The organism is Paenibacillus sp. Soil724D2, from assembly GCF_001427935.1.
GTDB lineage: Bacteria > Bacillota > Bacilli > Paenibacillales > NBRC-103111 > Paenibacillus_E.
In genome coordinates, this window is sequence record NZ_LMRY01000001.1 from 1 (window position 1) to 115,343 (window position 115,343).

A 115,343-nucleotide genomic window follows, 5' to 3' on the forward strand; every position below is an offset into this window, starting at 1 on the left:
GAGTCAATTTCATAATTCCAAACCCTTGTTACATCTAGCTTTTTAAGGCATAAAAAAAGGAGTACCTCCCCAAATCTCGAAGGTAATAGGCGACGAAACCAAATACCGAGAGAAAAAAGGGGGACTCCTCATGTATACTATTCGACAAACAGAGCTATTTTCCTTCGATCAATTATTGAAAATGAATCCAGATGATCGATATAGTCAAATATTCGTTCACCTGGACCTTGGGCCATTGCTTCGGCTTCTCGGTAAAAAGTCCCACCGCGGACGTCCCGAAGAGCTGAACGTACGTGCCATGACCATCTCTCTCCTCATTGGCAAAATAGAGCGAATAGAGTTTGTAAAGGATATCGTCCGCCGCCTTCGCTCCAGTGAGGAATTTCGTTTGCAATGTCGATTTACTGGATCGGATCGTACGCCAAGCGAAGCCTCTTATTCAAGACTTATCCATGAGCTGCTCAGGCTAGAAATTATCGAAACTGCCCAAGACGAACTGGTACTGGATGCAATATCAGAAGGGTTTCTTGCCGGCAAACACTTGGCCGTTGACTCTTCTGCCGTAGAAGCATGGGACTGTCAATACTCAGAACAAGCTTCTAAGCGTGCTGCGCATCGCCGCAAGAGCAAAACACCGAAATCACCAGAAGAACAGCTCCAACTGAACATTGATGGGGAGGCAGAGGGGGAACTTAAACCTGAACTTGAGATGAAGCCTAAGCGTCGAAGGGGACGCCCCACTCGTGAAGAATCGGAGCAATTGAAAAAAGAGCGTGAAACCTACGAGGCTACTTTAGGCCCTTTTGAAAAGAAAATCGCAGATATGATGCCTTACTCCTACGAAGAGTTGCTTGAGGCTATGCCACGCCATGCGTCTTTTTGCTCCAAGAAAAATTCAAAAGGGAAAGTAGAGTCTTGGTATGGATATAAGGCTAACGTAATCGTGGATACAGACAGCCAGTATATGGTATCCGGCGTACTTAGCTCGGCACACCCCAACGATCAGCGCATGGCAATTGTGCTTTTAAAAGGGCTCCAGCTGAAGTTCCCAATGCTGCAAATAAAGCATGTGTTAGCGGATAAAGGATACGATTGCACGACCGTTTATCAACTTGTACGTTCCTTAGGGGCTTATCCTGTTATTGACATCATTCATCATACCGAACCACTGGAAGGATTTGATGGCAACTTCAAGCCAGTTTGCAAGCAAGGCCATTCCTATCGATACGACAGCTTTGATCCCAAGTATAATACGCTTAAATTCACAAGACCCAAGGAATGCAATAATTGCCCAATGGCGGAGTCAGGCTGTCAGAAGGTCCACAAAATCAAGATAGAGCAGGACTTACGCAAGTACACGTATCCAGCGAGAGGTAGCGAGAGTTTTATTGAGCTTTATAAAAAACGTACAGCCGTAGAGCGTGTATTTGCTTATTTGAAAGAATATTTCGGTCTGAAACGTACACGGCATCGCGGACTGCGAGCAACCGTCGATTTTCAATTGAGTTCGTTGGCTTACAACTTGTGCAAATTTGCTTTAGACAAACTGAACAAACGAATTGAGATATCCGCAGAGGCAGCTTAGAAATCGAATTTTCAAAAAATGAGGGACACCCTGCTAGGGGAACTCCGTGCATTAACCAATATTTAATTATGAAATTGACTCCATGGCCTGTATAGGACCAAATTGTTGTACAAACTGAACAAACGAATTGAGATATCCGCAGAGGCAGCTTAGAAATCGAATTTTCAAAAAATGAGGGACACCCTGCTAGGGGAACTCCGTGCATTAACCAATATTTAATTATGAAATTGACTCACTTCTCCAACTAATCGCATATGAGTATCACGCCAAAAGCCTACGTCCGGCTTTAATCCTGTATACTCATCCCCTACATTGATACCACCTGTGAAAGCTTCGATCCCATCGATGACGACAATCTTACAATGATCCCGATAAGTCAAAGTGGGTATCCAAGGAAAACTCAATGGAAATATCGTCCGGCATTCAATTCCGGCATCCATCATCCGATTGATCACATGTTTTGGAAATTGTTTACTCCCCCATCCGTCTCTAATGAAACGGATCTTCACGCCAGCTTCGGCTCGTTCAATCAGGATATCCGTAATTCGTTTGCCAATCTGGTCATCCCGATATGTGTAATACTCCACTTCCACGGTGCTTTGTGCATTCTGTAGAGATGCGATAAGTTTATAATAGGTTTCTATGCCGTTCGTAAGCAATTGAACTCGGCCACTCCTAAGTCCATGCACCGTCAACTGACTTACAGATTGAGCGATGATGGAGGAAGCAGGACTGAACGAATTAGGCAATGGATCTGACACATTGTTCGGAGAAGTGAGTCTCTCTTTACGAAAATGAATTGGGTTGGCAATGATAAGATATATGACGTATCCAAGAACAGGAAATATCAGACCTATAGCTAACCAGTTCAAAGCTTTTTCCGGACGACGTACTTCACGGATCGCTACGATTAACATAAAGATTGTATTCAAAACATAAAGTCCAATAAACCCCATGAAATAGCCCCCAAAGTTATATTCAAGCCACAACATATAGTAATAAACATCCGAAAACTTTCACACCAAAGCTTTTTCTTATGATTCACAAAGGCAACGAATTGCATACTAACTATTGGAAAGTAGTTTTACTGTTGAATAAAAAACCGCTTATTTCCTGTTTAAGGAATTAAGCGGTATCCGTATCAAAATCTTTGATTTCTTGATTTCCTAAGAAAGTTAATTAACAATAAGAATACTAACTGCATGAGTCCAAAAATAATTGCTTCCATCACTACCAACAACTCTAGAATTTGACCAAATGGTTTAAAGAAAGTTTCTGTTTTTGGGATATACATATTTACCAGTAGAATAGAAACTATGCATGATAAAATGAAACCTATTAGTATGTTTTTATAATTTCTAATAAATATGAATGGAACTACACTAGCTATGAAATAAAAATATGAAATTTTATAAAAATAATCAAATTACATTGCTACAAATATCAACGGCGAACAACATAAACCTATTAAAATCTGCAGTATCTTTTTATTCAATTAGTTCACATTCTTTCATTACTCTACTATTCAATCACAGCTATAGCATCAATCTGAACCATAAAACCCATATTTGATGGTCCTATGGTTCGTGCTGGGTATGGTTTAGAAAAGTAGTCTTTGTAAATCAAATTAAATTCATCGAAGCCTGCTACTTCTCCAAGGAAGACAGTTACTTTAACAACATCTTTCAAAGCAGCGCCCGATTCTTCTAAAATTGCTTTCAGGTTTTCTAATGCCCTTCTCGCTTGTTCATCCAAAGTACTTCCTACTACCCTACCAGTTTCAGGATCAAAAGGTCCTTGTCCAGCTACGTATACCGTATTACCTGCTTTAATTGCCTGCGAATAGGGCATTCCCCCTGGGTTTTGTGCTTTCTCTGTAAAAATAACTTCTTTCATGGTATACCTCCAAACAGTTATGGTTTAGTAGCTTTCCAAATATATTTATACTCTCTAAAACCGATATTTCCATTAATTAAATTTTCTTTGAACTTTTGTTGAAGCTCGTTACTCATTGTTGGAGTTGTATAATCCGAGATTCCCAGGTGAATACCGAATATTGTGCTCGCTTTTTAGGATTCTGCTATGATTTAATATGGAAGTTGGGCCTCTTCGATTGTAAATTAAATGAAATTGATCGTTATAAAAAGGGAGTTCCTCCTTGGTAGAACAATAAACAAATTTAACGTTATCACAAGGAGCTTCCTCTATACTTGATGTAGCAATGTTTATCATTTCTAATGAATTATCAAAACCTGTGATAACATTTCCAATCCTCCCCATCTTCCTAGTAAATTCCCCGTGACCGCAGCCTGCGTCTAAGACAGAATTAAACGTTGGCAGCATGCTCGTTAATCTCTGTTCAAAATCATGCCGCTCTCTTTCTTCAAAAAATTGAAGGTAGATGAATGGGATCGCATGATCAATGTCAATAATATTAATGGTGTACTTTACGGGTTGGCGTCATCGTATTAAACCTGTTTGGACCGAATCAAAGTAACTATTGATTTTCATAATACTTGACTAATTCAATAACCATGGCCCCCATCCGTTCGATTTCAGGTACTATAACGTGGTCCAAACCTTCTTCTCTCAAAGCCTCTTCCGTTACTTTGCCGACTGCTACTGCATTTACTCGTGTCCTGAATGATTCTCGAACTATATCCGCGATCCCTTGACGTTTGGCATATTCAAACAAATATCGCACCTGCACCGCGGTAGTAAAACAAACAGCATCTATCGATTTCGTTGAAAGCTCGTGACACAATGTCTCCAAAGTGGATGATTCCGGTTCTACATGCCGATAAGGCAGCAATTGAAGAACATTCGCCCCCCGATTCTCTAAGAATTGGATCAGATTGGGTTGTGGTTCACCATGTAACTGGATAACTACTGTTTTGCCCGCGAAATCGCAATGGTCCATACTTCGAATTAAACCTTGTGTTGTTCCATCTTCATCAACAATTTCAGGTTTAATATCCAACTTCTTAAGTAAAGCATACGTCTTATATCCGCGTGCTGCTACGTTCGCTTCTTTCATTATTCGAATCAAAGTTGCGTGAATTCCTAACCGTTCTGCAGCACCCAGCAGTGTATCTGTTCCAGTGCCTGTCGTAAGAACAAACCAATCAATCTTATTATTCACGCAAAATAATAATTCTTGTTTTATTGCCAACTCATCAAAATATAAAAGGCCTTGCAAAGGACGAATGACAGGGATACCCCCCTGCTTTTCAATTAATAGACTCATTTCCTCTGTTTTTCTTGAGCCAGCGATTACGATTTTCTTGTTGTTAAGCTTTTTCATTTTCTATAAATCCCCCTCTGAATGTCGTCCCTTTAATAGTACTAGTTTTCAAGTAATTTTAAAATGACCACGCTTCGCATTGAGTAGCGAAGGCGTGGTCATTTTTATCCGATCGAATAACGAATATACGCTAGCAAGGCTAACAATCCTGCAGCAATTGAAATCACATAAAAAGATGTAAGCCGAACCCATTTTACCTCTGTTTTTTGGAAATAGGTTTGATCACCTTCACGATTCTTACGAGAAAAACCAACCATAAAGGTAACGACTAAACCAAATAATAGTATGATTGAAAATATCCCAAAATAGATATACATATTCATATAATAACCACCTTTTTTTTGTAAAATGGGTCCTTCGGTGAAAATTATATAAGATTTTGATCTTAAATTCATCAACCACTTTGGCACTTTTTATACCATCCAATTATATATCAAAAAGAACTCCTTCCGGAGTTCTTTTCGGGTGTGGATTAATGAATGCTACATAAATTATTTCAATCCTTTTTCTTTAAGAAACGCTTGCCATTGTTTTGTAGTTTCAACTTCTATCTTATCTTGGCCAGCAGCTTTTAACTTGTCAATGTATTTAGGCAGTATGTCGTTTGGATCCACCGCCCCTGTTTCGAGTGCGACTTGGAACTCGTTGTTCACGGCAGTTGTATTTGCTTCCTCCGATTTAATTGAATCCTTATTAACACCAAATCCGTAAGAAGCAGGTACCATCGCACTGTCATTTAGTTTGATAGTTTTCTCCCATACGTCAGGGGTTTGTTTCCCTTTTAAGTACGCATTGAATTGATTGCCAAATACCCAGTCAACATTCGGAGCATAACCGGAATCTTTTATGGGTTCAATATATTTGTCATCTTTTTTGATATAATGCTTACCTTCAATCCCGTTTGCTATCAAATTGTATAACACTTTATCTGTATTGAGAAGATTGATTAACATAAGCGCTCGATCCGGATTTTTGGATGTTTTACTTATCACTTGCATAGCGCTAGCAATACCGGTAAAATACGAGTCCGAAATTGGAACGTAGATAACCTCGTTACCTCCGTTGTTGTTCATTTCATCAGCTTCTCCGCCAGGCTTCGTTGTAAACTCAATACCAACAGCAACTTTGCCTTTCTTCTTCAGATCCGTAATATTTTTGAGAAGAGGAGCATCCTCGTTGATATAACCGGCCTGGTACCATTTGTGCATAGTAGTGAAGTATTCTTTCTTATTCTGAAGTTGTTCGATTTTCGTTAAGCTTTTATAGTCTTTATCATCCTTTTTGAAAACCACAGCAAGACCGTCCGCCCCGACTAAACCTGGGTCCGTATAAAGTCCCCATGAGTTCTGTGCCATTCCAAAAGGTATGACGTCCTTCTCGTTTTCTTTCAAGGTTTTTAAGAACGGCTCTATGTCCTTATAGGTTTTGATCGAGTTGATATCCAATTTATATTTGTCGACGTACTGTTTTTGGATCACAAGGCTTTTCGTCTTGGCTGCGATTTGGTAAACAGGGAATCCGTATACTTTGCCGTCGGCTGCCTTCATATCCGGCCAGAATTTATCTGGTATGTTTTTACGAGCTTCAGGCGCAAATTTTTTGATCATATCATCCCTTATTTCCAAAAGAGCACCTTTATCGATGTTCGGCTGATAACCCAATAGCCAATATTTCGAACCCCATGCGAGGTCGAATGCTTCCCCTGAAGCCATAATCGTATTTAATTTGGGATCGTATTCATCAAATGAAAGCGGCTTCAAATCTACCGTTGCATTAATTTTGCTTTTTAAATATTTATTGATTTCATCATTAACCAGCTGCTGATCTTTTCCCGGAGGATTGCTTGGGTAATAAAAAGTCAGTTTTACATCCGGTAGTTTACTTGTTGTAGGAGTTGCAGCCGGTGCTGTAGATCCGGTTGGTGAAGCGTTTGGAGTCATAGATTCAATAACCGTGTTGGTCTTTGTACAGCCAATGACAAGACTGAAACAAAGAAGGAAAAAAGCAAGCAGTGTTCGTTTTGATTTTCTACCATTTTTCAAAATAGACACCTCCATTTTTGTTTACCCCAGAAAAGTAACAAACGGTGAAGCTTACTTACCTTTCACCTCCCCTCCTAACTCTTTAACGATCCCACCGTGATCCCTTTCACAAAATACTTTTGGAAAAACGGAAAGATGATCAGCATAGGACCACCCGCCAGAATAGCCATTGCCATCCTCACCGATAAAGTCGGGAAGTTCGCGAATTGTAGCTTACTTGCCGCCTCGGCTAATGGAGAGTTTGCTAAAAACTCAATTTGAGATAAGATTCTTACCAGCAGCAGCTGAAGAGGGACATACTTTTCATTGTCGATGAACAGCAAGGCATTAAACCAATCATTCCAATAGGCAAAAGATATGAATAAACCAAGTGTCGCGAGCGCTGGCGTTGAAAGCGGCAGTACAATGCGAAAGAAAATACGGAGCTCACCAGAGCCGTCAATTTTAGCGGACTCAATGATTTCGATCGAGATTTTATCCAGATAACCTTTCATGATCATGATGTTAAAAGGGTTCAGCATCAAAGGAATAATTAATGCCATTAATGAATTTTTCAAGTGTAGATATTGGGTCATCAGGATGTAAAAAGGGATTATTCCCCCATTAAAAAGCATCGTAAAAAAAATGTAAAAAGTTAATGGCCGGTTATAATGGAAATCCCTGCGTGAGATTGGGTACGCTGTCATTGCTGTCAATAGGAGTGATAGGATCGTACCGATCACAGTGATACCAATCGTCACGCCATAACCCTTAAGCAGGAGGTCCGGCGTTTTCAATACGATCCGAAAGGCTTCCAAGCTCAATTCTTTCGGAATAAAGCGATAACCATTTTGAAGTAAGCTGTTTTCTGAAGTCACGGATACGGCAATAACAAGGAAGAAAGGCACCGCAATCAATAGACAAACGATGATGAAAAATCCGTTAATCACCCAATTCGATTGTTGATTTCTATTCACTTTTTCCATAGTGCTCCTCCATCTAAAATAACGCGTTATCTTTATCAACTCGGCGTACGATGAAATTTGCAGTCAGTATGGTTATTAAACCAACCACGGATTGAAGGAACCCCACTGCTGCTCCGGAATTAATGTCACCCAGCTTTGAAAGAGCTCGATACACATAAGTGTCAATGATATCCGTCGTCGCCAAATTCGCACCTACATTATTAGGCACAAAATAATGCAGGCCGAAATCACCTCTGAAGATATTACCAAGCCCTAATATAAACACAATGATAATTAAAGGCTTCAGCAGCGGCAGCGTAATACGAGCCATCATCTGTATCCGCGAAGCCCCATCCAATTTTGCAGCTTCATAGTAATCGCTATGGATACCTATAATCCCGGCGTAATAGATTAAAGTCGAGAATCCGACCCCCTTCCATATAGCAACGAGAGGTAAAATAAACATCCATGGCGTCGTCTCAAAGTACCATTTATGCGGCTCAAGTCCAAACCATTTAAATAAAGCGTTAAGGTAACCGTTCTTATGATCCAAGAATGCATACGTAATGTAACCAACAAGTACGAGCGAAATGAAGTAAGGGAGAAACATGGTGGTCTGGTAAATCTTGACCATTCGTCCGCTCACCTCGTTAAGTAGAAGCGCGAAGAGCAGAGCTACAATCGTTCCAAGCAGGATATAAGTGATGTTGTATAATAACGTATTTCGAATGATTCTCCAGGCATCTTGCGATTTAACTATAAATTCAAAATTTTTGAGTCCTACCCATTGGCTGCCAAAAATGCCCTTATCATACCTAAAATATTTGAATGCTAAAATTAAACCAACCATAGGCACATAGGCAATGATGAGTTCGAATAAAATACCGGGTGTAGCAAGCAGCAGCAGCTCTCGATTTTTACGTAGGTGTAGAAATTCTTGGATGAACCATCGTTTTTTGACCTTGTGTGTTTTATTCATCGCGATCCTCCCTCCTAAGGCTTATCATGGCAGGTTTACATGTGAATATATAGAATACGATGTTCGAAAAGATGTACGATCCATGTGTAAAATGTTTGAATTCATGCACTTTTTACTTGGATAGATGAAAAAAACCGCCTTCCGTTCACCTATTGGTGTTAGAAGTGGCGGTTCTGCATGCTGCTAATCATGAAATTGATTTTTTCATACGATATTCCTTCGGTGTGCTGCCAAATTTGGCCTTGAACAAACGGAAAAAGTAACTTGGATTTGAATAACCGCATTTTTCCATAATTTCAAGAACAGTATGATTACCGCTTTCCAACAGGATCTGTGCATGCCTCAAACGGACCTCATTGATATACTCCGTGATGGTCATCTTGAAGCTTTCCTTAAACAGTTTGCCAATATAGGCGGAAGATAACTTGACAGTCAATGCGATCGATTGCTGGCCAAGGTTCACGTCCGAATACTTTTGATGGATCAATTCTTTCATAGTTTCGAGAATCAGGTCGTTACGCTCCGTAGTCCCCGGTCTTTGGCCTTCAATTATTTTCGCGCATAAAGACAATAGGGTGAGATACATTTCCTCCAATGTTTCTTTTTCCTGCGGAATGTGGTGGATGTAATCCATATTCAAGGCAAATTTGGAGACACGATTGTCCATTATTTCTAATGCTGTATTTTTGATCACCCAAGCCAAATTATTTACTGCCCGATGTATATCGTCATAATTGAATTTAGTAACAAGTGAGAAGGCTTTTTCCAGTTCGATACCCGCTTCCGTCATTTGCCCTTTCTTCAATGCTTCTGACAACTTTCTCTCGATGATATCGGGTATGGATACGAGCGAATTGGTTAGATTTTCTTTAATAGCATCGGTTGTAATGATCGACCTGTAGCCAAAAATAATTTTGTACAAACTGTTATTCAAAGCCTGTGTGTAGCCCGCCGACAAATGATCCAGCTGTGAGATCTTGTCACTTATGCCGCAGGAGAGAGATAAACCGTAATAATGACCAATAGTTAATTGAATTTCCCTAATAAGATGAACGACTTGCTCACTAACCGCATTTGTTGAGCTGCCACACATAGATACAATGAGGACAACGTGATCTCCCCAAACTTCCACTGCCTCACATGGATAAGCCTTTATCATGATTTCTTGTGCAATATTCACAATGGCGAAACTATACATTTTCTTGGTGGAAGCTGTTGTGTTTCTGTCATAGGTCATGAAATGATCGATGCGAAGCACACACACTCGAATTTCGTGCCTAACGGAAATATGTAGATTATGCTTCTCAATAAGGTTCACGATATCATGATGCGAATACATTTGACTGTCCGTTAAAAACTTACGAATATAATATTTGTTGACGATTTGCTCGGAGCTGATCTCGTGAAGCTTCTCAGATAATTTCAAATAACGCTCACTCATCACATCGAACTCGTCGCCTTCGAGTAACCCGGGCTGACTCTTCCCTGTCGTGTGATCTCGTATTCGTTTGAGCATATCTTCAATTGGGTGATACAGCTTATAGGACAACCAAATGGATAATCCTATCGCCATAAGCAGAAATACGCCTGAAATGCCAAACGATTTCACTCTCGTCTTCGTGACATCTTCCATCAATTTCTCATAGGACTGAATATAGAGGATTGTCCAATCAGGAATAGGATCCTCCAAATAGGTGACCATGCTTTTTACACCAGCAATGTCACCTATGACAAACCCCGACGGACGCTTCAAATCTCCATTGCTGCTCGTTATCATTTGTTGGATTCTCAAACTGTTTACTTCGTTGACATACGTATTATTGATCTTCGACGAATATAGCCGTCCTTCTCGGTCCGCTATGAGAAGATCGCCCTGATCGCGATTACTCCTGACATTCATCTTCTTCAAGCTATCAAATACCCAATCCGATTTAATATAGAAAATAATGGCTGATTCATGGCTAGAGAAAGGCTTGAACGAATCGGTGACGATGAATGCAAACGTATCGATTTGCCCATCCTCTTTCTCTAAGTTGACAGGAATGAGCCTAGACGTTAAATGCGGTTGCGATGGATCGAGCAGCCAATCCCGAATCTTTTTTTTCGTAACGCCTCCATCAAGCAAAAAATTGCTTGTGGTTCCGTAAATTTCATTCTGGGAGTGATTATAGATGGCCATGGAATGTAAAAAGGATGAGCTTTCCATTATGTTCGTCATTCTTTGATAACCCCGAATCAAGTCCATTTTGGGCAACATATCATCAAACATTAGTGGAATTAGAAGATTGTCCTTAATGACGAAATACGATAAATGGGTAATGACTTCGTTCATATATGAAAAATTGTATTGAAATTGTGTGAGCACTTTTAGATTCGATTCTTCCTGAATGCTTTTAACCGATTTCTCTAAAATATACGTATTAGCAAGAGTCGAGGCCATCAGCACAATAACCAAAGACAGCATGATAGAGATCAGAACTCGCTGCAAATATTTTTTGGATTTATAAAACCCAAATACTTTCACACGCACCAAGCCCCCTATGATGCTGCGATTTTACTGTGGTCCTATTTTCCCGAAGTCGATGTTCACCCAACCCAACCTATACGCAGGAGAATTCGGTTGGAGCCTATAATCTCCTTCAGCAACATGGATGAATAATGGATCCGCGATTAACGTGTGCCCGTCAAATTTACCATTCAATAACAATCGCCACGCCTCCCAGTCATATTCACTTCTACCGAGGCGATCTTGTCCGCATGGATCTAATGGCAATTTACCGGCGACCTTGCATAGGCCATCATCTCTCCAATACAAATTATGGTCAGCAGCAGCAAACTTATCCTCACGCCAATTTACAAAATAATATAAGTAGCCGGAGTTATACACGATGTTTCCATCCACCACAATGTTCTTATTTTCTTCCCCCGCCATCTCCTGAGTCCCAATGGCAGCAATTGCATGCGGGTTGGAGACAAGCAAATTACCTTGAATCCGGTTACCGATTCCTTTTGAGAAAATCAACATCCAGAGTTTTCCTTCTCCTGTGCTGTACAGATGACTTAGTACATTATTAGTTACTGTAAAATAATCAGACGCATCGTCTAAGTAAATACCGAACCCGTAGGAAAAATGAATGCCGCTATGATGTAAGTGATTGCCGTGAATAACATTCCCTATGCCTACGCCCCAAGATTCAATTAATCCGCCATCTTGACTATCTGTCATCACATTGGATATATCATTATAAGCAATGCGATTATTTCTTGTATGAAGAAAATCCCAATGATTTTCCCAAGTAACCGGAATCCCGTACAGGGCCAACGGCATGACTTTGTGTCTTAATCCTTTGAGAGAAATCCCGTAGCGCGGCATATGAGCAATGGTGTTATGGGAGATATCATTATCTCCGCTTTGGTATAACAAGATCCCGCAGCCATGCCCCACCAGTTCGCCTCCATGTTTGATATGGTTATTGGTAATCCTATGTCCTTTGTTCGTAAAAGAGGCCTCAGCAGTTGTAAAAGATCCTTGAATAGGGGAAAAGCCTGAAGCACAAATCCCGATATAACCCAGATGCTCGATATGATTGCCATCAATGGTGATGTTTTGAGCGTAATGATCCATAAAGATTCCACAGCTTCCCGAGTTCCCTATCTGGCAATGGGAAATTTCTATATCCTCTGCGTAATTGATATAGATTAAACCTTCTCTGTGCTCATCTCTTTCAACATTGTCTAATCCCGGCTCTTCTTGAATCATTTTATATTCATCAAAAAAGTCCGTACAAGACAAATTCAAACCCGAAAACGTTAGATGCTGTACCTGGCTTTCGTGATTGCTTCCTTTCAGCTCTATAAGCCTTGTGACGGTCGGTGCAATAATCTTTTGATGTAAAGGCTTACCACTCTTGGGACGGTAATAGAGCCAACCCTCCGTTTCATCCAGATGAAATTGCTCTGGTGACCGTAGGAAATGGAGTGAGCCTTGTATGTAATAGCGTGAACCAACACCAATATCCCAGATAGAAGGATCTTTGAATCTCACAAAACGCTTATCATAGTCAATCGAATCAATCGCTCTCATCTCCGAGAACCAATTCCATTCTCCTCTTCCTGGCCAAATAAATACCTGCGCATTCGTAAGATCGCTTCCAAAAGGAATTTCGTCTAGATGGAACTTGAACCCTTCATGGTAGGATTCACCTGATTCGTCTACTTGAAAATAACCGTTAGCTGGAAGTCTAGCTTTTGGGATACGATCTCCGTCTGCATAAAGCGTATGAAAGCTGCAACCTTGTCCAACCATTGCTCTCCAAATGCTATCCTTATAAGACTCCCAATGGGAAATCTGTTTTCCGCCAACTAATAGCGGTGCTTCACCTGGAAAGTTACGATAAGATACTCGGAATCCATCTCGACCAGAATCACGGTCGTCAAACTGCAGGGTTTCATCTACATAATAAGTTCCCCCGCGAAGATATACCGTTATATCCTGAGACATGCCGTCTTTAATACATTCACGTACCACATTCTGAGCTTTATTAATGGTTAAGAAGGGAGCCTCTTTACTGCCAGAATGATTGTCATTACCATTCGGCGCTACAACTAATATTGCTGCATGGGACATGAGGAATCTCCTTTATACACATGATACCCTTATTTATGACCGACTCCCCCCATTTATGCCATCCTGAAATTATGTTTTTTTGCCCAATATTCACAAAAAGCCGCAGTCTATAAAAGACTGCGGCTGATGCTCGTTTTATGACTTCAATCCGCTCACAATGACTTCAATCGCCTCGCTAAGTGGTGTAACCGGGCGACCAAGAAGTGTCTGAAGATCGTTGCTCTTTAGTTCTAGAACGCCATCTCTAATCGCGCTTTGGATAGCAACAAGAATGGGAACGACTTGCTCAGGAACCCCTGCACCGACCATGATTTTACCGTAAGTCTCATCGTCAACTTGCTGAATTGGAACCTCACGATCAAGGACCTTAGACAGAACCGCCGCGAGTTCTTCATGTGTGATCAGTGTGCCTGATAGCTCATAAACGGTATTCTCATGTCCGTTACCTGCAAGCACATTTGCTGCCGCTTGTGCATAATCCCCGCGAGAAGCCCACCCTACCTTGCCGGCTCCTGCAGAAGTCACGAGCGGTGCACCCGCCAATACCCCTTGTATCGTTCCAATCTCATTCTCAATGTACCAGTTATTACGCAGGAATGAGTATGGAATTCCCGTTTTGCGAATCGCTTGCTCTGTCGCACGATGCACTGGCACGAGAAAGAGAGAGCTTTCCTCTGCGTTTGTGGCACTAGTATACGCGATGAAACCAACCCCAGCGCGCTCAGCCGCGGATACAGCAGCTAAATGTTGACGAATTCGAGTTTCGTTATCCCCTTGCGTCGAAACGATAAGCAGGCGGTCAACATCAGCGAACGCTTTATCAAGAGATGCTGGATCATCAAAATCACCATGGCGTACTTCAACTCCCCGAGAACTTAATTCGGTTGCTTTCTCCGTATCTCTTACGCTAACAGCTAATTTTTCAGCTGGTACAGATGCAAGTAAAGCCTCCACCACTTTTGATCCTAATTGTCCCGTAGCACCAGTTACTAGAATTTTCATTTGTTAAAAACCTCCATCGGATTATTTATTAATGAGTTAGAATCACTTTGGTTATAACTATTTCAGTTACAACTAAATTATAAAAATTAGCTCATTTAAGAGCTATTTTTATTTAAAATTAGATATCAGCTGTTGCAAGGAAACGTTTGACAATTTTTGTTCCATCGCGGTTTGAGCATCGCGCATTTCTGCACGAAGGGCTGATTCAATATTTCTCCCTACCGTACAATTGGGGTTAGGATGGTTGTGGAAATTAAACAATTCCCCATTCTCGATCACTTTCACTGCCCGGTATACATCAAGTAATGTAATTTGATCTGTATCCTTACACAGCGAAGTTCCGCCAACTCCAGCACGTACTTCAACGAGTCCTGCCTTCTTCAGCATCCCAATAATTTTGCGAATGATGACAGGATTCGTATTCACGCTGCCAGCTATGAAATCACCTGTACATTCCGTTGGAATTGTCGCAATTAACGACAGGATATGAACAGCTATCGAAAAGCGACTGCTAATCTGTTTCATTCATCATCACCTACTCGTTGTAACCAGTATAGTTCTAACCAGTTTCAAAGTCAAGCTTGTTGTCATTTCAGTTAAATCGTTTTGTTCGTTCTATGTTCCAAAATACGTTCTTTGATTTCCAGAGGATCCTCAATTTGGAAAACAACTTTTCCAAATTGATGATTATTTAATTCAAGGATGACGACATCCTTATGATTCTCATAGGAAATGAAACACCATCTATCTCCGATCAGAAAACGTCCTTCTCTAATATCAGCGATTGAAGTACCTACTCTAATTTGAAACATGGATAACTTAAAGTCATCTATTGAAACATTCATTATATCCGAATACGGAATTTCAACACGTTGTTTCAAAGCCGCAGCACTTGTCAATCCCGAGAGATGAAGAATAAGTGCATCATTCGAAAATTCAATTGTTCTAGCCATATTGATTACCTCCGCTTTATATTTTAGATTTTCTTGTGGAAACACCTATAGTACGACTGAGTATGAAAAATCGTTCACATATTTTATAAATAATTTAGGGATTGTGGCTCATGATTATGTTTGTTAAAAAGAAAAAGAACTCCTTTCGGAGTTCTTCTTGACGGTGAATTGATTGATGGTACTTATGCCTTGATCCTTACTTGGCTTGGTCTATACCTCATCCATTATTGCAGTACAAGTACTACACTAAGTGTTTGCGGCACATCTCCTCGCTTCTATACGGATTCAAAAACAACTTCCCTGGTATTTATCTCGTTGAATGTACAACGGAACCACACCTCTCTTGTTTCACCGTCATAAGTATTATGGCTTATCGGAATCAAATTATTCACGTTCATTTTATAAAAAGAGTTTATGCACCGCTGTTGATTATTCATTAATGTATGTAGTTCTCAAGGTGCTCCATCCTATGTTGCTGCAGTAAGGTCCAATCTCCAGTCGTTGCATCTCATAAAGCTCCCGGGAGGGTACTCGAAGCTGCACTCGGCGTTGAACGTGAAGTCTAGTTTCCGGCAAATGGCATTAGATGCGGGGTTGTCGACCGACGGGAACGCGTGAATGTACCTGTTCTTCTGTTCCGCTCTTGCACTGGCAACAGCCGCCGCAGTTGCCGCGCTTGCTATACCTCTGCCTTGGTAAGTTGGCAGAACCCCCCAACCGATCTCATAAACGGTCTCTTCCTGCCAGACACGTTCCCAGTACCCAATGTTGCCGACCTTTTCTAATTCCGGAAGCAGGACGATGCTGAACATCCGGCCATTCCCCCTTCCTCCAATCTCGACGTAACGTTTGTGGCGCGCCAGAATTTGTTCTTCCGTCTCCGGACCACCCAAGTGCTCCAACATCTCAGGTGCATTCATGCGATACAACAATGCAAGATCCGACTCTGCCCATGGCTCGATCCGCACCTTTGAATCGTTCGTTCGATTTAGCATCATTATCACTCCTAGTAAGGATATCATGTCATAATTAGTTCTCTTTCATTGTACCAGAAATTGAAAACAGCCGTAGTCCTCTAATGGAGGCCCTACGACTATCGGACTAACTATTTACGTATTCATAACATCAGAAGCACGATTCACTGATTTCACAGTTGATGTGTTTAATTTGTTTGCCCAGATGCTGTATCCCATCCCTACGTAAGTTAATCCCCAGAAGAAGGCAAACCATTTATTATCTGCCACTGGAATGACCATGGAGAGAATCATAAGCAAGAATAATCCGGGAACCCAGCGCGGAAACACTTTAGCCCGGAATGTCAATATCACGAATAACAAGGTGCCGCCCATGAAACCAAGCATGCCAAACATTCTAGAGATGTTAACTAAAGTACTCTCTGGCATGACCGCTTCCGCCCCGCCTGCTGCAAATTGGGACCACAGCATCGCAGTCGTTAAAATGTTCCCCACAATGATAAAAAGTGTCGTAATGAATCCGGTGACTCCCGTTTCACGCGATTGTACCATATAGGTGACGATCGTCCCGACTGACATTAAAATACAAGCAATCAAGCCCGTTGTCAGCTCTTGCGTGCTGTCTGTCCCCCAAATAATTGAAGCTGGTGTCATTCCCATTCGTGTAATCCCTGCCAGGATACAGATCATGCCTAACCATTTGATAATTTGCTTCTCATTCATTTTACCTCATCCTCCAAAATCGAATTTGTGCTTCTCTGCTATTTAGATTACACGGTGGGAAATCACAGAATACAGAGCAGAGACTCCCGACTTTTCGGGAACTTTTAGATTTTTTTTGGGAATACACAGGATAGTCAATGGGAAATTATCCTATTACTATTTTCATGAAGCCAGGGATCAAGCTATAATTAGTTGAATAAGGAATCAAATAGGAACGCGATTGGGGAATGTCGATGGAGATTGTCAAAGGAAGTAATCCGGAAGTGCGAAGTGTACGAAAATCAGCTTGGAGAATGTTGATCTTGCAGCTGTTTGTGCTTGTTTTCAGCTTGATAACTGTCGCGATGTATATAGGAAGCATTCCGAAGTATTATACGGCTTTGGTACAAACATGTATTGTCCAAGGGTGCGGCATACTAGTCCCTGCCATGCCTTTGCCCGAACAGGGACTAAGCTTAGAAAGCTATGCTCTAATGTTTGTGCTCATTGACTGCGTCTTTACGTTTGTATTTTACTCCACTTCTGCTATTGTACTGTGGAAAGGTTTTCGAGAACCGATGGGACTGCTTGCAGCTCTAGCTATGGTTTCTTTTGGTACGTCATTCCCCTCACTGGTCATGGTTGCCTCTGATGGTTCTACACTCGTCCACAACTGGTTTATGTTTGTATCCATGTTTGGATGGGTTTCATTGTCTCTATTTTTCTTTCTTTTTCCTGACGGAATGTTCGTGCCGAGATGGACTCGTTCTGTTTTTGGTCTGATTGTGTTCGTTGATGTATTAAATTTCTTCTTTGAAGGAAATGTGTGGAATTCCGTTCATATTCCCCCATTCCTTCAACTATTCTGGTATGGGGGATCAACGCTCATACTCATCTATTCACAAGTTCACCGTTTCCGCAAAGTGTCCTCGCCAGCCCAGCGGCAGCAAACCAAATGGGTGGTGTTTGGGGTTTCGATCGGACTCGTCGGATTCGTTGGGATGAGCGCTTTATTTGACCCCAGTCTCAACGACGGTACAGCTATGACTTACGTTTATTTGAACGCCATTTTAAACCTCTCCTTAACCGCAATTCCCATTACGCTAATGATTGCGATTTTGCGGCAGAGGCTGTGGAACATCGACCCGCTCGTTAATCGGACGCTTGTCTATGCTGCCCTATCCATCTGTGTTGTGCTACTGTACACACTGGCTATTCTTTATTTAAGCCGTTTATTTCAAACCCGGGATAACTATATCGTATCCCTTTTGGCCACAGCTGTAGTTGCAGTAGCGTTCGCTCCATTAAAAGAATGGCTGCAGCGCCAAATTAACCGGCTTATGAAAGGTCGACATGATGACCCGTATGCGGTTCTTTTAGAGCTCGGCAATCAATTCATTCAGCCGCTAGCCCCGGAAGACATGCTTGATGCCGTCGTTAAGACAGTGAAAGATGCTTTACGCCTCCCTTATACCGGTATCTCTATTGGTGTTGGTGGTCAGGACACTTTAGTTGCTTCTGCCGGTGAGCCTCTTAATGACCTTCATGCAATGCCTATTATTCATAGGGGAGAAGAGCTTGGCATGCTCCACATTGCAAGTAGATCGCCTGGAGAAACATTTACCTTAGAAGATAGTAAGTTTCTAGATGTCCTACTACGGCAAGCAGGACCGATCGTTGAAAATGTAAACATGACGCTGGGCATGAAGCTGCTGGCTCAAGACTTGCAGGAGTCGCGGGAGAAACTGGTATTAGCCCGTGAAGAAGAACGCCGGCAAATTCGCAAGAATTTACACGACGATCTGGCGCCGAGACTGGCCGCGCTTGCTCTAAACGCAGCGACGGCTCAGAAATACGTCGTCAAGCAGCCCGATACCGCCATCGAGATGCTGGCGGATTTGCGGCAAGTCATTCGATCCACGGTGGATGAAATCCGCACCTTGGTCCATGACTTGCGCCCGCCTACGCTGGATGAGCTGGGGTTGATTGGGGCGATCCAAGAGCGGATCGCCCTGCTGTCCAAGCCTGCAATGCTGCTTGCGGATGAAGCGGGAGCAGCTCCACTGAACGTGGAGCTGCAAGCGCCACAGCCCTTGCCCTCTCTGCCTGCAGCGGTGGAGGTGGCCGTGTATAGAATCGTTACCGAGTCCCTTGTTAACGTCATTAAACATGCCAAAGCTACCTCCTGTGCCATCCGGTTGGACGTCTCCTCTTCCCACCAGCTGCGGGTGGAAATAACGGATAATGGCACAGCTCTCCCCTCTCGGCCAGGGATTTCGGGCAGTAAAGGCGGCATTGGCCTTGTCTCCATTCGGGAAAGGGCTGCTGAATTGGGTGGACACTGCACAATAGAGAGGCTTGAAAACCGGGGCACAAGAGTTTTGGCTGTGCTGCCGCTGTAAGAGTTGGTGTCGAGAGATTTGAAACTTGAAGGAGATTGATGATTAAACATGAAGATCATAATCGCAGATGACCATCCGATATTTCGCAGTGGAGTCAGAAATTTGCTAAAAACGACAGAAGATTTGGAAGTTGTTGGAGAAGCTTCCACTGGAGATGAAGCTTTGAAGCTGGCGGAACAATACCAGCCAGATTTGATTTTGATGGATATTCGCATGCCAGGACTGAATGGGATCGAGGCCACGCGGTTGATTAAAGAGAAATATCCAAATATCGAGGTGTTAATCCTTACCATGTTCCGGGACGATCAGTCAGTCTTTACTGCTATGCGTGTCGGGGCCAAGGGCTACGTGCTGAAGGACGCGGATGAAGTTGAGCTGATGCAGTCGATCCGCATGGTTGGCAGTGGCGGAGCTGTATTTAGCTCGGATATCGCGGCACGGATGATGCATTACTTTTCGGCGCCGAAGCTGGTGAACACCGTGGAACACCCTGCTTTGGCCGAGCTGTCCAAGCGAGAGATGGAGATATTGGAGCGTATCGCTGAAGGGGACACCAACGCTCAAATCGCCACGCGCTTGCATATTAGTTCTAAGACCGTAGCCAACAATGTGTCTACGATACTGAACAAGCTTCAAGTTGTAGATCGGAACGAAGCTAAGCGGCTTTTGAAGGAATCACGAGAGGGTTGAAATTCAAACCAACTACTCAACCACACCTGAGCGAACCATGATTGCCTTGATGTCCACTTGAACCTTGGCTTTGGGATACATTTCCCTCCACTTCTCATCCGTCAAATTGGCGTGTCGCACCTTTGATTGAAGAATCTCACCAAACCCAACCGGATCCGAATTAACCGCTTGGGTTTTGGTAATGAGATGTTGCGCACGCCGAACTAATTCCTTAGCAATCTCCTTTTCGAGGGCATGAACGACCTTTGGTTCTCCTAAATTCATCTCGTTTGAAATCTCTTGAACTCTGGCTTGCATAGATATATGAACAGAATATGACGGAACAGCGGGGTCAATTAGCTTAATTTTACTGGAACTTGTGATATTCTCTATCACGATATTAATTTTATCAGTCTGAATTCCAGACTTAATTAGTTTGAAAGGTTCAGCGTCCAAGGTTAATTCCAACGCACCGGCTCTGTAACGATCTCGAATAAGTTTAAGCACAAAAGCCTCGTCCACCCTAAGCCCTCCTACCATCTTATCATTATGAAACATTGCCGTATTATGCATTGAAATTTCGTCGCCAGAACGCTCAACAATTGGGAGAACCGGGTCTTTTCCTACTGCATATACATCATGAATAAATTCATGCAGTGTGCATGAGAGGATTTGTTCTCCTTGAATATTTTGACGAATCATTTTATAAAGATAGGTTCCAATATTGCTTATTTCCGGAAATCGATGGGTGATGATATTCTCCGTGCTCCCTTTACTAATGGTCACAAACATGGTATCCGAAATGGAAGGGTCTCTTGATAGTGTATCGGTAAGAGATAAGATCCCATTCCGGGCTAACTTCTCATTATACATGGCAATTCGGAGCTGTCCACTAACGACACGCTTTGATACTTCACGGTTTTGAGCATTTCGAATCCCTTTGCTTGTGTTACCGGTTGTAACGACGACTTGAACCTTTTCTTTCGCTTCCGGATCAATTTGATGGAGCAGTGCTGTTCCCTTGATGCGGTCATTCTCTTGAGGATCATAACCAACAATGACAATGAGTCCTAATTCTTCCAAAATCCTCTTTTGCACACAGCCAGTAGGAAAAAGTAGTACGATAACCGACAGAATTAGCAGGGATTTTCTCATTAGATCCCCTCTCTTTTCTTGTGAAAATGTTGTTTGAATAAAACCGCCGCGTAAAGTACCCAAGGATAACCAAAAACAATGGTCAGGGCAGCTTTCGAAAAGATGTCATTTAAAATATTAATCTGTAATCGTGTTTTAAAAAAGATCGATACAACAACCAATATAAGAGCAAAGGTATAAAGGGCATATTTTTGCTTCCATCCAAATATTCGTTTAATTCCTTTGGACGCTGCCCACATGTACATCATTAAGTTTGGAAGGACGACCAACATCCATATACTGATAGCCACATATTCAAAGCGTTCCAGAAATGGAAACGCAACAATCTTAAAAAGACTAAACGTAGCCCAAACGGTCTTCGATAATTGACCAGGACTAAAGTAAACAATCGTGACCAACATAACAGCTACATAGATGACAGTGGTCGCAAAAAGTCCCAAATGGGCGGACAATGGAGCACGGTGTTTGTTACGAATAAAAGGATACACAAACATCAGAATTTCAAACCCTACGATGGTCAATGACATTTTAACCATGCCTTGAGCTAGCTCAGAAATGCTTGCTTCCATGATCGGTGTAAGATGTGTCCATTCTGCATATCGAATAGGAAAGTACAAAAATATAATCAACCAAATTGTTAAAATTGCAGATATAAAGGCGATCCCAACAACAATCCGAATACCGCCAAGAACGCCATAAGTAATTAACATAGCCAAAAAAGCACTCAGCAGCCATGTTGGCAGGTCCGGGAATATCCAGGTCTGGACCATTTCCACATAATTGCGGGATATCACGATGACCGCAGTTAGCATATACAGCATAATCAAAGCGTTGATTATTCCCCCGACATATCGACCATAAAGGTCCTTGTGAACTTCATACAGGTCCATGTTCGGATTCAGCTTAAGTGTTCGCAGCATGACCCAAACCGTTAGATGAGACCATGCCCCAGCCATACAGACGGATATCCAGGCATCATGCCCCGCCGATTGGAAAATGATACGCTGAAATCCAGACAAACCAGTTCCTACCTGATTGGCAAGAATAACAAAGAATAAGAGAAATGAACTAAACATCAATCTCTTTGGAGGACTGCCAGTCTTCACCTTAACTCCTCCTTGTCCATTATTCATCAATATCTCCGTGGCTAGCCGCAGTTTCTTGTTCCTCAAACCTGTAGGTATCATCACCACGGATATACGTCGAGCGTTCGCGCAAAAAAGTGAAAGGTAATCTCAAAATGCTGTCTTTCAAGTCCACTTTTCGAAACGGATAGAGCGGGTACAAATAAGGTTGTCCCAGACTTGTTAAACGAAGAAGATGAATGATCAAAAAGCAGATTCCAATCATGATACCAATTCCTCCATAAAAGCCTGCGAGTATAATGATTGGATACCGGATGATACGAATCGTAATGCCCATTAGATAAATCGGAGTAATAAACGATGCCAATGTTCCAAGCGCTACGATAATGATGAGAATATTACTTGTAAATCCTGCCTGCACGGCTGCCTGTCCGATGACGATACCACCTACGATTCCGATTGTTTGACCAATCTTGGTCGGAAGTCTTGCGCCTGCTTCACGAAGCAGCTCGATCGTAATTTCCAGAAACAAAGCTTCCATTAAGGGGGGAAATGGTACCCGTGTTCGAGATTCAGCCAGCGGCACGACCATGGCAGAAGGAATGATTTCATAATGATACGTTAATGCAGCTACATAGACGGGTGTGAATAGTAAAGATAAAACCATGGCTCCAACCCGCAAAAGCCGGAAAAAGGTAGCCATATTCCAGCGAACTTGATGGTCTTCCGGGGAAGCGAAGAAATCCATCATCGTCGAAGGACATACAATGGCAAACGGACTTCCGGAAACAAACAGAACAATTTTCCCTTCTGATAGTGAAAAAGCTGTACGATCTATACGTTCGGTCATTACAAACTGCGGGAAGATCGTAAATTTATTATCCTCAATTAACTGTACTAATTGTGCACTGGATACCACACCATCTATCTCAAGACTATTGATCCTATCGCGTACTCGTTTAATGAGCTCATTATCAGTAAGATTTTTGATATAAAACATCGCCAATTGTGTCTTGATATCCACTCCAACTTCCAAGTTCTCCTGACATAAGTTTGGACTCGGCAGATACATTTGGAGCAAGGCAACGTTAGACCTTAATATTTCGTTGAAGGCGATCTGCGGGCCAAATACTTGGCTTTCAATATCAGCTTTTGAAAAGTTCAGATTAGTAGGTTTGTACATATTCAGCATAAGATTAAAACGGGAATCATCGGAGTGAAGATACACCCATCCGAACAATAATTTTTCCACAACAGCCTGAGTATCTTTAACCTCAATAATCCCTGCAACGGGAAATCGGTCTGTTTCACTTATTGAAGGTACATCGACTAAAGTTAATAAAGGTTGAATAATATCCCTTTGAAGCAAATCCTGATCAACTAATGTTTCTATGTAATAGATGGCGGCCGTTTGCTGTCCAAGCATGACATATTTGGCAATTAGATTTGGATTATCATTGAGAGCCTCTTGAAGCAGCTGTTCCAACTCAATAATATCGGCAGGTAAGTAGTTATTCATGTTCTGCACGTTAAACAATCCCTCGTTTCACAATGCCATATCGCATAGTATGTCAAAAAGTCAGGAAAACAATCCCATATAGCTTTAGAAAATGCAAAAAACCATCGCATAATTGCGATGGATCTTAAGGGCGTGACTCGTTCAGGACCAATGCGGCTTCTGGCTGCTAATCCATGGCGACGGTTAACCGAATATGATTTCCTGATGGGTCGACTGCTATATATTCGTTTACAGGATAGCCCAACAGTTCTAGATTCTTTATGGCGCCATCTCTAGTTTTTTCATCGGCAAATACAATTGTGAAATATTTCAGACCAACGCTGTTACGAGATGGTTCTTGTATGTTTTTACCGTTCCAGATATTTAATCCGATATGATGATGGTATCCTCCACTCGAAATAAAGAGCGCTTGATTGCTTATTTGATAAACAACCTTAAACCCAAGTCCATCCATATAAAATTCCGCTGCTCTAGAGAGGTCTGAAACATGTAGATGGATATGCCCCATAATAGAATCTGACGGCAAACCCGTGAACTTCTCTTCATTCGCTTCGGACAAAAGACTGTGTAAATCAACCTGTTCAGTTGCCATAGTGACTTGCTCCCCAATCCATTCCCAGCTTTCAGATGGACGATCTACATAAATTTCCATCCCATTCCCGTCTGGGTCCGCCAAGTACAGCGCCTCGCTCACAAGATGATCAGATAATCCTTGTAACGGGTATTTGATATCAATGAAGTGCTGAATGACTTTTGCCAACTCTTTCCGATCCGGCAGTAGTATTGCGTAATGATAAAGTCCTGAACGACGCGGTTCTTTCGGTAAGACATCTACTGGCTGTTCTAGGGTAACCAGAGCATCCTTTCCGTTTAGCGTCATTGAAATTGAGGATCGTGTGCGATCCAAAATTTGAAACCCTAAGACCCCTTGATAGAACGATAATGACTTTTGAAGCTCTTCTACGATTAAATGCACATGACTAACAAATGTATTTGGACGTTGATGAAACTTCTTCATATGAGAACCTCCCATAAGATTTTATCTTTTGAAACTTGAATAATTACTTGAACTCTTTATTATCAAGCATAATTAATTGGGAGTTTGACGTTTTCGCGGTCTGTTTCGTATGTTGAACGAGATTAAAAATGTCTTTATACGCTTGTTTTGCCCCTATAACCAATAAGGGCACACCTATGAAATCAATTTTTAACCATCGTGAAAGCATTCCACCACACGTCATCGCAAAAGGCACAGTTGGAGACGTATTGGATAAAATGATTTTTGCGTCGAGAACCTCTTCTTCAATCAGCATATCAATGAGATTAAAAACGCCCGGAACGAGGATTTTAGACCTCCCTCTGCCCATTGTGTATACTTTATTGCCATCCTCATCCTTGCCATGAAAGTAAAATTTCCCTCTGTCTTTATAAACTAGCTTATTGAAATTGTGTGTATTCAGTATTTCATCTCTTGAGGGCTCGTGAGAACCGTCCAATTTTTTGAGATGATAAGCTGCTGCTAAAGCTGTTGTATGTGTTCCTCCGAAATCGTTATAAATATAAATCATAGTTCATACCCACCGCCCTGAGAATATTGTATATTACTTGTTTACTCATTATCTCCTATAATGAATAAAACAACCTTATTCTCGTGCATATTACAGTTTGTTGTATCCTTTTAAATAACAGCAAGGGAGCCTTCATGACAATGACAACAAACAGTGGACATCAAGGAGCGCATGGGATCGGCCAAGAGGAAGAACAGTTGAACAATCAGGCACAAGCGGCAGAGCTCATGCAAGGAAAAAATAAGGTAGATCAAGAAATCATTGCAGCTGCAAACGAGCATAGTTCAGAACTAGAGGAAATCATTGAACGTGAGACAACGTAATTAGTAACTAATAGAAAAATTACAGAGAAGCCACGCACTGTTGCGTGGTTTTTTGTTGTTAATCCGTCATCTTGGAATATCCTTTAGGTAGGATCAGCTGCATAATCGGGGTCCGTATCTTTTGTTTCTTTGCCAAAAAACAATAAAACGAGTGCTCCGATGACAATCGCTACGAAGAATACCATAAAAATGGAGGTGATTGCTTTATTACTCGCCACCAACAAACCTACAAGGTACGGACCAATGATACCGCCGATACGTCCGATGGATGCGGCAAGCCCAACACCCGTAGAGCGAACTTCGGTTGGGTACAACTCCGGTGTGTAAGCATACATGGCTCCCCATGCCCCAAGATTAAAAAAAGATAAACTAACGCCCGCTGCTATCAGCAGCCCTTCCGTTTCAGCATTACTGAACCATAATGCGCTTGCTGCTGTTAGCAGCAAATAGGTGACGAGTACAAACTTACGTCCGAATTTCTCAATAAAATAAGCAGCGGTAAAATAACCTGGAAGCTGTGCCAACGTCATAATCAATACATATTGAAAGCTTTTCACGAGGCCAAAACCCTTTAGAACCATGACCGTTGGAAGCCATAGAAACATGCCGTAATAGGAAAATACTACTGTGAACCATAAAATCCAAAGTGTTACGGTCGATCTTCGATATTTAGATGACCATACGGAAGCAATACGTTCGCGGAATGACAATTTCCGACTACGCAGCTCGGTAAATCTAGGTGAATCTTGAACCGATCGTCTGAGGTATAAAGCATATAAAGCCGGCAGCGCACCGATAACAAACGCCGAACGCCAGCCGTATGTAGGAATGATGAAATAAGCAATAAGCGCCGCGACGATCCACCCGCATGCCCAGAAGCTTTCTAGTAGAACGACAGCACGTCCCCTTTCATTAACGGGAAATGACTCAGAAACAAGAGTTGATGCGACAGGAAGTTCCCCGCCAAGACCTACTCCAGTAACGAAACGTAGGATACATAGAATAACAAAGCTAGTGGCAAGAGCAGAGAGTCCGCTGGCAGTCGAGAATATAACAAGCGTCCCAAGCAATACCATACGACGTCCGTATCGATCAGCAAGGGAGCCTGCTAGTAAAGCTCCTACGGCCATTCCGATCGAATTAATAGCTGCCAGCAGGCCAATCTGCTGTGCACCTAATTTCCATTCGACAGCTAGCGCAGCAACAATAAACGAAATTATCCCTACATCCATAGCATCGAATAACCAGCTAATCCCTGTGCTGAAAAGCAACTTTCGTTTTGCCGGTTCACGTAACAAATTTGTTTTATTCACATTCAAAACGCATTCTCCTCATCGCATTAGCTTGCCTTATCCTATTTTGTGTTACATCACAGAAAAACACTCCCTCTGCAAACCAAATATCTAACCTCAAGTCGATCATGCTGCCCATCGGATTAAATGTGACAGATCTAAACATAATATGGGTATCATCGATCGGAGGCTTATAATGAAACATACAACAAAAATACTAATTGCAATAAGCTGTATATTTGTTTTATCCGGGTGCGGTAAAGGGAATGTTGCCCCTCCAAAAATTGGAGTCTCCACGCAGCAAGGCGGTATGGATAGTCGATTGTTGGATCCTAAAATTACAAATCAAGACGTATTGCTTCAACGAGGTGACGCGAACATTGAACTAGAAAAGCGTGGCTATCACGCTCAAGATGCCGCTTCTTCCTCTAATAGCTCTGTCAAAATCCTTGGAGGAACTCAAGGACTCGTTCAAGTATGGCCCAATCCCTCCATACAGCCCAAAGAAGGTAATTATGCAGAAAATGTGATCTCACAAGCCGCTATGTATTATGGAACTCCATACGAATTCAGTTCGGATCGATCGGACCCATCCACATTTGACTGCTCCGACTTCACACATTGGGTTTATTTTTCTTCTCTTGGGATGGATATCCCAAAAGATTCTCGAAGCCAAGCATCCTATGTTCAATCTTTTTCCAATCGGACTTACACATCTATCGATCAAGCCCAGCGTGGAGATTTACTTTTCTTCGTCCCTTTTAAAGGGACAGATCCGAATAATTACACTGGAATTGATAAATCAATCGAAAACATTACACATGTTGGTATCTATTTGGGTAATGGCAAAATCATACATACAGCCTCAGCGGCCACAGGTGGCGTACGTATTGATGAAGTTGCTAATAATCATCTAACCTATCGCTTTGTCTTAGGCGGTTCGATATTAAATACTAAATAATCCTTATTTTAACCTTTAGCTATGTTTTCACTGTGCATATCTCAAACATTCTTGGGAACTTCTCGTAATTAAAGAGACGTGTTCTTTTCTAAAGAACACGCCTCTATGTCATTAATCTCTTATAGGAATTAATATTTCAACATTTTCTTCCTCTACATTTTCTTCAAAGTAATATATTTCGATCGGACATGAATGATCCAAAAACTTTTGTTGATATCCATTTTCTTTCATCCACTCAAATATTCTTGTGTACGCTTCACCTATTGTTTTCGTTGTACAATTTATTTTGGCATAAGTGACGGTAGGGAGCTTAAAACCAATCATCCCTTCGGGTATTAAAGTTAAATCGTCCACTTCAAGGCAAGCAAAATAAGTAGCAAATATACCATTACACATATATGGCGAAAAGAGTACTTCCTGATCCATAGCATTCGTGATCTCATGTCTTCTCTCAGCAAATTGACTTTGTATTTGTAGGGCTGCATCTGGGAAGCCTTTTGGAAAATTGGCTGTAAGACTCTGACCAACTAATTGGTACTCTCTTCTAAGAGTCTCACAGTGAAATTTAATCATCGTTTTGTTTTCCAATGTATTCGTCCCTCCTATTGCTTATTTATTTTGTATTAAACCGATCCCATTTCCTACTGGATCCACTAAATAAGCAAGATAAAAATGATCAAATTCCATTTTACCTTTAACAATTTGCGCTCCCGATTCAACGGATTTCGTAAGTGCCTCATCTATGTTGTCAACTTCGATTTGAATTCTTATTCCGTGTGGATAATCACTGGGTCCCTTAGAAATACCGCCGTTAATGCCAGATTTATCGTCATTTCCTGTTGTTACTGGATGGTATCCCCAGTTAGGCTCTGCAATCTTCCAACCAAAAACTGACGAATAAAAACTTGCAGCACGTTCCGGATCTTGACTATTCATTTCAAATAATACAACACGACCCAAATGATTCAACCTCCCTAATTGGTATTTATACCCATCTCCATAATACCGAATATTTGTTCCCATGTAAATGAAAATATTTCTGGAGCAAACAAAAAAACCGACCCTTGATGACCAAAGATCGGCTTCTTTTTGTATTAATTATACGTAATCTTTAAACCTAATTCTGAGGCTCTGGCAAGCGCCCCTTCAGAAAATTTAGGTTTCTTATATTTTTCTTCAAACTCTTCTTTAGATAGCGGTGCCCAGATGAAATCTTTATTCTGATAGATCCACGTTTTGGTTCCCCAATCAACGTGAACCGTTCGGCTCGCAACCTTTTTTACGACGCCAATCTCGATAATAACACCCGTTTTACCGAATATTTTGGCACAGTATTTGTTAAGCATTTCGCTCACAACAACACCCCATTCCTATACGTCTGATCTTAGTGAATATATGATACTTGAAGCTATTTCAATAGACTGTTCGTCTGCTTGAAATTCATCACGAAAAGAATCACCTAATACCTTATTAATCGCCTTGCCGAGGGATGGAGCATCTAGATCATCTAGATGTTTCGTGATGTAAATGGTTATTGTTCGCGTTTCACCATCATACTCATCCTCCGGACCATCCATCGCGAGAAGCTTTATGGGATCCCATCTATCGATGTGGTGTTTCACGACCTCCATCATTGGCGTAGGGTCATAAGGTAGGGATTCTAAATACCTATTCTCTTTCATGATTTCCTTTTTAATACTCCAAAGCATAACATTCATTTTCGTCTGATCAGATACTGCTCTAAATTTCAATAGAAAAAGCCTCCTTTACAGGACGCTTTCTCGATCTTCTGTCACAATCTTTTCAGACCGTTCAATTATCGCCCCATTGAAGTTTAGCATTTTCCCTGTACCTTGAGCAATACATTCCATCGGATGCTCTGCGAGATGAACCGGAACGCCTATGTCCTGCTGCAATCGCTTATCCAATCCTTGCAATAATGCGCCTCCCCCACACAACAGGATGCCCTGCTCCATCACATCACCGGCAAGTTCCGGCGGGCATTTCTCCATCGCGAGTCGAATACAATCTATAATGGATTTAATAAAATCATCCATAATTTCGAAAATTTCCTTCGATGAGATCGATATCATTCTTGGCAAGCCCTCCACAAGGTCACGCCCTCTTACATCCATCTTCACTTCATTCACAGGCATCACAACAGCAGCGACATTCTTCTTGATTTCCTCCGCAGTCCGTTCTCCAATAGCCATATTATAAGTTTTCTTCACATACTCAATGATATCCTGATCTATCGACATGCCTCCACGGCGAACCGACTCACTTACGACAATTCCACCCAGTGAAATGATGGCTACTTGGCTTGTCCCTCCGCCGATATCAAGGACCATACTGCCAATTGGTTCTGCTACAGGCAGCCCAGCGCCCATAGCCGCAGCCAGCGGCTCCTCGATCGTGATAGATCTCCTTGCTCCTTTATGTACAATCATTTCCTCGACGGCGCGCTTTTGCACATTCGTAATGCCACAAGGCACGGAAATCAGTACTTGGAAGCTGCGAAACCATTGATAACCTCTTTTTATTTTGCCTATAAAATATTTTAGCATCGCTAAGGTCATATCGAAATTCGCGATAACCCCATCTTTTAAAGGATAGATAACCTCCACATTAGCTGGAGTTCTCCCTATCATATCATAGGCTTCCTTGCCAAAAGCTTTAATCTCCCCGGTATCCGTTTGAATGGCGACGACAGATGGCTCTGACAATACAATCCCTTTTTTTTGTTGATAAATAAGTGTGTTACAGGTGCCAAGGTCTACTCCAAACAGTTCTTCCAATCTCTTTAACATGACTCGCTCCTTCTCGCTGTTCAATAGACTATGCCCATAGTAGCGTGTATATTAGTTGATTTTGACTTAACTGCATCTTCATACTTGTTCGCATAAAGCAGCCATTCTATGGGGGTAACCCAAAAAATGCCGCCCACCATAAAGGTGAGCAGCACTTTTAAATAAGTATAATTTAGTTCGCAGCTGCTGGTTCTGCTACTGCTTTATAAGCTGAGGAAACGTAAGTTACGGCTTTCGCCTCCGTGATTACTTCAGCATACATCGTGTCCGGTTTTGGATCCTGAAGGGTGTATGAAATCACCGCTTGACCGTTTTGGTCAAATCGAACATTTTGAATGGCAATACTGTAACCTGAATTCGGTTTTTGACCTCTTGATAAGGTAACCTTGTTCACATCGTCATTTACTTTCTCCACAGTTACGGATACATCTTCTATAGGTGTCGGTTTTTGGATATGTGTTTCCAAGACGCGAATCGCATTATAGATCCAGCCTGCAGCTTCCCCACGAGTAAGATCAGCCTTAGGATTAAACATACCTGCTTTGTCTAGTTCAGCAATTTTGTAAAGCAGCAGTCGCTGTAAAGCGCCTTGATATTCAGGAGTGATCTGAGCTTCATCTTTGATCGGGATAAACATTTTCACTAATGGGAAATTGCCCTTCTTTTCCAAAGCTCGTACGAGCATTTCACCAAATTGTTCACGAGTAATTGTAGCGTTCGGGTTTACATCCTTCGGAATGTTCATACCGTTGTAGTGCGCTATGATAAAGGCATCCGCATACCAAGCATCATTAGGGATGTTGGTAAAAATGTCTGAAGCTAATGGCTGTTTAATGAAGCGTAACGTATCTAAGTTCAAATTCATGCCTTTAACAATCATTTGAATGGTTTGTGCATAACTAATCTTTCCTTTTGGGACGAAATGATCCTTATCAATACCGCTCACGATTCCGCGATCTTGTAGAGCAGAGATCGCTGCAGCTTGTCCTTCCTCTACATCCGTAAAAGCAAATGCACTGCTAAAAGTCAAACTGCTAACCAATGCTGTTGTCAAAGTTAAAGCTGCTATCTTTTTCATAGTTAATTCTCTCCTTTTAGTTGGTTATCTTATTACACACTCTTAACGTATCGTGCGTGAAAAATGTTTCAGTGATTATAAAAAAAAATAAAACCGAAGAATACCCCCGGCATAATTACTTTAATTTAAGTTCTATATTCTGCTTCAGATCATGATTTATTCTCCTTATTTCTTTGAATGACATACGTCAAACAATCACTCTTAAGCAAAATCTCGCGCCCATTTCTCTCTATATTAAATTGCAATGCTTTTAAAGTAGTAAAGATTACTTCCCAGTCTGAATACGCCGATGATATTAATTGTTTCACATCACTAGTTGTTAAGTTAAGTTCCATAAATGGATCTAATTCCATTCCTGACTCTACATCTATTTCTTGAATGTTGGTGCTCATAATAACGCAATTAATCCCATTCTCTTTCGTTCCACGGGCCATTCTATCTACAACTTGTACAAATTTCGGAACTGATTCTACATGTTCTAATGCAGAAACAGCAATGATGTAATCAAATTGATTCTCTTCGATGATATAGTCTCCGATGTCTGATAGCTTCGGTTCTATGTACGCACGAACTCCATTCTGTTCACTATAATCAACTAATTTCTTAAGTGCAGATTCCATAATATCCACACAAATAATTTTTCCTGACTGGTGCTCCTTCAGTGATTCAGCAATTGGAATACTGTTTCTGCCCACTCCACAACCTAGATCTAATACCGTGAGATTTTCTTTAGATTTAAAATGAGTTAGCGTATCCATCACTGTTTTTACAGGTTTTGATAGCCAAGATCCCTCTTCAAATAATTTGTAGTTATCGTAACAAGCTTCATGATATTTTCGCTCTTCATCTCTAATGATTTTGATCCTATTATCCATAGTTGTCGTTTCCTCATTTTCTTTTCACATAAATAAACATTCACTTTAATGTCTCTTTTCCGTGACCTATCCTAAAAATAGAATTGAAGCCAATCCTAATTTGCAGCCGTATATTGAGCGTTCCAAGAAAGTACATACTAACTTTCTTCATTGGTGAATACTGGTATCCTGCAAAGCATTCTTTAAAGCAAGCCTAGGGTATCCTTCCACTAGCTGCAGACTAACAGAATCATTCAGCCATATATTAAGACCTACAATATTCAGCTCGTCAGTAGGGAGATATTTTTCAATCCAATGTTGTGTTATGTAAATTTGCTCATTTATTGATCCCACGATGCTTCTATTGTGAGTTTTCGTGTAAATAAACTTGTCCATATTCGATAAAAACAAATTAACCTCTTGCCATGCCAACTATTCAATGGTCTACATCCCACTTCCGGAATTGGCGAAACTGGATAATTACTTAAATCAAATAACTTCTTTGTACATGCAATTACAGTCATTCATATTCACTACTTTCTTATAGTTTCTTACTCATTACATACCAGCTATCTGTTCGATCCGGATAAAATTTATGTTCACTCACTTCATATTTTAGCCTCTTATACATAGCTATGTTTTCTGGAATCGACAACCGTACCGCAACTTTTGATTCTTTAATTCCCAATGACAATGCTTTATTTTCTATAAAATTCAATAATGATTTACATATTCCTCTTCCGCGATATTCCTGTATAACTGAAACTCGCCCAATATAAATATAATCTTCAATAAATCTATATCTAGCCGAGCCTACAGCACTAATTTCATGCCATGCTAATACGGCTCCCCCACCTTCTTTAAAGGTATTTATTACATGTTGAGTCGTTTCAGCAAGTGCTCCTGAAGGTGGATTCAGCTTCCCACTATATTCCATAAACGATTCTTGCATTGTACGAAATACAATGTCTACTTCTTCTATTTTTGCTTCTCTAATTTCTATTGACATGTAACACACTCCACTTATTATTTGTGATCTCAATCCTCACGTTTCTCATTTAACCATTTGTTCAAAATTTCTTTACCAGTTACAATTTCAAACGTTTTTATAAAAAACCATGTAAACCCAGAATAGAAACCTATAAGCGGGTAACGAAACGATGCCGGTTTATTCCCCTCAAAATAGAAATGTCCTACCCATGATAAAAGGTAATGTAATATGGCTAGGATTAGCGTTACTTTCAGGTCATAAAACAAAAATAGCCAAGCCATAAAAGCCGACATAAAAGCAAAATAGTGCATTATTCGATTGGTCTTATTCTGATGCTCTTTCAGATAATAATCTAAGTCGCGTTGAACTCGAACTATGAACTTCTTTAGTCTCATCTCAATTTTTCCTCATTTATCATTGTCCATATCTTTATTTTTATCTTTCACTTTGTTCAAATACGCTTCAAGCTCATCTTCAATTTCTACATTAATCTTTTCAAGATGCTTTTGTTCGGATTCACTATGCACTTGAAGTTCAAGTTCCTCTTCAATTTCCTCATTCGTCATATGAAAATCGTTACGATCCACGATGCCTAATCGTTCTTTAATTCTCTGAATATCTTCATACATTTTTTTGTTTCTTTGATGTGTACTTAAAACTAGCCCAAAAATAACAGCAAGTAAAACAATTCCCCCAAATGGCCCTAGATAAATAGAAATCAGTATTGCAAATATAATAGCTGTAATAATTCCAATAATCGTCATAGGTTAATCCTTTCAGTGGTTGATCCATTTTTTATCATAAACTTCCTTTGGTTTAATTCAATAAATCCCAAAATATCCCTGCACAAACTCCCTTCTTTCTCAAAAATTCTTATGGTCGAATCAAAATGGACAGCCCCATGTGTAGTGACTGTCCATTGGTATCCTTTTTTTCAAACAGGATACGAATAAAAACCTTGACCAGATTTGCGCCCCAAACGCCCTGCTTTCACGTACTTCCGCAGAAGTGGACATGGACGATATTTCGAATCTTTAAAGCCTTCATAAAGGACTTCCATAATGGATAGGCATGTATCCAACCCGATGAAATCCGCCAACTCTAGCGGTCCCATGGGATGCTTCATACCAAGCTTCATCACGGTATCGACCGATTCAACAGATGCAACACCTTCATAAACGGTAAAAATAGCTTCGTTAATCATCGGCATCAAGATACGATTCGACACAAACCCAGGAAAGTCTTTCACTTCCACAGGGGTCTTCCCCATCTTTTCGCTCAGCTTATAAACAGCTTCGAACACTTCCTGCGAAGTTTCCAAACCACGGATGACTTCAACTAAAGGCATAACCGGTACTGGGTTCATGAAATGCATGCCAATCACCTGGGTCGGACGCTCCGTGACCGCGGCAATTTCGGTAATAGGAAGCGATGATGTATTCGATGCCAAGATTGCATTAGGCGGGCAAATGGCATCCAGCTTTTGGAATAGTGAAGTTTTCAACACCATATTCTCGGAAATGGCTTCAACTACAATATCTACCTGTTCCGCTTGTTCTAAATGCTCCGCCGGTTGTATTCGACTTAGAATTTCAGCCTTCCTTACTTCTGTAAGACCACCTTTCTCAACTCCTCTAGTTAGTTGTTTATCTATTGAGGCTAATCCTTTGTCTATAAACGTCATGGAAATATCATGCAAGATCACCTTGAAACCCGAAGCAGCAGCAACTTGAACGATACCGCTCCCCATTTGTCCCGCACCTACAACCATGATAGTCTGTATATTCATCTATTCACCCCCGACACAAGCTTATGGATCTACAAGCAAAAGAATAGCGTCTCCTTGAGCTGCACCGCTGCATATCGCGGCTATGCCATAGCCTCCGCCATTTCTCCGCAGTTCATGGATCAAAGTCAGTATGATTCGCGCCCCGCTTGCGCCAATAGGATGACCAAGAGCAATCGCTCCCCCATTAACGTTGACTCGCTCCAGATTCCAGCCAAGTAATCTTCCACTAGTCAGTAAAACGGCCGCAAAGGCCTCATTTACTTCGAACCTGTCGACTTGCTCCAACGACAAACCTGTTTGACGCAAAAGCTTCAGAATCGCCAGAGCTGGTGTGGTCGCGATATATGGCGCTCTTTCACCTACAGCAGCGTGACCAACAATCCTAGCCAGAGGCTTTATCCCCTGAGAAACAGCCTTCGCTTTGGACATGACCACCATGGCAGCTGCTCCGTCATTAACACCCGGGGCGTTCCCAGCTGTTATGGTGCCATCCTTTGTGAACAAAGAAGGTAAAGCGGCAAGCTTTTCAAGACTTGTATCCGCTCTAGGGACTTCGTCTTGACTAATCTCAATCGTTCCTCCCTTACTCTCGAAGGTTACAGGGATGATTTCCTCCGCAAAATATCCCTTATTCATCGCATCTATGGCACGAATATGACTGCGAAGTGCCCATTCATCCTGTGCTTTACGGCTAATTCCGAACTCTTCGGCAACAGTGCTGCCATGCACAATCATATGCACATTGTGAAATGAACACCATAAGCCATCATGAATCATGAGATCCATGAGGCTTTGATCTCCCATTCTTGCTCCCCACCGGGCGGTTGGAAGTGCAAATGGTGCATTACTCATGCTTTCCATCCCGCCGGCTACGATAACATCTGCATCTCCTGAACGTATGATTTGATCAGCCATTGTCACACTTCTCAGCCCAGAAGCGCACACTTTGTTAATGGTCTCCGTCGTCACGCCCCAATCTAAACCGGCCCATCGTGCAGCCTGACGTGAGGGAATTTGTCCCGTTCCTGCTTGCAGCACCATCCCCATAAGCACCTCGTCAATCGTTGCCGGATCAATCGAAGATCGGAGGATTGCCTCTTTGATCGCTGTTCCACCAAGATTGACGGCTGAGATCTCTTTCAAGGCACCGCCCAATTTACCAAAAGGGGTTCGGGCACCGCCCACAACTACACTTTCCCTCATGGATTCGTCCCCCCATCATTCTCAATAAATGATCGTTTCTTGATCATATTTCTCCAAATAATACTTAACCCGCTGCATGAAACGGCTGCATATCAATCCGTCCACCATCCGGTGATCATAGGAAAGACAAAGGTTGGCTATCGATCGGATCGCAATCATCTCCTGAATAACTACGGGCTTACGCACAATGGACTCAAATGTCAGTATGGCCGCCTGCGGATTATTATTGATTGGACAGGAAAGCAAGGATCCAACCGAGCCGGTGTTGCTAAATGTAAATGAACCCTCAACTAAATCGGTAGGCAGCAAAGAATTTCTTCGCGCCCTGTTGACCAACTCATACAGCTCAATTGCGATTCCTGCAATGGATTTACGATCCGCATGATAGATCACAGGTGTTACGACGGTATCGTTGGCAATAGCAACAACTATCGATAGGTTGATATCCTTTTTGACAAGGATGCTGCCCGAGTGCCAGGTTGAATTCAGTACGGGGAACTCCTTCAAAGCATTCACGATCGGTTTCATTACGAATGGGCTAAGCGATAGCGGGACGCCCTCTCTATGCATAAAATCGTCTTTCAACTCTTGCCGCAAGGCGACGAGGTTACTGACATCCACTTCGATCATCATCCAAGCGCGGGGATTTTCAGAGATACTCTGCATACCCAGCCTCCTTCAGATTTCCGCTAATTGGCGCATGGCTTCTTTGACGATGTCGACATTCGGCAGGTAAAACTTCTCTAAGGTTGGCGCCATGCCAACAGGAGGAATATCGGGAGGGCAGCATCTCATAATGGGTGCATCCAATTCGTACAACAGGTGTTCCGCGATTAAAGCCGATATTTCAGCCCCAATGCCACCTGTTTTATTATCTTCGTGTACGATCAATATTTTACCGGTTTTTGCTGCCGCCTCGTAAATAGCAGGCTTATCGAGCGGATGCAGCGTCCGCAAATCCAATATCTCTGTACTTACCCCTTCTTGCTCTAGCTCAAACGCAGCTTTAATTGCATAATGCACCGACAAACCGTAGGCAATCACTGTGATATCTGTACCCTCGCGCCTTATGGCTGCCTTGCCAATAGGAACGGTGTAATCTTCTTCAGGTACTTCATCTGATATCGATAGATAGCACTTCTTATGTTCGAAAAAAAGGACCGGATCCTCATCACGTACGGCCGCTTTCAGTAAACCTTTGGCATCATAGGCTGTAGATGGCGCAACAATCTTGAGTCCGGGAGTGCCAAAAAAGACCGACTCCGGACACTGTGAGTGATATAATCCACCCCCGCCTGTCGCGCCGTAAGGTGCGCGTATGACGATTGGACATTGCCAGTCATTGTTCGAGCGATAACGGATTTTCGCTGCCTCGCTTATGATTTGATTAGTCGCCGGGAAAATAAAATCGGCAAACTGGATTTCCGCTATCGGCCTCATCCCGACCATAGCCGCTCCAATCGCAACACCCACAATGGCTGATTCAGAGAGAGGCGTATCAAGGACTCTCAATTCACCGAACCGATCGCGCATGCCTTTCGTCGCATTCAAAACGCCGCCCTTCCCGATATCCTCTCCGAGCACAAAAACATGCTCATCACGTTCCATTTCCTCCACCATCGCACGGCGAATAGCCTCCAAATACGTTAAGATTGGCATTTAAGCTTCACCCCCATCTTCCGCATAAACATGCCGTAATACATCCTCGGGAGCCGGATAAGGGGCTTTTTCAGCATATTTCGTTGCTTCATTCACTTCTTTTGTAACACTCTCATTCAATACTTGTTCGATCTCTTCAGACATAACGCCGCATTCGATCAAATAACGGCGAAACCGCTGCAAGCCGTCCTGCTCCTTATGGTACTCTACCTCTTCTTTCGTCCGGTACAGCATATCGTCATCGGCTGTGGAATGCGGCGGGATCCGATAAAGCATCGCTTCAATCAATGTCGGCCCATACCCGCGAACGGCACGCTCCCTCGCTTCTTTGACCGCGCGATACACCTCCAGAGTGTCATTGCCGTCCACACGCTGGCCTGGGAAGCCATAACCGGCGGCACGATCAACAACGCGTCCAGCCACTTGTCTATGCGCAGGAATGGAAATCGCATACTGGTTATTTTCGCAAAGGAAGATAACGGGCAGTTTGAATACACCGGCAAAATTGAACGCTTCGTGCACATCCCCTTGGTTGCTCGCCCCTTCGCCAAAGCTGACGAATGCGACATGATCTTCCTTCTTCATCATGGCCGTCAGTGCGATGCCGACAGCGTGTAGGGCCTGCGTAGCAACCGGACTTGATCCCGAAACAATATGATGCTTCTTATAGCCAAAATGCCCTGGCATTTGCCTGCCTCCGTTGATGTCCTCCGCTTTAAATAAGGCTGCCAGCATGAGTTCACGCACGGTCATACCCACCGTTAGGACAAAGGCATAATCCCTGTAATAAGGAAGAAAATAGTCATGCTGCTTATTTAATGCGAATGCCGCTGCTACCTGGGTCGCTTCTTGACCCAAACTAGAGATATGAAAGGCCGTTTTACCTGAACGTTGTAGAAGTGTTGCTCGCTCGTCAAACTTCCTTGCTTTGAGCATGAAGGTATACATCTGCAGCACCTGTTCATCGGTTAAACCGAGCTGTTGATGCTTCATATTTTGCTGAGAAGACATAGGAATTCCTCCTCTCTCCTGCTGCTACATATTTCTGCGATATTGCCCGCCTACCTGATAAAGCGCATGGGTAATTTGCCCCAAGCTTGCTACCTTGACCGTTTCCATCAACTCGGCGAAAATATTGCCGCCATCAAGCGCAATTTGCTGCAGCTTTGCCAAAGCCTCGGGTGATTCTGCTTGGTGCCTCAAGAGAAACTCCCTGAGATTCGTAATTTGCTGCTCTTTTTCTTGCGACGTTGCGCGAGCTAGCGGGATATTCATGTCCTCATCTTTGGAAGGATTGGTAGGAAGGAATGTATTTACGCCAATAATGGGCAGCTCGCCATGATGTTTTTTCATTTCATACAGCATCGATTCATTCTGGATTTTACCCCTTTGATACTGAGACTCCATAGCTCCGAGAACACCGCCTCTTTCACTAATTCGTTCTAATTCCTGCAACACAGCCTCCTCAACCAAATCGGTTAATTCCTCGATGATAAACGAGCCCTGCAGCATGTTTTCGTTTTTAACAAAACCAAGCTCCTTCGTGATGATTAATTGAATAGCCATCGCTCGACGTACGGATTCCTCCGTTGGTGTTGTAATAGCCTCGTCATATGAATTTGTATGCAGTGAGTTGCAGTTATCAAGAAGGGCCATCAGCGCTTGCAGCGTGGTTCGGATATCATTAAAATCAATTTCCTGCGCATGCAGAGATCGCCCCGACGTTTGGATATGATATTTCAGCTTTTGGCTGCGCTCATTAGAATTGTATTTGTTCTTCATAACCGTTGCCCAAATTCGGCGCGCCACTCGTCCAATCACCGTATATTCGGGATCGAGACCATTGCTGAAAAAGAAGGATAGATTCGGTGCGAAGTCATCAATTGGCATACCTCTAGCCAAATAATACTCAACATAAGTAAATCCGTTAGCTAGTGTAAAAGCGAGCTGTGAGATCGGATTCGCCCCTGCTTCAGCAATGTGATAGCCCGAAATAGAGACGGAGTAATAATTACGTACCTCATGATCGATAAAATATTGCTGAATATCACCCATCATCCGCAGTGCGAACTCTGTGGAAAAAATGCACGTATTCTGCCCCTGATCCTCCTTCAAAATGTCAGCCTGCACCGTCCCCCTCACCGATTTCAGCGTCTGCCAGCGGATCTGGTTCGCCTCTACGTCCGTAGGTCGTCTACCCTGCTCCCGAGAGAAGCGTTCGATCTGGAAATCGATCGCTGTGTTCATGTACATCGCAAGAAGTATCGGTGCAGGACCGTTAATCGTCATTGAAACCGAAGTCAAAGGATCACAAAGATCGAACCCGGCATACAGCTTTTTCATATCGTCTAGTGAACAGACACTAACCCCGCTCTCACCGATCTTGCCGTAAATGTCTTGCCGTTCATCAGGATCCTCCCCATACAAGGTGACGGAGTCGAAAGCAGTGCTGAGCCGCTTGGCTAGATCATTCTGCGACAAATAATGAAAACGTAGATTAGTGCGTTCCGGCGTCCCTTCGCCTGCAAACTGACGCTTGGGGTCCTCCGCTGTTCGTTTGAAAGGAAAAACACCTGCTGTAAAGGGAAATTCCCCCGGAACATTCTCACGGTACATCCAACGAATGAGGTCTCCTGCATCGCGGTATTTAGGCAAGCTCACCTTCGGGATATCCAGCCCTGATAAACTTGACGTTGTTAGCTCTGTTACAAATTCTTTATCCCTTACTCGGGTTGTTAATGTTTTGCTTGTGTATTTTCTTTGCAGCTCCGGCCACTGGGCCAGTAGATGGCGAGTTTCTTTTTGCATACGCGTCTCTACATTCATCTTAAGTGTTTGCAGCACAGATATATTTTCGTCTGCACCAAGCTCCTGCTGTAGGGCCGTTATCGCCCCTTCAATTCGGTAGCAGGCAGTGGCCAGTTCGGCTTCCCTTTCTGCGTACGCATGATACGCCCGTACCGTATTCGCGATTTCTCCTAAATATTGTGTGCGGTCAGCTGGTATGATGACATGCGTCTTAGCAGCAGCATGACCAGATGAAAAGCCCTGAATAGGCCACTGCAAGGCACATTTTCGATTCAAGGTATCGATGAGTGCACGGAATAATGTATCCACACCAGCATCGTTAAATTGACTAGCCATCGTTCCATAGACAGGCATGGTTTCAAAATTCAAATCAAATAAACCATGATTTCTCTGAACTTGCTTCTTCACATCTCGAAGTGCATCCGCAGAGCCTCTTCGGTCGAATTTATTAATCGCGATCAGGTCTGCGTAATCAAGCATATCAATCTTCTCTAATTGCGAAGGCGCACCGAATTCGCTTGTCATCACATAGAGCGACACATCAGCTACTTCGGTAATCTGATGATCACCTTGACCAATTCCGCTGGTTTCCACCAAAACGAGATCAAAATCGGACGCCTTCAAGATGGCAATGGCAGGAGTGATTGCAAGGGATAGTTCATTGCCCGAGCCCCGTGTTGCCATACTTCGCATATACACGCGGTCGTTGTGAACAGCATTCATGCGGATGCGATCCCCGAGCAAAGCGCCGCCGCTTCGCTGCTTGGTTGGATCGACCGATAGGATAGCGATCGTTTTATCCGGATACTGACGCAGGAAACGCTGGACTAATTCATCGGTTAGGGAGCTTTTACCCGCTCCTCCCGTGCCTGTGATGCCAACAACTGGACATGTGGCCCCACTCAACTGCGTGTTACTTAATGTCTCTATCTCCGATATCGATTCCTTGCTTTCACAAGCTAGTTCAGCAGCTGTAATGAAGCGGGCTATCGACCTATGATCTTTGATTTGCCCTACTCCACTTACTTCGTAACCTTGGGCATAACCAGAAACCGTACTAAAATCACACTCCTTCATCATGAAGTTAATCATCCCTTGCAAGCCAAGCTCCCTTCCATCATCAGGTGAAAATAGGCGAGTAACGCCGTAGTCATGCAGCATTTTGATTTCCGAAGGAAGGATCACACCTCCTCCGCCACCGAAGACTTTGATCTCAGTCGCCCCTTTTTCCCGCAATAAATCAAGCATATAAGTAAAAAACTCGACATGCCCGCCTTGATACGATGAGACGGCAATTCCCTGAACGTCCTCCTGAATAGCTGCCTGCACAATTTCCCTTACGGATCGGTTATGCCCTAGATGAATGACCTCCGCTCCACTGGCTTGAAGAATGCGCCGCATAATCGTAATGGACACATCGTGGCCGTCAAATAAAGCCGAAGCCGTTACGAATCTCACCTTATGCTTCACACGATAGTTGGTTTCCGAACCCACAGTTGACACGGCTGCACCTCCCTTCCTCAATCAGCAAGAAGGCTTCGAGAAATGACCACTCGCTGGATTTCGTTCGTCCCTCCATAGATTTGTGTGATCTTGGCATCGCGCATATAACGTTCAACGGGGAATTCTTTTGTATAGCCATATCCTCCGAAGATTTGAACAGCTTCTACCGTCACCTCCATGGCCGTGTCTCCAGCAAAAAGCTTGGCATAAGCAGATTCTTTGCCGTATGATAATCCCTGACTTTCTCGCCAAGCGGCTTGATACGTCAGCAGCCTTGCCGCTTCGATTTTGGTTGCCATATTCGCAAGCTTAAAACCAATCGCCTGCTGTTGAGCAATAGGCTTTCCAAACTGTTTGCGTTCTTTGGCATAGGCCAACGAGACATCCAGTGCTCCTTGCGCGATCCCCACTGCCTGAGCCGCGATTCCAATTCTAGCGCCGTCAAGCGTGCGCATGGCAATTTTAAACCCTTCTCCTTCATTTCCGAGTAAGTTTTCCTTGGGTATGCGGCAGTTATCAAAACGGATCTCCGTCGTCGGCGATGAGCGAATGCCCAACTTTCTTTCCTTTTTGCCAAACGTAAATCCGGGTGTGTCTTTCTCTACGATAAATGCGCTGCAGCCTTTGTGCTTTTGCGAAGGGTCCGTCAAAGCGATAACGATATAAATGTCCGCAGCACCTGCATTGGTAATGAATTTTTTGGAGCCGTTTAATACATAGTGATCCCCATCTCGTATGGCTGTCATTCTCATAGATCCAGCATCGGAGCCTGAGCCTATCTCTGTCAGACCGTATGCCCCAAGCTTCTTCCCTTCTGCCATCGGGCGTAGAAACCTTATTTTCTGCTCCTCCGTCCCAAAGGTATAGATAGGCCAGCCCGCAAGCGAAATATGTGCAGACAGAGTAATACCTGTAGAAGCGCACACACGTGATAGTTCTTCTACAACCAGACAATAGGTCAGATAATCGGAGCCAAGCCCACCGTAGTTCTCAGCCCAAGGAATCCCTGTCAGACCAAGCTCTCCCATTTTGTCAAATAAGGTCCGATCAAACCGTTCATCCTCATCTCGAAGGGCAGCACTCGGTTCTACCTCGTTTTCGGCGAAATCACGGACCATACTGCGAACCATTTCCAGTTCCTCCGACAAGCTAAAGTCCATGCCTGCAAGACCTCCTCTAGATGACTTATGTGTGCGCAAAGACCCCACCGATTTCAGAAGCTCAGTGAGGATGGTTCATAGACCGCTACTCATTTTCATTCAAAATCGTTTTGGCAATTTTTTCATCTAATGCTTCATAATCGTAATATCGAATCGTATCATACAGCTCACTCCGGGTTTGCATACGGCTGAGAGAGCCATTTTGAGTTCCTGTTTGACTGATTTCCTCAAAAACTCTTTCATAGGCCTTGGCAGCTACGCGAAGTGAAGTGACTGGATAAATGACCATATGGAATCCCCAGCTTTCAAATTGCTCCGCCGTATAATAAGGAGTTCGCCCGAATTCCGTCATATTTGCTAAAAGTGGACCCTCCACTTCCTTACTAAAGTGTTGAAAGTCCTCCTGACTCTCCAGCGCTTCTGGAAAAATCGCATCCGCTCCGGCTGCAAGATATTGCTGTGCTCTATGAATCGCTTCATCCATTCCCTCGACGCTTTTGGCATCCGTACGCGCAACGATAAATAACGTCGGACTCACGGCTTTGATCGTTCGAATTTTCTGAATCATCTCTTCAGCCGAAATGAGCTTCTTTCCATTCAAATGTCCGCACTTTTTCGGCATTTCCTGATCCTCGATCTGAACGGCTGCGACTTTCGCCTCCACCATTTCCTTAGCCGTTCTTGCTACGTTTAAAATACCGCCGAATCCGGTGTCTATATCGACAAGTAGAGGAAGACCGGATGCACGAACCAGCTCACGGGCACGTTCAGCCACCTCATTAGAGTATATGAGGCCTAAATCAGGTAGTCCCCTGCTAGCTGTATAAGCAGCTCCCGATAAATAAATGGCTTTGAAATGAGCTTGTTTGGCTAATCTTGCTGCCATTCCGTCGTGGGTACCTGGAATTTTGACTATTGGACCAGCACCAACAAGCTGACGAAATTCAGCGGCCAATCGTTGTTGATCCGGTTCTTCTTCAATCAGCCATGACATAAAGACCTCCTGCATCTCGCCGACCTTATTAACCGATGGTCATATAATAAAATGCGCCATAAACTCATGAACAGGCGTTTGAATCAACCGCTCATAATCAAGGGAGAGCTTCCGTATATCTGTCGTCTTCTGACGAGGAAACCGAGTTAGTAGATTTGCTTCATATTTCTCAATAACCTTAGGTAAACCTTCCTCACGACGCCTTCGATGCCCGATCGGATACTCGCAAACGACTTTCTCCGTTTTCGTACCGTCTTTGAAATGAACTTGGACCGCGTTGGCGATCGAACGTTTGTCAGGATCCAAGTAATCTTTGCTGTACTGCTCATCCTCGACAACGACCATTTTCTCCCTAAGCGCATCAATCCGAGGATCCTTAGCGACCATTTCTTCATAATGCTCAGCGGTCAATGTACCAAACAGCAGCCCAATCGCTACCATGTATTGCAAACAATGATCTCGATCAGCAGGATTGTGCAAAGGTCCCTTCTTATCAATAATCCGAATCGCAGATTGATGGGTAGTCAATGTGATGTGAGCAATCTCATCCAGTCGCTTGTGTACTTTTGGGTACAGCTCTAATGCGCACTCGACGGCTGTTTGAGCATGAAATTCAGCAGGAAATGATATTTTAAATAGAATATTTTCCATCACATAGGAACCTAGTGAACGACCTAATGTGAGTTCTTTTCCTTGAAATAAAACATCTTGGAAGCCCCAGATTTTCGCGGTAAGAGCCGACGAATAGCCCATTTCGCCACCTACAGCCATCAAAGCTAACCGTACCCCACGACTTGTGGCATCACCGGCAGCCCATGATTTACGGGAACCTGTATTCGGAGCATGCCGATACGTTCTTAAGCTTGCACCATCAATCCATGCGTTAGAAAGCGCGCTGCACAACTCTTCTCTGTTCGCCCCCAACATTGCCGCAGCAACGGCTGTCGATGCTATTTTCACAAAATGAACATGATCCAGCCCTACACGGTTTAAGCTGTTCTCAAGTGCAAGCACTCCTTGAATCTCATGCGCTTTAATCATCATGGTGAGGACATCTTTCATCATAAGCGGCTTTTTCCCCTCAGCAACTCGATTGCGGCTAAGATAATCGGCGACGGCAAGAATACTGCCAAGATTATCCGAAGGATGCCCCCATTCAGCAGCCAGCCATGTATCGTTATAATCTAGCCAACGAATCATACATCCGATATTAAAAGCCGCATGGACAGGGTCTAGCTCGTATCTCGTCCCCGGCACACGGGCACCACCCGGTAAGCTTGCACCTGGTACAATCGGCCCCAAATGCTTCGTACAATCCGGGAATCGCAAGGCGAGTAATCCGGTGCCAAGTGAATCCAATAAGACATGCTGTGCGATGCGATACGCTTCCTCACTTTCAATCTCTTTTGCCAATGTATAGTCGGCAATTTCCTCGATTAAGGGGTCAAAGGTCATCTCCTTATTTTCCAGATATCTGGAACTACTCATTCGTATTCGTCCTTTCTGCTTAAGTGATTCGGTAGCTGAGGAGGGTGTAGATCTCGAGGTCCCTTATAATGAACTCGTGGTCGAAAGAGTCGATTATTATCATGTTGTTCGATCACATGCGCACTTATGCCGATCGTGCGGGCAGCAAGAAATACCGGTGTAAACAAATCAATGGGAATCCCAAGCAAATAGTAAACAGGAGCTGCGTAATAATCCAAATTCGGATGCAAATTCTTTTCTCGCTTCATGACTTCTTCCCCAAGGACACACATGTTGTAGAGCTCTGGTTGATTTTTGTCTATGGCGAGTTCCGCTAGTGCCTCTTTCATAAGCAGTGCACGTGGATCCGCCTTTTTCATATAAACTCGATGTCCAAAGCCCATAATTCGTTCTTTCTTTGCTAACTTATTAAGCATGAGTGCTTCAAGATTTGCTTCCGATCCCGCCTCCAAAAGCATCGCCATGACCGCTTCATTCGCACCGCCGTGCAGAGTCCCTTTGAGTGAAGCAACCGCGCCAGTTAAGGCACCGTAAAGATCGGATTGTGTGGATGCAATTACACGCGCAGCAAACGTTGAATTCGGCATTTCATGCTCACTATAGACGATCAGTGATTGATCAAAGATAGCCTCTTCTATCTTGGATGGAATGCGTCCTGTGATCATATATAAGAAATTGGCTGTATAGGATAGCTCTTTGCGCGGGTCTATGAATGGCTGCTTCGTTTGCGCGCGAAATCCGTTGGCTACAATTTCCGGCACTTTCGCGAGCAATCGAATGGCTTTACGGGTATTGGCTTCTCTGGAACGATCCTCAAGTTCGACATCGTAACTTGCTATTGCTGAGATGCCTGTTCGCAGAACATCCATGAAGTCGGCATGCTCGGGGAGTAGTTGTAGAATCGCCTTCACATTTGGAGGTAATCCATATTCCGATCTCAACTTCTCTTCGATCGAATGCCGTTCATCTGAATTAGGCAGTGCTCCGTCTAAGAGCAGCCCTACAATGTCCACATAGGTTACATGTTGGGCAAGCTCAATAAGGTCATACCCGCGAACAACAATTTCCTCCTTCTCCACATCCAGATACGAGATGTTCGTCTCGCTAGCAATGACATTTTCAAGTCCAGGCAAATAGTCGTCACTCATCTCATCGCTCTCCCTTCCTCCGTTCGTTTCACTTCCTTCAGTCGGCAAGTAGCATTCGGGATATCACAATTCGCTGAATCTCGTTCGTCCCTTCATATATCTGGGTCACCTTCGCATCGCGCAAAAACCGCTCTACAGGGAAATCCTTGGTATAGCCGTCGTCTCCAAAAATTTGCACAGCCTCAATGCAGACCTGAACAGCGGTATCACTGGCGAAAAGCTTGGCAATAGCAGCTTGCTTTCCATATGTTAAGCCCTTGCTTTCCCGCCAGGCGGCCTGATAGGTAAGCAGTCTAGCTGCTTCAATGTGAGTTGCCATATCAGCGATTTTAAAAGCAGTCGTTTGCTGCCCACCTATCGGCTTTCCTACTTGATTACGCTCTTTAGCATAAGCAATTGAAGCATCTAAAGCGCCTTGAGCAATTCCAAGCGCTTGAGCAGCAATTCCGATACGTCCGCCATCCAGACTTTTCATGGCAATTCGGAAGCCTTCCCCTTCCGGCCCTAGCAAATTCTCCACAGGAACACGGCAATTCTCAAACCTCAGTTCCATTGTCGGCGATGATCGAATGCCTAGCTTCTTTTCTTTACTTCCAAAAATGAATCCAGCAGCTCCCTTTTCTACGATAAAGGCGCTGCACCCTTTTTGCCTTTGCTGCAAGTCCGTCATCGCAAAAACAATGTAAACCTCCGCCTCCCCTCCATTTGTAACAAATAGTTTGGATCCGTTAAGGACATAACTGTCCCCGTCCTTTATCGCTGTTGTCCTCATCGCCCCAGCATCGGAGCCGGAACCGCTTTCCGTTAAGCTATAGGCTCCTAGCTTCTTGCCTTCTGATAAAGGCCGCAAAAACTTTTGTTTCTGTTCTTCTGTGCCATACTTGTATATCGCCCAACTGACTAGAGAGGTATGAACGGAAAGCATAACTCCTGTGGAACCACATACCCTAGAAAGCTCTTCAATGACCATAGCATAGGTCAGAAAATCGGACGCAAGCCCACCGTACGCTGCAGGCCACGGAATGCCCGTCAAACCAAGCTTTCCCATCTTATCGAACAAATTTCGATCAAATCTCTCTTCTTCATCCCGCTGTGCAGCCGTCGGCTCTACCTCATTAATCGCAAAATCACGAACCATGGAACGAATCATGTTCTGTTCATCCGTATAGGACACATGCATTCGACTGCCTCCTTCGACATGATGGACATTCCTTCATGTTTCTGCCGAGGATATATTCGGTCGATGGGTTGAATAGGACAAGCTGTAAACGCTTTCAGTTCTATGCTTTATATATACACCCTTTTACAAATGCTTATACCTTCGGAGCTGCACTAAAAAATTAAAAGAGCCAGACCTTTGTAGGGGTTGGCTCTTCCAAGTTCATTGGTATTCCATTATTTATACCAGTTCATTGACCAGCTGTTGATTTTTCTTTCCAAAAGATACGAAATAAAGAACTGTGCTTGCTATAACAACTAAGCATAAGATCAGAATGAGATTGCCGTACAAGTAGGCGTGCGAGTCTGATAGTAGAGGATGAAGCGGAAAAGCAAGCAGCTCTTTCTCCATCACTTTGGCAACAAGTGCCGTCACGACCGCTCCGGAAATCGTTGATGTCATATTAAAAAAGCCCATCCCGACGCCAATTTGTTGAACCGGCAAAATTTGCGTAATCGTTTCCGTTAATGCCGTCTGCATGAAAGAAAATCCGATGTACATCATGATGAGGGCTGCTCCAATGTACCAAACCCAAAGTCCGATCGATGAAGATTGCAGTAAAAGACTAGCTGCTATTAATATCAATCCTAGATAGACAACATAATGGCTTCCTCGCTTGACCGTCATATTGCCGGCTACTTTCCCAAATACGACCGCGCTAATCGCTCCAGGAAACATAATAAGTCCAATATGTTCTGTGTCTAGCCCGTATATGTTACTTAGCATCAGCGGTATAACGAACATGACCGACATCACGGTGCCAAAAATGAGAAAGCCGATGATGAGACCATTTCGGTAAAGAGAATTTGTGAAAAGTGCAGGTTCGACGAACGGCTCCTTCGCCCTGCGAATATGAACGATAAATAGCACAAGAGCTATCATTACAATTCCCAAGTAGATCCAATTTCCTTCGGTCGTAAACAAAATAAGCGTTGATATGATCACACCTAATAGTACCGCTCCTACAACATCCAATTTACCTTCTTTGCGAGGTTCAACTGGCAGAAACTTTTGAAAAAAAGGAATAGCAATGACAACTGGTACCGCAACAAGAAACAAAAAGGCCCAGTGAAACGATCCTGCAATATAACCGCCAAGCACAGGTCCGATCCCAATCGCGAATGAAACGGTCGATGTAATGATACCAAACATTCTTCCCCGTTCTTTCACAGTGAAAAACCGGGCTACCATGACGAAAATCAAGGCTGGGATAGCTGAGCCACCGGCCCCTTGTATGGCCCGAGATAAAATGACTGCGGGATACCACGATTGGCATACAAAACCCAATATGGACCCAAAAGCGTAAAGGGAAATCCCTATTGTAATCAACTTTTTGATGCTGTACATATCGGAAAGCTTCCCAAAAATAACCATACCCATACCGAAGACGATAAAAAAGATCGTGACTACCCAACTTACACCGGAAGCATCCAGACCGAACTGCTTGGAAATACTTGGGGTGGATACATTGAACACGGATTCATTCAAAACGGCAAAAAAGATCACATAATAAATCCATGGGACACTTTTCTTTATTTCTGAGTTGTCCTCCTCAGATTGGGTTTGACTCTCTACAATATTCATTTTGATTGACTTCCTTCCTCTTTACGAATTTCAATTTCATTTTAACGATCTTATTATCCCATTTACTCCTCGATCCCACCAATTATTACCAAATTTGCGTTATCTTCAGTATACCAAACACACGTTCTCATGTATAGTAGTTTACACAACAAAAATATTTGGCTTATGCGGGTATTCCACGCGAATGTTGTAAAAAATACATCAATACTATACCCAAATTAACCCAAAAACATAAATAAAGGCTAAGATGTTGTACAGCATACAACATCTTCAGCTTACCCACAAGATATCAAGGAAATTGTTGTACACTGTACAACCTGTCTTTCTACTTCCCCATTTCGCGGAAGGCTTCGCCTTAAGAACAATTAAGCGCGAAAAACGCACTTAATGGTGTTGCCCCAAACAAAGAAGCGCGAAAAACGCGCTTTCAACGAGAGTTCCTCGAGCCGAAGCTCGTCGACAGTGTCTGAGAAGTCGGAAATCGACTTCTCAGCTTACATCTCTTATCCACAAATCAGCATCTTGCATAATTTCCAATACAGCAAAAAAAACTACTTACTTTCTGTCGCCAGAGAATAAGCAGCCTTTAAAAAGCAGCAATTAGTATACATCCACACTCACTGTAGCATGAGCAGCCTCGTTATAAATAGTAATCTTATGAGTGCTTTCGTTCAGTGGCTTGGCAGTCAGTCTCACTTCAAAGCGGGCGTTCCCATTTTCATCAAATAAATCAGTTGTTCCTAGCGAAGTGCCCGCTTTTACAATCTCGAGGTTTGGATTTTCAGGCGATACAACAGGCGTCAAGCTCTTTGAAGTAACCTCATTTTGATCAAACTGTTTTTTGAAGATCGGGTTCCCATACTGGTCAAACAAATTCAATGAAATGGATGCTTTATCGCCCACATCAATCAATCTATTTTTCATATTCGAATAGGTTATTTTGTTCGGTTCAATGAAACTGAGAACAGGTGCGTTGCCTACTTTGAAGCTTCGAGATGTACTAAGTTTACTATTATTCACATAAACGGTAACGGGTATATAATCTTTCATCTGAGAACTATTCGCTTCTTTGATGTTAGCAATAATGACCAAGTTGCCCCACTCATCCTTTTTAAAATCTGCCGGAGCTGATCCTGCAACAATAGCGGTATAGCCCGAGGTTCCAAGGGATGCCGTCTCTCCATATTGATTCAAGGCTTTCACTCTAATCGTTGCAGCTGTGCTGTTCGCAATAGTTTCTTCTGGATTGATGAAGTTGATTTCGGTCACCTGCTCCGCTTGTGCTCTGAAATAGACTTCATTTCTCGATACTGTCGATCCGTCTAGCCCAGTAATAGCAGTTGTATAATCTCCTTCACTGATCGGTGAAGATGTGAGTAAAGTAGCCCACTTGCCATCATCAGACCAAGTCACAGTTACCGGAACATTCAACGTTCCTTTGCTTAATGTAAGGCTTGCTTTTGTCTTATCTACTGTTTGATTAAACCAAACTTTCACTTTACTTGCTCCAACAGCCTGTGCGCTAACTAACGCGATTTTACCAGGTATGTATTGTTGTTTTGCTTCATAAGCGCCAGTTACCAACAGTTCACGGGTAGCAGGCATTTGACCTTCAAAAGCACCTATTGTTTCTGGGAGAAGCTTCAAGTTCAATGCAAGAGCTACGTACCCTTTTGCCCAATTAGAGACGGAGCCATCCGTTAGGGTCTTATTGCCTGCCTCTGCTTCCTTACCTAGGATTCGTACCAAGAATGTAGCTAGCTCTTCCTTTGTCACTTGACCAGCCGGGTTGTAAGCACCATCGCTGAAGCCATTCGTAATACCAGCTGTTTTCAAAGCTTCAATATAAGGTAATGCATAGCCATTGGCTTGATCATATATACTTACATCTGTATAAGAGGAAACTCTTAAACTAGTATTAATCGGAAGATCCAAAATCATTGCCGCAACTTTAGCGAACTGTGCACGGTTCATTGGACTCTTTAATCCGAACGTCGTTGCGGTCATGCCATCAAAAATTCCTGTGCTAATCATTGCATCGAATTTGGCTTTGGTAGAGGCGTCCAGTTGGCTCAAATCTGCGAAGTCAGATGACGTTTTTCCGAATGCGACAGATGAGAACATGGATAAAGCCATTGCAGATGTAAGTACGATAGATAGATTTTTTTTCATAACGTTTCTTCCTCCTTAGTGTGGGTTATGTGTTGATAGGAATTTATACCCAGCTGCTTTGAGATCGAAACGAAATGTTTTGAAATATTTTACAATTACCGTCTTGCTTGATGCTTGGATAGATTCCAGGAAGGCCATGAATAGTCTCCGGAATTTGCTTTAATGCGATCTATGGTTGCTTGTATCCTCAAATCAGGGTGCTTGGCTTGCTGTTCTTTAAGTGGCGGAATCACGTCGGTAGAGAGTCTCCCCAAATATTCAAGGTCGATGATTCCCGTTCTTTCGTACCGCTCCATGTTATTGATTACGATTCGTTGCTCAATATTCATGTAATTCATCACCAGATAGGCCAGGATTGCCGTTGTAATAACAGCTTTTGACAAGGACATCTGCTCCATCCAGATTCGGAATAAAGCAATGATAAATAGAACACTTAAGAATATCATGAATCCATGAACGAGTAATCTCGTTTGCGTGAAGCCATAAGCCTCTTCATATAACGAAAGCCTTCCATAAGCGGAAATGAGCATCACGATCGTGCATCCGACGAGCATCGTCAGCAATCCTTTTCGAATGGTTTCACCCATTTGACCGCTGCGGCGGATCCAATGCAGGCCTGGAAACAGCAGAGAGATATTGATAATAGCTACGGCAACAAGTTCGGCAAACCCTCTTCGCGCGTATTCCGCATAAAGCACACCATTAGGTAAAAACCCATTCGCTGCTCCGAATAAATAGGAGAACTGAATGATCGCGAACAGCACGTAGACAACATTCACACACACGAGCAAAGTACCGGCTGTTATTGGATCAATCAGAATCTTTTTGCTCACAGCCGCAGATTCCTCAATAGTCTCTTGAGGCGTTTGGCTGACTTCGATGACTTTTGGAAAAAGAATTCCCCATAAATAGCAGAACGTGTACAGGGTTATCCCTATCGCAAACCCGGTACGTACAATCCCCTCAGCAAACGATATTCCGTTGAACCAGTGCGGGATCCCGGCTACCCAAGATTGAAAAACAAGATCCGCAGAAGCCAATAACCCAATAACGATGAACAATATGGGGGCAGCCAACAAGAGGCCTGCGCCTACTTTCCCCATCTTTCCCCAAGCAGACTCCTTTTCGGTCTTTCTACTCGGTAGCCAAGCTTTGATCATCCCAAAAGGTACAGACAAGTAAGCAATCGGCCTGCCAAAACAATGTCTAAGCAGATCCTGCAGGAATGTTGCATGATACCATGCATGCTTACTATTGCGCGACAAGACAATCGTCTGCATCGCAATGCATATGGGTAAGGCAAGCAAATTAAGCGTATGGAACAGATTGTTAGCAAACAATGTATACGTCAAAGCAATTAATACAACAGGAACTAGAAGGAACCAACCCGCTTTATTTTGTCCTTCCCACGGCTCAAAGCCGCCCAATCTTCCTTTTATGGCGTAAAAGTAAAGGCTGTAAAAGCCAAGCACACTAATCAGAGCAGAGATGCCGGCGGCATGGTCAATAAACATGTATTGAACCATGAAACCAAATAAACATGCGTACATAAGCATTAAACCGTATTTTCTTTGCCATGGAGCAGGATCTCTCATTGGACTTTTTCTCCTTTGTTTTACAAATGGTAAAGCAGCAAAAGCATTTGTTATTTCCTGCCCTTTATTGTAACCTGTAAAACAAGAACAAAAAGTGTAAGTTTAAATTTCATAATTTCATATTTTATTTCCGGAGGCTAAAGGTGAAAATACGCAAACATTATTTAACACTTCGACGTTCATTTCCCCAGGACCATGAAGAGCATCCACTCGAAATAACATTAGAAGAGCTAGCGTTACATTTGGACTGTACGCACCGTAATATGGTGCTGCTTCTCAAGCGAATGCAGCAGGAGAAGTGGCTCACTTGGCTGCCAAAAAAAGGCCGCGGTAATCGCTCAACCCTTATTTTCCATGCACGTAAAGAAGATATGCTTCTGGAGGAAGCAAAGGAATTAGTCGCGAAACAGGATTTGCATTCTGCACTTGAACTGCTGCAAGCAGCCGAGCATGCATCTACCCTACGAGAACAATTCCAAGTTTGGTTGTCAGGGCAATTCGGCTTTCGGTCTGAAGTGCAAGGTCAGCGTCGAACGGATATTTTGCGCTTCCCGCTTACGCAAACGATTCACGCCTTAGACCCTGCAGCCATTCATTATGCGGGGGAATCGCATCTGGTGAATCAGCTCTTCGATGGGCTCGTTCGGATGGATGCCAAAGGAGATCAGATCCTACCTCATCTTGCCCACGCGTGGGATGTAGATGCTTCTCGCACCTTATGGACCTTTTATCTCCGCAAAGGTGTGCAGTTTCATCATGGCCGCGAGATGCTGGCGAGCGATGTGAAATATTCACTTGAACGGCTTGGGCGCTTAGCGCCGCGTGGTCTGTATAGCTGGGCTTATGCGGGCATCATTGACATCACAACACCAAATGAAACAACAGTTTGCATTCAACTGTCTGAACACAATGAATTATTTCTCGGATTCTTAACTACCAATCGTGCTTCTATCGTCCCAGCAGATGTGTGTGAAACAGCCGGCGGACTGATGGATAAGTCACCCATTGGCACAGGACCTTTCCGTTTAACTGGACACGAACAAGGGATATGGATCTTGGAGGCATTCCCTGCTTATTTTCAGGGACGCGGGTTCTTGGATCGGGTCGAAGTGTGGACATTGCCGGAGAATGAACAGACGGAATTATCAGCTGAAAAACAGCCTTTCCAAGTCATGCACAACGTGCGAATTTCAGACATGGAAGCGCAGCGTTGGCAGCAAGTAAGGCAATCCGGCATGACGACGAAATTCATGACCGTGAATGAATTGAAAGACGGACCGTTAAAGAATCCATTGAATCGCGAGGCACTTAACTTAACTTTGGATCGACCCTATTTGCTGGAACAGCTCTCGGGCGATGTGATTGAAGAGGCAAATAGCTTTTTCTTGCAGCCACAACAAGATACGGTTCATTCCAATCATGTAATTAGCACGGCTGACCAGCTAATTGAAATCAAACAGCTGCTAGAAGCTGCCGGCTATCAGGGAGACGTACTGAAGCTTGCGACCATCCCGCAATATGAGCAGGATGCGCTCCTCTTGCAGAAAATGTACGCAATGTCCGGAATCACAATCGAAATCCTGCTCATTCCTGCTGAGGAATTCAAGGGCGAGCTGCGCATGACGGCCGATCTGCTGCTGTTTGCCGTGATGCTAGACGAGCATCGCGAGCTGCGGCTCTACGATATGTACAAGAGCATGCGGCAGCATGCTGCGCCTGAAGTGCAGACCATGCTCGATAACAGCTTACAATTGCTGCGTTCCGAGGCCGACCCGAAACGCAGAATGGCACTGCTCGAGCAGTTGGAATCCCAGCTCAAGCAGCGCCACAGCCTGCTATTTCTATATCGAAAGCATCTCAAAACCGCTTACCATCCATCGATTCGCGGCATCTCCCTCGATTCGCTTGGATGGGTGCGATTTCGCGACATTTGGTTCACATAGAACCATCCACCCAAATAAACTATTCACTTTTCAGTGTAACACCAGCGGGTAATATGCGAACAATGTGCTCACGAAGCACCACGTTATCGTGCAGTTCATCATTGAAGATGGCAATAATACCACTATCTTCGCGGGTTCTAATCAAGCGCCCGATTCCTTGTCTCAGCCTTAACAGCATATAAGGAATATCCACCTCTTCGTACGGCGAAGTTGATGCTTGACGCTTCGCATTGAAAACAGGATCTTGTGGAGGAAACGGCAGCGACCAGACAATGACGTTGGACAAAGAAGGACCCGGTATATCAAGTCCTTCCCATAGGGTGACTGCAGACAACACGCTGTGTTCATCCCCCTGGAAAGAGGCAATCAAATGGCTGATTTCTTGATCCCCTTCAAACAAGAACGTCAATTCCGAACAATCCGAACGACCTTTGATTTCCCGTTTAAACCGCTGCAGCTCTTCGTGGGTTGGGAACAGAATAAGCGCTCTTCCTTCTGTTCTTTTTAACAATTGAACCGCGGATTCCATCTTTTCTTGAAACGTACCGCCAGAATCCCATTTCGGTGCGATCACTTCCATCCGCTCGGCATAATCAAAAGGAGAATTCACAGAAAATGAAAGATACTTATCAAGGCCCAAACTGTTAGCCACATAATCGAATGAACCCTCAACAGACAGTGTAGCCGATGAGAAAACGATTGGCATTTTGGAAGAAAACACATGCTCTTTCAGCACTTCTTTCACGGTTCTTGGCATGATCACAAGGCTAAGACCTGTAATGCTTTCAGTGGCCCAACAAATGAAGGTTTGATCGTTGCGGAACAATGCCAGCGCTTTCTGCATCATTTCCAAATGTTCTTCCACGATCTTAAGCTGGTAGTCATTTAATGTGAACATTTCACCTTCAAAGACAAGCTCCTCTTCAATCTCCGATAAAATATCACTTAGACGATGGATCTCTCGCAGCAGTCGGTCGTTGATGACAATCTGCTTACGATCCGATCCAACAATCGGTTGACAGCAGCTTTCAAGCACTTCGAACATGAGTTCGCTTTGCTCAATAGCCTGATCAATACAGACGGCTAACGTCTCACGCACTTCTCCTTTTAACAAACGGATCACTAATTCCTCGAACACCATATGCTTCAGCTTGTACGTTAGTGCTTTCTGAGCAGCCGATTCCATCAGATGTCCTTCATCAAAAACAACCGTACAATGATCCGGCAGCAAAGGAAGCTGGCCTTCACGCTTTCTTCCGTCGTAAGTCCATACATGTTCCATGTAGAAATCATGTGAGCAGATAATCAAATCTGCCGAACGTCGATAAGCTTCACGAGATAACGTTTGGCCGCAGCGATGGCGCTTATCACAGACGAAACAATCCTGATAAGCATCCCAACTCACCTTGTTCCATTGCTCATCATTCAGGTGTGGGTAGTTTTTACGGTCCCCATAAGCATGAAAGGTTTGCAGCGCTTCACGCGTGTGAACGAAGTCAGGAAGTCCTTCATACAGTTCTCTATATATGCCAGTATCCTCGTGTCCGAATCGCGCCTCATCAAGCTTGACGAGACATACATATTGGTCAGGCGATTTGGCAAGCCGTGCATCAATAACGAGATCCAAATGACGCGATATTTTATCAATATCCCCACCTGGCTTGACCAATTGCTCAATCAAAGATTCATCCGCACAAGCGATGATAGCTGGTTTCTTCATGAAACGCGAGTAACATATCGCATACAATAAATAGACAAGCGTTTTCCCCGTACCCACCCCTGCTTCCGCAAAAATGGTCGATTTCTCAGCAAAAGCTCGTTCTAACTGGAACGCCATGTAAATCTGTTCGTCACGCACCTCGAAACCCGCTTCAGGTAAAACTTCATAAAATGTATCCGCAATCCAGTCAGAAACCTGCTGCATGAATGGCTGTGCGTGATCATATGCAAATGGATAACGTCCCACGTAATGTGCCCCCAACAAATAGAATCGAATCAAACTTATATTATCCCACGAAAGTTGTTTAAAAGCAAAGAATCGCTAGAAAAAGAAACGTAAGAAAAAAGCTCATTCCGCAGCACACACGCCGCTAGAATGAACTCTCCTATTTTACATACTAAAACGTTCGCGATATCCGCACTTGCGGCATAATTCCTCGACAACTTCACGTCTGGAAAAGCCCTCAAACAATCGATTCGCCCGTTCACCCTCTACAATTTCGGAGAAAGGTGTTTGGTTGATATTGCCCAGATTAATAACCCCTTCACCATCTAGACAACAAGGAATCACAGTGCCATCAACAAGAATGCCTGCTTGATTCCGCAATGCGTGACAGAAGCCCGGCCCTGCAATTTCTTCCGCTTTCAAATCCGGCCACTGGAACTCATGATCCTGATTCAGATAGACGCGATCGGCCAGTTTAACGCCTGTGCCGCGAACGAATTTCTCATCGATTTTGTAATCAAGCTCAAACTCTTGCTCGAGCAATTCCAGCACTTCACGGTTTCGCTGCCGTTCTTGATTCGTCTGATTGTCCGTATCTAGATTCCATAAACGGAATGAGATAATCACATTGGACTTGGCAACGATTTCCTTAGCAAATCGCAGGATACTCGTGACATATCCTTCCTTATCCTCAGATCCTTCATGGCCATCAAAGCTGTGCAAGGAGAAATTCATTTGCCGCAGCGCCGGTTTGTCCAGCAGCTTGTGCCTATTTTTGTTAATCAGCGTACCGTTGGTTGTGATATTGACCTTGAAGCCTTTCTCATGGCTCAAATCCAGCAGTTCGTCAATCTTCGGATGCAGCAAAGGTTCCCCTTTGACATGCAAATAAATGTGATCCGTGTGCGGCTTAATTTGATCTAATATATTAGTAAATGTATCGATTTTAATAAAATTAGCTTGGCGCTTCGTCTGTGGGCAGAAAGTACAGGCCAAGTTACAAACACTTGTAATTTCGATATAAAATTTCTTGAACTTCTTCATTCTCTGGCTCCGTTTCTAGCTGCGCTCCTATGATATTTGCTATTATACCAAGCAAGCCCTATGAAGGAAAGGAAATCGAACAATTAGAAAAACCATTTGACCATCCATCCAATAAAGTGAGCAGACGGAATAAGGAAAACTTGCGCTAGCAATGTGCCCAGAAATCGAGATGTCATGAGCAGCGCATAGATTTTGCCAAGCTGTCTACGCTGGGATTCGTCATGAAGTGCCTTGTCCGTGATAAGACCTAACTGCGGATCTATGAATATGGTAAGCAAAATAGTAGCAATACCGTTAATAAGTCCGGATGCTTGCGAGGCTGTCGTTGCAAATTCAGGTAATAAATGCGCAGCATATAAGGAAGAAAGCACACCCACCGAATAGAAAGCTGTCACCATAATATTAATCAAAAGGAATCGTTTTGGAATCCCCAAATAACGGAATTGGCTCAGCAGCTTGACATTTGGCTTCTTCAAATATTTTTTCGTGTTCTTCAGCTGCGTCACCGTTACACTCGTTATGAGTTTTGGAATCGATCCAGCGATTTCCAGCCGGGAAATGACTCGAACACTGAGATTGATAAAAGACGGGAATAAAGCAATCGCAATCAATGTCCCAATCGAAGAGGCGAATAAACTGATTCGCAGGTATCGTTCCAAATCGAAGGTCGGTTCGATCTTAGCAAAATCAACGAAGTGCGCAGTCATTGGCGCCTGAATTAAATTCGCCGTTCGCGATACAAGGACAACAATGCCGACTAAAGAGAGTGCCACGGCAAGCTTATTCACTCGCACCCCAGCATATCGAATCGAGTATGACAACGTTTCCGCTGTATGGATAATCATCGTCAGAATGAAGACTAGTATGAGTGTGTTCGTCATCGTATGAACTTTTCATCAGATAAAGCTAGTAGTCCGCTGATTACTTCTTCCCAATGGGCTTTCATCTCTTCTCTTTGCTCCGCACTTTCCAGTTTCTCTTGATGGAAGCTAATCGTTGTTTTCCCTGGATTAGTAGCAGACAGCAGACGAATTTGAAGTGTTGACGTATTTGGGAAGCTAACAGGCTGCCAAGTCAGTCGAAGCTGCTCCAATGGTTTCACCACACGAAATTCTCCCGTCGTTCCTTCTTGCGTCACGAACTTGTGTCCCTTCACAAACTCAACCGACGTTGCATCTCCTAACCAAAGCTTTCGCCCTCGTGTTGAAGTCAACAGCTCCCAAGCTTCCTCTTGGAAAAAGGGGAGTGTACGTCTTACACCAATTTGAAAGCCTACCGAAGCGGTCAAACCAAGTGGTTTGTTGGTATCCATCTCTTCTCTCCTCCTATCGGGATAAAATTCACTGCTTTAACACCGGAAGTCGTTTCCTCATCCAACGAATCTGTCCCCGATGATTAATCTCATCCTCAAACACGTGGTACCACATGAAATAATGGTTGGCTGGCTGGTTCTGCCAGAATGGATACTCTTCATACAACCAATCATCTGTCAACGACTTGAAAACCTCATACGTTTTGCTTCGCACTTCGCTCATGATGTTGAGATAATAGTCGAGGTTATTCCCCTTAATCTGGGCTCTTCCTTGGTCACCAAGCTCGAGAGCTGCTCCCCATATTCTCATTTCCTCCTCGTTCAAGTCACGGTGCTCGAAAGTCTCCAACTGATAAGCAACCTCGACAGCTGCGAAGTGCAGCAGCAAAGAGCCTATGGAGTTGCTTGTTTCGTCGATTGTATAGTCTAATTGCTCGGTTGTGAGTCCTTCCACACTTCACAGCGTAGTACTTCTCGTGTAATTCATCATTGACATTAACCTACTAATTTGAGGCGCATAACCAGGTATGTCTGAGATTAAGAGTAGATTTGGTGTATCGTGCATATGTACTTTCGCTCCTTATTTATTCGTTAGAATGATCTTATTTAGATTCGTTATTTTGGTAGATTTTCCCTGCTTTGCGTTTTGACACCTCGCTCAAAACTTCCTATAGAGTTTTTACACTAGTCTAAAAACTCTAAGGAAACTACCTCTACCAAAACAACAACAACAACAACAACAACAACAACAACAACAACAACCTCTGCAAGTTCCAAGTTCCCAGTGCTAAGTGCTAAGTGCTAAGTACCAAGTGCTAAGTGCTAAGTGCCAAGTCCAGTTCCCACTTCCCACCCCCAGCACCTAGCCCCCGTTGGAGCATTCCTCGAATAATATTTGCTGTAAAACATGCTGTTAAATTCACTTCAGCAGCTCATTTCTAAATACATATAACGTGATTTCATGCCACCCTCATGGTTGGTCGATAATCATGACCCTACCATCGTTATATCCAATGACTAATGAACTTACCATGCGAGCAAATAAGCCATTATCAACAACACCTGGAATTACGTTGATTTGTTTATTTAGCTCTATGGGCTCTACTATTTTTTCAAAGTTACAATCTACGATTATGTTTCCATTATCCGTAATATACTCCTTATCGTTACTCATTCGAATCCTCGTGTCACAGCCTAGTTCCTTTAATTTATTCATTGTTAAATTCGCAGCAAAGGGTACGATTTCGACCGGTAAAAGAAATTCACCTAGATATTCTACTCGTTTTGATTCATCTACAATTACGAAAAATTTCTTACTATTTATTGCTAGTATCTTCTCTCTGACTAATGCGCCGCCTCCGCCCTTAATTAAATTCAAGTCATTATCAACCTCATCGGCACCATCAATCGTTATGTCTATTACATCTATTTCAGAAAAAGGCACTATAGGAATTCCTAATTTATTTGCCAATTCTTCTGAGTTTCTAGAACTCGCTACTGCCCTGATACGAAGTCCTTCCTGTATTCTTTGAGCAATTTTTTGGATTGCCCAATAGGCTGTTGATCCTGTACCTAATCCAACTACCATGCCATCTTCAATAAATTCAACAGCTTTCTCAGCTGCTAGTTTTTTGGGGTTCAGCATTTTCTGTTCTCACTCCTTGAATTTAGGTTTTTCCTTACCTTATTTTGCCCTCATTATATCTGAATTACAATCTTTGCCCTTTGGAAAAGGAGTTCATATATCTTCGTGAAATCCCAACAAATTTCCTTTACACAAATAAAAAGAAGCCCGCTCTCTCAGGCTTCTCTACATATTCATGATGAATGCCGTTCATCGCCATACCACAGTTCCCTAAACGTCGCACTCTGCCGCAGCAGTTCCTCCGAATTTCCTTCGGCCTCTATTCGCCCGTCCTTCATTACAATGATGTGGTCCGCTTGTGTGAGCGCCGTTTTGCGGTGGGATACGACCAGACAAGTCGCATCGCTTCGACGCTGGAACATCCGTTCCCACAGCTTCTGTTCCGTCTCGACGTCGAGCGCGCTCGACAGGTCGTCGAACACATACAGCTCGGCGTCTCGCACGAGCATGCGCGCTGCAGCCGTCCGCTGTGCTTGCCCGCCGGAGAGCTTCACCCCGCGCGGGCCGATGACGGTGTCCAGCCCGCCGGGCAGCTGCGCGACGTCGAACTCCATCACCGCCGCGTGCAAGGCCATTTGCAAGCTATCGCCTTGCTCCGCTTGCCCGAGCAAAATATTGTTGCGCAGCGTATCGCTGTATAGCCGCGGAACCTGCGCGGTATAAGCGCTCCGCGGCGGTGTAAAGAATGTGCCCGGATCTTCGACGGGCACACCATTCCACGCAATCGTTCCCTCTCCCTTGGGCAAAAGCCCAAGGAGCGAGCGAACAAGCGTGGTCTTGCCCGAACCAATCGTTCCCGTAATAACGGTGAACGATCCTCTTTTCAAGCTGAAGTGAATGTCCGAGATCCCTCTGCCGGTATCAGAGTAAGCGTAGCTCAGTCCATTCACATCTAGCCGCTGCAACGAGACATCAATCTCTTTTTCACGATTGTATCTCTCGTCAACCGCAATTTCATGCTGGAATCCTGCCTTTTGCTTTACCTCATCCGAAAATTCACGCTCGAATCCTATCTCTTGCTCTGCCTCACCCACGCTAAATCTCTCGAGTCCTCGCCCTATATTTGCTCCACTAGCATTTTCTCTCTCGTGTCCTTGCCCTACTAGCCCACTCGCAACCTCATGCTCAAGTCCATCCACCCTCTTTACCCGACCCAGACTTTCATTCTCTCTTCCTTCCTGAGCCAAAGGGATAGTGGACACAGTAGCTTCCGCCACTTTATTCTCCACCTTCAAATGCAGCGAATTAACCATCGTAAGAACCTTAGCCGATGCCCCCTGCAAAAGAAACGTCAATCTCTCCAGCGACACACTCATCTGCTTAAAATACGTAATAAATTTGCCCACATTCGTGATAAACTGCGTAACAAAAGTTAAATAGTATACGAACAAAGCGAAGTCACCAACGGTAAACGTCCCAGCTCTCATTTTTGTTCCAGCCAGCAATAGAATGAGCCCAGTCCCCAAGTTAACCGAGTTAGAAAACACCGAATCCAGCAGCTCACCCATGAGCCGATCCTTCAGCATTGCTTTCCTACGGTCATCACCGAAGCTGCTGAACCGAGCAATCACTCGTTTCTCCGCACCGGCGACTTGAATCGCCTGCACATTGCCGAACATTTCGCTAATCTCTCCCGTTACCTTGGAGGTAGCTTCGCGGCTAGCTGCACGATATTTCTGTAAGCGAACCGTAGCCAACTGCGCAGCCGTAATGACGAGAACGATCGGCATAAACACAAGCAGCGTCATTTGAGCATCAATCTGAATCAGGATATAGCCCGAAACAAGGGCAAAACAGGTCATTCCGAACACATCGACCGACCAGCTTGCTGCCTCTTCTGATTGATCGACATCATCTCGGAAATGGCTAATTGCTTCCCCAGGCGAAACGGGAATGGCTTGTGCCCCAGGCTGTTTTAATACATGCTCGAGCAAGTTGCGTCTAAGCAGCATCCCCATACGAAAGCGGAAATTAACGTCCGTAATAAAACCAATCACAATCAGCATAATACGCCCTAATGCTGCAGCCATTAACAATGCGATCAGTCCCCATACACCATAACCTAGCGCCGACGTACCTGTCAGAGAATCGAAAAACTCTTTCGTTATAAGTCCAGGCGCAATCGGCGCCAAATAGATAACGGTCCAAGCAATGGCGTTAACCAGATACCGTATGGGCCGGTACATAATAAGCCGCCACAAATATTGATACGTATTCATGCCAACACCTCCTCTAAGCCTGTGGCCAGCAATTGGCTGAAGCGAGAGTTCGGATCTGCGGCCAGATGCTCTCTTTTACCCGATTCCAAAACGCGCCCATTATCTAGAATAAGAATATGATCCGCTCGTTGAACGGTTGTTAAACGATGCGCAATCATGATACAGGATCGCTGTGTCAACAGTTTAGAAACCGCTTTTTCCATACGCTGCTCTGTCAGCGGGTCAAGTCTTGAAGAAGCTTCGTCCATAATCACAAGACCGGGGTTCGTTAAGAAAACCCGTGCGAAGGCTAGCAACTGTGCTTCTCCTGCAGACAAGCTTCCTCCCCCGGAAGCTAAACCTGTATTTAACCCTTCAGGCATGGCTTCATACCACGCTCCTAGTCCAAGTTCCTTGAGTACTTCAATAATTTGTCCGTCCTTGATCGAATCGTCGTAAAAGGTTAGGTTATCTCGAATGGTCCCTTGCATAATTTCAATATTTTGCGTCACAAGAGCTACACGTTTACGTAGGTCAACTAACTTACAGCTCCGGATATCAGTATCACCAAGCGCAATACTTCCACTTTGAGGATCGTAAAAGCGAAGCAGCAATCTTGCCATCGTTGACTTTCCGCTCCCCGTGCGGCCAAGGAGTCCTAGAACTTCTCCTGGTTTCAGTGTCAGATTTAACCCCTCAATTGTAGGCTGATCCCCATCATAACTAAACGTGACATCACGAAATTCAACACTAAGCGGTCCTTCCGGTAATGGAGCTCCCGTCCCATCCATAATCTCAGACTGGATAGCGAACAGCTCGCGAATACGTGAAATACTGGCGTCTGCCTTTTGCAAATCTTCCATTTGCGTACGAATCTTCTCAATCGGCTTGGCTAATAATTCCGTATAGAAGAAAATCAGATATACAGTACCTAGCGAGATATGCTGGGTGTGCCACAGATACGCACTAATACCAAACGCCATAGCGTTACCAAGTGCAAAAACGAAAATAGACATGTTCCACATCGCACAGAAACCGAGAAAGGCTTTCACCCGAAGCGGCAGCATTTTTCTAAGCATGGTATAGAAGCGATTCATAACGAAACCGACTGCGCCATTAGCGCGAATATCTTCTGTTCCTTCCAAATGCTCACCAATAAACCCATAAAACTCTGCGTTCGCCTGCCGCCAACCCGCCCAAACTGGAACAGCAAATTTACGAATCCATTGAATCATAAAGACTGCAAAAATGACGAAAAAGGCCATCCCCGCGCCAATCAGCCAATTTTCCCGCAGCAACAAAATAATAATGCCAGCCATCAAAAGCAGATTACCCAATAAATGAATGATCATGCTCGAGAAGAAATTGGCCAGAGCATTCACATCCCCATCCACACGTTCGATGAGCGAGCCTGATGTATGTGATTTATGAAATGACATATCCAGTGATAAACAATGAGCGGCAAGATCCACTCGCAGCTTATTCGTAGTTTTCCACCCTACATTTTCACTAAAATAGGTAGCTATGACGGAAACCAGCTGCTGAACAAGCGCAAAGCCAATAAACATAATCGCGGCTGTGATCAGTGGCTGCATCGCCCCTTGCGTTTGAGCGGTATCGATAAAATAGCGAATAATTTGCGGGTTGATGAGCTGAAGACCAATAGATGCGAATAAGAGCATCGTCAAGACAATGAGCGTACCCTTTTGGGGGAACAAATATCGGCTAAGCAGCTCCGTATATTGCCCCATCGTGTTATGCTTTTTTTGTTTATGCTTCGTCATAGAAGCGTCCTCCGATAATAATTAATGACATTAATATTTAATACGACTAATCAAACCATTTCTTATTTTTGAATAGCAAATACATACCGAAACCAATGCCGAACATGATAAATAGAACAATAAAATAACCCCAACGCCAAGTAAGCTCCGGCATATTTTGAAAATTCATTCCGTATATTCCAGCTATAAATGTTAAAGGCATGAAAATTGTCGTAATCACCGTTAAAGTCTTCATAATCGTATTCATTCGATAGGAATTTATGGAAACATAACTATCCCGTATATCCGCAGTTAAATCTCGATTGGAGTCAATAATTTCTGAGAGCTTAAGCAGATGGTCGTAGATGTCTGTAAAATAGACGACATGTTCTTTAAGACCATCTATTTTTTCGGTATTTATAACACGATAAAGCAGATCCCTCATAGGAACAATTGTCTTTCTAATCTTTAACAGCTTTGCTCTTATTTCAAATATTTCATTCATTAAGATATGAACCGGAACACTTTTACCTCTTACTTCGATTTCATCTAACTGATCTTCGATTTGATATAGACTAGGGAAATATTCATCTACCAGCTTATCGATAATTAAGTAGGCCGTGTATATGATACCTTTCTCACGAAACTTTTGTTGTTCTGCCATCCGATGCCATGCCTCATCAATTTCCTTAGACGGTGAATAATGAAAGGTAACGATGAAGTTAGTGCCCCAGAACATGTCTACTTCTTCCGCAGCTAACGTTTCAGGATGCAAAGCATGAAGAACAAAAAAATGAGTATCCTCATAATGATCTAATTTAGGTCGCTGCAGATAATGATAGCAATCTTCTACAGCAAGCGGATGAAATTGAAAGTGCTTTTGTAAAAGTAAGGCTTCCTCCTTGGAAGGCGCATTGAAATCTACCCAGTACCGATCTATATTTGAATGTTTCAGATCGTCTAATGAGGATATATGGATAATCTCCTGTTCTTCGTTAACAGCCAATATTCTAATCACTTGAGTCTCCCCCTTAATTCCCTATTCATTAACCTACATCAACGATTAAAGCTTGTCCATACACAACGGAAAAAAAGCCGCAATCGCTCGCGGCCCTCATTCCCTTATTCTTTTTAAAACTTATTTTAAAAATAACGTGATGTAATCATCTTTTTCTTCGTATAAAACTCTACACCATCTTTGCCATTGGCATGCAAATCACCATAGAAAGAGTCTTTCCAGCCCGAGAATGGGAAAAAGGCCATCGGAGCCGGTACGCCAACGTTTACGCCAAGCATTCCCGCTTCCACTTCTTCTCGAAATTTGCGTACAGCTTTTGCATTTTCAGTATAGATGACAGCCGAGTTGCCGAATCGAGATTGATTCACAAGCTGCAGCGCTTCGTCCAAATCCTTAGCACGGAACAGGGATAAGACCGGTCCAAATATTTCCTCTTTCGCGATCGTCATATACGGTTTCACATGATCAAATACTGTAGCTCCAAGGAAAAATCCTTCAGCCGAACAAGCCTCCGCATTTCTCCCATCTAATAGAAGCTCCGCTCCCTCCTCTATCCCTTTGTCAATAAAGGCCTCAATCCTGGTGCGCTGTTCACTTCGAATGATCGGTGTGAGTGTTACATCTTCATTCATCCCATTGCCAAGTACCATATTACGCGCTGCCTGATGAAGCATATTCACGAAATTCTCCCCATCCCCAACAACCACAACAGCCGAGCAAGCCATACATCTCTCCCCCGCGCTTCCAAAAGAAGACATGATAATATTCTCAACTGATTTTTCTACATGGGCATCTGGCATCACGATATGATAATTTTTGGCCCCTGCTAGCGCTTGCACACGTTTACCTGCTGAAGAAGCTTTCTCATAAACATATTTCGCAACCGGTTGCGAGCCTACGAAGGAGATTGCTTTCACGGCGGGCAACGTTGTCAGCGCATTCACCACATCATGTGCACCATGGACGATATTCAGCACCCCATCAGGGAGCCCCGCCTCCTGAAATAATGACGCTAATTTCATGGCAGTTAGAGGTGTTCGCTCAGAAGGCTTTAAGACGAACGTGTTTCCACAAGCAATGGCTAAAGGAAACATCCAGCAAGGCACCATCATCGGAAAGTTAAAGGGTGTTATCCCTCCAACTACTCCGAGTGGCACACGAAATAACTCTGAATCCATATCGGCGGAAATGTTAGCCAATGTCAAACCCATCATATGCGAAGGTGTTCCCGCTGCAAATTCTACACATTCGATACCACGTAGTACCTCACCTAACGCTTCTTTATAGCTTTTACCGTTCTCAGACGTAATGAGCTCTGCTAGTTCTTGCTCATGTTCCTGCAATAACTGCCAGTATTTAAACAATACTCTTGCCCGTTTGGGCACGGGAGTTCTGCTCCATGATTCGAAAGCCGTTTGTGCCGCTAGGACAGCAGCTTCTACGTCTTCAGATGAAGAAAGCGGTACACGAGCGATGATTTCTCCTGTTGCCGGATTAATCACATCACTCACTGAACCGTTTTCTGAATCGATCCAAACACCCTGCACGAAATTTTGTAAGAGTTTCATATTCGTTCATCTCCTAGCAGGAAGAATTTTTCCCAAAAGTCTCTGGACACATTGTATAATAGGTGAAATTACAATTTTGCTCTGATACGTCAACTTTCCTTACATGAAGGTGGTGAACTTGCTTGGTACAGACACTATTACAATTAAAAGTGAAAGATATTTTGCAGAGGCCGCTATTTCACAAAGCAGAAGCTATCGCAAATGAGGAAGCTTTGAACCGAAAGGTACGTTGGGTACATATCATGGAAGTGACCCAAGTCGGCCATCTTCTCAATGGGAACGAGCTTATTCTAAGCACAGGCATTGGTTGGCATGATAACGAGGAGCTAAGTCTTTCTTTTTTGCAGCAGTTGATCAACAGTGGTGCTTCAGGATTATGTATCGAGCTCGGTACATATACGAAACAGCCGCTTGAACGGATGAAGAAGCTAGCCACCCAAGAGAACTTTCCACTTATCTTTTTCCACGAAGAAGTACGATATATCGACATCACGCAGGATCTACACACCTACTTCATCCATCAGCATCACAAAATGGTGTCAGACCTGGAATCCCTCTCCACCCAGCTGAATCAGTTACTCCTCTCGGGGAAAGGATTGCAAGCCCTCTTAAAGCTGCTGCATCAAACAACTCACTCACAAGTCGCCTTCTTTCCCTTCGGCGCGGAGGCGCAGTTCGTCCCTTCCATGCCGAAAACGAAGGCCGATGCCTTTTATGAGAAATGGATTTATGGCGAGATCTTTCAACTTCCTAATGCCAAAAACAAACTGGCCCATCGCCCTATTTTAGCCTTGGAACATTTGTTCGCAGACTTAGTTTTATATGCCGATCAGGAACTCAGTGAATTTCAAATCCTTGCTTTAGACAGGTTCGCAACGGCCATTGCACAAGAAATGATGCGCACGAAATATATGGAGGAGAAAACGCGGTACAAACAGAATATCTGGGTCACTGATTGGCTGAACGGTAAACATACAGGGCAAGAAATTCGCGATTATATGTTCTCCATCAAACCCTCCATGAAGCTGAACCAAACCATCGTCTGTCTATTTGACATCGTCCCGACAGCCGAAACTTCCAAGGACTATGAAGACCTCCTTTTACAGAAGCAGATGATCGCCCGCGCCCTTTTCGAAGGTGAAGGTTTCTATCTCATGCCAACCGTCATACAGGATCAAATCGTATTCATCCTACTTGACCAATTGCCTGCCATGCCATGCAATGAACGAATCTCCAGAGCCATACAAAGACTTCAAAAATCAGAGACTAATCAGGAAACAATCTTACTCTCCCCTTGGTTCGGTATCGGAAAAACATTAAGTGACCCAACTCGCGTTAAGGAAAGCTATGAGTCCGCTCAAGAAACGATTGAGATACAGAAAGATACCGGTATGCTTACAAGCCCTTTCTATCATGAGCAGCATGTGAACAAAGTGATACTAAAAATGAAACATACCGGTCAGCTGGAGTCATTCATTGATGAATACATCGGGAAATTAATTCAGTATGATCGAGAGAAAAATGGACAGCTTCTGAAGACATTGAAGGTTTATTTAGCGCTATGCGGATCCAAACAAGATACTGCCAAGGAGCTGTTTATCGTCCGGCAAACCCTGTACCATCGTCTGGACAAAATAGCAGGGCTGCTTGGTGAAGATTACATGCATCCACACAAGAGGATTGCCATTGAACTGGCCCTACACGGCTACGAATACATACATGGCGCGATCGTTTAAGCTTGCGTTTGTTCTTGCTTAAGGAGCAAGGACACATAATACTTTCTAGCATTTGCCGTCGTTAGATGCAGATTCGCCGTTTCACCGCCGGGATGTTCGAAATCGAGCCATGCTCCCTCCAGATCTTCCTTCACCCCGACGATTTTGAACTTCTGAGCCACGAAGTCATCCAATTTCTGCTTTTCTAGCTTAAATTGTGCAAACTCAGACATGTGTGGCTCCCCCTTTGATAGCTTCTTCTTTCTTCGCTTTTTCATTGCGTGAAGCTGCTAGATATGTGCCTCGTTTCACGAATTGCCCAGCACCCGCCGTGCCAACGAATTGTTTATTCCGAATCACATATTCGCCTCGAGACAGAACAGTGACAGGCTCCCCAGAGATCACGATGCCTTCAAATGGATTGTAATCCACATTCATATGGTGGGTTTCAGCTGAGATCGTCCGTGTTACGTTCGGATCAAAGATGACAATATCCGCATCGCATCCTACTGCGATGGTCCCCTTTTTGGGAAATAAGCCAAAAAGCTTCGCAATTCGCGTAGACACGATATCTACGAACTGATTCAACGTGATGCGGCCCTTCACTACGCCTTCTGAATATAGGATGGAGAATCGATCCTCAATGCAGGGTCCTCCGTTCGGGATTTTGCTAAAATCACTAAGCCCCAAGTCTTTTTGTCCGTTAAAGTTAAAGGAGCAGTGATCAGATCCGAGCGTCTGTAGCTGTCCATTTTTCAAAGCGGTCCACAGAGCCTCTTGGTGATGTTTCGGGCGCAGCGGAGGCGACCATACGTATTTCGCCCCTTCGAAATTCGGCTTTTCCAAGTAAGTCTGATCCAGCATCAAGTACTGCGGGCACGTTTCCCCCCAGATATCAACGCCTTGATTCCGCGCTTCGGCAATCTGCTGAATGGCTTCTTCGCACGTCACATGAACGACATAGAGCTGAGAACCAGCCAATGCAGTAAGCTTAGCCGCACGCCCTGTCGCTTCTCCTTCAATTAAGGATGGACGCGTTAATGCATGGTAAATCGGATCTGTATTTCCCGCTTCCAACGCTTCTTTAATTAAATATTCAATCACATCGCCGTTCTCTGCGTGTACCATGACAAGGGCTCCGTGCCGCTTTGCCTCGAGCAGCGTCCGATACAGCGTGCCGTCGTCGGCTTGGAACACATTTTTATAAGCCATAAACACTTTGAGTGAGGTGATCCCCTCTTCGTGAATCATTTTCGGCAGCTCTGCCAGTACCTCATCGTTGATTTCCGCAATCATTAAATGAAATCCATAGTCGATGACGGCTTTGCCAGCGGCTTTTTGATGCCATGTTTGAACAGACTGACTCAGCGGTTTTCCTTTGTTCGTTAAACAAAAATCAATGATCGTTGTCGTCCCACCGAAAGCGGCCGCTCTCGTGCCTGTTTCGAAATCATCGGCTGTAACCGTGCCGCCAAAAGGCATGTCAAGATGGGTATGCGGATCAATACCGCCTGGGAACACGTAATGACCTGCGGCATCTACAATTTCTGCACCTTCCTTGGAGAGGTTCAGACCTATTTGCGTAATGATCCCGTTCTCGATAAGGACGTCCGCCTGGTACTGGTCAACAGCCGTCACGATCGTTCCGTTCTTAATGAGCTTGGACATGGTTACACAGCCTCCTTCTTGGTGGTGTCTTTGCCTTCAGACAGCTTGGCGATAGCCTCCTGCCTTTCGTTCCACGTCATTGGCGCATCTGTTCCTGATACCTCAATCATAGAAATGGCACCTTCAACGGGACAAACAATCGCACATAAGTTACATCCCACACAATCTTCTTCGCGTACTTGCAAATAGGACTGACCTTGATCACCGGTCAACATATCTATGCATTGATGAGACGTATCCTCGCAAGCAATATGGCATTTGTTGCAGTTGATACAGGTATCCGTGTCAATTCTCGCTACGACCGCATAATTCAAATCCAAGTTCCCCCAATCGGAGTAACGCGGAACGGATTTCCCGATCAATTCTGTGACGCTGGCGAGACCTTTTTCATCCAAATAGTTGTTCAAACCATCGATCATATCCTCCACAATGCGGAAACCATAGTGCATCGCCGCTGTACACACTTGAACGCCCGTCGCGCCCATCAGCATGAACTCAACGGCATCTCGCCAATTGGAAATGCCGCCAATGCCGGAAATGGGCACGCTAACCTCTGGATTTCGCGCACAATCAGCAACCATATGGAGGGCAATGGGTTTAACTGCCGGTCCGCAATACCCGCCATGGGAGCCCTTGCCCCCAACATGAGGAATCGTGTTCCACGAGTCGATATCCACGCCAGCTAATGAATTGATCGTATTGATCAACGAAATCGCATCCGCTCCGCCTCGAACCGCTGCCTTAGCAGTGCTCGTGATATCTGTGATGTTCGGCGTCAACTTCACGATGACCGGCGTCGTCGCCGCTTCCTTCACCCACATCGTCTGCGCCTCCACGAGATCTGGCTGCTGCCCTGAAGCAGCACCCATGCCGCGTTCAGCCATGCCGTGCGGGCAGCCAAAGTTCAGCTCCAAGCCGTCGACACCGACAGCTTCGACCTTTTTCACGATCTCATGCCATTTCTCCCGGTTCGGCTCTACCATCAGGGATACGACAATCGCATGATTCGGAAAACGCTTCTTCGTCTCATAAATCTCTTTGAGATTAATCTCAAGCGGTCGGTCCGTGATGAGTTCAATATTATTGAAGCCTGCAACGCGTTGTCCGTTGAAATGAATGGCCGCAAAGCGCGAAGATGTATTAATGATGGGATCGCCAAGTGTTTTCCAAACCGCTCCACCCCACCCCGCTTCGAAAGCGCGTTGAACTTGATAACCCGTGTTGGTCGGTGGCGCCGATGCTAACCAGAACGGATTAGGTGAAGCTATACCTGCTAGATTTATGCGTAAATCAGCCATGTTGAATCCCTCCCGATCCATTTAGAAAGTCATTAAGCCGATGCATGTGCCCTTTTCACCAGTTGATTATAAATAGCATAAGCCGTTTGTTTGCCTTGCTGAGCCGCCGATACAACCATCGCTTCTCCCTGTCCTTCTCCGAAAATGACGTCGCCCGCTGCATACACCTTGGGATTGGACGTTTGACCTGTTGACGGATCAACTGTAACGGTTCCTCGTGTATGTGCAAGTTCGAATTGACCAATGAGGGAAACATGCCTCGTCTGACCAATCGCCTTAATAACGGCATCCACCTCAATGATGAATTCTGAGCCTTCAATGGGAACCGGACGTTTGCGCCCCGCATCTCCTTCCACTAGTTTCATGCGCAGGCATTCTAATGCTACGACATTCCCATTCGCATCCCCGATGATCCGTTTTGGAGCCGTCAACCACTGAAACGCAACGCCATCCTGCTTAGCGAAATCATATTCAAAATCATAAGCCGTCATCTCTTCCTGCGTACGCCGATACACAATCTGCACCTTTTCTGCTCCTAGCCTCACAGAGCATGTGGCCGCATCAATGGCTGTATTCCCCGCTCCTATGACTGCTACCCGCTTCCCAACGAGGGATGTATCCAGCTCCTGTTCTGTCTTCGTAGATTCCACAAAATCGATGGCATCGTACACGCCTATCAAGGCTTCGCCTTCAATACCCAGCATCGGAACCTTCGACATTCCAACAGCAAGGACAACTGCATCATAATCGCCCAGTAAATCTACGCTGCTTATATCTATGCCGACTCGCGTGTTCATGCGGAATTCCACACCTAACTGCCTAACCTGCTCGACTTCCCATAGCGAAATTTCCTGAGGCAGCCGGAATGATACGATCCCGTAGGTATCTAGCCCTCCAGCCTGTTCCTTCGCCTCAAACACCGTAACCTTGAACCCGAAGCGGGCAAGCTCCCGAGCTGCCGATAAACCAGCAGGCCCGCCACCAATCACAGCAACTGACTTCCCATTACTTGTCCCGGCCTTGAACAATATTTGTTCATTTTTGATAGCCCAATCTGTCGCATAGCGCTGTAAGTTGCCAATTAGGATAGGCTTGGACGAATGATTGAGAACACAAGCTCCTTCACAAAGCTCCTCTGTGGGACATACCCTTGAGCAAGAGGCCCCTACCGGATTCGCATCCATGATCGTGCGTGCGGAGCCTATGAGATTGCCGGTAGCAATCTTTTTAATAAAAGAAGGAATATCAATCCCCGTTGGACAGGCACGAATGCAAGGAGCATCATAACAAAATAAGCAGCGGTTCGATTCCTCGATCGCCTCTTTCGGCTTCATGCCGGATTTGACCTCCGCGAAATTGCGTTTCAAATCGGTTAAGGAAATAAATGTTGAACTCATCTTCGCTCCTCCTCCATGCTTATAAGCTAACAATTTGATCATAGGTTTCAGGCCTGCGATCCCGATAAAATTGCCATACATTGCGGACTTCACGAATTAACTCTTTGTCCATTTCGCCGATGACCACTTCATCTTGATCCCGACTTCCGATGGAAACAATCGAACCGCGCGGATCCACCAAGTAAGATTGACCATAGAATTCTCCCATGTTCCACGGAGCTTCGTGACCAACACGATTAATGGCACCGACATAATACCCATTGGCCACGGCGTGAGCCGGCTGTTCAAGCTTCCAGAGATACTCCGACGTCCCCGCTACTGTAGCGGAAGGATTGAACACAATCTCTGCTCCGCCAAGTCCGAGAGCCCTTGCTCCTTCTGGAAAATGGCGATCGTAACAGATGTAAACCCCAACCTTAGCAAACACTGTATCGAAAACGGGATAGCCCAGATTACCTGGTTTAAAATAATACTTCTCCCAGAACCCGCAAGAACCGCCTCCCGCCGCCACATGCGGAATGTGATGTTTGCGGTATTTGCCCAAATAGGTACCAACCGCATCAATCACAGCAGCGGTATTGTAATACGAGGCGATGCCTTCTCTCTCATATATGGGAAGGATGATGACAACTCCGAGCTCCTTCGCCAGTTCCTGGAAGAGTATAGTCGTTGGCCCCTTTGGTATTTCCTCTGCGGCATCGTACCACCTCGTTGTTTGCTCTGCGCAGAAATAAGGGCCGTAGAATATTTCTTGCAGAGAAATGATTTGCGCGCCCTGCTGCGCCGCTTTACGAACCAACGCGATATGCTTTTGTATCGCTGCTTCTTTGTGCTTGACCACGTCCTCATCGCCATGCACATCATGCGAGGCTTGAATGAGGCCAATTTTCACTTTGCTCATGGCTGGAAACCCCCCTTTTCCGTGGCGATTCGTCGCGCAGTGCGGTATAAAAGCTCCGTGCCCAGCGTAATGTCCTCTGGACTAGCATATTCTTTGGGATTGTGACTGATGCCTTCGAGGCATCGAACGAAAATCATCCCATAGTCACACACATAGGACATGGTTAGCGAATCATGGAAAGGTCCGCTCATCAGCTCTGGCGGGGTCAACCCCATCAGAGCTGCTTCCTGATGCAGGCTTTGCTTGATCCAATTCGCGCAGTAGCGGGGTTCACTGTTCGTATCTTCGCGAATCGTATACGAGAGACCATGCTCGCGCGACACGTTCTCGATCACGCTGAGCAGCTCCGCTTCTACCGCATTGCGACGCCGTAAATCAATGTCCCGCAAGTCAATGGTGAAGGATACCTTCTCCGGGATGATATTGCGGGAATCCGGAAACACCGTAAGGGAGCCTACCGTTCCGACGGTCGGAGCACCTGGCTCCTGCCGCACTAACTCATTGAGCGCCACAATGATTTTGGCACAGCCTAGAAGCGCGTCTTGGCGCATAGACATCGGCACCGAACCCGCGTGCCCAGCGAAGCCGATCATCTCCACGGTGAGCCATAATGGACCAGAGATTCCGCTGACGATACCAATCGGAGCATCGAGTGACTCCAGAACTGGACCTTGCTCGATGTGCAGCTCCAGAAAAGCACCAACTCGTCCTTCTTGATACACATAGCCCTCGAATTCAGCGGGGTCGCACCCGAACTGAACCAAAGCTTCTCTGCGTGTAACGCCATTTTTATCCGTACGCTCCAACTCATTCGCTTCAAGCTTGCCGGTCATTCCACGAACGCCGAAAAGCCCTTTGTTGAAGCGGCAGCCCTCTTCATCGCAGAATGCCACAACTTCAATATTAAATTCTGGTGTTATCCCTTCCTCCACCAGCGTTTGGACCACTTCGATCGCACCAAGTACACCTATCGCGCCATCAAATCTACCGCCATAAGGTTGTGAATCCACATGAGAGCCTAGCATGAGAACAGGCGCGTCCGGATTGCTCCCCTTAAGTACCCCAATTAAGTTAGCGAATGGATCGATGGAAGCTTCCATCCCAGCTTCTTGCATCCAGCTTTTCACTAGTTCAACGCCTTCTCGATCTTCTTTGGACAAAGCAAGCCTGCATACGCCCGTTTCGCCAATTTTCCCTATTTGAGCGAGCTCCTGAATTCGCTGTTGCAGTCGTGAAGCGTTAATTTGTATCTGAGGCGCTTTAGGCAAGACCTATCATCCTTTCTCCTGATTGGCATCAAACACAGCAAGCAAGGTCTCGATGATAAAAGCAACATCCTCATCTGTCGAAGATAAAGGTGGACTTAGCGTGAGAATGTTAGCAAATCCAGGCACCGTATCCCCGTTCTTCCCAATGAGTAAACCCATTTGCTTACAGCCTGCTATAATCTTCGTCACACGGTCAGCAGTTGCCGGAACCTTCGACACTTGATCTTCTACGAGCTCGATACCCATCGCTGATCCAAAAATGCGTATCTCGCCTACATGCGGGTGGTCAAGCAAAGGTTCCAATTGAGTTCTAAATGTTTTTCCGATATGAGCAGAGCGCGTAACCAGATTTTCTTTTTCCAAAATCTCCATATTTTTCAACGCAACAACGCAAGAGACTGGATTACCACCGAACGTATTGATATGTCTTAAATGGCTCGTCGCTTCTTTAACTTTGAACGATTCATACAATTCAGCTGAAACAGCGGTTGCAGAAAGCGGCGAGTACGCACTGGTCAAGCCTTTGGCCATCGTCACAATGTCGGGTCTCACCCCATAGTTCAGATGACCGAACTTCTCGCCGGATCGACCGAATCCGCAGATCACTTCATCGACAATGAGCAGCACATCATACTTATCACAAATGCTGCGCACCATGGGCAGGTACTCGTCCGGAGGAACAATCATCCCACCTCCCGTAATCACGGGCTCCACGATTACGCCTGCAACAGAATCTGCCCCCTCCCAAACAATGGCATCCTCGATGGCTTTGGCACATTGATAGCTGCATGCCCCCTTCGTCTGGCCGAATGGACAGCGATAACAATAAGGCGGCGGCACATGCTGAAAGCCCACACCAAGCGGTTCATATTTCAGCTTACGCTGCGCTTGCCCTGTTGCACCCAATGCCCCCATTGAATTGCCATGATACGCTCGATGCCGCGAGATGAACTTATGTTTGGATGGCTTCCCGTTCTGATGATGGTATTGGCGAGCAATCTTAAAGGCCACTTCATTGGCATCCGACCCTGAGTTTGAGTAAAAGATCCGATACTCGCCATCCAGCCACTCATTCAATTTCGCCGCTAATTCAATCGCGGGTACATGGGACTGGACGAGCGTAGCATAAGCGATTTTCATCATTTGCTCAGCGGCCGCTTCCGCAATTTCTTTTCTACCGTGACCCACATTCACGCACCATAATCCGGACATGCCATCCAAATAACGATTCCCATCCACATCAGTAACCCAGCTTCCCTCACCAGAAGCAAGTATCATCGGATTCTCGTTATGTGCAGACATGTGATGCCACACATATTTGCGATCCTTCTCAAGCAAATCCTCCTTCGTCAGCAGATCACTAACCTCGTTAGTGCTCATAAGCCCAGCTCCCCTCTTCTGATGATGTAAAGAAGGATCGCAGACTACAGTCATCCACGATCCGCCTTCCTTTCCGAAAATTTACTTGCCCTGTAAAATCGTTTTATCAATAGCCGCTGTTAAATCGGCCGGTTTCTTAATCAAGCCATATTTCAGCGCAATGTCCGCTGTCCGTGTCACTGATTCATCTACGAATGAACCGATTTGTTCATTTTTAAATCCATCCGGCTTCACAAGCTTTGCCATTTCCTTCAGCATTGTCGTTTGGTGCTGTTTAGTAGTACTTCCTGCCGTTACACTTTTCATCACAATATCAACGACTTCGTCCTGATGCTCAATCGCGTAGTTCCAGCCTTTCATGGTTGCTCTCACGGCTTTAACTGCGAGATCATGGTTCTTATCGACCCAGTCCTTCTTCGCAATAAGCGTATCCTCCAGCATCGCAACACCGGCATCATCAAAGTTAAACACATTCAAGTCTGTCTCTTTCACGCCGCTCTCAAGTACAACATAATACTCGTTATAAATCGTTGCTGTCGCCACATCCAGCTGATCCCCAAAGAATTGATCCATCGTAAAGCCTTGTTTCACTAATTGAATGTCTTTTTTCGGGTCAAGTCCGTTCTTCTCCATAAAAGCAAGCACTTGGAACTGCTGGCTGCCCATCCATGTCCCGACCTTTTTGTCCTTCATTTTGGCTGGCGCATCGATACCGGTTGATTTTTTGGATAATAAACGGTACGAGCTCTTCTGTGTCACTTGCGCCAACGAGACGAGAGGTAATCCATTGTCACGGTTGACTAGCAAAGAGTCAAAGCTCGATACGCCAATATCGACAGCGCCATTTACAACTTGCTGCTCGATGATAACATCCGGTCCGCCAGGCACAATTTCTACATCGATTCCTTCATCCTTGTAAAAGCCTTTCTCTTTAGCGGCATAGATTCCGGCGAACTGCGCTTGCGGCACCCACTTCAACTGAATTTTGACCTTCTTGAGCGGCTCTGCCGAAGGGGACTTGGTTGCACCTGCTGCGGTAGATGCAGCTGGCGTTGTTGTTGCAGATTTTTCGGAAGCACAAGCTGAGATGATAATTAAAACCATGAACATACTAAACATCAAAGCCAATTTGCCAGTAAGGATTCTCTTTTTCAATCGAACCAATCCTCTCCTATTTATTTCTATGTATGTAAAGATGGTGTCATCCCTTGATGCTCATGTTAAATATTATTTTTCATCTAGCGATTGGAAATTGACCACGATATAAAGCGTTTCTCTAGAAGTTGAATGATCGTATATAAAACAATTCCCAGGATAGCTGCGATAACAATACAAGCCCAAGCTAAGGGCATATTGGCCAGTCGGATTTGATCCGAAAGCAAGTAGCCTAAGCCGCGCGATGCAATGAAAAACTCCCCCACGATCGCACCGATGATACTCGTTGACATGTTGATTTTAAGAGCTGAGAATATCGATGGTAAGGCTTTGGGTAATCTTAATTTGAGAAAAAGCTGTCGAGTGCTAGCCGCGTACGAAGTCATTAACTCTAGGTAGGACGGTTCAATGGAACGCAGCCCTTTGTAGGTGCTTACCGCCATGGTAGCCATCGTCATGACCGAGACGATACCCATTCGTGAAGCGACGCCGTCCCCCAACCAATTATTCATGATTGGCGCAAGAGCTACGATCGGCACCGCATTGAGCGAGGCCATGATCGAAATCGCACCCGCACCTGCTTGTGGCCTGAAGGAAGCTGCGACTGCAGCAAGCCAACCCAGCAGCGACCCAACAAGAAAGCCGCCGATGATTTCTACACCCGTGTATAGCGTATAAATGAGCAGGATATCGCCATTCTCGCGCATGGCTGTGATAATATCCGAAGGAATAGGCAGCTGATAGCGTTCTAAGCTGAATAAGGTGTGTATCCCTCTGAATTGCCAAAGCAGCAAGAATACGAGACCGAATACATAAGGGAATAGCTTCATTGGCTGCGCGAACATAGCCGTGTAGCCTTCTCGTGTCTTTCCCTTTGGCACCTGGGTCGGTTCTTCTAATTTCATTAGCGGCGTCACCGCAGCTTGTTGGTCTTTGCTTAAAACGACCTCTTTCATGCGCCTCCCCTCCTGCTTTCGCGGAAATCAGGCTGCCAAGGTGTCAACCATCTTTCTAGAAGAACTAGTAGTAGAAAGGTTGTAAAGCCGATGGCAATAGAGATCAGAACCGTGCACCAGAACATGTACACTTGTGCAGCTCCGTAGTACAGCGAGCTGACCATTAGTACGCCGATTCCATCGGGAGCCCCCATTAGCTCAACGATGATGGAAGCTGTGATCGCCAGCGGAGCTGAGATCTTGAGTCCGGCGAACAATCCCGGCAGCGCGGATGGCAGCTTGAGCTTCAGGTAGCTGTGCCAGGTTGAAGCAGCTAAGGAGCGCATAAGCTCCAGCTGTTCAGGCTGCACACTGCGCAGCCCGCGAAGCGAGTTAATGGTGACAGGGAAAAATGTCACATAACCTGCCATAACGATCCGCGAAAGACTCGGATCATGGAGGATGCCGTACAGGATCGGAGCAAGACCGATGATGGGCACCATTTGAGAAGCGACCATGTAGGGAGTTAGCGTGTGTTCAACCGTTTTGGAGAGGCTCATGGTAATGGCTAAGGCAGCACCGAAAATGGTACCAATCAGGAAGCCAGTCATCGCATTGCCGAACGTTGTGAAACCCTGCTTGATGAGGGTGGGAAGATTATCTTGTAAGGAGGTTATCACCTTATGCAAATAAGGCAGTTTGGAGTCGGGTTGTGAGACTTGAATCACGTTATGAATCAGCCAAGCCAACACTTCCCAGAGGAGGAGCAATGCCGCTATCCAACAAGCAATAACAGCAGCTTGATGCCATTGTCTATCCAATTTGATCATCAAGGGCATCACTCTCCTCGTAGAAGCAATTTCGAATGGAAGCGGTCAAAGCATGGAAACGTTCCGATTCTCGGGCTTGCAAAGTACGATCCTCTCCCAAATCGACGTGGTGAACGGAGTGTACGCGACCAGGATTTGCAGATAATACAATGATTCGATTGGATAAAAATACAGCTTCCGGAATACTATGAGTCACGAAAACGATCGTCTTATTCGTCTTTCTTTTAATTTCAAGCAGTTCGAATTGCAGTTTCTCCTTTGTGAACTCATCAAGCGCCGAGAATGGTTCATCCATAAACAAAATAGGCGGATCCAGCGATAAAGCACGTGCAATTGCCACTCTTTGCTGCATGCCGCCACTTAGCTGCCAAGGGTAATAATCTTTAAATTTCGTCAAACCTACGGTTTCAAGCAGTTGATCGACCGCACCTCGATATTCCGCGCGATTACATCCCATTACCTCTAAGGGAAGCTCCACATTTTCGCGTACGGTTCGCCACTCGAACAGTGTGGGATTCTGAAACACAATGCCGAATTTCCTGCGCAAACGCACTTCCCGCGGATGCTCCTTTTGAATCATAATTTGCCCGCTCGAGGGTTGCAGCAGGTCAGCCATCAGCCGCAGCAATGTTGATTTGCCACAGCCTGAAGGCCCAAGTAAGGATACGAATTCATTCTGGGCTACATCGAACGAGATGTCTTGGAGAACAGTCACTTGCTTCCCTTTTTTCCCAAACACCATGCAAACGCCATCCATCGATATTTCCACTTTCTGCGGGGAAAGATCTGAATTCATTGTGTCCCTCCTCATTTGAACTTTGATATTACGTTATGTAAATGTAATATATCATAACTGTATATGTTATATTATATTACTTCTATGACGATTTACATTATACAAAGTGTCCCAAAATTAAGCTCTGCATTTGACATAGTGTAAAACAATTACCAAAACAACCACATAGAATTGATATCATCTAGATGCCCCTACTCAATTTTTTTATCATACATGGGGAAGAAAGTTGTTTATTATGAGACTTCCTAAACTGTTAAATACATAATATATGTTATGTAAACAAATAGAACGAAAATTGTCCCGCCCTACGTTTATCCATATTTTGCTCATATTCTCTATTTATTCATTCTGATAAAATGTTTAGGTAACTACATATAACATCTAGGAGGAAATTCATGAGAAAGTTTATTCTTTCAACCGCAATGGCGACAACTCTCTTAATCAGCGGAATCGCAAATGCGGCACCTTTGAATCAATACGTTGCTACGGATACTGACACTTTCTGGTCCATCTCACAGAAGTTCAATGTTCCATTAGCTGATCTCATCGCAAATAATCCAAATGTTAATCAGCAAAATATCTACGCAGGTGTTTTAATTAATCTTCCAGTTAAGGCTTCTATTAAACAAAGCTGGGAAGTAAAAGCAGATGCCATCATTGCAACTGGAATGAAGCAGCTTGGAACACCATATGTATTTGGCGGCAATACACCATATGTTGCTTTTGATTGCTCAGGCTTTGTACAATATGCGTTTAATCAAAACGGATTTAACCTTCTTCATTCATCAGCCTTGCAGAGTCAATTAGGAACGCCAGTAGATAAAAGTGACCTGCGTAAAGGTGACCTTGTATTTCTACAAGGAACTTATACGACCGGAGTTTCCCATGTAGGTATCTATCTTGGAAATAACAAAATTCTTCAAGCAGGAACGATGGGAACAAGGGAAGTAAAGATTAGCACTTTATTTGGTACTCCCTACTATGATGCCCATTATTGGGGTGCACGTCGTTTAATTAACTAGTATGAGAAAAAAGCCGGTTTTTAACGGCTTTTTTTCGTTCTAGACAAGTTGTAAAAGTGCTCTATGCTTTAACCGTGGGTTCAAGTACTGTAAGCCTATTATTATAAGTATCAAGATTTACATTCGCTCCAATGGGGATTGCTGCTTTATAAAGGCCATGAGCTGTACTTACATTGGTCATGAGAGGTTTTCCTAAAGGAGCAATCACATCCGTAATTAAGTCATTATAAGTCGTAGAATAAGATATGGTGCAATTCGTGCATTGTCCCATCACCACACCGATGCAATCTTGAATTTTCCTTGCCATGATCAGACGAGTCAAATATCGGTAAATGACATTCGTTGCTTCGTGCGTCTCTTCTATAACCAGTATTTTTCCAACCGTATTAATTTCGTATGGAGTGCCAAGAGTATCAACAAATGAAGTGAGATTCCCCCCAACGATTGGCCCTCTAACATTTCCTGCAATCAGGCTGGTCTGCAACATGCCGGGTGGATTCTGAATCACTCTTGGACTACTGAGGGTTGATGTAGCCGAATAAAATTGGTTGAAGTTATACGTTGGTGTGCTCGCGCTAAAGTCAATTAACAATAGACTTTGAAAAGTAATTAAATCCGAAAATTGGTACAAGACATTTAATAAAATCGTGATATCACTGTATCCTGTTACGATCTTAGGATTATTTTTTATAATCGTATAATTGAGGAACGGCAGAATATCTTTGACCCCCGTCCCTCCTCTTGTAGGTAATATCATCTTCACACTGCGATTTTCAAACATACTCATAAGGTCTTCAGCACGTTGTTGCGCTGTTGAGGCAACAATGCCTCCATAAGCATACGCATATTTCCCCACTACTACATTGAATCCCATATTTTCAATTGTTTTAATTCTTTCATCAATGATTGTTGCGTCAAGCGGACTTCCTAAAGTAACAATTCCGATGGTATCACCCCTTTGTAAAATGGGGGGCCTTATAGCCATAAATATGCCTCCTACCAAAGAGAACTTATTCAAAATTTGGAACCTACTTTGTAATCTCTCTGTTGCCTTATATGCGTCACCCGAACTAATTATTACTTCTCCCGTTCTAAATCCCCATCCCTGCTGGAATAAACGCAGAAACACGGTTCATTGCATCCTGCTTCTGTTTGTCTCCAACATGGGTGTAAATCTGTGTGGTCTGAATGCTCGCATGTCCTAGTAATTCCTGTAAAGTTCGAATATCCGTCCCTGCCAAAACCTGCATTGTGGCAAACGTATGACGAAGCTTATGACTTGAGATCGACTTCCCTTGTAGTTCGGCATACTGCTTCTTCAGCACCTCGAAATGCTTCTCCGCAATCGTTTGAATCATACGAACACTAATTCGCCGACCAAATTGAGAAACAAAAAAAGGCTGCTCCACCGAGCTCCTTGTATCCATTCGTTCTATTAATGCTTTATTCAGAACTTTAACCAGTTCAGCAGGAAGAGGAATGACACGCCACTTCCGTCCTTTGCCAAACACCTGCAGCGTATTCGTTGAACGATTGAAATCAGAGATATTGAGTCGATGCAGCTCACTTACACGTAAACCCGCATAACTCATCAATAGAAACATGGCCACATTCCGGATCTGATACTTCCCCTCGATCGATTGCAAAAACACAGCAAGCAGCTGCTCGCTGAGAAACGTGGGAATTTGGTTTTTCTCAACTTTCGATTTTTTCACGTTAAGTGAAGGGTTGCTCTGCACAATTTGAAGCTCGATCAACGCCGCGAAAAATGTCCGAATCGAAGATAGATAGCGATTACGCGCGGCATCCCCTGCCCCGCCCTGTCGCATTTTCGTCAAAAAGCGCATGATATCAATTGCCTCAACCATTGGTAAAGATTTCTCTATATTGGAAAGGAATAACCTTACATCCCCTAAGTAAGCTTGTTGTGTTCGTTTCGTAAAGCCCTGATCTTTCATCCATGAGTCAAATAGCTCCAAATACTCATCATCATACTCATACACTTGTCCCAATCCATTTCACTCCGTCCGTTACAATCTAAGTTGCGTTAAATATAGATTTAGTGCAATTTTTTTGATAGAAAAAAACGGTCAATTAACGCATATCCCCTGTAAAGAACAGCAGAATACACTTATTAACCGTTTTCCCGGTTTTAATCCCGCGGGTATTCGACTTTCATAATGTCCATGAAAGGTACTTTGTCAATTTCACCATTCACTTCCATATGTACTCTTCCGGTCCTTGAATCCATTGTCGCTATGAGCCCGCGAACACGTTCTTCACGCCCCCAGACCGTCAGAACAATCTCAGAGTTCTCCTGCTTCGCTTCGGACAGTTGATTACCGATTTCTTCTAATACAAATTCATCCCGCGTTGGTCTTTTTGCTACTTTTGCTTTCGCCATCTCACGTTCCCCCTGGATTATAAATCACCTTGCCGGCGATAATATTTCTTTGACACGTCCAACCTGTCCATCTGCAAGTCTTACTTTAATCCCATGAGGATGGGTAGGTGAATTGGTTAATAGATCTTTGACAATTCCACGCGTTAACTTCCCGCTGCGTTGATCTTGCTTCAAAACAATGTTCACTTCAATACCTGGAATCACATCTTTACGATTTTGGCCATTCATGCTGTGTAAGTCGCCTGCTTTCTTTCAATTGTGTGCTTTATTATAACATAGTTTCCCCCCATTCCCCACCAAGTTGCATACATTTGTAAAACCCTTTACAACGGCTCACTAAATCAATACGATTAATCTACATAATAAATTCGAAGTCGCGAATACAGAGGGAGAACCACTTATGAGTCGCTCATGGCCGTTACCTAACAAGCCCTGGATCATGCACCAAATCTGGAATGATTTACTCTTTGCTCATTGGCCCATTCCCATCGAAACATTAAGACCACTCCTACCCGCCCATATCCCTATTGATACCTTTGACGGAACAGCATGGATTGGTGTTGTCCCCTTTCACATGTCAGGCGTTGCACCTAGAGGAATACCTCCATTACCCTACTTTTCAGCTTTTCCAGAAATTAATGTTAGGACCTACGTAACCATCAACGGTAAACCCGGCGTTTACTTTTTCAGTCTAGATGCGCATAACCGATTCGCTATTGAAGCAGCACGCTTCGCTTTCCATCTCCCGTACTTTTATGCTCATATTCAAGTTCAACATCGACCAGATAACACCATATTCTACGAATGTTTACGAAAAGATAACCGTGCACGACAAGGTGAATTTACTGGTGAATATCGCCCGTCATCCGACATACAATTAACAAATCCTGAAACTCTAGAATATTGGCTAACAGAACGTTATTGCCTCTATTGCACAGATCGACGTGGTAATGTTTATCGAGGAGAAATCGATCATGACCCATGGCCCTTACAATCGGCTGAAGCTTCAATCAACGTTAATACCCTCCCTAACTCTTTTGGGATCCAGCTTCCAAATACACCACCGCTTTTACATTATGCTAAGAAATTAGAGGTTAAAATCTGGGCACTTGAAAAGCATCGCCTTACATAAAAACACGATATTCCTACTTCAAGGTGATGATAAAATAATTAACAATATTAATATTTAATGCAGCTAATTCATATAAAAACCACATTTTAACGCGCTATTTCTATCATTTCGTGCCTTTTCCTATTGGAAAAAGCTTATTTCAGTTAAAATAATGACAGAGATGGCATTCATTAACGAGAGGCTGTGATTCAAGGATGATGATCAGTGGAATTTCTATTTTCCTTTTATTTTGCATCGGAGGCTTACATGTGTTCTGGGCATTTGGCGGTCAATGGGGAAGCAGAGTTGTTATCCCTGCTACAAGCAGTTCAGGAGAACTGACGTTTAAACCTGGCTTAATAGCGACTTTAATCGTAGCCATTCTCTTGTTTAGCGCTGCACTGCTGCTGGCTATTCAAGGGCGCTTACTTCCAGCCCTCCCTTCGTCTCCATGGGTTCAATGGGGCTGTTGGCTTTGTGTCCTCGTATTTGGACTCCGGACAATAGGGGATTTCAAATATGTGGGTTTATTTAAGAGGGTCAAACAGACTAGTTTCGCTACATATGATACATTTTTGTTCACACCGCTTTGCCTATGGCTTTGCTTCACATTTTATTACACGCTCATTTACAGCTAATTCACCCTTTCGCTTATATTCATCAGTAATAAACGTTTTAGCGATGTTGTCATGTTATTTCTCTGCTTTCTATTCTTCTCGCTTTTAACACTTTATCAACGATACCATGGAGCTTACACGGAGGGAATACACGATATGCCAAGATTCATGGACTATATGATCAGTCCTTATCCGCTTCGGATCATTTCATTGCCCATTGATTCCAGTAAATTAAAGCTGCAATCCTTGATTATTCTCGCTGTTGGGCATCTCCCAGGCCGTATATCATTTCGAGCTCACGCTAAATTTACCAAGTGGGCCATTGTCTATATTGCTGGTGGAAAGGGCTCCTATCAAGTCGATGACGGCGCCGTTCAACACATTGAAAGCGGCAGTCTGTTCTTCCTTCGACCTGGAGCTGTTTATAATTACGGACCTGATGCAGATGGTTATTGGGACGAGTACTACTTCACATTCGAGGGAACCCGTATTGCGGAATGGCTTAGCAGTTGGCTTACACAAGTCGATTCAGTGAAGCAGGTTGGGCATGAAGATGCCGCCCAGCACAATCGGATCGAGCGCATTTTTATCCTTATGGAAAGCGGTATACCCGATAATATCGACCGTGCTGCCTTGCTGCTTGAGTCCTTGCTTTTTGAATTTATTCTGAAAGCTCAAGTACCGGCAGAAACGACAAAAACACAGCAATTGATCGATCTCATGGCTGATCTCGGTGATTCGTTGTTCCAGCCTTTTGACGCGGCGGTTATCGCTAAGCGCCACCATATCTCGCTTTCTACGCTCCGGAGGATCGTAAGCGAATATACCGGCTACCCACTTGGAGCCTATATTCACCGTTTGAAAATGGCCGCAGCGAAAAACATTTTGCTGAATTCAGACGATACCGTAAAGGAGATCGCAGATTCACTTGGTTATAAAGATGTTTTTTACTTCTCACGGTTATTTAAGAAATACGTCGGTGTCTCCCCCCTTATTTATCGAAACAATATGCAGCTCTGAATTTGTTTACATAATCATGATTATGTAAACAAATTTTTTATATAAAATAATCGTGTCGTCCCAGTACGACTTGTCATATGGCAGCATATGATAAAGTAGAAAGAAAATCTTCCTACGGGGAGGTGAAACTAAATGACACTTACACTTACGGGTTGGATGCTCTATTCGATGTGGGTAGTTCTGGGTTTTATGGGGCTTAGCTTTTTACTAGGCTTATATAAAGCACTCAAAGCTGGCAGCTTCTCCAGCACTCTGATTCTGACTTATCTGCAAGATATGCTGTTCTATGTTTTCCCTTTATTTTTAATTTCCAACATGTTGTCCCTAGATCCAACAGGCTTCGTATTATTAGCTGCTTATTACGTCGGCGCACTTGGACTTGTTCTCAAGTATTTGGCAAATCTTAAAAAATAAAATGTATCCGCATTCAAAGAATGCTATTATATGAGCTCATTAGAACGCTAGAGCAAAAAGGCCGCCGACTTGTAACGGTGGCTTTTTCATTTGGGGGCACCTATTCATAAAAAAAGCAGTTTGCACCCTTGGGGCAAACTGCTTCAGATCATCTTTTTAAAATCGAGGTAGATTAGATAAATTGTTGCTTGGATCGCCATCCGGATAAGATCTGAGCGTCTTTTGACCTTCACGATTCTTGCCCGTATTCACATCTTCAATCAATCCTGCTTCTGTCATGGCAATGGCGTTAGCAATATCAACCACCCTGCCATCTTGGAATTGAACCGCACTGATGCCGCCATCTCCATAATGGACGGATTGAATAATAGCTTTATTGGGGTCTATCGTGTGTGGACCTGCACCATACTGCGTTCCATCCCGCATAAAAGTGCCATATTGGGTTGGTTGGCCATTCGCACCATAGCCGGTATATCCCCCTTGAAAGCCTACATTTCTCGCATCTGCATGATTAATTCCCGTGTTACGCTGACCATATTCGGCATTCATGTTGCCTGATGAACCAGGAACTGGCATTCCGCCTTGGGAAGTCTGAGTTCCATTGTTACGAGCTTGGGGAATAAATGACTGCTGCCCATATTGTCCGGATTGTTGGTACATTTGTGCGTTTGGAATCGGTTGACCATTCCATGCATAATTCACATAATTCCCATTATGGACAGGTTCGACCGCATTACTGTAACTTTGAGAAGGTTCAAGCTGTGTATTCGTCATACCGTACGGTTGATTCTGCATCATCGGTTGTTGTCCACGTCGGCGTCGCGCCATAGATATCAGCTCCTTTGTTAATTCTATAAAGCGGCTTCCACCTATAGCATGCGTCACCTATATGCAGCTTATCCCTTTTAACCCAATTAACGCCGAAGCCCCATCATATTGCCAGAGGCGTATCGCCGGAGTCCTGTGTAGAACAAATAAATGCCTCCCAAGCAAAGTAAGCCAGTTACAGCAATGGCACCTGATATAAATGGAATGTCCGCCTGACGTAACAACCCAATGGGTAAATAACTGATGAACCCTGCAGGCAGCACAGTAAACAGTACGACTTTGCCTAGCCCGCGAAATATGCTCGTTGGATACGTGGTGAATGTCAGGAGCCCATTATACAGCTGAAAACTCAGCCCATCTGAACTCCCTAACCAGAACGCAGGACAATTCACAATGATCGTGAAAAATAAGAAAATCAGCGTCGATAAAAGCATCGCTAGACCAAATTTGATGAAGCCTATCATTGATTTATCACCAAATGCTACGTAAATAATAAGTGCGAATAAGACGTCCCCAATTGCACTTACCGACATGCGGCTGATGAGAACATGAAGAAGCACTGGCTTAGGCTGCGTTAAATAAATATCAAGCTGTCCGGTTGCGATCAGATTCGAAATTCGCATAGCGTTACCGAAAAACGTAGCCATAACACCAAAGCCGCCAGCTGCTATAGCCCATAACATCATCACATCCTGCAGCTCCCATCCATTCAATACAGGAAAGCGGCCAAAATAAAGTCCCCAGAACACAATCCACACCACATTATTGATAATCATCATTCCAGCCGTGAGAAAGAAGCTCATCCGAAACTCCATGGCGCCGCCAAGATTAAGTTTCCAGCATTGCCAGACGAATCGAACTAAACGCCTGAATTTACCTGGCTGATCAAATTCACTAATGGGTGTCAAATTGCAGCTATCCACCATTAACATTGAGCTTTTTCACTCCTTTTCTATAGACCAATGAGACAATTATGCCAATGATAACAACCCATAACAGCTGTGTGCCGATCATGATTGGCAGTTGAACTGCATCAAAGGTCACTGTTGTCTTGGCCGGGATGTAGACAATAGCTTGAAACGGCAGCCATCGTCCTATCCGCTGCAGCATGTCGGGAAATAACTCTAGAGGCATTAACATGCCGCCTATCGTGAATAAAAATTTATTGTATACGAATTCCAAACCGCGTGTCTCCTCCACCCAGAAAGAGCTTAGCGCTAAAACCATATTCAGCATGAAATTTACCGTGAAACCGAATAATGCCACAATGGGCAACCATAGCAAGCCATAACCAAAATCAGGCGGCCCCATAATAAGTAAACCTAACAAACCGCCAAGCGCCGCGTTGACTAGAAACCGAATCGCAGCTTCGCTCATATACTCAACATAGTGAAAGGCGACAAAATTGACAGGACGGACAAATTTGAACACGATATCCCCGCTTTTCACTTCTTCCTCTACGCGTGAGCAGAGACTAGGACTAGCGAGGATCATAGATTCCGTTATAACGAGATACCACATAATTTGCTTGAAGCTGAAGCCTGCTATGGTTTCCGTTCCCTCGCCGCGAAACGTTGTCTGCCATAGTTGAAGAAAAATATAAAGAATCAACAGCAGGAACAACGAGCGGATTAGAAAATCGGCCACATAAGCAAGTTGATTGCGAAGTGTGATTTTGCCGATAAAGGCATATTTAACCGATTTTCTCCAGTTGTTCATGTCCTTTCTCCTCCTTACCGAAGTTCCCGTACATACGTGTAATGATGTCCTCCATCGGTGGATCTTCAACCGTAACGTCAATAATGCGGTGCTCAGCCATGATCTGAGACAGCGCTGCTTCAATCGTTGTTTGACCCATATCAACAGAAAGTGAAATTCTTACACCACTTCGTTCTAGTACCTTCGCCCCGACAATTTCTATGGCATCCGGCTCCTCTCCCAGTACAAGGCGGACTGTTTTTTGTGTCAAAAACTGCTGCTTCATCACCTCGACACGGTCATCGAAGACAATCCGGCCATGATTAATAACAATCGCCCGGTCACATAGCCTCTCAATATCACCAGCATCATGTGACGTTAGAAAAACAGTGGTTCCTTCTTCACGTTTTAACTCTAGAATAAGCTCGCGTATTCGCTGTTTAACGACAACGTCTAACCCAATCGTAGGTTCGTCAAGGAACAACACCTGTGGGCGGTGCATCAAGGAAGCAGCGATCTCACAGCGCATCCTTTCGCCTAGTGAGAGCTTCCTCACTGCCGTATGCAGATAGGGCCCGAGTTCGAATCTCTCAATGAGATCATCACGACGGCGTACATACTCACTGCGCCGCAGCTCGTAAATACGGCTCATTAGCTCGAAGGTATCGATGGGAGGCAAATGATACCAAAGCTGCGACTTTTGCCCGAAGACAGAGCCTACTCGATAGCTCAGCTTCGTCCTCTCCTTCCATGGACAGCAGCCTAGAACTTCAGCCTGACCTGTTGTAGGATGAAGGATGCCTGTCAGCATCTTAATAGTCGTGGATTTCCCGGCACCATTCGGTCCGAGAAAGGCAAGCGTTTCCCCCTGATCCACGGAGAACGTTATGTCCTCTACGGCTGATTTGTCTATATACTCCGGCTTTAACAGTGCCCGAACACTCGCCATAAAGCCTTCTTCTTTTTTCTTGAGTTGAAAGGATTTCCCCAATTGTTCCACACGGATCGATGCCATCTCTATTCCCTCCACTTTTTATTTCGGTAAAGCAAAAAAGACCTCAGTCCGTTTCGCCTAAACAGGCGGAACTTTCCGAAGGTCTTTTATCCCTTACGGTGTAACACGTCATGTATCCGTGTCGGCTTCGCTCGGTTCGCCACCTTGGTAGGTTCGGATCCCTAGAAGCCCTTCCGTTTATTTTCCACATATTAACACATGATGTCATGTGCAGACAACACTTTTTTTGCGACCCATCCAAGCAAAAAAAGCCTGTTGCAGGTGCACAGACTTTTTACGCTAACTCACAGACGTTACATTATTGGGATTGATGAGATTGCGAAGATTGTTGAGAGTCCTGAGATTGTTGGGATTGTTGGGATTGTTGGGATTGTTGAGAATGCTGAGATTGTTGGGATTGCTGCGATTCTTGTGTCGTTTGTAATTCTTGTTTTAAATCTTCCGTCTTTTGCTGGGCTTGCTGGATTTGTCCCTGAAGATCTTGCAGCTGTTGTTCTGCTTCGGACAGTGCAGCTTCAGTCGCCTGTGAATAAATCTCCTGAGCAACTTGCAGCGTTTGTTCAGCAGCTTGCTCAGCTTTTTGGGCAGCTTCTTTTATTTGCTCAAAACCTTGTTGATTTTGTTGCGGCGTTTGTTGTTGCATAGAGATACCCCCAGCTGAATTTTTCATACCCGATTAATTTTAGTAAATGTTCCTTTTTTTATTCCTAATGAATATATTCGCCACCCATCGTCAAAACATCAGACAGCACAGGAGTCGGAATGATAAACTCGACAACACCCATATAACCGGGAGACACCTCGTATTTTTGGAAAGAGACAACGAGTTGACCATTCGTATTGATGTAGAAGTTTTGATCTTTCGTGATGGTTTTGAAGTAGAAATTGACCTCATTAGAAACACCCTCAACCCAATAAATCTTCTGCGGATCCCGCTTCATCTGCTCCTTCATTTGTTCCTTAATGTTTTCACTAATAATATGGATATAGTCATCATTTTTAAATAAACTTGGCAAAGTGATCAGCAATTGTTTCTTCTTGTCAATTGTGTCGTATTTAAATGTTGTTGAGGAGGACCCAACTGTATTTACCACGTATCTTCCCATGGAAAGGATGTGATCGTTATCGGTTTTAATGACATAACCGCTATCTACACCTAAATGACCGCCGCCATTTTGCTTCAATCTTTCCATTTCAGAGATGAAATCCGTATATAACCTCTTGCCTTCTTCCAGATATTTATTATTCAGAGTATCTTCTAACGTTTTATTATCCAAATTCGTGATTACAGGTACTTCTAGATTAGCTTTAAAGGTTCCATCATTGAACTTATATTCCCCAAAAGTTAACACCTTCACGAGGTCGCCAACGAGAGGCACCTCAGATAAAGCATGGGCTAAAGTAGAATTAGTATTGATACCTGCGACAAATAAGATAGCCGCCGCTGCTACTGCAAATCCCCATTTAACATTGCTTTTTCTTTTCTTATTTTGCTTAATAGCCTGGTTTACGATTAAATCCAGTTCTTTTGGAATCGGAGTATTCCTATAGTGTTGTTTCATTTGTTCTATTTTCTCATTCATTTTAGTTGACCTCCTCTAGCTTATCGTCAATCATTGTAATCCGGAGTAATCGGAGGGCTTGATACAATCGTGTCTTAATCGTACTGCTGTTTTCTTGTAAAACCTCAGCGATTTCATCAATCTTCATATCCTCAAAAAATCTTAGTACGATCACACTTCGATAGATTGTGGGCAAATCATCCAGTGCCCTTTCCAGATCAATATTGGTATAGGTATCTTCACTGCCTTGAACATATGATTCCATCGTGATTTCATCAACGACTTGAATTTTCTTATGCTTCCTCAAGAAATCCAATGAAGTATTTACAACAATCCTGTAAAACCAACTTTTTATGGATGCGGTGTCTTTCAGAGAGCCAGCTGAAGCAAAAGCCTTATGTATAGCGTCCTGAACGACATCGAGGGCATCTTCCGAATTTTTCACGTAACTGTAAGCTAATCGATAGACATTTTCTTTATGTTCCGTAATACATGCAATCAGTAATTTTTCTAACTTGCCATTCATCGTCATGAGTTTAAAAGACGCTCCTTTTTCTACGCGCGCATAAGATTTGGTCTTGTATAAGCTAGGACGTGCGAGTGCGTAGAATAGTTTGGTACACTACATAATAGCACAGGGTCGCATGCTCCGAATCGACCTTCTTCTACCAATTTCCCTCACTCACTGCTATACTAACAGCAAGAAGAAGCTAGTGAGGTGACATTTACCTATGAACATCATTAAAGTCAAAGATCGCCTTGAATTAGAAAAAAGAATCCCTACTATGCCGTGGTATATTGAGAAATTCATCAATTATAAGCTGCCAGACCTCTCTCCATCCTCTTTACTTGAGTATGTGCGTGATTACGAAATCTTTCTATCCTGGCTGTTGGCCGAAGGATTAAGTTCTGCTCCCTCTATGAACCAAGTTCCTCTGGAGGATTTGGAGAAATTACATATGGATAGCGTTGACAACTTTCGCATGTTCCTAGCTACTCGTAAAGTTCAGGCTAATGTGAAAACTACGATTAACCGTAAGCTTTCCGCTTTGCGTTCCTTATTCCATTATTTAAGCCAAATTGCCGAGGATGATAATTTCTACCCGCTTCTGAAGCGCAATGTGATGGCCAAAGTGGAGATCAAACGATCGCATAGGCCCAAGGACAGTGCTGCTAAACTCGAGGGTAAGCTGCTTCAAGAAGAGGAAATTGTTGAGTTTATTGCGTATGTGCAGCATGGCTATGAGCACGATGTAGCTACCAATAAGCAAGCTCTCTACTCCTATGAGTTGAACAAAATAAGAGATACCTGCATCATTACACTCATACTAAATTCGGGGCTCCGTGTATCCGAAGTATTCAATCTAAACGTCGATGATATTGACCTTAAGAAGAAACTTACCTATGTATATCGCAAAGGTAAGAATGATGACACCTTCAAAACTCCCGTATACTTCCGAAATGAAGCTATTCAAGCTCTAACGGACTATATCTCCATCCGCTCAACTCGTTATAAGCCGCTCAAAAAGGAAAAAGCCCTCTTCCTTGCCATGGCTAATGGCAAAAAAGAGGGCGAACGTATGACGAAACGGGCTATCCAAGAACTCGTTATCAAGTACGCTAAGCGCTTCGGCAAGCCCTACTTGTCGGTTCATAAGCTGCGGCACTCGTTCGCCACAGATTACTACTTACAGAATGACTTGTACAAAACTCAAGAGCAGCTCGGACATGCCTCCCCTGAAACAACGCAAATCTATGCGCATCTCACCGATAAAACAATGTCCGAAGCAATTGATAAACGGCTGGAATCCTGAAGGTTACTTCAGGATTTCTTCAATTTTAGCCAATTCTTCTGGCGTAAATGCTAAGTTTTTAAGCGCAGCTACGTTCTCTTCAATTTGAGACACACGACTAGCACCAATCAACGCTGACGTTACTCGCTCGCCGCGGAGAACCCAAGCTATCGACATTTGCGCCAAGCTTTGGCCGCGACTGCTCGCTATCTCATTCAGTTGATTAATTTGAGCAAGTTTCTCTTCCGTAATATCTTTCGTGTTCAAGAATTGACTCTTCCCGCCCGCGCGAGAATCACTTGGCACCCCACTCACATACTTGTTCGTCAGCAAGCCTTGAGCAAGCGGACAAAATGCGATGCTGCCTACGCCATACTCATCCAGCACATCCTGCAGGCCATTCTCAATCCAACGATTCAGCATGCTGTAGGAAGGTTGATGAATCAGCAGCGGTGTACCCAGGCCTTTCAGAATGGTTACCGCTTCCTTCGTTTGCTCTGCTGTATAATTGGATAGCCCTATGTATAACGCCTTACCTTGACGAACAATTAAATCCAGGGCAGCCATTGTCTCTTCGAATGGCGTATTCGGATCCGGTCTGTGTGAATAGAAAATATCTACGTATTCTAATCCCATTCTTTTCAAACTTTGATCCAAGCTGGATACTAGATATTTCTTGGAGCCCCACTCTCCATAAGGACCTTCCCACATGTGGTAACCAGCCTTAGTCGAGATGATCAACTCATCGCGGTACGCGGCCAAGTCGCTTTTCAGCACCTTACCAAACATTTCCTCAGCTGACCCTGGTGGCGGCCCGTAGTTATTAGCCAAATCAAAATGGGTAATCCCTAAATCAAAAGAGCGAAGCAGCATAGCTCTTCCATTCTCATGGAGATCTAATCCACCAAAATTGTGCCACAATCCTAATGAAATAGCCGGGAGCTTAAGCCCTGATTTACCTGCACGATTATATTTCATTTCTGCATAACGCGTTGAGCTTGCTTGATAGACCATTTTTGTCCTCCTAAATGTTTTCGTAGAAAACTTACTTCGTAAGCATCCACTTGTGTTATGCAGATAACTTACTTCGTAAGTATCCACCAAAGTTTCACCAGTAACTGGCTTCTTAAGTACTAGTATAGGTTAACTGAAGCAACAAAAAAAGAACTGAAAAAAACGTGTCTTACTTACCTCAAGGTTAGTCATGCATTTATTTTACCTACAATCAGAAATAAAACTGCCGAATCTCTTCGACAGTTTGTTCAAATTTATTTACATTTGCCACAACCACAATGACATTTACGTTTTGATTTGTCAGCCATTTTTCCTTTTGATTTTACTGTGGACTTTGCACTTCCGCGTAATCCAGCACACCGCAGACAATCCGCAATACATTGATTGCGCCCAACTACAAATAATCGCGTACACACATTACGACAAAACCTACCACAGTTCGGCACAGCGAGAGCATTCCCCAGATAAACACCTTTAGGCATACCTAAACACCACCTTTTCAATTGGTGCTATATAGTATTCCAACTAGCGAACTATCGCTTGTACGATTACCCCCATCTTCAAGCTATTTGAGCAAAGTAAGCACAAGCTCCGAGCCATTCATTTGCAGCCACTTCGTTTTGTCAAACGTGTTATGAATAATATCAACGAGTACGCCTTGAGCATCCACACCATCCAAGTATCTCCCCAAAAAATGGATAAATACATCTAACCGTCGAAGCTCGATCAGAAGAGGCAGCAGCGCAATTTCTTCCTCTCCTAAATCAATCGATTGGCCATACCCCTTATAAAAGGCAGTACAATTACGTCGCAGTTCTTCTGCAGGTAGAGTGGGATCGATAAGATCTGATAAGCAGACAGCCAGCTCCATCACTCGAACATCTCTAGTTACGAACTCAAAATCAAGTACGGCCGTAATTTGTCCATCGGCATTAACCAGCATATTAGATCCATTAATATCACCATGAACGAGTTGATGTGGAAGCTTTCTTAGATCAGGAATAGCCTTATAAAAAGCAGTAAAACGTCCAAATATATAGGAAAGCTCATCGCTCTGCATCCTGAATGGTTCTGGTGGATGAAGACAGAACTTTTGAATCGCATCTGGCGTGCAGCGAGGATGGATATGTTCAATTTCATAATAAGGTGGGTAGACAGGTTCAAGCTCCATGGAAATCGCAGCCAGAGCAGATGACAGGTTTCCGACAGCTTCTCCGAATTGCAGCAGTTGCTGCGTATTCCTCCAAGTGGGGTTGCAGCCATCTGTATACGTAAATAAGGCAGCCAGTTTGCCTTCCCTAGCGTCTAATCGGACAACAGTCCCCCCAGTTGGGAGCTCCACTGGCACAGGTACACGAAATGGAAGTTTATCTTTTTCTTTATCTAAAGCCAATAGAACACTATGCTCGAACATAATTTTGTCCATGTCACGATGAGTTTCGTACAATCGAAGAACATAAGAAGTACCTTCCACCTCTACGAACCGAGTTGTATTATTCATACCTCCCGCGCCAACACGCATGGACCATGTTTGAGTAGGAAACCAGTAGGTTGGCAGTGAGGTTAATTGCTCCTCTTGATCTTTGACACGCATAATTGCATTCCTCAACTCCTCTTCTTAAACCTGATTGTCACCTTCTACCGCAAATTCAAAATCCTCTACGTCATAAGCTTCGACTGGAATCCCCGCTTGAACCATACGTTCAATGAAATCTAACTGATCAGTTAACAGAGCAGCCTGTTCTTTGATGGCGGTCAGAATTAATTCGGTTTCAATGGGGTCGAAATTGTCCCCATACTCCTCATTGTCAATCGCATAAACAACCACCAAGGTGACATGCTCATTTATTGGTAAAGGAGGGCTTTTCCGCCAAGGAACAGTTAATGCTTTTTCAATTTTTTTCTTATTAAAAGATTCCTCGAAGAAAGCAATCAGCTCACCAATCATTTGCTTCACGAAGCCATCGTCTTCTTCCTCTAACATGATTGGCTCACTGCCTGTCTGAAGCTCGTATAACTCCTGAATGCTGGTATAAGGTATCACATAAGTAACAGGCTGTTCTGGCAGCATTAACTGACCATGCACGGCTAGCATAACGGCTTCGATAATAAAAGTTTTGCTCATCTTGTTCTCCCCTTTCTCTTTAACCTTGTAGAAGCATTATTTCGCTAAGAAGCTGAGGAATCCTCTTTTCAATACCTTCTCAACCAAACAAAACCGTCAGTTCCTATGATCGAGGAGACCACATCGAACTAACGGTTTCTATAACTTTTATAGGATGCCATCGATGACCTCATGATTCTCATAAATTGGCTGATACGGCTTCTTCGAAAAACGGTTGGCATAAGCCGAAGCTACATAACAATCCGGTTTAATAACAGGAACCATGCCGACGGATTCCACTCTCCTTACCATCTCTTGGACGAATTTAGCCGTCCGGTTCTTATTCTCATCGTCACCTGCATCAATATGAATAAACATATCAAAGGAAGCACCCTGATACAGATGTGGAAGAATGATGTTTTCCATATCCTGTCGCTTAGACTCATCAAAATACATCGCAATCTCTTCACTCAGAGCAGTTTCCATCGAAAGTTTTTCTCTAATCGAATGTAGGGCCCGATGAACGATGACTTGACGATAACACGCCCACGCTCCTTTTCCTAACCGCTGGATAACTACACCAGTAATGAATTTCGTATGACCTTGGTGTACCTGACAATCCGTACCAATAATAAATTTGTAGGTTGCTACGGGGTCGTGACGCATGAAATGGAGAATACGCTCGTGTACGGTATCTAGGTTTAGTCCTCTTTCCGTTGTGTTCCGAAATTCCAGTGGATGGGTCGTCGTCAAAGGTTTCAAAGATAAGGTTCTTCCTTTCTTCTTAGAATGAGGAAGAAGCGGATGCTGAAGCTGCATCCGCCCCTATCTATAGTATATGGCAAAGTTCCTCTGATCGAACCATCACTTATCGTAAAACATGGCCGCCGTACAAAAATCGATTTTCCCATTGCTTTCCAGCGATCGTATCCATACGAACACCGCCGGATTCGATCGAATACGTATGCAGCATATTCCCATTTCCTAAATATAGTCCAACATGCGTGATCGGTTCTGTAAGAACGTTCACATTATCATAATCTGATGCTTTACTCCCTTTGTAGCTGCTGAAGAACATCAGATCCCCACGTTTCAAACTTGTCCAGTCCTTACTAACAGGACCTAACGATTTAACATAGTTGCCTTGTGCTTGTGAATCGCTAGGAACGGATAATCGTAGAGCATCCCAGAACATCGTTTGAATGAAATCCGAGCAATCGAAGGTCGTGGTATCGTTGCGTTCCGAACCAAATTCATAAGGAGTGCCTAAGTAAACTTTGCCAGCTGCAATAACGGCTTCAATTTCTTCGGCGAGAGGCAGATTGGGTTTGATGACGGAGAAATCAGTGCTTATGTATTTACTATTTGTGCTTATATAACCGCTAATTCCATTGGCATCTTGGATTTGGTACCAACTATCGTTGACTTTTTCTTTAACGAGGACGTCTTCCCCTTTACTAAGCATCCGAATAACCTTAGAGCCGGGATCGGAAGCTGGAAGTGTGCGAAAGTTTACGCCATAAATGATTTCCGCATTGCTAATTATTTTTATGTATTTGCTATTCGTCGAAACATAACCGCTTACACCCTGCGCATCCTTGATTTTATACCAATTCGTCGTTACATAGTCGGTGACAGTGACAATTTCGTTTGTTTTCAATAACCGTATAACATTACTTGCAGTACTAGCTTGATCTCTGAAACTTACGCCCGAAACAATTTGGGCCTTCGTCGTTATCCCCTCATCTGCCTGAATAGCTGCCGGGACTACAAAAGTAAGCGCTAAAACTAGCATACCAAGGACGATCGTCCATTTTCTCATCGTCATACCTCCATAGGTTTATATCACTCTAGCTGTATTTGAGTTACGTAAAACCGTACTGACGAAATGGATAATTTGAACCTGACACTTCCTCTTCATCGTAAAAAGGATGACCCTTTTGCCTCAACTGGGTCATCCTCTTCTTGTAGAAGGGTCCCATCGCATTCGACAGCTGGCTAGCACTCTGCTTTAGGCACGAGAGCCCCTGTAGCTTTGCGTCCCAAGCTTTCGCTCGGTTTGCCATTCCGTTGTGATGTTAATTTTTTCATTCGCATCCTTATTATAGTTTGAGGGGGCCTTCACGAATATAGGCGAAAGGTTGCGTTTGTTGTCGAAATCATAGTGGCTGCGTACCTATTGACGCTATGGTTTATTTTTCCGGTTTACGGACTTCCGGTTTTCGTGTAAGAGGCCAAAACACTTGCAAATTAGGGTCATTTTTCAACTTCACATTGCAGAGCTTCATTTCCCCTTCCTCAAGCTCAGTCACATGCCAAGTATCCGTCTCCATTCCCCCAACGTTGTGTAGAAAAGCAGAATACTGCTGCTCAGCCGCTTCTAAATCCGGCCAAAATTTAACGCCATAATAGGCTAAACCGTAGTGATTGACTTGTGTACATGTGAAAATCTGTTGCGATGTTTTGTGCTGCAGTACATAGGGCATCTTTCATTCCTCCGATAAAAAGGCACGTTCACCATCATGGTGAATGTGCCTTCATTTTTATGATGACGACTTATAAATAAGCATTCTCATGCTTCGCTTTTAACATATTCCAACGGCGTTCAACTTCCGTCTCGAACGATTTCAGGGAACCTTCATATTCAGGCTTCGTCATATGCTTCGTTTTCCCCATCGTCTTGAGCCAATCCGACAGTGGAATCTTCTTGCTCTTATCCTCCGGGTTATACGTGATGGACGTAACTCCGTGCTCTACTTCATAGAGCGGGAAGAAGCAGGAATCTACCGCAGCTCCGACGATATTGGAGCCTTCCTGGTCATCCGACAACCAGTTGAGTGGACAGGCAATGAGAATTTTCCCATATACCAATCCTTCATTTTGGGCGTACCATTGTGCTTTCGCGGCTTTCTTTACAAGATCCTGCGGATACGCTTCCGACCCCGTAAATACATACGGAATATGGGTAGCAGCCATAATTTGCGCTGTATCCTTGTGATGGAACACTTTACCACCCTGATGCTTCCCAACGTTCGAAGTCGATGTGCGATGACCCATTGGCGTCGAATAAGACAACTGCGCACCTGTATTCATGTATCCCTCGTTATCGTACTCGAGGATAATCATTTTATGATTGCGCAAAGCCGCTCCGATCGCCGGTCCCATGCCAATATCCATCCCGCCGTCACCAGTAATCATCACGAAGGTGAAATCGTCCTTCAAACCCAAATGGTCGAGCTCGCCACGTCGCTTGCGCTCCCAGAACATCTCCACAACCCCTGAGAGGGTCGCTGCGCCGTTCTGGAACAGATTATGAATATACGTCGCTTTGTGAGCCGAATACGGATAACCTGTCGTTACAACCATGGCACAGCCTGTATGGAAGATCGAGACAATATCGCCTTCAATCCCCTTGAAAAACAGCTCCAAGCCAGAGAAAATGCCGCAGCCTGGACATGCGCCATGCCCCGGCGCAATACGCTTTGGTTTCTTCGTCAATGCACGTAAAGGCGGGATACGTACATTCAGCTTGCCCGTGTTCTCATCCGGTGTTACCGTGATGAGTCCCGTCTTCAAATCCTCATACTTCATCGGCGTCAACACCCGCTTCGGCGCTTTTGAAAGATCACCTGGCGTGTGGCCATAGTAATCGAAGGGAACCTCAACCTTGCCGCTTTGTACAGCGTCAATGGCAAATTGGAACAAATTATGCCCGTCTTCGGCATAAAAGTCCTTGCCACCTAAGCCGTAGATTCGGCTTATGACAAGCGTATCTCTGTTCCCGTGTGTGAACAGCGCCGCTTTAATTTCGTTGACCATATTGCCGCCATGGCCGCCATAGGAATCCGCGCGATCGCCAACGGTGATCGCCTTCACATGCTGCAAAGCTTCAGCGATCTGCTTTGCTGGGAATGGACGGATGATATTCGGCGCGATCGATCCGGCCTTTATGCCCTTCTCGCGGAGCTGGTCGACGACGTCTTTGATGATTTCGGAAGCCGAATTCATCAAGAACACGGCGACTTCCGCGTCCTCCATCCGATATAGCTCAAGAATCGGATAATCACGGCCTGTCAACTCAGCATATTCCTGCCGAATACGGTCATAAACACCTTCAGCGTTATACATGGCCATGGACTGCTGGTAGCAGTTATTAATATAATCCGGCTCATTCATATAAGGACCTACGGTAATCGGATTATTACGATCTAGCGTATCTGGGAAGCCCTGTGGCTTCTCACCGACGAAAGCATGCACATCCTCACGATGCGCGAACGTTTGTACTCTACGTTTTTGGTGGGACGTGAAATAACCGTCCGAAGCAACCAATACTGGCAATCGAACTTCTGGATCTTCAGCCAGCTTTAAAGCTATGATATTCATGTCATAGACTGCTTGAGGGTCGCGACACATCACAATCGGCCATCCCGTATTTAAAGCATAGTACAAGTCAGAGTGATCCCCATGAATATTCAGCGGTCCGGATACGGAGCGGCATACCAAGTTCATCACCATGGGAAAGCGTGTCCCGGATTGTACCGGCATTTGTTCCAACATATACAAATAACCGTTGGCACTTGTCGCGTTAAATACGCGGCCGCCAGCAGTTGAAGCGCCATAACATATGCCTGCCGAACCATGTTCACCGTCTGCTGGAATGAGCACGATGTCATGCTGTCCGTTGGACTTCATAAGATCTAGAAATTGGGCAACCTCCGTAGATGGAGATATCGGAAAATATCCCATAACATGATAATTAATTTGATGAGCCGCATATGCCGCCATCTCGTTACCTGATTCATACACGATGCGCTGTTCGACCTTGGCTTGCCCTAATTCCTTCTTGATATCAATGGACATGCGAGTAGTTCCACCCTTCTCCCATAAATACTCTCTAAGAGTTTACAGCTAGATTGAATCGATGCGGCATGCGATTTAAATCTGCATAACCATCTTCTTCCCGCTCATTAGTGAGCGCTTCGGTCGGACAAGCCTGTACACATTTAAGGCAGCCTTTGCAATATTGATAGTCGATCCCCTGTAAGAACATTTGAGGCCGCCCCTTCTTGTCGGGGAGTTCATCCCAAACGAAACAGAAATCCGGACACACATTATCACAGGAAGCACAGTGAATACATTTATCTTCATGGAAGTGCGGCATCATTCCCGCACGCGAAATGCTTAAATCTTTCAGAATACTGTTCCCAGGATTCGTTATGACACCACCAATGGACTGCGTTTCATAGCCAAGCACTGGCGTATCGAAACGAACGAAGTCGGGCATCGTCTCACCTTCTGGAAGCGCATACGTTTGGAACTTAACTTCATTGTAACCGCGGTCAAACGTTCGTAAGGCGGGTGCAACAGCAAGCGGATATTTCTTTTCCAACGATTTACGAATAACGCCTCTCATAACATCTGGATCTAGAAAATCACACAACCGGAACAGAGCGCCAAGCATTGCCATATTCACTCGGTTCTTTTCTTCTAGCGAGATTCCAATTGCATCGATAACGGCAATGGTACCGCCCCGGAGCTTCATCTTTTCCTTCAACTCATCCGGTGTTTTTGTCGAATTCACAAGTACTGTACTATCTTCGTAGATGCCACTGATAACGTTTACAGTTTTGGAGAGTGATTCGTGAAAAACACCCACAACATGCGGTCGTTCGACCGGTGAAGTATCCCGAATTCTCGTATCCATGTCACAAAACCTTATATGTGCTTTCACTGCCGATCCTTTCTTCTCTGAACCATAGGAAGAAAAGCTAACTCCGTTCAAACCCACCCCTACGACTCCCGCTTCCGCCAGCATCTTACCCGCTAGATTCGCGCCGAGTCCCCCGATGGATTCCAGTCTAATCTCAAAAAAACCGAGATCGTTCAATTTAGGTAAAGTTACCATGCCAGGTCTCCTTTCAAAAATGAACTGCATAAAGAATGAATAGTATGAATAGTAAATCTACTCTCATTGTAACAAGAAATCTCTGGTAATCAACCTTTTTTTGAAGGGTTCACTTATAGCAAATAATCGATTATGAGGCCGCACCCTCCTAAATAGTAACTTTTCGGCCCTGGATTCTCATCTTGAGCAGAATTATCTTTCTCGGCATCCTCACAATCCTCACATACGTCCACATAATCATCATCAATCGGATTAAAGACAACACCGCAAACCTGTGAGCACGCTCGCATCCTCATCTCTCCTTGTTTGACAACCAACTCAGATTGTAAACGCTTGCACCTTCATGTTCCTTTATTATACAGCGGTTTATAGGAATAACACCATAAGTCTTTATCAAATCTTTAGCATTCGAAATGCCCCAATTCTCTTGATAAGGTCAGTTTATGTGAGATAATGTAGAAATAATAAAGATACTGTCGGACAGCGGAAAGGATGGCATTTCATATGCTCCATTCAATCATTTCCAATGAACTACATGGTCTCTTCTACATCATGAGTGCTATATTAATCCATCTAGTTCTTACCCCTATTTTCATTTACAAAGAATATCAGCGTAGATCTCTATTCGCAATTGTTTTAATCGTACTCATCTTTTTGTATTGGAAATTTGAAGACATTGATCCCTTAATTTATTCCCTCCATTTGTTTCCAATCAGCTTGATTGCAGTGATTCTGTTTGTCGGATTTATCCCAGCTTTTATTACCTGGACCTTATTTAACATTGGCTGTATGGTCGTCCTGAATTACTACTGGCAACCCGCTCTAATCAGTAGTGCTGTTTTACTATTAGGTGGATTTCTCATCAGAAATACTACAAATCAACCTACACTCAAGATGAAATTAACTTATGCAACGAGTATGCTGCTCGTGTACGAAGTATTGTATGCGCTTTTGATGCTGTACATACGATCTCCTATTACTTTGTATGCTGTATACACCGTAATTTTTTCCTTTTTCTCTCTATGGATGATTACATACTTACAATTTTTCGTGAAAAAACATGAGGTTCACAAACAAAGACTTGTCGCATTGGAAAAGGATCGAATGCTCGGACAGTTCGCTGCCACCATTTCTCATGAAATACGTAATCCTCTCACATCAACAAGGGGCTTTCTACAGCTGCTGGACCAGAAAGAGCTGTCCTTTAACGATCACAAACGTTATGTCGACCTTGCATTGTCGGGTGTGGATCAAGCGAATGCCATCCTGGGTGATTACTTAAACTATGCCAAGCCGTCATCTAACTTACAGGAACAATTAGAACTCAAAGAAGAGATAGAAGCTATGCTGCGTTTCATCACGCCATTTGCTGCAGATCACCAGGTTGCTATTCATATTAGTCATGAAAATGAAGATCCCTTATACATCCTAGGAGAATCCAAAAAGCTGCGCCAATGTTTGATGAATCTTGTTAAGAATGCGATTGAGTCCATGCCTAACGGCGGTAAAATTTCATTAAGCACCTGTAAACTGCCTAATGCCGTACAAATTTCTATTTCTGATACAGGCGTTGGAATGAGTAAACAGCAATTAAATTCGCTCGGTATGCCCTTCTATACAACCAAAGAACAAGGGACTGGACTTGGGCTTGTCGTGGTCATGAGTATTATCAAAATGATGAACGGAAAAATCTCTTTCTCCAGTCATTTAAACCAAGGCACGCAATGCTCCATTTTATTTCAGCAAAAGTGAGCATCCAACGCTCTCCATTAACAACCTTGATGATCTGTGCTATTCTGTTAAGACAAGCGATCACCATGATTGGTTAGGAGGGCTTTACTATGAATTCAGATTTCATTCCGATTAAATCACTTGAGGGCGACTTGAAAATGTCGCATAAGAAGAGGGATTTCGGCCTTACCGTCTCATCCAAAGAGCTGATCCTTCACAAACCTCACATTAATTATTATTTCAAGTTGGAACATATAATTAGCATTATTCCATACGATCATTCTGCTCTTAAAGCCGTCACCTTCGTAAACTTGCGATCAGCCAATCGAGAATTCACCCATGCAGCTCCCGGTTCTGATTACTTTCGCATTTATGTCCAAGCAGCTACCGTCCATAACCGCAGCGGGCTATTCGAAATTGGGCCAACCGATATCATCATTCCCATCCATCCGAGTATGCTCAAAGCCATATCTGAATATATGCAGCGCATCGGAATAACTATATTTTAGAGCTCCTCTACAACAAAAAAGCAAAGGTGAAAAGAAAGAATCTTTTCTCGCCCTTGCTTTTTTTATTTCATAATGATCATTTACAGATTTTCTTTCTCGACAATATAGGCTAGTAAGCGCTCGCAGCTCTCTTCTACCATCTCGTACACCTCTTGAAAATTACCCGTGTAATAAGGGTCTGGAACATCTTTATTGGCGCGATCAGGTGCAAAATCCAGCAATTTATGAATGGCAGCTCGTTTCTCACCTTCAACTAAATCAGGAGCAAACGATGCCAGATTCGTTACATTACTCTCATCCATCGCAATGATATATGTATATTGAACGAAGTCATCGGGCTTAACTTGCCTTGCTTTTAGACCTTCATAATTAATCTGATACTGATCCAATATGTCCCTAGTTCCTTGATGTGGGGGGTGTCCAATGTGCCAATCACCGGTTCCCGCAGAATCAATAGCAATTACAGTATCAAGACTCGCCTGTTTGACCTGATGACGAAAAACCGCTTCAGCCATGGGAGAACGACATATATTTCCTAAGCAAACGAATAAGACCTGGATCATACTTCACCAAAAATGAGCTTTTTTTCACGCATGGTGAGCGACCTAGCCGGAATATCCAGCACTATTTTACCTTCAGAAAGTCCCCAAATACGCGTGGCATATCTCTCCGCTAGTTCAACTTGGTGCAGCGTAGCAATGACGCTCATATTTCGATCTTTGCAAAGCGATTTCAAATCCTGCAAAATATATTCCGTTGATTTAGGATCAAGACCAGATACAGGTTCATCAGCGACAAGTACCTTTGGTCCAAGTATTAGCGCTTTAGCAATAGCAACACGCTGCTGCTCACCGCCGCTTAGTTGACCAACTTTCTTCTCACCCTTATCAAGCAACCCCACTTTTTCTAAATAATCCATGCTGTCCACGTGCTCATCTCTTGACGTCATGCCAGTCAAAATACGCAAAGGTGTTTGATAGACACGGCCCATCATAACATTCTTGACAGCGCTTTTATTTCGATTCAAAGCAGGCTTTTCTTCAAGAAATGCGAAATCTCTACCTAATTTGAAGCGTTCGAATGGTCCTGGCTTCGATATATCAATGGAGTTATAGATCAGCTGACCGCTTGTCCATTTCTCTTGATGACTGATGCAGCGCAGTAACGTGGTTTTTCCGCTACCACTGCCCCCAATAACCGCAATGAATTCGCCTTCATCAACTTGAAAGCTCACTTGTGAAAGTACCTGAATGTCCGGAGGATATACTTTACTTAAATTACGAACTGTAAGCATGACGATGTCTCCTTCGAGTAAGTCTTCTTCCGTCTTTCTGATAGAAAGACTTATTTCATAAGTTGCACTTTTGGGAAAAAATCGCCACTCGTTTCAAGCGGTAAGCCTGAGTAGAGGGCGATTTTCTATTTCCCAAAGGATGTTATCTTAATCGCAAGATGTCGGAGCTTCCGCCGTGCCTGCTTCTACATTAATTTTATCCGAAATCGTGTCACGAATGACCGACATAACTAGCTGCAATAAATAGTTGATATCATCTTGTGTTTGCTTGAATTCATTCACAATCGGAATCTCATCTAATTGATCCTGCAGTACTTCAATCTCATTCTCTATTTTCTCAATCATTTTAGCATTTTGGAAAGTCTCGAAAGCAACGACTTCCTTCTGTTTCTTCTTGATCGCACTAATTAGAACTTGGATATCAGGATTCGTAGCGATTTGCTTCTCAGCCTTTTGATAAAACTGTACTTCATTCGAAGTCGTTAACAATTCAGCCAATTCCTTGGCTTTGGTTAAAATATCTTCGCGTACGATCATTTCCGTATTTGTAAACTCCTCTACTTTAAAAGCATGAGGCTGATTATCGTTATGATTATGATCACATTGAGACACTTCTAAACACGCTCCTATCTATTTCAGCTTCAAATTAAATGGACATTTTCATGGGTTTGTTTACAATTTCACCCTTCAAAATCCAAGTTTGTGCATGCGTCACTTCCACTTCAACCATTTGACCAATTAAAGATTTATCACCTGTAAAATGAATCAATTTATTCGTCCGAGTGCGACCAGCTAGTACATCAGCGTTATTCTTACTTTCGCCTTCAACTAGTACTTCAACGGTCTGCCCTAACAATCTCTCATTGCTCGCTTTACTGTGTTTATTGACAAGCTCATTCAAGCGATAAAGACGTTGTTTCTTCACTTCCATCGGTACATTGTCTTCCATATCGGCAGCAGGCGTACCTTCTCGCGGTGAATAAATGAATGTAAACGCGAAATCGAAGCCTACCTCCTCATAAAGAGACATGGTCTCATCGAACTGCTCATCTGTTTCGCCAGGAAAACCAACAATAATATCTGTTGTCAGAACGACATCGGGCATCGTTTCTTTAATTTTACCGGCCAGCTGTAAATAATGATCTCTGGAATATTTTCTGCTCATTCTTTTCAGAACCTCGGTATTACCCGATTGAACTGGCAGATGTATATGTTCTACAAGATTACCGCGTTTACCTAGTACCTCAATCAAGCGATCATCAAAATCTCTTGGATGCGAAGTAGTAAAACGAATACGCGGTACATCAATTTTACGAATATCGTCCATCAAATCAGCGAATGAATACGTAATATCCTCAAAATCTTTACCATAAGCATTGACATTCTGTCCAAGCAGCGTAATTTCCTGAAACCCTTGACGAGCCAAGTCTCTAACCTCAGCAAGCACGTCTTGTGGTCGGCGACTTCTCTCTTTACCTCGCGTATAAGGGACTATACAGTATGTACAGAACTTATCGCAGCCGAACATGATGTTCACCCAAGCACGGATTCCTTCACGTTTTTTCGGTAAATTCTCAACGATATCGCCTTCTTTGGACCATACCTCAACGACCATTTCCTTGTTATAAAAGGCATCCTTTAATAAGGTCGGAAGTCGATGAATATTGTGCGTTCCGAAGATCAAATCTACAAAAGCATGCTTTTGCATAATTCGATTCACGACCGCTTCTTCCTGCGACATACAACCACAAACACCAAGAACAAGGCCTGGCTTCTGTGCTTTCAGTGCCTTTAAATGGCCAAGTTCACCGAACACCTTATCTTCGGCATTCTCCCGAATTGCACAAGTGTTGAGCAGAATAACATCTGCTTGGTACTTGTCCTCTGTCGTTTGATAGCCCATTTGCTCTAGTAAACCTTTCATTACTTCTGTATCATGCTCATTCATCTGACATCCGTAAGTGCGAATCAAATAATATTTATCTTTGCCGAACTCCTGCATGTCCTCAGGAATGGTGAAGTCATAGTGTACGGCGATCTCTTCTTTTCCGCGCTTCTTTGCATCTGTCAGTGAAGGAGGCTGAAAATATTGGGAATAATCCTTGTCGGATTTCACTTGGTTAGCCACTTTCTTTCCTCCTGAGAGTTTTCGTAGAAAACTTACTTCGTAAGCGTTAACTGAGTTTTGCTGTTAAACTGACGCAACTTTTATTATAGCATCACATGCCTACATAGTACAAAAAGAAATTAGCATATGTATGAATATTTACATACAGAACTAATCTAATAGTTCTGCTAAATCGCCAGTTTTCACTCCAGCAGCATTCCCCTCATCCGTGTCAATATGCATATCTAATGCATAGTTATCAGATACACGTGCAATGACATTCTCGAAAATCAATGGGCGTTCTCCATTCACTCTGACACGCAGAAGCTGTTTATCTTGAATGCCCCATTTCTTTGCATCCGAAGTATGGAAGTGAATATGTCTAGCCGCGACTATTACGCCTTGCTCCAGATCTACTTCCCCCTTTGGACCAATGACTCGAAGCCCAGGAGTTTGCTCAATGTGTCCGGATTCACGTACCGGCGGATTTATCCCTAAGGAAAAAGCATCCGTTCGCGATACTTCGATTTGTGTACTTGGACGTGCAGGTCCAAGAATACGTACCTTCTCGATCTTTCCTTTGGGTCCAACAATCGTTACCGTTTCTTGAGCTGCAAATTGACCGGGTTGTGAGAGATCCTTAAACGTCGTCAATTCATATCCTTGACCAAATAAAATGTCGATATGAACTGGAGATAGATGTATGTGTCTAGCTGAAACCCCTACCGGGACTGTTTTCATAGTACCCATCCTTTAACTTTTATAATAGTAGTCAGTATTGCCGCTCAGCAAAAAAGGCATACGGATAATCTCCATATGCCCTCAAGGTGTAACTATTATTTGAATTCAGTAAGCATTTTGCTGAAATCAGCTTCTGAAAGCTTAAGGTCTTGTTTGGAAAGTCCTTCTTTAGCAAAGCTTGGAATGGAATCTTCATAGCTCTTTTTCTCTTTGTTTTGATAGATAATACCCGTCAACATGGAGTTTGTTTCCATGATTTTGGTCATTGCCATCACGCGGTTTGTATAATCATAATCAGGAATTTCATCCAGATCCACGATGTTTTCTTTGAACCAGTCATACGTATTTACTTTATTGAAAGTTACGCATGGGCTAAATACGTTAATCAAAGAGAAACCTTTGTGATTCAAACCAGCTTCGATAACAGCTGTTAACTGTTTCAAGTTACTGGAGAATGATTGTGCTACGAAAGAAGCACCGGCAGCCATCGCAACTTCTAAAGGTGAGATCGCAGACTCAATTGTACCTGATGGAACGCTTTTCGTTTTGAAACCTTCCGCACTACGTGGGGATGCTTGACCTTTCGTCAAACCGTAGATTTGGTTATCCATAACGATATAAGTTACATCAATATTACGACGAATCGCATGTACAGTATGTCCCATACCGATTGCGAAGCCGTCGCCGTCACCGCCTGAAGCGATAACTGTCAAATCGCGGTTAGCCATTTTCACACCTTGTGCGATTGGCAAAGATCTACCGTGAATACCGTGGAAACCATAAGCATTGATGTAACCAGAGATACGACCGGAACAGCCGATACCAGATACGATTGCTAAACCTTCAGGCTCTAAACCAACATTAGCTGCAGCACGCTGAATGGCCGCTTGTACGGAGAAGTCTCCGCAACCTGGACACCAGTTAGGCTTTACATTGTTACGGAAGTCTTTTAATGTTGCCATGCTAAAGTCAACTCCTTACATTTTTGTTCAATTTCTGCTGGCAAGAACGGGTTACCATTGTATTTAAGAACGTTTTTAATTTTATCTGCATGACCAACATGCAGTTTAATTTGATCTGCTAATTGTCCAGTTGCGTTGTTTTCAACAACGATAACTGTTTTTGCTTTTTCAACAAGAGGTCTCAACTGCTCTGCAGGGAACGGATGAATCAAACGCACTGTAGCGTGATTTGTCTTAATTCCTTCCAGTTCAACGCGGCTTCTTGCTTCATCGATCGTTCCACCAGTGGAACCCATTCCGATAATCAGAAGATCTGGATTCTCATGAGGTGCGTCGAATTTAATTGCATCAGTAACTTGAATGTGTTTCAGTTTCTCAAGACGCTTATCCATCATACGTTGACGGTTTTCAGTGCTTTCCGAAGGACGACCTGTTTGGTCATGCTCAACACCTGTAACATGATGAATACCATTTTTCACGCCAGGAATCACACGCGGTGAAACACCGCTTTCCGTGAACTCATAACGTTTGAACAATTGATTTGCTTCTTGTTCAGGAACATCTGATACTAGCGCTCCGCGGTCAATCACAATGCGGTTGTAATCTAGCATCTCTGCTGATTGTTTACCCAAGGAGAGTTGCAGATCCGTCATCAAAATGACCGGAACTTGATATTTCTCAGCAAGGTTGAAAGCTTCAATCGTATCATAGAAGCACTCTTCAATCGTGCTTGGGGAAAGAACGATTTTCGGGATTTCACCGTGTGTACCATATACCATCGCATTCAAATCGGATTGTTCTTGTTTTGTCGGAAGACCCGTACTTGGACCACCACGTTGTGTATCTACGATAACAACAGGCGTTTCAGTCATACCAGCCAGACCAATGGCTTCCATCATCAAAGATAGACCAGGACCTGCGGAAGCTGTAAGTGCACGAGCACCTGCGTAGTTAGCACCGATAGCCATTGTACATGCTGCAATTTCATCTTCGGTTTGGATCACAGTTCCACCCAATTTAGGAAGTGCTTTTTGCAAGTATTCCATAACTTCAGATGCTGGTGTAATTGGGTAAGCTGGCATAAAGCGGCAACCTGCTGCTACAGCTCCAAGAGCGATGGCATCGTTACCGATCATGAATAATTTTTGATTGCCGTCAGCTGGTTCCAATTGGAAGTCAGCAATAGGTCCACCGGCTAATTCTAGTACGGATTCTGCACCTTTACGAACAGCTTCAATATTTTTTTCTACAACAGCTGCGCCTTTACGGCCAAATTCCTCTTCAACAGCTTTATTAAACACGTCAAGCGGCAAACCGAGCAATGCCCAAGAAGCGCCTGAAGCGGCCATGTTCTTAAATAGGGAAGTTCCTAGTTCTTCTGCAATCGCAGTAATTGGAACTGGAAACAAACGTGCTTTAATTCCTTCTGGTAAAACGGGGTTAAACTTTGCATCTGCAACAATAACACCGTTATCACGAAGTTCGTGTGCGTTAAAATCGATACTTTCTTGGTCGAAAGCGACCAGAATATCCAAATCGTCTGAAATTGCGCGAATCGGTTTAGTGCTGATGCGAATCTTGTTATTTGTATGTCCCCCCTTAATCCGTGAAGAGAAATGACGGTACCCATACAAATAGTAACCGAGACGGTTCAATGCAGTAGAGAAAATGCGGTCTGTACTTTCGACCCCTTCACCCTGCTGACCTCCGATTTTCCAAGATAACTGACTAATCACCGTACGTCCACTCCTTTTGATTGTAGCTGCATGAAGACCTAAAAAAGCTGATTTGTAGTAATTTAAGATGACGCTATAAAAATTTTCTTTCACTGTCATCCAAATTCTATGCCTTTACAGAGTAAATTGCAAGGGGTTTAAACGATTCTAAAACATAGAGTTTTTAGATCGAATCCATATCAATATTAGAATGATTCCCTGCTTTCATTTCGGAAGATTGGTGAGCATGAATTTCCGCCAATTTCCATAGAGGAATGCCTCCACTTGTGTTTCCTTATAGTTTTTACATAAAGCTTCTATTATATTTCCGTATTGACCGACATGCCTCAAACCTTTCATCCATTGCTCAATCCCATCAAAATCCGATCCGAAGCCAATATGCCCTTCCCCGCCCAAAGAACAAACATGATCAATATGCTTTAGCAGTGCCGCAATAGGAACAGCTAAATTAGCGCTATCTACAAAGTAAGGAACGAACGTAATCCCGATTAGCCCTTGACACTGGATGATAGCTTTGATTTGATCATCTGATAAATTTCTTGGATGAGGACAAACTTTTTGAGCATTCGAATGGGATGCAATGAATGGTTTTGCATATACCTCAACCAATTCCCAGAACGCCGCTACTGATAAATGTGATACATCTGCTATTATACCCATAGTTTCTAATTCTTTTAACATCAGCTTGCCTTTTCTTGTAAAACCACTTTTACGCGGCTCCATAACACCATCTGCAGCCCAATTTGCATAGTTCCAAGTCAAACCAATACTTCTAACACCAAGGTGGTGAAGAATCCTTAAATGTGTCATGTTACCAGCTATTGCATCTAAACCTTCAAGAGTAAGAATAGCTCCAATCTGTTCCCCAGCTTCAACCACTCGCCAGTCTTCTACATTCTGAATAAATTTCATCCCTGGATGACGAATAATTTTTCGATGAAATAAATCAACCATTTGCAAAATATGATCGAATGTAGGCTGCTGAATGGAATCCGATAAGTAGATGGCAAAGCACTGAACTTTTACTCCCGCTTGCTTAAGTCTTGGATAACTGACATCCAACTCTTGTTCTTCCTTATCGAAATCCAGCTTAGGGTTCATATACAATTTCGTAAGCGCATCGCAGTGACCATCCATTATTCTCATCCTAGCAGCCTCCTATACACCATCTTCTAGACAACACAAAAACCCCTAAGCAGAGGTTTGGTAGGAATTGTGAAAAACCTGTCTACTAGGTAAACAGGCTAATTATTTGGTATGGTACGGTTTATTACCTTGGTTCTACAATAAGTTTAATGGCCGTCCGATCTTCCCCGTCAATCACGATGTCTGTGAAGGCTGGTACACAAATTAAGTCAACTCCACTGGGCGCAACAAATCCTCTTGCGATAGCTACTGCTTTGATGGCTTGGTTTAGGGCGCCTGCACCTATAGCTTGGAGCTCAGCAGCTCCACGCTCACGCAAAACACCTGCCAATGCACCTGCTACGGAGTTTGGATTGGACTTTGCTGAAACTTTTAATACATCCATGAATAGTACCTCCTCGGGAATGATGGATAGATTCCATTACCCATCATATTCTCAAGGTTTCACAAACATGCTATCGTATCCAATTTAAATGTTCGCAATATTGGGAATTATCTGCTAATCCATGAATACTTGATCTTCATCATAACGAATGAGGTTAATTCCTTTTGCCAAACCTGTCTGATCGTTCAACTCAATTACGACAGCGTGGAAATGCCATTTGCCTTCATCCGTTACGAATCGAACTGGAAGCTGTGTTTTGAACTTTTGGAGTACTGCATTACGTTCAACGCCAAGAATACCATCAC

Annotated in this window: 112 protein-coding genes, 1 pseudogene and 1 riboswitch (1 of these 114 running past the window's edge); of the genes and pseudogenes, 16 read left to right on the top strand and 97 right to left on the bottom strand. The window is 43.8% G+C overall.

What is annotated here, in order from left to right:
* The first annotated feature begins 130 nt into the window (after positions 1-130).
* Positions 131-1,585, top strand: coding sequence for a transposase (locus tag ASG85_RS00005; protein ID WP_060645070.1), 1,455 nt, complete (start codon positions 131-133; stop codon positions 1,583-1,585).
* A gap of 215 nt (positions 1,586-1,800) precedes the next feature.
* Here the strand turns inward: ASG85_RS00005 and ASG85_RS00010 are convergent, their stop codons facing one another.
* The 3 genes from ASG85_RS00010 to ASG85_RS39785 all read right to left on the bottom strand — a co-directional run bounded on the left by ASG85_RS00010 (position 1,801) and on the right by ASG85_RS39785 (position 3,928).
* A complete protein-coding gene (locus tag ASG85_RS00010) occupies positions 1,801-2,541 on the bottom strand; it encodes a phospholipase D-like domain-containing protein (RefSeq protein ID WP_060645071.1) in 741 nt (246 codons plus the stop codon).
* A 565-nt stretch (positions 2,542-3,106) separates the two neighbouring features.
* A complete protein-coding gene (locus ASG85_RS00015; RefSeq protein WP_060645072.1) occupies positions 3,107-3,481 on the bottom strand; it encodes a Rid family detoxifying hydrolase in 375 nt (124 codons plus the stop codon).
* Positions 3,482-3,589: 108 nt separating this feature from the next.
* A complete protein-coding gene (locus ASG85_RS39785) occupies positions 3,590-3,928 on the bottom strand; it encodes a class I SAM-dependent methyltransferase (RefSeq protein ID WP_082587932.1) in 339 nt (112 codons plus the stop codon).
* Positions 3,929-3,949: 21 nt separating this feature from the next.
* On the opposite strand from ASG85_RS39785, the pseudogene ASG85_RS38935 reads away from it, so the two are divergent.
* Positions 3,950-4,051, top strand: a pseudogene (locus tag ASG85_RS38935) (oxidoreductase); the annotation flags it as partial.
* A gap of 31 nt (positions 4,052-4,082) precedes the next feature.
* Here the strand turns inward: ASG85_RS38935 and ASG85_RS00020 are convergent.
* The 12 genes from ASG85_RS00020 to ASG85_RS00075 all read right to left on the bottom strand — a co-directional run bounded on the left by ASG85_RS00020 (position 4,083) and on the right by ASG85_RS00075 (position 17,133).
* Positions 4,083-4,889: a uroporphyrinogen-III synthase gene (locus tag ASG85_RS00020; protein WP_060645073.1), complete on the bottom strand. Its 807-nt coding sequence runs from the start codon at positions 4,887-4,889 to the stop codon at positions 4,083-4,085.
* A 104-nt stretch (positions 4,890-4,993) separates the two neighbouring features.
* The gene (locus ASG85_RS00025; RefSeq protein ID WP_060645074.1) at positions 4,994-5,212 is read right to left on the bottom strand and encodes a hypothetical protein; all 219 of its coding nucleotides are present in this window, start codon (positions 5,210-5,212) and stop codon (positions 4,994-4,996) included.
* A gap of 168 nt (positions 5,213-5,380) precedes the next feature.
* Positions 5,381-6,931, bottom strand: a complete 1,551-nt coding sequence (locus ASG85_RS00030) for an ABC transporter substrate-binding protein (protein WP_060645075.1) — start codon at positions 6,929-6,931, stop codon at positions 5,381-5,383.
* A gap of 74 nt (positions 6,932-7,005) precedes the next feature.
* Positions 7,006-7,896, bottom strand: a complete 891-nt coding sequence (locus ASG85_RS00035) for a carbohydrate ABC transporter permease (RefSeq protein WP_060645076.1) — start codon at positions 7,894-7,896, stop codon at positions 7,006-7,008.
* Between the two features lie 13 nt (positions 7,897-7,909).
* Positions 7,910-8,854: an ABC transporter permease gene (locus ASG85_RS00040; protein ID WP_060645077.1), complete on the bottom strand. Its 945-nt coding sequence runs from the start codon at positions 8,852-8,854 to the stop codon at positions 7,910-7,912.
* A 187-nt stretch (positions 8,855-9,041) separates the two neighbouring features.
* Positions 9,042-11,378, bottom strand: coding sequence for a helix-turn-helix domain-containing protein (locus ASG85_RS00045; protein WP_060645078.1), 2,337 nt, complete (start codon positions 11,376-11,378; stop codon positions 9,042-9,044).
* Positions 11,379-11,408: 30 nt separating this feature from the next.
* On the bottom strand, positions 11,409-13,481 hold the full coding sequence (locus ASG85_RS00050) for a right-handed parallel beta-helix repeat-containing protein (protein WP_060645079.1): 2,073 nt from the start codon (positions 13,479-13,481) through the stop codon (positions 11,409-11,411).
* Positions 13,482-13,616: 135 nt separating this feature from the next.
* Entirely contained in the window at positions 13,617-14,483 is an 867-nt protein-coding gene (locus ASG85_RS00055) for an SDR family oxidoreductase (RefSeq protein ID WP_060645080.1), read from the bottom strand.
* A gap of 108 nt (positions 14,484-14,591) precedes the next feature.
* Positions 14,592-15,008 carry an Rrf2 family transcriptional regulator gene (locus ASG85_RS00060; protein WP_057301413.1) on the bottom strand — a complete coding sequence of 139 codons (417 nt, stop codon included), beginning with the start codon at positions 15,006-15,008 and terminating at the stop codon, positions 14,592-14,594.
* A gap of 71 nt (positions 15,009-15,079) precedes the next feature.
* Positions 15,080-15,436 carry a hypothetical protein gene (locus ASG85_RS00065; protein ID WP_057301414.1) on the bottom strand — a complete coding sequence of 119 codons (357 nt, stop codon included), beginning with the start codon at positions 15,434-15,436 and terminating at the stop codon, positions 15,080-15,082.
* 467 nt (positions 15,437-15,903) lie between these two features.
* Positions 15,904-16,431 (bottom strand): GNAT family N-acetyltransferase, encoded by a 528-nt coding sequence (locus ASG85_RS00070; RefSeq protein ID WP_057301415.1) that lies wholly within the window; start codon positions 16,429-16,431, stop codon positions 15,904-15,906.
* Positions 16,432-16,545: 114 nt separating this feature from the next.
* On the bottom strand, positions 16,546-17,133 hold the full coding sequence (locus ASG85_RS00075) for a hypothetical protein (RefSeq protein ID WP_057301416.1): 588 nt from the start codon (positions 17,131-17,133) through the stop codon (positions 16,546-16,548).
* 233 nt (positions 17,134-17,366) lie between these two features.
* On the opposite strand from ASG85_RS00075, the gene ASG85_RS00080 reads away from it, so the two are divergent.
* The gene (locus ASG85_RS00080) at positions 17,367-19,514 is read left to right on the top strand and encodes a histidine kinase (RefSeq protein WP_057301417.1); all 2,148 of its coding nucleotides are present in this window, start codon (positions 17,367-17,369) and stop codon (positions 19,512-19,514) included.
* Between the two features lie 48 nt (positions 19,515-19,562).
* The gene (locus ASG85_RS00085) at positions 19,563-20,204 is read left to right on the top strand and encodes a response regulator transcription factor (protein WP_057301418.1); all 642 of its coding nucleotides are present in this window, start codon (positions 19,563-19,565) and stop codon (positions 20,202-20,204) included.
* A 12-nt stretch (positions 20,205-20,216) separates the two neighbouring features.
* Here the strand turns inward: ASG85_RS00085 and ASG85_RS00090 are convergent, their stop codons facing one another.
* The 5 genes from ASG85_RS00090 to ASG85_RS00110 form a co-directional block, all read right to left on the bottom strand.
* Complete coding sequence (locus tag ASG85_RS00090; protein WP_057301419.1) at positions 20,217-21,338, bottom strand: Ger(x)C family spore germination protein; 1,122 nt, start codon at positions 21,336-21,338, stop codon at positions 20,217-20,219.
* The gene (locus tag ASG85_RS00095; RefSeq protein WP_162251185.1) at positions 21,338-22,444 is read right to left on the bottom strand and encodes a GerAB/ArcD/ProY family transporter; all 1,107 of its coding nucleotides are present in this window, start codon (positions 22,442-22,444) and stop codon (positions 21,338-21,340) included. Before ASG85_RS00095 ends, ASG85_RS00090 begins: the two co-directional genes overlap by 1 nt.
* A 19-nt stretch (positions 22,445-22,463) precedes the next feature.
* The gene (locus tag ASG85_RS00100; RefSeq protein ID WP_063860129.1) at positions 22,464-23,942 is read right to left on the bottom strand and encodes a spore germination protein; all 1,479 of its coding nucleotides are present in this window, start codon (positions 23,940-23,942) and stop codon (positions 22,464-22,466) included.
* Between the two features lie 166 nt (positions 23,943-24,108).
* Complete coding sequence (locus tag ASG85_RS00105) at positions 24,109-24,960, bottom strand: VOC family protein (RefSeq protein WP_057301421.1); 852 nt, start codon at positions 24,958-24,960, stop codon at positions 24,109-24,111.
* Between the two features lie 43 nt (positions 24,961-25,003).
* Complete coding sequence (locus ASG85_RS00110; protein ID WP_060645082.1) at positions 25,004-25,510, bottom strand: DUF3189 family protein; 507 nt, start codon at positions 25,508-25,510, stop codon at positions 25,004-25,006.
* Positions 25,511-25,650: 140 nt separating this feature from the next.
* Here ASG85_RS00110 and ASG85_RS00115 point away from each other — a divergent pair, with 140 nt between their 5' ends.
* Positions 25,651-25,833: a hypothetical protein gene (locus tag ASG85_RS00115; protein ID WP_057301423.1), complete on the top strand. Its 183-nt coding sequence runs from the start codon at positions 25,651-25,653 to the stop codon at positions 25,831-25,833.
* An 83-nt stretch (positions 25,834-25,916) separates the two neighbouring features.
* Here ASG85_RS00115 and ASG85_RS00120 read toward each other — a convergent pair whose 3' ends face one another.
* Entirely contained in the window at positions 25,917-27,146 is a 1,230-nt protein-coding gene (locus ASG85_RS00120) for an MFS transporter (RefSeq protein ID WP_057301677.1), read from the bottom strand.
* A 175-nt stretch (positions 27,147-27,321) separates the two neighbouring features.
* Between ASG85_RS00120 and ASG85_RS00125 the strand changes: the two genes are divergently transcribed.
* Positions 27,322-28,086, top strand: coding sequence for a C40 family peptidase (locus ASG85_RS00125; RefSeq protein ID WP_082562011.1), 765 nt, complete (start codon positions 27,322-27,324; stop codon positions 28,084-28,086).
* 111 nt (positions 28,087-28,197) lie between these two features.
* Here ASG85_RS00125 and ASG85_RS00130 read toward each other — a convergent pair whose 3' ends face one another.
* The 25 genes from ASG85_RS00130 to ASG85_RS00250 all read right to left on the bottom strand — a co-directional run bounded on the left by ASG85_RS00130 (position 28,198) and on the right by ASG85_RS00250 (position 54,141).
* On the bottom strand, positions 28,198-28,674 hold the full coding sequence (locus tag ASG85_RS00130) for a GyrI-like domain-containing protein (RefSeq protein WP_057301424.1): 477 nt from the start codon (positions 28,672-28,674) through the stop codon (positions 28,198-28,200).
* Positions 28,675-28,695: 21 nt separating this feature from the next.
* Positions 28,696-29,046 (bottom strand): VOC family protein, encoded by a 351-nt coding sequence (locus ASG85_RS00135; RefSeq protein ID WP_057301425.1) that lies wholly within the window; start codon positions 29,044-29,046, stop codon positions 28,696-28,698.
* Between the two features lie 134 nt (positions 29,047-29,180).
* Positions 29,181-29,441 carry a hypothetical protein gene (locus ASG85_RS00140; protein ID WP_057301426.1) on the bottom strand — a complete coding sequence of 87 codons (261 nt, stop codon included), beginning with the start codon at positions 29,439-29,441 and terminating at the stop codon, positions 29,181-29,183.
* Between the two features lie 15 nt (positions 29,442-29,456).
* Positions 29,457-29,837 carry a hypothetical protein gene (locus ASG85_RS00145; RefSeq protein ID WP_057301427.1) on the bottom strand — a complete coding sequence of 127 codons (381 nt, stop codon included), beginning with the start codon at positions 29,835-29,837 and terminating at the stop codon, positions 29,457-29,459.
* A gap of 15 nt (positions 29,838-29,852) precedes the next feature.
* Entirely contained in the window at positions 29,853-30,896 is a 1,044-nt protein-coding gene (locus tag ASG85_RS00150; RefSeq protein ID WP_057301428.1) for a rod shape-determining protein, read from the bottom strand.
* A 172-nt stretch (positions 30,897-31,068) separates the two neighbouring features.
* Positions 31,069-31,974, bottom strand: a complete 906-nt coding sequence (locus tag ASG85_RS00155) for an S-layer homology domain-containing protein (RefSeq protein WP_057301429.1) — start codon at positions 31,972-31,974, stop codon at positions 31,069-31,071.
* Positions 31,975-32,123: 149 nt separating this feature from the next.
* The gene (locus tag ASG85_RS00160) at positions 32,124-32,849 is read right to left on the bottom strand and encodes a class I SAM-dependent methyltransferase (protein ID WP_057301430.1); all 726 of its coding nucleotides are present in this window, start codon (positions 32,847-32,849) and stop codon (positions 32,124-32,126) included.
* 147 nt (positions 32,850-32,996) lie between these two features.
* On the bottom strand, positions 32,997-33,260 hold the full coding sequence (locus ASG85_RS39790; protein WP_414858657.1) for a DUF6933 domain-containing protein: 264 nt from the start codon (positions 33,258-33,260) through the stop codon (positions 32,997-32,999).
* Between the two features lie 109 nt (positions 33,261-33,369).
* Entirely contained in the window at positions 33,370-33,837 is a 468-nt protein-coding gene (locus ASG85_RS00170) for a GNAT family N-acetyltransferase (protein WP_057301432.1), read from the bottom strand.
* 29 nt (positions 33,838-33,866) lie between these two features.
* Positions 33,867-34,214, bottom strand: a complete 348-nt coding sequence (locus tag ASG85_RS00175) for a DUF962 domain-containing protein (protein WP_060645083.1) — start codon at positions 34,212-34,214, stop codon at positions 33,867-33,869.
* A 12-nt stretch (positions 34,215-34,226) separates the two neighbouring features.
* Complete coding sequence (locus tag ASG85_RS00180) at positions 34,227-34,583, bottom strand: hypothetical protein (protein ID WP_057301433.1); 357 nt, start codon at positions 34,581-34,583, stop codon at positions 34,227-34,229.
* A 170-nt stretch (positions 34,584-34,753) separates the two neighbouring features.
* Positions 34,754-35,608 (bottom strand): 3-hydroxybutyryl-CoA dehydrogenase, encoded by an 855-nt coding sequence (locus tag ASG85_RS00185; protein ID WP_057301434.1) that lies wholly within the window; start codon positions 35,606-35,608, stop codon positions 34,754-34,756.
* 21 nt (positions 35,609-35,629) lie between these two features.
* Positions 35,630-36,811: an acetyl-CoA C-acetyltransferase gene (locus ASG85_RS00190; RefSeq protein ID WP_057301435.1), complete on the bottom strand. Its 1,182-nt coding sequence runs from the start codon at positions 36,809-36,811 to the stop codon at positions 35,630-35,632.
* Between the two features lie 21 nt (positions 36,812-36,832).
* Positions 36,833-37,477 (bottom strand): 2-oxo acid dehydrogenase subunit E2, encoded by a 645-nt coding sequence (locus tag ASG85_RS00195; RefSeq protein WP_057301436.1) that lies wholly within the window; start codon positions 37,475-37,477, stop codon positions 36,833-36,835.
* Between the two features lie 12 nt (positions 37,478-37,489).
* Positions 37,490-38,470 carry an alpha-ketoacid dehydrogenase subunit beta gene (locus ASG85_RS00200; protein WP_057301437.1) on the bottom strand — a complete coding sequence of 327 codons (981 nt, stop codon included), beginning with the start codon at positions 38,468-38,470 and terminating at the stop codon, positions 37,490-37,492.
* Positions 38,471-39,481, bottom strand: a complete 1,011-nt coding sequence (locus ASG85_RS00205; RefSeq protein WP_057301438.1) for a thiamine pyrophosphate-dependent dehydrogenase E1 component subunit alpha — start codon at positions 39,479-39,481, stop codon at positions 38,471-38,473.
* Between the two features lie 24 nt (positions 39,482-39,505).
* Complete coding sequence (gene icmF / locus ASG85_RS00210; protein WP_057301679.1) at positions 39,506-42,772, bottom strand: fused isobutyryl-CoA mutase/GTPase IcmF; 3,267 nt, start codon at positions 42,770-42,772, stop codon at positions 39,506-39,508.
* Between the two features lie 26 nt (positions 42,773-42,798).
* Positions 42,799-43,941 carry an acyl-CoA dehydrogenase gene (locus tag ASG85_RS00215; protein ID WP_057301439.1) on the bottom strand — a complete coding sequence of 381 codons (1,143 nt, stop codon included), beginning with the start codon at positions 43,939-43,941 and terminating at the stop codon, positions 42,799-42,801.
* Positions 43,942-44,026: 85 nt separating this feature from the next.
* The gene (gene prpB, locus ASG85_RS00220; RefSeq protein WP_057301440.1) at positions 44,027-44,935 is read right to left on the bottom strand and encodes a methylisocitrate lyase; all 909 of its coding nucleotides are present in this window, start codon (positions 44,933-44,935) and stop codon (positions 44,027-44,029) included.
* A 39-nt stretch (positions 44,936-44,974) separates the two neighbouring features.
* Positions 44,975-46,423, bottom strand: coding sequence for a bifunctional 2-methylcitrate dehydratase/aconitate hydratase (locus ASG85_RS00225; protein ID WP_235549124.1), 1,449 nt, complete (start codon positions 46,421-46,423; stop codon positions 44,975-44,977).
* Entirely contained in the window at positions 46,420-47,571 is a 1,152-nt protein-coding gene (gene mmgD, locus ASG85_RS00230; RefSeq protein WP_057301441.1) for a citrate synthase, read from the bottom strand. Before mmgD ends, ASG85_RS00225 begins: the two co-directional genes overlap by 4 nt.
* A gap of 37 nt (positions 47,572-47,608) precedes the next feature.
* Positions 47,609-48,751 carry an acyl-CoA dehydrogenase gene (locus tag ASG85_RS00235; protein WP_057301442.1) on the bottom strand — a complete coding sequence of 381 codons (1,143 nt, stop codon included), beginning with the start codon at positions 48,749-48,751 and terminating at the stop codon, positions 47,609-47,611.
* Positions 48,752-48,970: 219 nt separating this feature from the next.
* Positions 48,971-50,374: an MFS transporter gene (locus ASG85_RS00240; RefSeq protein ID WP_057301443.1), complete on the bottom strand. Its 1,404-nt coding sequence runs from the start codon at positions 50,372-50,374 to the stop codon at positions 48,971-48,973.
* Between the two features lie 600 nt (positions 50,375-50,974).
* Positions 50,975-52,546 (bottom strand): S-layer homology domain-containing protein, encoded by a 1,572-nt coding sequence (locus tag ASG85_RS00245; RefSeq protein WP_057301444.1) that lies wholly within the window; start codon positions 52,544-52,546, stop codon positions 50,975-50,977.
* A 95-nt stretch (positions 52,547-52,641) separates the two neighbouring features.
* On the bottom strand, positions 52,642-54,141 hold the full coding sequence (locus ASG85_RS00250; protein ID WP_057301445.1) for a DUF4153 domain-containing protein: 1,500 nt from the start codon (positions 54,139-54,141) through the stop codon (positions 52,642-52,644).
* 143 nt (positions 54,142-54,284) lie between these two features.
* Between ASG85_RS00250 and ASG85_RS00255 the strand changes: the two genes are divergently transcribed.
* Positions 54,285-56,084 carry an ABC transporter substrate-binding protein gene (locus ASG85_RS00255; RefSeq protein WP_057301446.1) on the top strand — a complete coding sequence of 600 codons (1,800 nt, stop codon included), beginning with the start codon at positions 54,285-54,287 and terminating at the stop codon, positions 56,082-56,084.
* 19 nt (positions 56,085-56,103) lie between these two features.
* Here ASG85_RS00255 and ASG85_RS00260 read toward each other — a convergent pair whose 3' ends face one another.
* The 10 genes from ASG85_RS00260 to ASG85_RS00305 form a co-directional block, all read right to left on the bottom strand.
* Complete coding sequence (locus ASG85_RS00260) at positions 56,104-58,050, bottom strand: ATP-dependent DNA helicase (protein ID WP_057301447.1); 1,947 nt, start codon at positions 58,048-58,050, stop codon at positions 56,104-56,106.
* Between the two features lie 144 nt (positions 58,051-58,194).
* Positions 58,195-59,073: a radical SAM/SPASM domain-containing protein gene (locus tag ASG85_RS00265; RefSeq protein ID WP_057301448.1), complete on the bottom strand. Its 879-nt coding sequence runs from the start codon at positions 59,071-59,073 to the stop codon at positions 58,195-58,197.
* A gap of 83 nt (positions 59,074-59,156) precedes the next feature.
* On the bottom strand, positions 59,157-59,954 hold the full coding sequence (locus ASG85_RS00270) for a lipid II flippase Amj family protein (protein WP_057301449.1): 798 nt from the start codon (positions 59,952-59,954) through the stop codon (positions 59,157-59,159).
* On the bottom strand, positions 59,951-60,385 hold the full coding sequence (locus ASG85_RS00275; RefSeq protein ID WP_057301450.1) for an SRPBCC domain-containing protein: 435 nt from the start codon (positions 60,383-60,385) through the stop codon (positions 59,951-59,953). The genes ASG85_RS00270 and ASG85_RS00275 overlap by 4 nt, the downstream gene beginning before the upstream one ends.
* Before the next feature lie 28 nt (positions 60,386-60,413).
* Positions 60,414-60,839 carry a DinB family protein gene (locus tag ASG85_RS00280; RefSeq protein ID WP_235550052.1) on the bottom strand — a complete coding sequence of 142 codons (426 nt, stop codon included), beginning with the start codon at positions 60,837-60,839 and terminating at the stop codon, positions 60,414-60,416.
* 516 nt (positions 60,840-61,355) lie between these two features.
* Positions 61,356-62,027, bottom strand: a complete 672-nt coding sequence (gene rpiA / locus ASG85_RS00285; RefSeq protein WP_057301681.1) for a ribose-5-phosphate isomerase RpiA — start codon at positions 62,025-62,027, stop codon at positions 61,356-61,358.
* A 176-nt stretch (positions 62,028-62,203) separates the two neighbouring features.
* Positions 62,204-64,249: an ABC transporter ATP-binding protein gene (locus ASG85_RS00290; RefSeq protein ID WP_060645084.1), complete on the bottom strand. Its 2,046-nt coding sequence runs from the start codon at positions 64,247-64,249 to the stop codon at positions 62,204-62,206.
* Positions 64,246-66,012, bottom strand: coding sequence for an ABC transporter ATP-binding protein (locus ASG85_RS00295; RefSeq protein WP_060645085.1), 1,767 nt, complete (start codon positions 66,010-66,012; stop codon positions 64,246-64,248). The genes ASG85_RS00290 and ASG85_RS00295 overlap by 4 nt, the downstream gene beginning before the upstream one ends.
* Before the next feature lie 46 nt (positions 66,013-66,058).
* Complete coding sequence (corA, locus tag ASG85_RS00300) at positions 66,059-67,009, bottom strand: magnesium/cobalt transporter CorA (protein WP_057301454.1); 951 nt, start codon at positions 67,007-67,009, stop codon at positions 66,059-66,061.
* 125 nt (positions 67,010-67,134) lie between these two features.
* Positions 67,135-68,577, bottom strand: coding sequence for a CoA-acylating methylmalonate-semialdehyde dehydrogenase (locus ASG85_RS00305; protein WP_060645086.1), 1,443 nt, complete (start codon positions 68,575-68,577; stop codon positions 67,135-67,137).
* A 122-nt stretch (positions 68,578-68,699) separates the two neighbouring features.
* Between ASG85_RS00305 and ASG85_RS00310 the strand changes: the two genes are divergently transcribed.
* The gene (locus tag ASG85_RS00310; protein WP_060645087.1) at positions 68,700-70,313 is read left to right on the top strand and encodes a PucR family transcriptional regulator; all 1,614 of its coding nucleotides are present in this window, start codon (positions 68,700-68,702) and stop codon (positions 70,311-70,313) included.
* Here the strand turns inward: ASG85_RS00310 and ASG85_RS00315 are convergent.
* The 11 genes from ASG85_RS00315 to ASG85_RS00365 form a co-directional block, all read right to left on the bottom strand.
* Positions 70,310-70,525, bottom strand: a complete 216-nt coding sequence (locus ASG85_RS00315) for a hypothetical protein (protein ID WP_060645088.1) — start codon at positions 70,523-70,525, stop codon at positions 70,310-70,312. The genes ASG85_RS00310 and ASG85_RS00315 overlap by 4 nt on opposite strands.
* The gene (gene hydA, locus ASG85_RS00320; protein WP_060645089.1) at positions 70,518-71,960 is read right to left on the bottom strand and encodes a dihydropyrimidinase; all 1,443 of its coding nucleotides are present in this window, start codon (positions 71,958-71,960) and stop codon (positions 70,518-70,520) included. The genes ASG85_RS00315 and hydA overlap by 8 nt, the downstream gene beginning before the upstream one ends.
* 2 nt (positions 71,961-71,962) lie before the next feature.
* Complete coding sequence (gene preA, locus ASG85_RS00325) at positions 71,963-73,258, bottom strand: NAD-dependent dihydropyrimidine dehydrogenase subunit PreA (RefSeq protein ID WP_060645090.1); 1,296 nt, start codon at positions 73,256-73,258, stop codon at positions 71,963-71,965.
* Between the two features lie 32 nt (positions 73,259-73,290).
* Positions 73,291-74,655 (bottom strand): NAD(P)-dependent oxidoreductase, encoded by a 1,365-nt coding sequence (locus ASG85_RS00330; protein WP_060645091.1) that lies wholly within the window; start codon positions 74,653-74,655, stop codon positions 73,291-73,293.
* 19 nt (positions 74,656-74,674) lie between these two features.
* Positions 74,675-75,556: a nitrilase-related carbon-nitrogen hydrolase gene (locus tag ASG85_RS00335; protein ID WP_060645092.1), complete on the bottom strand. Its 882-nt coding sequence runs from the start codon at positions 75,554-75,556 to the stop codon at positions 74,675-74,677.
* Positions 75,553-76,824 carry a M20 family metallo-hydrolase gene (locus tag ASG85_RS00340; protein ID WP_060645093.1) on the bottom strand — a complete coding sequence of 424 codons (1,272 nt, stop codon included), beginning with the start codon at positions 76,822-76,824 and terminating at the stop codon, positions 75,553-75,555. Before ASG85_RS00340 ends, ASG85_RS00335 begins: the two co-directional genes overlap by 4 nt.
* Positions 76,825-76,830: 6 nt before the next feature.
* Positions 76,831-78,204, bottom strand: a complete 1,374-nt coding sequence (locus ASG85_RS00345; protein ID WP_057301463.1) for an aspartate aminotransferase family protein — start codon at positions 78,202-78,204, stop codon at positions 76,831-76,833.
* Between the two features lie 81 nt (positions 78,205-78,285).
* Positions 78,286-79,359 (bottom strand): ABC transporter substrate-binding protein, encoded by a 1,074-nt coding sequence (locus ASG85_RS00350; RefSeq protein ID WP_235549125.1) that lies wholly within the window; start codon positions 79,357-79,359, stop codon positions 78,286-78,288.
* Between the two features lie 83 nt (positions 79,360-79,442).
* A complete protein-coding gene (locus ASG85_RS00355; protein WP_057301465.1) occupies positions 79,443-80,315 on the bottom strand; it encodes an ABC transporter permease in 873 nt (290 codons plus the stop codon).
* Positions 80,312-81,124: an ABC transporter permease gene (locus ASG85_RS00360; RefSeq protein ID WP_057301466.1), complete on the bottom strand. Its 813-nt coding sequence runs from the start codon at positions 81,122-81,124 to the stop codon at positions 80,312-80,314. Before ASG85_RS00360 ends, ASG85_RS00355 begins: the two co-directional genes overlap by 4 nt.
* Positions 81,108-81,920, bottom strand: coding sequence for an ABC transporter ATP-binding protein (locus tag ASG85_RS00365; RefSeq protein ID WP_057301467.1), 813 nt, complete (start codon positions 81,918-81,920; stop codon positions 81,108-81,110). Before ASG85_RS00365 ends, ASG85_RS00360 begins: the two co-directional genes overlap by 17 nt.
* A 395-nt stretch (positions 81,921-82,315) precedes the next feature.
* Here ASG85_RS00365 and ASG85_RS00370 point away from each other — a divergent pair, with 395 nt between their 5' ends.
* Positions 82,316-82,942, top strand: coding sequence for a LysM peptidoglycan-binding domain-containing C40 family peptidase (locus tag ASG85_RS00370; protein ID WP_060645094.1), 627 nt, complete (start codon positions 82,316-82,318; stop codon positions 82,940-82,942).
* A gap of 61 nt (positions 82,943-83,003) precedes the next feature.
* Here ASG85_RS00370 and ASG85_RS00375 read toward each other — a convergent pair whose 3' ends face one another.
* The 4 genes from ASG85_RS00375 to ASG85_RS00390 form a co-directional block, all read right to left on the bottom strand.
* Positions 83,004-83,927, bottom strand: coding sequence for a S66 peptidase family protein (locus tag ASG85_RS00375; protein ID WP_057301469.1), 924 nt, complete (start codon positions 83,925-83,927; stop codon positions 83,004-83,006).
* Between the two features lie 106 nt (positions 83,928-84,033).
* On the bottom strand, positions 84,034-84,945 hold the full coding sequence (locus ASG85_RS00380; RefSeq protein ID WP_063860131.1) for a tyrosine-type recombinase/integrase: 912 nt from the start codon (positions 84,943-84,945) through the stop codon (positions 84,034-84,036).
* 149 nt (positions 84,946-85,094) lie between these two features.
* Entirely contained in the window at positions 85,095-85,346 is a 252-nt protein-coding gene (locus ASG85_RS00385; RefSeq protein WP_057301470.1) for a YolD-like family protein, read from the bottom strand.
* 24 nt (positions 85,347-85,370) lie between these two features.
* Positions 85,371-85,574 (bottom strand): YwbE family protein, encoded by a 204-nt coding sequence (locus ASG85_RS00390; RefSeq protein WP_029195001.1) that lies wholly within the window; start codon positions 85,572-85,574, stop codon positions 85,371-85,373.
* Positions 85,575-85,746: 172 nt separating this feature from the next.
* Here ASG85_RS00390 and ASG85_RS00395 point away from each other — a divergent pair, with 172 nt between their 5' ends.
* The 4 genes from ASG85_RS00395 (at position 85,747) to ASG85_RS00410 (ending at position 88,508) form a co-directional block, all read left to right on the top strand.
* On the top strand, positions 85,747-86,478 hold the full coding sequence (locus tag ASG85_RS00395; RefSeq protein WP_057301471.1) for a YqjF family protein: 732 nt from the start codon (positions 85,747-85,749) through the stop codon (positions 86,476-86,478).
* 197 nt (positions 86,479-86,675) lie between these two features.
* The gene (locus ASG85_RS00400; RefSeq protein ID WP_321166557.1) at positions 86,676-87,095 is read left to right on the top strand and encodes a DUF3995 domain-containing protein; all 420 of its coding nucleotides are present in this window, start codon (positions 86,676-86,678) and stop codon (positions 87,093-87,095) included.
* A gap of 135 nt (positions 87,096-87,230) precedes the next feature.
* A complete protein-coding gene (locus ASG85_RS00405) occupies positions 87,231-88,094 on the top strand; it encodes a helix-turn-helix domain-containing protein (RefSeq protein ID WP_057301473.1) in 864 nt (287 codons plus the stop codon).
* Positions 88,095-88,226: 132 nt separating this feature from the next.
* Positions 88,227-88,508 carry a hypothetical protein gene (locus tag ASG85_RS00410; protein WP_060645095.1) on the top strand — a complete coding sequence of 94 codons (282 nt, stop codon included), beginning with the start codon at positions 88,227-88,229 and terminating at the stop codon, positions 88,506-88,508.
* Between the two features lie 156 nt (positions 88,509-88,664).
* Here ASG85_RS00410 and ASG85_RS38940 read toward each other — a convergent pair whose 3' ends face one another.
* From ASG85_RS38940 to ASG85_RS00445, 7 genes are all read right to left on the bottom strand, one after another.
* Positions 88,665-89,336, bottom strand: coding sequence for a DUF3892 domain-containing protein (locus ASG85_RS38940; protein ID WP_235550053.1), 672 nt, complete (start codon positions 89,334-89,336; stop codon positions 88,665-88,667).
* 86 nt (positions 89,337-89,422) lie between these two features.
* Positions 89,423-90,268 carry an ABC transporter permease gene (locus tag ASG85_RS00420; protein WP_060645096.1) on the bottom strand — a complete coding sequence of 282 codons (846 nt, stop codon included), beginning with the start codon at positions 90,266-90,268 and terminating at the stop codon, positions 89,423-89,425.
* Positions 90,252-91,055 (bottom strand): ABC transporter permease, encoded by an 804-nt coding sequence (locus ASG85_RS00425; protein WP_060645097.1) that lies wholly within the window; start codon positions 91,053-91,055, stop codon positions 90,252-90,254. The genes ASG85_RS00420 and ASG85_RS00425 overlap by 17 nt, the downstream gene beginning before the upstream one ends.
* Positions 91,030-92,049, bottom strand: a complete 1,020-nt coding sequence (locus ASG85_RS00430; RefSeq protein ID WP_057301477.1) for an ATP-binding cassette domain-containing protein — start codon at positions 92,047-92,049, stop codon at positions 91,030-91,032. The genes ASG85_RS00425 and ASG85_RS00430 overlap by 26 nt, the downstream gene beginning before the upstream one ends.
* A 298-nt stretch (positions 92,050-92,347) precedes the next feature.
* Complete coding sequence (locus tag ASG85_RS37520; RefSeq protein ID WP_156396359.1) at positions 92,348-92,692, bottom strand: hypothetical protein; 345 nt, start codon at positions 92,690-92,692, stop codon at positions 92,348-92,350.
* A 64-nt stretch (positions 92,693-92,756) separates the two neighbouring features.
* Entirely contained in the window at positions 92,757-93,632 is an 876-nt protein-coding gene (locus ASG85_RS00440; RefSeq protein ID WP_060645099.1) for a DUF3298 and DUF4163 domain-containing protein, read from the bottom strand.
* A 1-nt stretch (position 93,633) separates the two neighbouring features.
* On the bottom strand, positions 93,634-94,137 hold the full coding sequence (locus tag ASG85_RS00445) for an RNA polymerase sigma factor (protein WP_156396361.1): 504 nt from the start codon (positions 94,135-94,137) through the stop codon (positions 93,634-93,636).
* Positions 94,138-94,342: 205 nt separating this feature from the next.
* Between ASG85_RS00445 and xerS the strand changes: the two genes are divergently transcribed.
* Positions 94,343-95,425 (top strand): tyrosine recombinase XerS, encoded by a 1,083-nt coding sequence (gene xerS / locus ASG85_RS00450; protein ID WP_060645101.1) that lies wholly within the window; start codon positions 94,343-94,345, stop codon positions 95,423-95,425.
* A 3-nt stretch (positions 95,426-95,428) separates the two neighbouring features.
* Here the strand turns inward: xerS and mgrA are convergent, their stop codons facing one another.
* The 9 genes from mgrA to ASG85_RS37525 form a co-directional block, all read right to left on the bottom strand.
* Positions 95,429-96,418, bottom strand: a complete 990-nt coding sequence (mgrA, locus tag ASG85_RS00455; RefSeq protein ID WP_060645102.1) for an L-glyceraldehyde 3-phosphate reductase — start codon at positions 96,416-96,418, stop codon at positions 95,429-95,431.
* 565 nt (positions 96,419-96,983) lie between these two features.
* Positions 96,984-98,012, bottom strand: coding sequence for a phosphotransferase (locus ASG85_RS00460; RefSeq protein ID WP_060645103.1), 1,029 nt, complete (start codon positions 98,010-98,012; stop codon positions 96,984-96,986).
* A gap of 24 nt (positions 98,013-98,036) precedes the next feature.
* A complete protein-coding gene (locus ASG85_RS00465; protein ID WP_057301484.1) occupies positions 98,037-98,543 on the bottom strand; it encodes a hypothetical protein in 507 nt (168 codons plus the stop codon).
* A 147-nt stretch (positions 98,544-98,690) separates the two neighbouring features.
* Positions 98,691-99,284: a ribonuclease H-like YkuK family protein gene (locus tag ASG85_RS00470; RefSeq protein ID WP_057301684.1), complete on the bottom strand. Its 594-nt coding sequence runs from the start codon at positions 99,282-99,284 to the stop codon at positions 98,691-98,693.
* Between the two features lie 106 nt (positions 99,285-99,390).
* The gene (locus ASG85_RS00475; RefSeq protein WP_060645104.1) at positions 99,391-100,344 is read right to left on the bottom strand and encodes a C40 family peptidase; all 954 of its coding nucleotides are present in this window, start codon (positions 100,342-100,344) and stop codon (positions 99,391-99,393) included.
* Positions 100,345-100,508: 164 nt separating this feature from the next.
* Positions 100,509-100,596, bottom strand: a riboswitch (cyclic di-GMP riboswitch).
* A 118-nt stretch (positions 100,597-100,714) separates the two neighbouring features.
* Complete coding sequence (locus tag ASG85_RS00480; protein ID WP_060645105.1) at positions 100,715-101,008, bottom strand: hypothetical protein; 294 nt, start codon at positions 101,006-101,008, stop codon at positions 100,715-100,717.
* A 70-nt stretch (positions 101,009-101,078) separates the two neighbouring features.
* Positions 101,079-103,382, bottom strand: coding sequence for a thiamine pyrophosphate-dependent enzyme (locus tag ASG85_RS00485; RefSeq protein ID WP_060645106.1), 2,304 nt, complete (start codon positions 103,380-103,382; stop codon positions 101,079-101,081).
* Between the two features lie 34 nt (positions 103,383-103,416).
* Positions 103,417-104,427, bottom strand: a complete 1,011-nt coding sequence (locus tag ASG85_RS00490; RefSeq protein WP_029195292.1) for a 2-oxoacid:acceptor oxidoreductase family protein — start codon at positions 104,425-104,427, stop codon at positions 103,417-103,419.
* A 113-nt stretch (positions 104,428-104,540) separates the two neighbouring features.
* Positions 104,541-104,717, bottom strand: a complete 177-nt coding sequence (locus tag ASG85_RS37525) for a hypothetical protein (RefSeq protein ID WP_156389848.1) — start codon at positions 104,715-104,717, stop codon at positions 104,541-104,543.
* 214 nt (positions 104,718-104,931) lie between these two features.
* On the opposite strand from ASG85_RS37525, the gene ASG85_RS00495 reads away from it, so the two are divergent.
* Positions 104,932-106,179 carry a sensor histidine kinase gene (locus tag ASG85_RS00495; protein ID WP_060645107.1) on the top strand — a complete coding sequence of 416 codons (1,248 nt, stop codon included), beginning with the start codon at positions 104,932-104,934 and terminating at the stop codon, positions 106,177-106,179.
* Positions 106,180-106,268: 89 nt separating this feature from the next.
* Positions 106,269-106,667 carry a hypothetical protein gene (locus tag ASG85_RS00500; protein ID WP_057301490.1) on the top strand — a complete coding sequence of 133 codons (399 nt, stop codon included), beginning with the start codon at positions 106,269-106,271 and terminating at the stop codon, positions 106,665-106,667.
* Between the two features lie 80 nt (positions 106,668-106,747).
* Here ASG85_RS00500 and ASG85_RS00505 read toward each other — a convergent pair whose 3' ends face one another.
* From ASG85_RS00505 to ASG85_RS00550, 10 genes are all read right to left on the bottom strand, one after another.
* Entirely contained in the window at positions 106,748-107,230 is a 483-nt protein-coding gene (locus ASG85_RS00505) for a low molecular weight protein-tyrosine-phosphatase (RefSeq protein WP_060645108.1), read from the bottom strand.
* Positions 107,227-107,961 (bottom strand): phosphonate ABC transporter ATP-binding protein, encoded by a 735-nt coding sequence (locus ASG85_RS00510; RefSeq protein ID WP_057301492.1) that lies wholly within the window; start codon positions 107,959-107,961, stop codon positions 107,227-107,229. Before ASG85_RS00510 ends, ASG85_RS00505 begins: the two co-directional genes overlap by 4 nt.
* A 147-nt stretch (positions 107,962-108,108) precedes the next feature.
* Positions 108,109-108,498 carry a RicAFT regulatory complex protein RicA family protein gene (locus ASG85_RS00515; RefSeq protein ID WP_060645408.1) on the bottom strand — a complete coding sequence of 130 codons (390 nt, stop codon included), beginning with the start codon at positions 108,496-108,498 and terminating at the stop codon, positions 108,109-108,111.
* Positions 108,499-108,607: 109 nt separating this feature from the next.
* Positions 108,608-110,077, bottom strand: a complete 1,470-nt coding sequence (miaB, locus tag ASG85_RS00520; protein WP_414858667.1) for a tRNA (N6-isopentenyl adenosine(37)-C2)-methylthiotransferase MiaB — start codon at positions 110,075-110,077, stop codon at positions 108,608-108,610.
* A 162-nt stretch (positions 110,078-110,239) separates the two neighbouring features.
* Positions 110,240-110,809: a phosphate propanoyltransferase gene (pduL, locus tag ASG85_RS00525; protein ID WP_060645110.1), complete on the bottom strand. Its 570-nt coding sequence runs from the start codon at positions 110,807-110,809 to the stop codon at positions 110,240-110,242.
* 95 nt (positions 110,810-110,904) lie between these two features.
* Positions 110,905-111,771 carry a 2-oxoacid:ferredoxin oxidoreductase subunit beta gene (locus tag ASG85_RS00530; protein WP_057301495.1) on the bottom strand — a complete coding sequence of 289 codons (867 nt, stop codon included), beginning with the start codon at positions 111,769-111,771 and terminating at the stop codon, positions 110,905-110,907.
* Positions 111,759-113,507 carry a 2-oxoacid:acceptor oxidoreductase subunit alpha gene (locus ASG85_RS00535; RefSeq protein ID WP_057301496.1) on the bottom strand — a complete coding sequence of 583 codons (1,749 nt, stop codon included), beginning with the start codon at positions 113,505-113,507 and terminating at the stop codon, positions 111,759-111,761. The genes ASG85_RS00530 and ASG85_RS00535 overlap by 13 nt, the downstream gene beginning before the upstream one ends.
* 204 nt (positions 113,508-113,711) lie before the next feature.
* Positions 113,712-114,653, bottom strand: coding sequence for a dipeptidase (locus ASG85_RS00540; RefSeq protein ID WP_060645111.1), 942 nt, complete (start codon positions 114,651-114,653; stop codon positions 113,712-113,714).
* A 124-nt stretch (positions 114,654-114,777) separates the two neighbouring features.
* Complete coding sequence (locus ASG85_RS00545; protein WP_028558349.1) at positions 114,778-115,038, bottom strand: stage V sporulation protein S; 261 nt, start codon at positions 115,036-115,038, stop codon at positions 114,778-114,780.
* 114 nt (positions 115,039-115,152) lie between these two features.
* On the bottom strand, positions 115,153-115,343 hold the 3' portion of the coding sequence (locus ASG85_RS00550; RefSeq protein WP_057301498.1) for a TIGR00282 family metallophosphoesterase. Its footprint extends 604 nt past the window's final position; only the last 191 of its 795 coding nucleotides appear in the window; its start codon lies beyond the right edge, outside the window — the gene reads right to left on this strand; it ends in the stop codon at positions 115,153-115,155.

Bases quoted from the DNA above. Each gene is read 5' to 3' on its own strand.
- ASG85_RS00105 (WP_057301421.1), bottom strand. From the start codon at position 24,960: ATGAAGAAGTTTCATCAACGTCCAAATACATTTGTTAGTCATGTGCAT.
- ASG85_RS00295 (WP_060645085.1), bottom strand. From the start codon at position 66,012: ATGACGAAGCATAAACAAAAAAAGCATAACACGATGGGGCAATATACG.
- ASG85_RS00460 (WP_060645103.1), bottom strand. From the start codon at position 98,012: ATGCGTGTCAAAGATCAAGAGGAGCAATTAACCTCACTGCCAACCTAC.
- ASG85_RS00385 (WP_057301470.1), bottom strand. From the start codon at position 85,346: ATGGCGAAAGCAAAAGTAGCAAAAAGACCAACGCGGGATGAATTTGTA.
- ASG85_RS00275 (WP_057301450.1), bottom strand. From the start codon at position 60,385: ATGGATACCAACAAACCACTTGGTTTGACCGCTTCGGTAGGCTTTCAA.
- ASG85_RS00475 (WP_060645104.1), bottom strand. From the start codon at position 100,344: ATGAGAAAATGGACGATCGTCCTTGGTATGCTAGTTTTAGCGCTTACT.
- ASG85_RS00200 (WP_057301437.1), bottom strand. From the start codon at position 38,470: ATGCCAATCTTAACGTATTTGGAGGCTATTCGCCGTGCGATGGTGGAG.
- ASG85_RS00090 (WP_057301419.1), bottom strand. From the start codon at position 21,338: ATGAGAAAATCCCTGCTAATTCTGTCGGTTATCGTACTACTTTTTCCT.
- ASG85_RS00505 (WP_060645108.1), bottom strand. From the start codon at position 107,230: ATGATCCAGGTCTTATTCGTTTGCTTAGGAAATATATGTCGTTCTCCC.
- ASG85_RS00245 (WP_057301444.1), bottom strand. From the start codon at position 52,546: ATGAAAAAAAATCTATCTATCGTACTTACATCTGCAATGGCTTTATCC.
- ASG85_RS00240 (WP_057301443.1), bottom strand. From the start codon at position 50,374: ATGAATATTGTAGAGAGTCAAACCCAATCTGAGGAGGACAACTCAGAA.
- ASG85_RS00170 (WP_057301432.1), bottom strand. From the start codon at position 33,837: ATGTCAATAGAAATTAGAGAAGCAAAAATAGAAGAAGTAGACATTGTA.
- ASG85_RS00515 (WP_060645408.1), bottom strand. From the start codon at position 108,498: ATGATCGTACGCGAAGATATTTTAACCAAAGCCAAGGAATTGGCTGAA.
- ASG85_RS00335 (WP_060645092.1), bottom strand. From the start codon at position 75,556: ATGAGCAAAGTGAAAATTGGCCTCATTCAAGCCTCGCATGATGTGCAT.
- ASG85_RS00010 (WP_060645071.1), bottom strand. From the start codon at position 2,541: ATGGGGTTTATTGGACTTTATGTTTTGAATACAATCTTTATGTTAATC.
- ASG85_RS00100 (WP_063860129.1), bottom strand. From the start codon at position 23,942: ATGAATAACTACTTACCTGCCGATATTATTGAGTTGGAACAGCTGCTT.
- ASG85_RS00420 (WP_060645096.1), bottom strand. From the start codon at position 90,268: ATGTTAATGGTGGATAGCTGCAATTTGACACCCATTAGTGAATTTGAT.
- ASG85_RS00545 (WP_028558349.1), bottom strand. From the start codon at position 115,038: ATGGATGTATTAAAAGTTTCAGCAAAGTCCAATCCAAACTCCGTAGCA.
- mgrA (WP_060645102.1), bottom strand. From the start codon at position 96,418: ATGGTCTATCAAGCAAGCTCAACGCGTTATGCAGAAATGAAATATAAT.
- ASG85_RS00055 (WP_060645080.1), bottom strand. From the start codon at position 14,483: ATGAAAATTCTAGTAACTGGTGCTACGGGACAATTAGGATCAAAAGTG.
- ASG85_RS00175 (WP_060645083.1), bottom strand. From the start codon at position 34,214: ATGAGACTAAAGAAGTTCATAGTTCGAGTTCAACGCGACTTAGATTAT.
- ASG85_RS00155 (WP_057301429.1), bottom strand. From the start codon at position 31,974: ATGAAAAAGATAGCAGCTTTAACTTTGACAACAGCATTGGTTAGCAGT.
- ASG85_RS00530 (WP_057301495.1), bottom strand. From the start codon at position 111,771: ATGGCAACATTAAAAGACTTCCGTAACAATGTAAAGCCTAACTGGTGT.
- ASG85_RS00405 (WP_057301473.1), top strand. From the start codon at position 87,231: ATGCCAAGATTCATGGACTATATGATCAGTCCTTATCCGCTTCGGATC.
- ASG85_RS00410 (WP_060645095.1), top strand. From the start codon at position 88,227: ATGACACTTACACTTACGGGTTGGATGCTCTATTCGATGTGGGTAGTT.
- ASG85_RS00050 (WP_060645079.1), bottom strand. From the start codon at position 13,481: ATGTCCCATGCAGCAATATTAGTTGTAGCGCCGAATGGTAATGACAAT.
- ASG85_RS00110 (WP_060645082.1), bottom strand. From the start codon at position 25,510: ATGATTTATATTTATAACGATTTCGGAGGAACACATACAACAGCTTTA.
- ASG85_RS00490 (WP_029195292.1), bottom strand. From the start codon at position 104,427: ATGGTAACTTTACCTAAATTGAACGATCTCGGTTTTTTTGAGATTAGA.
- ASG85_RS00265 (WP_057301448.1), bottom strand. From the start codon at position 59,073: ATGAAGAAGTTCAAGAAATTTTATATCGAAATTACAAGTGTTTGTAAC.
- ASG85_RS00355 (WP_057301465.1), bottom strand. From the start codon at position 80,315: ATGAAAGAGGTCGTTTTAAGCAAAGACCAACAAGCTGCGGTGACGCCG.
- ASG85_RS00025 (WP_060645074.1), bottom strand. From the start codon at position 5,212: ATGAATATGTATATCTATTTTGGGATATTTTCAATCATACTATTATTT.
- ASG85_RS00425 (WP_060645097.1), bottom strand. From the start codon at position 91,055: ATGAACAACTGGAGAAAATCGGTTAAATATGCCTTTATCGGCAAAATC.
- ASG85_RS00080 (WP_057301417.1), top strand. From the start codon at position 17,367: ATGGAGATTGTCAAAGGAAGTAATCCGGAAGTGCGAAGTGTACGAAAA.
- ASG85_RS00485 (WP_060645106.1), bottom strand. From the start codon at position 103,382: ATGTCCATTGATATCAAGAAGGAATTAGGGCAAGCCAAGGTCGAACAG.
- ASG85_RS37520 (WP_156396359.1), bottom strand. From the start codon at position 92,692: ATGCAACAACAAACGCCGCAACAAAATCAACAAGGTTTTGAGCAAATA.
- ASG85_RS00185 (WP_057301434.1), bottom strand. From the start codon at position 35,608: ATGAATATACAGACTATCATGGTTGTAGGTGCGGGACAAATGGGGAGC.
- ASG85_RS00440 (WP_060645099.1), bottom strand. From the start codon at position 93,632: ATGAATGAGAAAATAGAACAAATGAAACAACACTATAGGAATACTCCG.
- preA (WP_060645090.1), bottom strand. From the start codon at position 73,258: ATGGCTGATTTACGCATAAATCTAGCAGGTATAGCTTCACCTAATCCG.
- hydA (WP_060645089.1), bottom strand. From the start codon at position 71,960: ATGTCCAAGCTCATTAAGAACGGAACGATCGTGACGGCTGTTGACCAG.
- ASG85_RS00225 (WP_235549124.1), bottom strand. From the start codon at position 46,423: ATGAGTAGTTCCAGATATCTGGAAAATAAGGAGATGACCTTTGACCCC.
- ASG85_RS00040 (WP_060645077.1), bottom strand. From the start codon at position 8,854: ATGAATAAAACACACAAGGTCAAAAAACGATGGTTCATCCAAGAATTT.
- ASG85_RS38940 (WP_235550053.1), bottom strand. From the start codon at position 89,336: ATGGCGCGACGCCGACGTGGACAACAACCGATGATGCAGAATCAACCG.
- ASG85_RS00315 (WP_060645088.1), bottom strand. From the start codon at position 70,525: ATGTCTGAGTTTGCACAATTTAAGCTAGAAAAGCAGAAATTGGATGAC.
- ASG85_RS00375 (WP_057301469.1), bottom strand. From the start codon at position 83,927: ATGGCTATAAGGCCCCCCATTTTACAAAGGGGTGATACCATCGGAATT.
- ASG85_RS00330 (WP_060645091.1), bottom strand. From the start codon at position 74,655: ATGAGTTCAACATTTATTTCCTTAACCGATTTGAAACGCAATTTCGCG.
- ASG85_RS00500 (WP_057301490.1), top strand. From the start codon at position 106,269: ATGAATTCAGATTTCATTCCGATTAAATCACTTGAGGGCGACTTGAAA.
- ASG85_RS00060 (WP_057301413.1), bottom strand. From the start codon at position 15,008: ATGAAACAGATTAGCAGTCGCTTTTCGATAGCTGTTCATATCCTGTCG.
- ASG85_RS00075 (WP_057301416.1), bottom strand. From the start codon at position 17,133: ATGAATGAGAAGCAAATTATCAAATGGTTAGGCATGATCTGTATCCTG.
- ASG85_RS00390 (WP_029195001.1), bottom strand. From the start codon at position 85,574: ATGAATGGCCAAAATCGTAAAGATGTGATTCCAGGTATTGAAGTGAAC.
- ASG85_RS00395 (WP_057301471.1), top strand. From the start codon at position 85,747: ATGAGTCGCTCATGGCCGTTACCTAACAAGCCCTGGATCATGCACCAA.
- xerS (WP_060645101.1), top strand. From the start codon at position 94,343: ATGAACATCATTAAAGTCAAAGATCGCCTTGAATTAGAAAAAAGAATC.
- ASG85_RS00070 (WP_057301415.1), bottom strand. From the start codon at position 16,431: ATGCTAAATCGAACGAACGATTCAAAGGTGCGGATCGAGCCATGGGCA.
- prpB (WP_057301440.1), bottom strand. From the start codon at position 44,935: ATGTCATGGCTGATTGAAGAAGAACCGGATCAACAACGATTGGCCGCT.
- ASG85_RS00005 (WP_060645070.1), top strand. From the start codon at position 131: ATGTATACTATTCGACAAACAGAGCTATTTTCCTTCGATCAATTATTG.
- ASG85_RS00115 (WP_057301423.1), top strand. From the start codon at position 25,651: ATGACAACAAACAGTGGACATCAAGGAGCGCATGGGATCGGCCAAGAG.
- ASG85_RS37525 (WP_156389848.1), bottom strand. From the start codon at position 104,717: ATGCGAGCGTGCTCACAGGTTTGCGGTGTTGTCTTTAATCCGATTGAT.
- ASG85_RS00540 (WP_060645111.1), bottom strand. From the start codon at position 114,653: ATGAGAATAATGGATGGTCACTGCGATGCGCTTACGAAATTGTATATG.
- ASG85_RS00365 (WP_057301467.1), bottom strand. From the start codon at position 81,920: ATGAATTCAGATCTTTCCCCGCAGAAAGTGGAAATATCGATGGATGGC.
- pduL (WP_060645110.1), bottom strand. From the start codon at position 110,809: ATGAAAACAGTCCCGGTAGGGGTTTCAGCTAGACACATACATCTATCT.
- ASG85_RS00160 (WP_057301430.1), bottom strand. From the start codon at position 32,849: ATGGATAATAGGATCAAAATCATTAGAGATGAAGAGCGAAAATATCAT.
- ASG85_RS00150 (WP_057301428.1), bottom strand. From the start codon at position 30,896: ATGTTAAAGAGATTGGAAGAACTGTTTGGAGTAGACCTTGGCACCTGT.
- ASG85_RS00495 (WP_060645107.1), top strand. From the start codon at position 104,932: ATGCTCCATTCAATCATTTCCAATGAACTACATGGTCTCTTCTACATC.
- ASG85_RS00360 (WP_057301466.1), bottom strand. From the start codon at position 81,124: ATGATCAAATTGGATAGACAATGGCATCAAGCTGCTGTTATTGCTTGT.
- ASG85_RS00035 (WP_060645076.1), bottom strand. From the start codon at position 7,896: ATGGAAAAAGTGAATAGAAATCAACAATCGAATTGGGTGATTAACGGA.
- ASG85_RS00465 (WP_057301484.1), bottom strand. From the start codon at position 98,543: ATGAGCAAAACTTTTATTATCGAAGCCGTTATGCTAGCCGTGCATGGT.
- ASG85_RS00370 (WP_060645094.1), top strand. From the start codon at position 82,316: ATGAGAAAGTTTATTCTTTCAACCGCAATGGCGACAACTCTCTTAATC.
- ASG85_RS00205 (WP_057301438.1), bottom strand. From the start codon at position 39,481: ATGTCTTCTCAGCAAAATATGAAGCATCAACAGCTCGGTTTAACCGAT.
- ASG85_RS00085 (WP_057301418.1), top strand. From the start codon at position 19,563: ATGAAGATCATAATCGCAGATGACCATCCGATATTTCGCAGTGGAGTC.
- ASG85_RS00445 (WP_156396361.1), bottom strand. From the start codon at position 94,137: ATGAATGGCAAGTTAGAAAAATTACTGATTGCATGTATTACGGAACAT.
- ASG85_RS00430 (WP_057301477.1), bottom strand. From the start codon at position 92,049: ATGGCATCGATCCGTGTGGAACAATTGGGGAAATCCTTTCAACTCAAG.
- ASG85_RS00020 (WP_060645073.1), bottom strand. From the start codon at position 4,889: ATGAAAAAGCTTAACAACAAGAAAATCGTAATCGCTGGCTCAAGAAAA.
- ASG85_RS00180 (WP_057301433.1), bottom strand. From the start codon at position 34,583: ATGACGATTATTGGAATTATTACAGCTATTATATTTGCAATACTGATT.
- ASG85_RS00065 (WP_057301414.1), bottom strand. From the start codon at position 15,436: ATGGCTAGAACAATTGAATTTTCGAATGATGCACTTATTCTTCATCTC.
- mmgD (WP_057301441.1), bottom strand. From the start codon at position 47,571: ATGAGTGACGACTATTTGCCTGGACTTGAAAATGTCATTGCTAGCGAG.
- ASG85_RS00345 (WP_057301463.1), bottom strand. From the start codon at position 78,204: ATGAGCACTAACGAGGTTAGTGATCTGCTGACGAAGGAGGATTTGCTT.
- ASG85_RS00235 (WP_057301442.1), bottom strand. From the start codon at position 48,751: ATGCATGTGTCCTATACGGATGAACAGAACATGATTCGTTCCATGGTT.
- ASG85_RS00015 (WP_060645072.1), bottom strand. From the start codon at position 3,481: ATGAAAGAAGTTATTTTTACAGAGAAAGCACAAAACCCAGGGGGAATG.
- ASG85_RS00125 (WP_082562011.1), top strand. From the start codon at position 27,322: ATGAAACATACAACAAAAATACTAATTGCAATAAGCTGTATATTTGTT.
- ASG85_RS00480 (WP_060645105.1), bottom strand. From the start codon at position 101,008: ATGCCCTATGTACTGCAGCACAAAACATCGCAACAGATTTTCACATGT.
- ASG85_RS00400 (WP_321166557.1), top strand. From the start codon at position 86,676: ATGATCAGTGGAATTTCTATTTTCCTTTTATTTTGCATCGGAGGCTTA.
- ASG85_RS00195 (WP_057301436.1), bottom strand. From the start codon at position 37,477: ATGCAGAGTATCTCTGAAAATCCCCGCGCTTGGATGATGATCGAAGTG.
- ASG85_RS00290 (WP_060645084.1), bottom strand. From the start codon at position 64,249: ATGAATACGTATCAATATTTGTGGCGGCTTATTATGTACCGGCCCATA.
- ASG85_RS00190 (WP_057301435.1), bottom strand. From the start codon at position 36,811: ATGAGGGAAAGTGTAGTTGTGGGCGGTGCCCGAACCCCTTTTGGTAAA.
- ASG85_RS39785 (WP_082587932.1), bottom strand. From the start codon at position 3,928: ATGCTGCCAACGTTTAATTCTGTCTTAGACGCAGGCTGCGGTCACGGG.
- ASG85_RS00305 (WP_060645086.1), bottom strand. From the start codon at position 68,577: ATGAAACTCTTACAAAATTTCGTGCAGGGTGTTTGGATCGATTCAGAA.
- ASG85_RS00215 (WP_057301439.1), bottom strand. From the start codon at position 43,941: ATGGACTTTAGCTTGTCGGAGGAACTGGAAATGGTTCGCAGTATGGTC.
- ASG85_RS00250 (WP_057301445.1), bottom strand. From the start codon at position 54,141: ATGAGAGATCCTGCTCCATGGCAAAGAAAATACGGTTTAATGCTTATG.
- ASG85_RS00270 (WP_057301449.1), bottom strand. From the start codon at position 59,954: ATGACGAACACACTCATACTAGTCTTCATTCTGACGATGATTATCCAT.
- ASG85_RS00510 (WP_057301492.1), bottom strand. From the start codon at position 107,961: ATGCTTACAGTTCGTAATTTAAGTAAAGTATATCCTCCGGACATTCAG.